This window comes from Enteractinococcus helveticum, from assembly GCF_001657475.1.
Classification (GTDB): domain Bacteria; phylum Actinomycetota; class Actinomycetes; order Actinomycetales; family Micrococcaceae; genus Yaniella; species Yaniella helvetica.
Window position 1 is genome coordinate 1 of the sequence record NZ_LXEY01000019.1, and the last position, 111990, is coordinate 111990.

At 58.2% G+C, this 111990-nt stretch carries 125 protein-coding genes and 4 pseudogenes (1 of these 129 only partly in view); 69 read left to right on the forward strand and 60 right to left on the reverse strand.

The window, feature by feature from the left end; all coding sequences use genetic code 11:
- A pseudogene (locus A6F49_RS08060) lies at positions 1-114 on the forward strand (cadmium resistance transporter); the annotation flags it as partial.
- A 142-nt stretch (positions 115-256) separates the two neighbouring features.
- Here A6F49_RS08060 and A6F49_RS08065 read toward each other — a convergent pair.
- The 3 genes from A6F49_RS08065 to A6F49_RS17310 form a co-directional block, all read right to left on the reverse strand.
- Positions 257-1171 carry a DMT family transporter gene (locus tag A6F49_RS08065; RefSeq protein ID WP_043055333.1) on the reverse strand — a complete coding sequence of 305 codons (915 nt, stop codon included), beginning with the start codon at positions 1169-1171 and terminating at the stop codon, positions 257-259.
- On the reverse strand, positions 1168-2109 hold the full coding sequence (locus A6F49_RS08070; protein WP_043055334.1) for a cation diffusion facilitator family transporter: 942 nt from the start codon (positions 2107-2109) through the stop codon (positions 1168-1170). Before A6F49_RS08070 ends, A6F49_RS08065 begins: the two co-directional genes overlap by 4 nt.
- Before the next feature lie 132 nt (positions 2110-2241).
- A complete protein-coding gene (locus A6F49_RS17310) occupies positions 2242-2502 on the reverse strand; it encodes a universal stress protein (RefSeq protein ID WP_082911674.1) in 261 nt (86 codons plus the stop codon).
- Between the two features lie 176 nt (positions 2503-2678).
- On the opposite strand from A6F49_RS17310, the pseudogene A6F49_RS18420 reads away from it, so the two are divergent.
- From A6F49_RS18420 to A6F49_RS08090, 6 genes and pseudogenes are all read left to right on the forward strand, one after another.
- A pseudogene (locus A6F49_RS18420) lies at positions 2679-2801 on the forward strand (acetate kinase); the annotation flags it as partial.
- Between the two features lie 88 nt (positions 2802-2889).
- Positions 2890-3411, forward strand: coding sequence for a recombinase family protein (locus A6F49_RS08075; RefSeq protein WP_456072989.1), 522 nt, complete (start codon positions 2890-2892; stop codon positions 3409-3411).
- Between the two features lie 456 nt (positions 3412-3867).
- Complete coding sequence (locus A6F49_RS18850; protein WP_407643834.1) at positions 3868-4341, forward strand: Y-family DNA polymerase; 474 nt, start codon at positions 3868-3870, stop codon at positions 4339-4341.
- A gap of 147 nt (positions 4342-4488) precedes the next feature.
- Positions 4489-5277, forward strand: coding sequence for a DUF4113 domain-containing protein (locus tag A6F49_RS18855; protein WP_150119430.1), 789 nt, complete (start codon positions 4489-4491; stop codon positions 5275-5277).
- Positions 5278-5403: 126 nt separating this feature from the next.
- Complete coding sequence (locus A6F49_RS08085) at positions 5404-5607, forward strand: hypothetical protein (protein ID WP_043055336.1); 204 nt, start codon at positions 5404-5406, stop codon at positions 5605-5607.
- 35 nt (positions 5608-5642) lie between these two features.
- The gene (locus tag A6F49_RS08090; protein ID WP_043055337.1) at positions 5643-5900 is read left to right on the forward strand and encodes a hypothetical protein; all 258 of its coding nucleotides are present in this window, start codon (positions 5643-5645) and stop codon (positions 5898-5900) included.
- Positions 5901-5910: 10 nt separating this feature from the next.
- Here the strand turns inward: A6F49_RS08090 and A6F49_RS08095 are convergent, their stop codons facing one another.
- The 9 genes and pseudogenes from A6F49_RS08095 to A6F49_RS08135 form a co-directional block, all read right to left on the reverse strand.
- A complete protein-coding gene (locus A6F49_RS08095; protein WP_161485794.1) occupies positions 5911-6726 on the reverse strand; it encodes a zeta toxin family protein in 816 nt (271 codons plus the stop codon).
- Between the two features lie 207 nt (positions 6727-6933).
- A complete protein-coding gene (locus tag A6F49_RS08100) occupies positions 6934-7383 on the reverse strand; it encodes a hypothetical protein (protein WP_043055338.1) in 450 nt (149 codons plus the stop codon).
- Between the two features lie 201 nt (positions 7384-7584).
- Positions 7585-9549: a heavy metal translocating P-type ATPase gene (locus A6F49_RS08105; RefSeq protein WP_043055339.1), complete on the reverse strand. Its 1965-nt coding sequence runs from the start codon at positions 9547-9549 to the stop codon at positions 7585-7587.
- A complete protein-coding gene (gene cmtR / locus A6F49_RS08110) occupies positions 9549-9911 on the reverse strand; it encodes a Cd(II)/Pb(II)-sensing metalloregulatory transcriptional regulator CmtR (RefSeq protein WP_043055340.1) in 363 nt (120 codons plus the stop codon). Before cmtR ends, A6F49_RS08105 begins: the two co-directional genes overlap by 1 nt.
- A gap of 264 nt (positions 9912-10175) precedes the next feature.
- Positions 10176-10778: a cadmium resistance transporter gene (locus A6F49_RS08115; RefSeq protein ID WP_043055341.1), complete on the reverse strand. Its 603-nt coding sequence runs from the start codon at positions 10776-10778 to the stop codon at positions 10176-10178.
- 32 nt (positions 10779-10810) lie between these two features.
- Positions 10811-10975: pseudogene (locus A6F49_RS08120) on the reverse strand (winged helix-turn-helix domain-containing protein); the annotation flags it as partial.
- 71 nt (positions 10976-11046) lie between these two features.
- A complete protein-coding gene (locus A6F49_RS08125) occupies positions 11047-11706 on the reverse strand; it encodes a vitamin K epoxide reductase family protein (RefSeq protein ID WP_043055342.1) in 660 nt (219 codons plus the stop codon).
- Between the two features lie 3 nt (positions 11707-11709).
- The gene (locus A6F49_RS08130) at positions 11710-12420 is read right to left on the reverse strand and encodes a DsbA family protein (RefSeq protein ID WP_043058030.1); all 711 of its coding nucleotides are present in this window, start codon (positions 12418-12420) and stop codon (positions 11710-11712) included.
- Positions 12421-12504: 84 nt separating this feature from the next.
- A complete protein-coding gene (locus A6F49_RS08135) occupies positions 12505-12837 on the reverse strand; it encodes an ArsR/SmtB family transcription factor (RefSeq protein ID WP_043058031.1) in 333 nt (110 codons plus the stop codon).
- Positions 12838-12985: 148 nt separating this feature from the next.
- On the opposite strand from A6F49_RS08135, the gene A6F49_RS08140 reads away from it, so the two are divergent.
- The 5 genes and pseudogenes from A6F49_RS08140 to A6F49_RS18430 all read left to right on the forward strand — a co-directional run.
- Positions 12986-13609, forward strand: coding sequence for a TlpA family protein disulfide reductase (locus tag A6F49_RS08140; protein WP_043058032.1), 624 nt, complete (start codon positions 12986-12988; stop codon positions 13607-13609).
- On the forward strand, positions 13606-14379 hold the full coding sequence (locus tag A6F49_RS08145; protein ID WP_235604919.1) for a cytochrome c biogenesis CcdA family protein: 774 nt from the start codon (positions 13606-13608) through the stop codon (positions 14377-14379). Before A6F49_RS08140 ends, A6F49_RS08145 begins: the two co-directional genes overlap by 4 nt.
- Positions 14380-14570: 191 nt before the next feature.
- Positions 14571-14942: an ArsR/SmtB family transcription factor gene (locus tag A6F49_RS08150; RefSeq protein ID WP_043058194.1), complete on the forward strand. Its 372-nt coding sequence runs from the start codon at positions 14571-14573 to the stop codon at positions 14940-14942.
- Between the two features lie 391 nt (positions 14943-15333).
- Positions 15334-16275 (forward strand): cation diffusion facilitator family transporter, encoded by a 942-nt coding sequence (locus A6F49_RS08155; RefSeq protein WP_043058033.1) that lies wholly within the window; start codon positions 15334-15336, stop codon positions 16273-16275.
- A 157-nt stretch (positions 16276-16432) separates the two neighbouring features.
- A pseudogene (locus tag A6F49_RS18430) lies at positions 16433-17280 on the forward strand (IS481 family transposase); the annotation flags it as partial.
- Between the two features lie 8 nt (positions 17281-17288).
- On the opposite strand, the gene A6F49_RS08165 reads toward A6F49_RS18430, so the two are convergent.
- The 3 genes from A6F49_RS08165 to A6F49_RS08175 form a co-directional block, all read right to left on the reverse strand.
- Positions 17289-19292, reverse strand: coding sequence for a bifunctional copper resistance protein CopD/cytochrome c oxidase assembly protein (locus tag A6F49_RS08165; protein ID WP_052504880.1), 2004 nt, complete (start codon positions 19290-19292; stop codon positions 17289-17291).
- Positions 19289-19918, reverse strand: coding sequence for a copper resistance CopC family protein (locus tag A6F49_RS08170; RefSeq protein WP_235604920.1), 630 nt, complete (start codon positions 19916-19918; stop codon positions 19289-19291). Before A6F49_RS08170 ends, A6F49_RS08165 begins: the two co-directional genes overlap by 4 nt.
- Before the next feature lie 280 nt (positions 19919-20198).
- A complete protein-coding gene (locus A6F49_RS08175; protein WP_082911678.1) occupies positions 20199-21095 on the reverse strand; it encodes a cation diffusion facilitator family transporter in 897 nt (298 codons plus the stop codon).
- A gap of 443 nt (positions 21096-21538) precedes the next feature.
- Between A6F49_RS08175 and A6F49_RS17315 the strand changes: the two genes are divergently transcribed.
- Together A6F49_RS17315 and A6F49_RS08180 are read left to right on the forward strand one after the other, a co-directional pair.
- On the forward strand, positions 21539-21691 hold the full coding sequence (locus A6F49_RS17315) for a copper chaperone PCu(A)C (RefSeq protein WP_078103441.1): 153 nt from the start codon (positions 21539-21541) through the stop codon (positions 21689-21691).
- Between the two features lie 18 nt (positions 21692-21709).
- Complete coding sequence (locus tag A6F49_RS08180; protein ID WP_407643835.1) at positions 21710-23053, forward strand: Dyp-type peroxidase; 1344 nt, start codon at positions 21710-21712, stop codon at positions 23051-23053.
- 572 nt (positions 23054-23625) lie between these two features.
- On the opposite strand, the gene ccsB is transcribed toward A6F49_RS08180, so the two are convergent.
- Genes ccsB through A6F49_RS18055 form a run of 3 tightly spaced genes read right to left on the reverse strand, consistent with a single transcriptional unit; the run spans position 23626 to position 26365 of the window.
- A complete protein-coding gene (gene ccsB, locus A6F49_RS08185) occupies positions 23626-24630 on the reverse strand; it encodes a c-type cytochrome biogenesis protein CcsB (protein ID WP_043058036.1) in 1005 nt (334 codons plus the stop codon).
- Positions 24627-26228: a cytochrome c biogenesis protein ResB gene (gene resB / locus A6F49_RS08190; protein WP_043058037.1), complete on the reverse strand. Its 1602-nt coding sequence runs from the start codon at positions 26226-26228 to the stop codon at positions 24627-24629. Before resB ends, ccsB begins: the two co-directional genes overlap by 4 nt.
- Positions 26225-26365 (reverse strand): hypothetical protein, encoded by a 141-nt coding sequence (locus A6F49_RS18055; RefSeq protein ID WP_161485795.1) that lies wholly within the window; start codon positions 26363-26365, stop codon positions 26225-26227. Before A6F49_RS18055 ends, resB begins: the two co-directional genes overlap by 4 nt.
- 346 nt (positions 26366-26711) lie before the next feature.
- On the opposite strand from A6F49_RS18055, the gene A6F49_RS08195 reads away from it, so the two are divergent.
- Positions 26712-27296, forward strand: a complete 585-nt coding sequence (locus tag A6F49_RS08195) for a CueP family metal-binding protein (RefSeq protein ID WP_043058038.1) — start codon at positions 26712-26714, stop codon at positions 27294-27296.
- Between the two features lie 300 nt (positions 27297-27596).
- On the opposite strand, the gene A6F49_RS08200 is transcribed toward A6F49_RS08195, so the two are convergent.
- Positions 27597-28433 (reverse strand): C40 family peptidase, encoded by an 837-nt coding sequence (locus A6F49_RS08200; protein WP_043058039.1) that lies wholly within the window; start codon positions 28431-28433, stop codon positions 27597-27599.
- An 896-nt stretch (positions 28434-29329) separates the two neighbouring features.
- Between A6F49_RS08200 and A6F49_RS08205 the strand changes: the two genes are divergently transcribed.
- Complete coding sequence (locus A6F49_RS08205; protein ID WP_150119431.1) at positions 29330-29827, forward strand: hypothetical protein; 498 nt, start codon at positions 29330-29332, stop codon at positions 29825-29827.
- Positions 29828-30294: 467 nt separating this feature from the next.
- Here A6F49_RS08205 and A6F49_RS08210 read toward each other — a convergent pair whose 3' ends face one another.
- The gene (locus A6F49_RS08210; protein ID WP_043058197.1) at positions 30295-30606 is read right to left on the reverse strand and encodes a metal-sensitive transcriptional regulator; all 312 of its coding nucleotides are present in this window, start codon (positions 30604-30606) and stop codon (positions 30295-30297) included.
- A 42-nt stretch (positions 30607-30648) separates the two neighbouring features.
- On the reverse strand, positions 30649-32610 hold the full coding sequence (locus A6F49_RS08215) for a heavy metal translocating P-type ATPase (RefSeq protein WP_043058198.1): 1962 nt from the start codon (positions 32608-32610) through the stop codon (positions 30649-30651).
- 30 nt (positions 32611-32640) lie between these two features.
- Between A6F49_RS08215 and A6F49_RS18860 the strand changes: the two genes are divergently transcribed.
- Entirely contained in the window at positions 32641-32898 is a 258-nt protein-coding gene (locus A6F49_RS18860) for a hypothetical protein (RefSeq protein ID WP_043058041.1), read from the forward strand.
- A gap of 315 nt (positions 32899-33213) precedes the next feature.
- Here the strand turns inward: A6F49_RS18860 and A6F49_RS08225 are convergent, their stop codons facing one another.
- The 6 genes from A6F49_RS08225 to A6F49_RS08255 form a co-directional block, all read right to left on the reverse strand.
- Positions 33214-33480, reverse strand: a complete 267-nt coding sequence (locus A6F49_RS08225; protein WP_043058042.1) for a hypothetical protein — start codon at positions 33478-33480, stop codon at positions 33214-33216.
- Between the two features lie 124 nt (positions 33481-33604).
- Entirely contained in the window at positions 33605-34045 is a 441-nt protein-coding gene (locus A6F49_RS08230; protein ID WP_043058043.1) for an RpiB/LacA/LacB family sugar-phosphate isomerase, read from the reverse strand.
- Positions 34046-34102: 57 nt separating this feature from the next.
- The gene (locus A6F49_RS08235; protein ID WP_201120273.1) at positions 34103-34858 is read right to left on the reverse strand and encodes a ZIP family metal transporter; all 756 of its coding nucleotides are present in this window, start codon (positions 34856-34858) and stop codon (positions 34103-34105) included.
- A 411-nt stretch (positions 34859-35269) separates the two neighbouring features.
- Positions 35270-36433 carry a hypothetical protein gene (locus A6F49_RS08240; RefSeq protein WP_150119432.1) on the reverse strand — a complete coding sequence of 388 codons (1164 nt, stop codon included), beginning with the start codon at positions 36431-36433 and terminating at the stop codon, positions 35270-35272.
- Between the two features lie 821 nt (positions 36434-37254).
- Positions 37255-37599 (reverse strand): helix-turn-helix domain-containing protein, encoded by a 345-nt coding sequence (locus A6F49_RS08250; protein WP_043058046.1) that lies wholly within the window; start codon positions 37597-37599, stop codon positions 37255-37257.
- Positions 37596-38705 carry a tyrosine-type recombinase/integrase gene (locus A6F49_RS08255; RefSeq protein WP_082911679.1) on the reverse strand — a complete coding sequence of 370 codons (1110 nt, stop codon included), beginning with the start codon at positions 38703-38705 and terminating at the stop codon, positions 37596-37598. The genes A6F49_RS08250 and A6F49_RS08255 overlap by 4 nt, the downstream gene beginning before the upstream one ends.
- A gap of 156 nt (positions 38706-38861) precedes the next feature.
- On the opposite strand from A6F49_RS08255, the gene A6F49_RS08260 reads away from it, so the two are divergent.
- Together A6F49_RS08260 and A6F49_RS08265 are read left to right on the forward strand one after the other, a co-directional pair.
- The gene (locus tag A6F49_RS08260; RefSeq protein WP_082911680.1) at positions 38862-39710 is read left to right on the forward strand and encodes a DinB/UmuC family translesion DNA polymerase; all 849 of its coding nucleotides are present in this window, start codon (positions 38862-38864) and stop codon (positions 39708-39710) included.
- A gap of 64 nt (positions 39711-39774) precedes the next feature.
- Positions 39775-40056: a hypothetical protein gene (locus A6F49_RS08265; protein ID WP_043058047.1), complete on the forward strand. Its 282-nt coding sequence runs from the start codon at positions 39775-39777 to the stop codon at positions 40054-40056.
- A 270-nt stretch (positions 40057-40326) separates the two neighbouring features.
- On the opposite strand, the gene A6F49_RS08270 is transcribed toward A6F49_RS08265, so the two are convergent.
- Complete coding sequence (locus A6F49_RS08270) at positions 40327-40959, reverse strand: isochorismatase family protein (RefSeq protein ID WP_043058048.1); 633 nt, start codon at positions 40957-40959, stop codon at positions 40327-40329.
- Positions 40960-41080: 121 nt separating this feature from the next.
- Here A6F49_RS08270 and A6F49_RS08275 point away from each other — a divergent pair, with 121 nt between their 5' ends.
- Positions 41081-42106, forward strand: coding sequence for a GlxA family transcriptional regulator (locus tag A6F49_RS08275; protein ID WP_082911681.1), 1026 nt, complete (start codon positions 41081-41083; stop codon positions 42104-42106).
- Here the strand turns inward: A6F49_RS08275 and A6F49_RS18865 are convergent.
- A complete protein-coding gene (locus A6F49_RS18865) occupies positions 42015-42257 on the reverse strand; it encodes a tautomerase family protein (protein ID WP_082911682.1) in 243 nt (80 codons plus the stop codon). The genes A6F49_RS08275 and A6F49_RS18865 overlap by 92 nt on opposite strands.
- Before the next feature lie 168 nt (positions 42258-42425).
- Between A6F49_RS18865 and A6F49_RS08285 the strand changes: the two genes are divergently transcribed.
- From A6F49_RS08285 to A6F49_RS08305, 5 genes are all read left to right on the forward strand, one after another.
- Positions 42426-42860: a universal stress protein gene (locus tag A6F49_RS08285; protein ID WP_043058050.1), complete on the forward strand. Its 435-nt coding sequence runs from the start codon at positions 42426-42428 to the stop codon at positions 42858-42860.
- A 147-nt stretch (positions 42861-43007) separates the two neighbouring features.
- A complete protein-coding gene (locus A6F49_RS08290; RefSeq protein ID WP_052504882.1) occupies positions 43008-43445 on the forward strand; it encodes a hypothetical protein in 438 nt (145 codons plus the stop codon).
- Positions 43446-43523: 78 nt separating this feature from the next.
- Entirely contained in the window at positions 43524-44414 is an 891-nt protein-coding gene (locus A6F49_RS08295; RefSeq protein WP_150119433.1) for an amidohydrolase family protein, read from the forward strand.
- A 65-nt stretch (positions 44415-44479) separates the two neighbouring features.
- On the forward strand, positions 44480-44854 hold the full coding sequence (locus A6F49_RS08300; RefSeq protein WP_043058051.1) for an ArsR/SmtB family transcription factor: 375 nt from the start codon (positions 44480-44482) through the stop codon (positions 44852-44854).
- Between the two features lie 2 nt (positions 44855-44856).
- The gene (locus tag A6F49_RS08305; RefSeq protein WP_043058052.1) at positions 44857-45798 is read left to right on the forward strand and encodes a cation diffusion facilitator family transporter; all 942 of its coding nucleotides are present in this window, start codon (positions 44857-44859) and stop codon (positions 45796-45798) included.
- 27 nt (positions 45799-45825) lie between these two features.
- Here the strand turns inward: A6F49_RS08305 and A6F49_RS08310 are convergent, their stop codons facing one another.
- Complete coding sequence (locus A6F49_RS08310; protein WP_043058053.1) at positions 45826-46377, reverse strand: YceI family protein; 552 nt, start codon at positions 46375-46377, stop codon at positions 45826-45828.
- A gap of 359 nt (positions 46378-46736) precedes the next feature.
- On the opposite strand from A6F49_RS08310, the gene A6F49_RS08315 reads away from it, so the two are divergent.
- Positions 46737-47087, forward strand: a complete 351-nt coding sequence (locus tag A6F49_RS08315) for a hypothetical protein (RefSeq protein ID WP_043058054.1) — start codon at positions 46737-46739, stop codon at positions 47085-47087.
- Positions 47088-47113: 26 nt separating this feature from the next.
- Here A6F49_RS08315 and A6F49_RS08320 read toward each other — a convergent pair whose 3' ends face one another.
- Together A6F49_RS08320 and A6F49_RS17715 are read right to left on the reverse strand one after the other, a co-directional pair.
- Positions 47114-47401 carry a hypothetical protein gene (locus A6F49_RS08320; RefSeq protein WP_043058055.1) on the reverse strand — a complete coding sequence of 96 codons (288 nt, stop codon included), beginning with the start codon at positions 47399-47401 and terminating at the stop codon, positions 47114-47116.
- Positions 47394-47687, reverse strand: coding sequence for a hypothetical protein (locus A6F49_RS17715; RefSeq protein WP_150119434.1), 294 nt, complete (start codon positions 47685-47687; stop codon positions 47394-47396). Before A6F49_RS17715 ends, A6F49_RS08320 begins: the two co-directional genes overlap by 8 nt.
- 20 nt (positions 47688-47707) lie before the next feature.
- Between A6F49_RS17715 and A6F49_RS08325 the strand changes: the two genes are divergently transcribed.
- From A6F49_RS08325 to A6F49_RS08335, 3 genes are read left to right on the forward strand one after another with little or no spacing between them, the layout of a single operon-like run.
- The gene (locus tag A6F49_RS08325) at positions 47708-48064 is read left to right on the forward strand and encodes a GntR family transcriptional regulator (protein ID WP_043058056.1); all 357 of its coding nucleotides are present in this window, start codon (positions 47708-47710) and stop codon (positions 48062-48064) included.
- Positions 48065-48077: 13 nt separating this feature from the next.
- Positions 48078-48998 (forward strand): ATP-binding cassette domain-containing protein, encoded by a 921-nt coding sequence (locus A6F49_RS08330; RefSeq protein WP_043058057.1) that lies wholly within the window; start codon positions 48078-48080, stop codon positions 48996-48998.
- Positions 48998-49762, forward strand: coding sequence for a hypothetical protein (locus A6F49_RS08335; RefSeq protein ID WP_043058058.1), 765 nt, complete (start codon positions 48998-49000; stop codon positions 49760-49762). The genes A6F49_RS08330 and A6F49_RS08335 overlap by 1 nt, the downstream gene beginning before the upstream one ends.
- 166 nt (positions 49763-49928) lie before the next feature.
- On the opposite strand, the gene A6F49_RS08340 is transcribed toward A6F49_RS08335, so the two are convergent.
- The 5 genes from A6F49_RS08340 to relB all read right to left on the reverse strand — a co-directional run bounded on the left by A6F49_RS08340 (position 49929) and on the right by relB (position 53160).
- On the reverse strand, positions 49929-50711 hold the full coding sequence (locus A6F49_RS08340; protein ID WP_043058059.1) for an amino acid ABC transporter ATP-binding protein: 783 nt from the start codon (positions 50709-50711) through the stop codon (positions 49929-49931).
- Positions 50708-51646, reverse strand: coding sequence for an amino acid ABC transporter permease (locus A6F49_RS08345; RefSeq protein ID WP_043058060.1), 939 nt, complete (start codon positions 51644-51646; stop codon positions 50708-50710). Before A6F49_RS08345 ends, A6F49_RS08340 begins: the two co-directional genes overlap by 4 nt.
- 18 nt (positions 51647-51664) lie before the next feature.
- On the reverse strand, positions 51665-52606 hold the full coding sequence (locus tag A6F49_RS08350; RefSeq protein WP_201120274.1) for an ABC transporter substrate-binding protein: 942 nt from the start codon (positions 52604-52606) through the stop codon (positions 51665-51667).
- 94 nt (positions 52607-52700) lie between these two features.
- Positions 52701-52862 (reverse strand): type II toxin-antitoxin system RelE family toxin, encoded by a 162-nt coding sequence (locus A6F49_RS17325; protein WP_082911683.1) that lies wholly within the window; start codon positions 52860-52862, stop codon positions 52701-52703.
- A 64-nt stretch (positions 52863-52926) separates the two neighbouring features.
- Positions 52927-53160 carry a type II toxin-antitoxin system RelB family antitoxin gene (relB, locus tag A6F49_RS08355; protein ID WP_043058061.1) on the reverse strand — a complete coding sequence of 78 codons (234 nt, stop codon included), beginning with the start codon at positions 53158-53160 and terminating at the stop codon, positions 52927-52929.
- Between the two features lie 160 nt (positions 53161-53320).
- On the opposite strand from relB, the gene A6F49_RS08360 reads away from it, so the two are divergent.
- The 11 genes from A6F49_RS08360 to A6F49_RS08405 all read left to right on the forward strand — a co-directional run bounded on the left by A6F49_RS08360 (position 53321) and on the right by A6F49_RS08405 (position 61908).
- Positions 53321-53725 (forward strand): cupin domain-containing protein, encoded by a 405-nt coding sequence (locus A6F49_RS08360; RefSeq protein ID WP_043058062.1) that lies wholly within the window; start codon positions 53321-53323, stop codon positions 53723-53725.
- Positions 53726-53842: 117 nt separating this feature from the next.
- Positions 53843-54088 (forward strand): heavy-metal-associated domain-containing protein, encoded by a 246-nt coding sequence (locus tag A6F49_RS08365; RefSeq protein WP_043058063.1) that lies wholly within the window; start codon positions 53843-53845, stop codon positions 54086-54088.
- Between the two features lie 465 nt (positions 54089-54553).
- Positions 54554-54817 (forward strand): hypothetical protein, encoded by a 264-nt coding sequence (locus A6F49_RS08370; protein WP_043058064.1) that lies wholly within the window; start codon positions 54554-54556, stop codon positions 54815-54817.
- A gap of 236 nt (positions 54818-55053) precedes the next feature.
- Positions 55054-55287: a heavy-metal-associated domain-containing protein gene (locus tag A6F49_RS08375; protein WP_043058065.1), complete on the forward strand. Its 234-nt coding sequence runs from the start codon at positions 55054-55056 to the stop codon at positions 55285-55287.
- A 30-nt stretch (positions 55288-55317) separates the two neighbouring features.
- Positions 55318-57327 carry a heavy metal translocating P-type ATPase gene (locus A6F49_RS08380; RefSeq protein WP_043058066.1) on the forward strand — a complete coding sequence of 670 codons (2010 nt, stop codon included), beginning with the start codon at positions 55318-55320 and terminating at the stop codon, positions 57325-57327.
- A gap of 121 nt (positions 57328-57448) precedes the next feature.
- Positions 57449-57601 carry a cupin domain-containing protein gene (locus tag A6F49_RS18700; RefSeq protein WP_327019961.1) on the forward strand — a complete coding sequence of 51 codons (153 nt, stop codon included), beginning with the start codon at positions 57449-57451 and terminating at the stop codon, positions 57599-57601.
- A gap of 23 nt (positions 57602-57624) precedes the next feature.
- Positions 57625-58530, forward strand: a complete 906-nt coding sequence (locus A6F49_RS08385; RefSeq protein WP_043058067.1) for an NADP-dependent oxidoreductase — start codon at positions 57625-57627, stop codon at positions 58528-58530.
- Between the two features lie 32 nt (positions 58531-58562).
- Complete coding sequence (locus A6F49_RS08390) at positions 58563-59162, forward strand: class I SAM-dependent DNA methyltransferase (RefSeq protein ID WP_043058068.1); 600 nt, start codon at positions 58563-58565, stop codon at positions 59160-59162.
- Between the two features lie 66 nt (positions 59163-59228).
- Positions 59229-60752 (forward strand): molybdopterin-dependent oxidoreductase, encoded by a 1524-nt coding sequence (locus tag A6F49_RS08395; protein ID WP_043058069.1) that lies wholly within the window; start codon positions 59229-59231, stop codon positions 60750-60752.
- A 14-nt stretch (positions 60753-60766) separates the two neighbouring features.
- On the forward strand, positions 60767-60991 hold the full coding sequence (locus A6F49_RS08400) for a hypothetical protein (protein ID WP_043058070.1): 225 nt from the start codon (positions 60767-60769) through the stop codon (positions 60989-60991).
- A gap of 269 nt (positions 60992-61260) precedes the next feature.
- Positions 61261-61908 carry a phosphatase PAP2 family protein gene (locus A6F49_RS08405; protein WP_052504883.1) on the forward strand — a complete coding sequence of 216 codons (648 nt, stop codon included), beginning with the start codon at positions 61261-61263 and terminating at the stop codon, positions 61906-61908.
- A gap of 226 nt (positions 61909-62134) precedes the next feature.
- Here A6F49_RS08405 and mgtE read toward each other — a convergent pair whose 3' ends face one another.
- On the reverse strand, positions 62135-63493 hold the full coding sequence (gene mgtE, locus A6F49_RS08410; protein ID WP_082911699.1) for a magnesium transporter: 1359 nt from the start codon (positions 63491-63493) through the stop codon (positions 62135-62137).
- 383 nt (positions 63494-63876) lie between these two features.
- On the opposite strand from mgtE, the gene A6F49_RS08415 reads away from it, so the two are divergent.
- Positions 63877-64707, forward strand: coding sequence for a methyltransferase domain-containing protein (locus A6F49_RS08415; RefSeq protein WP_043058071.1), 831 nt, complete (start codon positions 63877-63879; stop codon positions 64705-64707).
- A gap of 7 nt (positions 64708-64714) precedes the next feature.
- Here A6F49_RS08415 and A6F49_RS08420 read toward each other — a convergent pair whose 3' ends face one another.
- The 5 genes from A6F49_RS08420 to A6F49_RS08440 form a co-directional block, all read right to left on the reverse strand.
- Positions 64715-65326, reverse strand: a complete 612-nt coding sequence (locus tag A6F49_RS08420; RefSeq protein WP_043058072.1) for a response regulator transcription factor — start codon at positions 65324-65326, stop codon at positions 64715-64717.
- A complete protein-coding gene (locus tag A6F49_RS08425; RefSeq protein WP_052504884.1) occupies positions 65323-66453 on the reverse strand; it encodes a sensor histidine kinase in 1131 nt (376 codons plus the stop codon). Before A6F49_RS08425 ends, A6F49_RS08420 begins: the two co-directional genes overlap by 4 nt.
- A gap of 5 nt (positions 66454-66458) precedes the next feature.
- On the reverse strand, positions 66459-67265 hold the full coding sequence (locus A6F49_RS08430) for an ABC transporter permease (RefSeq protein ID WP_043058073.1): 807 nt from the start codon (positions 67263-67265) through the stop codon (positions 66459-66461).
- Positions 67262-68185 (reverse strand): ABC transporter ATP-binding protein, encoded by a 924-nt coding sequence (locus A6F49_RS08435; protein WP_043058074.1) that lies wholly within the window; start codon positions 68183-68185, stop codon positions 67262-67264. The genes A6F49_RS08430 and A6F49_RS08435 overlap by 4 nt, the downstream gene beginning before the upstream one ends.
- A gap of 75 nt (positions 68186-68260) precedes the next feature.
- The gene (locus A6F49_RS08440; protein WP_082911685.1) at positions 68261-69073 is read right to left on the reverse strand and encodes a tryptophan-rich sensory protein; all 813 of its coding nucleotides are present in this window, start codon (positions 69071-69073) and stop codon (positions 68261-68263) included.
- Positions 69074-69225: 152 nt separating this feature from the next.
- On the opposite strand from A6F49_RS08440, the gene A6F49_RS08445 reads away from it, so the two are divergent.
- The 14 genes from A6F49_RS08445 (at position 69226) to A6F49_RS18295 (ending at position 81084) form a co-directional block, all read left to right on the forward strand.
- A complete protein-coding gene (locus A6F49_RS08445) occupies positions 69226-70287 on the forward strand; it encodes a polyprenyl synthetase family protein (protein WP_052504885.1) in 1062 nt (353 codons plus the stop codon).
- Entirely contained in the window at positions 70287-71171 is an 885-nt protein-coding gene (locus tag A6F49_RS08450; protein WP_043058075.1) for a phytoene/squalene synthase family protein, read from the forward strand. The genes A6F49_RS08445 and A6F49_RS08450 overlap by 1 nt, the downstream gene beginning before the upstream one ends.
- Positions 71168-72784, forward strand: coding sequence for a phytoene desaturase family protein (gene crtI / locus A6F49_RS08455; protein ID WP_235604921.1), 1617 nt, complete (start codon positions 71168-71170; stop codon positions 72782-72784). Before A6F49_RS08450 ends, crtI begins: the two co-directional genes overlap by 4 nt.
- Before the next feature lie 15 nt (positions 72785-72799).
- The gene (locus tag A6F49_RS08460) at positions 72800-73150 is read left to right on the forward strand and encodes a lycopene cyclase domain-containing protein (RefSeq protein ID WP_043058076.1); all 351 of its coding nucleotides are present in this window, start codon (positions 72800-72802) and stop codon (positions 73148-73150) included.
- Positions 73140-73487: a lycopene cyclase domain-containing protein gene (locus A6F49_RS08465; RefSeq protein WP_043058077.1), complete on the forward strand. Its 348-nt coding sequence runs from the start codon at positions 73140-73142 to the stop codon at positions 73485-73487. The genes A6F49_RS08460 and A6F49_RS08465 overlap by 11 nt, the downstream gene beginning before the upstream one ends.
- Positions 73474-74202: a class I SAM-dependent methyltransferase gene (locus A6F49_RS08470; protein ID WP_043058078.1), complete on the forward strand. Its 729-nt coding sequence runs from the start codon at positions 73474-73476 to the stop codon at positions 74200-74202. The genes A6F49_RS08465 and A6F49_RS08470 overlap by 14 nt, the downstream gene beginning before the upstream one ends.
- On the forward strand, positions 74199-75782 hold the full coding sequence (locus A6F49_RS08475; protein WP_043058079.1) for an FAD-dependent oxidoreductase: 1584 nt from the start codon (positions 74199-74201) through the stop codon (positions 75780-75782). Before A6F49_RS08470 ends, A6F49_RS08475 begins: the two co-directional genes overlap by 4 nt.
- The gene (locus A6F49_RS08480) at positions 75779-77023 is read left to right on the forward strand and encodes a cytochrome P450 (RefSeq protein WP_067605718.1); all 1245 of its coding nucleotides are present in this window, start codon (positions 75779-75781) and stop codon (positions 77021-77023) included. Before A6F49_RS08475 ends, A6F49_RS08480 begins: the two co-directional genes overlap by 4 nt.
- Positions 77024-77366: 343 nt before the next feature.
- Positions 77367-77762: an SHOCT domain-containing protein gene (locus A6F49_RS08485; protein ID WP_043058081.1), complete on the forward strand. Its 396-nt coding sequence runs from the start codon at positions 77367-77369 to the stop codon at positions 77760-77762.
- Positions 77763-78096: 334 nt separating this feature from the next.
- Positions 78097-79188 (forward strand): ATP-binding protein, encoded by a 1092-nt coding sequence (locus A6F49_RS08490; RefSeq protein ID WP_043058082.1) that lies wholly within the window; start codon positions 78097-78099, stop codon positions 79186-79188.
- Between the two features lie 364 nt (positions 79189-79552).
- Entirely contained in the window at positions 79553-79981 is a 429-nt protein-coding gene (locus A6F49_RS08495) for an Hsp20/alpha crystallin family protein (protein ID WP_043058083.1), read from the forward strand.
- A gap of 309 nt (positions 79982-80290) precedes the next feature.
- A complete protein-coding gene (locus A6F49_RS18285) occupies positions 80291-80566 on the forward strand; it encodes a helix-turn-helix domain-containing protein (RefSeq protein ID WP_201120275.1) in 276 nt (91 codons plus the stop codon).
- On the forward strand, positions 80559-80747 hold the full coding sequence (locus tag A6F49_RS18290; RefSeq protein WP_201120276.1) for a hypothetical protein: 189 nt from the start codon (positions 80559-80561) through the stop codon (positions 80745-80747). Before A6F49_RS18285 ends, A6F49_RS18290 begins: the two co-directional genes overlap by 8 nt.
- A gap of 34 nt (positions 80748-80781) precedes the next feature.
- Entirely contained in the window at positions 80782-81084 is a 303-nt protein-coding gene (locus tag A6F49_RS18295; protein ID WP_201120277.1) for a transposase, read from the forward strand.
- 268 nt (positions 81085-81352) lie between these two features.
- Here A6F49_RS18295 and A6F49_RS08505 read toward each other — a convergent pair whose 3' ends face one another.
- Together A6F49_RS08505 and A6F49_RS08510 are read right to left on the reverse strand one after the other, a co-directional pair.
- Positions 81353-81844, reverse strand: a complete 492-nt coding sequence (locus A6F49_RS08505) for a pyrimidine dimer DNA glycosylase/endonuclease V (protein ID WP_043058084.1) — start codon at positions 81842-81844, stop codon at positions 81353-81355.
- A gap of 2 nt (positions 81845-81846) precedes the next feature.
- Complete coding sequence (locus tag A6F49_RS08510) at positions 81847-83064, reverse strand: ferrochelatase (RefSeq protein ID WP_043058085.1); 1218 nt, start codon at positions 83062-83064, stop codon at positions 81847-81849.
- Positions 83065-83193: 129 nt separating this feature from the next.
- Between A6F49_RS08510 and A6F49_RS08515 the strand changes: the two genes are divergently transcribed.
- The 3 genes from A6F49_RS08515 (at position 83194) to A6F49_RS08525 (ending at position 85298) form a co-directional block, all read left to right on the forward strand.
- Positions 83194-83769, forward strand: coding sequence for a MarR family winged helix-turn-helix transcriptional regulator (locus A6F49_RS08515; protein ID WP_235604922.1), 576 nt, complete (start codon positions 83194-83196; stop codon positions 83767-83769).
- A gap of 101 nt (positions 83770-83870) precedes the next feature.
- Complete coding sequence (locus tag A6F49_RS08520; protein ID WP_043058087.1) at positions 83871-84461, forward strand: protoglobin domain-containing protein; 591 nt, start codon at positions 83871-83873, stop codon at positions 84459-84461.
- Between the two features lie 99 nt (positions 84462-84560).
- A complete protein-coding gene (locus A6F49_RS08525) occupies positions 84561-85298 on the forward strand; it encodes a sulfite exporter TauE/SafE family protein (RefSeq protein ID WP_043058088.1) in 738 nt (245 codons plus the stop codon).
- On the opposite strand, the gene A6F49_RS08530 is transcribed toward A6F49_RS08525, so the two are convergent.
- Positions 85282-87642 (reverse strand): ATP-binding cassette domain-containing protein, encoded by a 2361-nt coding sequence (locus A6F49_RS08530; protein ID WP_043058089.1) that lies wholly within the window; start codon positions 87640-87642, stop codon positions 85282-85284. The genes A6F49_RS08525 and A6F49_RS08530 overlap by 17 nt on opposite strands.
- 177 nt (positions 87643-87819) lie before the next feature.
- On the opposite strand from A6F49_RS08530, the gene A6F49_RS08535 reads away from it, so the two are divergent.
- Positions 87820-88977 (forward strand): FUSC family protein, encoded by a 1158-nt coding sequence (locus tag A6F49_RS08535; protein ID WP_082911686.1) that lies wholly within the window; start codon positions 87820-87822, stop codon positions 88975-88977.
- A 145-nt stretch (positions 88978-89122) separates the two neighbouring features.
- On the opposite strand, the gene A6F49_RS08540 is transcribed toward A6F49_RS08535, so the two are convergent.
- The 4 genes from A6F49_RS08540 to A6F49_RS08555 form a co-directional block, all read right to left on the reverse strand.
- Positions 89123-89659 (reverse strand): enolase C-terminal domain-like protein, encoded by a 537-nt coding sequence (locus tag A6F49_RS08540; protein ID WP_082911687.1) that lies wholly within the window; start codon positions 89657-89659, stop codon positions 89123-89125.
- Positions 89660-89879: 220 nt separating this feature from the next.
- Entirely contained in the window at positions 89880-90812 is a 933-nt protein-coding gene (locus tag A6F49_RS08545) for a 3-methyladenine DNA glycosylase (protein ID WP_235604925.1), read from the reverse strand.
- A 302-nt stretch (positions 90813-91114) separates the two neighbouring features.
- A complete protein-coding gene (locus A6F49_RS08550) occupies positions 91115-92002 on the reverse strand; it encodes a patatin-like phospholipase family protein (protein WP_043058091.1) in 888 nt (295 codons plus the stop codon).
- A 344-nt stretch (positions 92003-92346) separates the two neighbouring features.
- Positions 92347-93327: a malate dehydrogenase gene (locus tag A6F49_RS08555; RefSeq protein WP_043058092.1), complete on the reverse strand. Its 981-nt coding sequence runs from the start codon at positions 93325-93327 to the stop codon at positions 92347-92349.
- Positions 93328-93482: 155 nt separating this feature from the next.
- On the opposite strand from A6F49_RS08555, the gene A6F49_RS08560 reads away from it, so the two are divergent.
- The gene (locus tag A6F49_RS08560; RefSeq protein ID WP_082911688.1) at positions 93483-94115 is read left to right on the forward strand and encodes an LLM class flavin-dependent oxidoreductase; all 633 of its coding nucleotides are present in this window, start codon (positions 93483-93485) and stop codon (positions 94113-94115) included.
- On the opposite strand, the gene A6F49_RS08565 is transcribed toward A6F49_RS08560, so the two are convergent.
- Positions 94112-94414 (reverse strand): DUF2892 domain-containing protein, encoded by a 303-nt coding sequence (locus A6F49_RS08565; protein WP_043058094.1) that lies wholly within the window; start codon positions 94412-94414, stop codon positions 94112-94114. The genes A6F49_RS08560 and A6F49_RS08565 overlap by 4 nt on opposite strands.
- Positions 94415-94699: 285 nt before the next feature.
- Here A6F49_RS08565 and A6F49_RS08570 point away from each other — a divergent pair, with 285 nt between their 5' ends.
- On the forward strand, positions 94700-94894 hold the full coding sequence (locus tag A6F49_RS08570) for a helix-turn-helix domain-containing protein (RefSeq protein WP_043058095.1): 195 nt from the start codon (positions 94700-94702) through the stop codon (positions 94892-94894).
- A gap of 65 nt (positions 94895-94959) precedes the next feature.
- Here the strand turns inward: A6F49_RS08570 and A6F49_RS08575 are convergent, their stop codons facing one another.
- Complete coding sequence (locus tag A6F49_RS08575; protein ID WP_052504889.1) at positions 94960-95511, reverse strand: hypothetical protein; 552 nt, start codon at positions 95509-95511, stop codon at positions 94960-94962.
- 239 nt (positions 95512-95750) lie between these two features.
- On the opposite strand from A6F49_RS08575, the gene A6F49_RS08580 reads away from it, so the two are divergent.
- The 3 genes from A6F49_RS08580 (at position 95751) to A6F49_RS08590 (ending at position 98781) form a co-directional block, all read left to right on the forward strand.
- Complete coding sequence (locus tag A6F49_RS08580) at positions 95751-96878, forward strand: IS110 family RNA-guided transposase (protein WP_043058096.1); 1128 nt, start codon at positions 95751-95753, stop codon at positions 96876-96878.
- Positions 96879-97263: 385 nt separating this feature from the next.
- Entirely contained in the window at positions 97264-97794 is a 531-nt protein-coding gene (locus tag A6F49_RS08585) for a peptidylprolyl isomerase (RefSeq protein WP_043058097.1), read from the forward strand.
- 15 nt (positions 97795-97809) lie between these two features.
- The gene (locus A6F49_RS08590; RefSeq protein ID WP_067605720.1) at positions 97810-98781 is read left to right on the forward strand and encodes a rhomboid family intramembrane serine protease; all 972 of its coding nucleotides are present in this window, start codon (positions 97810-97812) and stop codon (positions 98779-98781) included.
- Positions 98782-98953: 172 nt separating this feature from the next.
- On the opposite strand, the gene A6F49_RS08595 is transcribed toward A6F49_RS08590, so the two are convergent.
- The gene (locus A6F49_RS08595; RefSeq protein ID WP_082911689.1) at positions 98954-99223 is read right to left on the reverse strand and encodes a cell division protein CrgA; all 270 of its coding nucleotides are present in this window, start codon (positions 99221-99223) and stop codon (positions 98954-98956) included.
- Positions 99224-99320: 97 nt separating this feature from the next.
- On the opposite strand from A6F49_RS08595, the gene A6F49_RS08600 reads away from it, so the two are divergent.
- From A6F49_RS08600 to A6F49_RS08615, 5 genes are all read left to right on the forward strand, one after another.
- Entirely contained in the window at positions 99321-100172 is an 852-nt protein-coding gene (locus A6F49_RS08600; RefSeq protein WP_052504891.1) for a class E sortase, read from the forward strand.
- A gap of 1 nt (position 100173) precedes the next feature.
- On the forward strand, positions 100174-100335 hold the full coding sequence (locus A6F49_RS18225) for a hypothetical protein (RefSeq protein ID WP_043058098.1): 162 nt from the start codon (positions 100174-100176) through the stop codon (positions 100333-100335).
- Between the two features lie 63 nt (positions 100336-100398).
- On the forward strand, positions 100399-101493 hold the full coding sequence (locus tag A6F49_RS08605) for an LLM class flavin-dependent oxidoreductase (protein ID WP_082911701.1): 1095 nt from the start codon (positions 100399-100401) through the stop codon (positions 101491-101493).
- 188 nt (positions 101494-101681) lie between these two features.
- On the forward strand, positions 101682-102173 hold the full coding sequence (locus A6F49_RS08610; protein WP_043058099.1) for a DUF2975 domain-containing protein: 492 nt from the start codon (positions 101682-101684) through the stop codon (positions 102171-102173).
- Positions 102174-102437, forward strand: a complete 264-nt coding sequence (locus A6F49_RS08615; RefSeq protein ID WP_043058100.1) for a helix-turn-helix domain-containing protein — start codon at positions 102174-102176, stop codon at positions 102435-102437.
- A gap of 120 nt (positions 102438-102557) precedes the next feature.
- On the opposite strand, the gene pknB is transcribed toward A6F49_RS08615, so the two are convergent.
- The 7 genes from pknB to A6F49_RS08650 all read right to left on the reverse strand — a co-directional run.
- Entirely contained in the window at positions 102558-104513 is a 1956-nt protein-coding gene (pknB, locus tag A6F49_RS08620; protein WP_052504892.1) for a Stk1 family PASTA domain-containing Ser/Thr kinase, read from the reverse strand.
- 99 nt (positions 104514-104612) lie between these two features.
- Positions 104613-106406, reverse strand: coding sequence for a protein kinase domain-containing protein (locus A6F49_RS08625; RefSeq protein ID WP_082911690.1), 1794 nt, complete (start codon positions 106404-106406; stop codon positions 104613-104615).
- Positions 106403-107851 carry a penicillin-binding transpeptidase domain-containing protein gene (locus A6F49_RS08630; RefSeq protein WP_043058101.1) on the reverse strand — a complete coding sequence of 483 codons (1449 nt, stop codon included), beginning with the start codon at positions 107849-107851 and terminating at the stop codon, positions 106403-106405. The genes A6F49_RS08625 and A6F49_RS08630 overlap by 4 nt, the downstream gene beginning before the upstream one ends.
- Positions 107851-109272 (reverse strand): FtsW/RodA/SpoVE family cell cycle protein, encoded by a 1422-nt coding sequence (locus A6F49_RS08635; RefSeq protein ID WP_043058102.1) that lies wholly within the window; start codon positions 109270-109272, stop codon positions 107851-107853. The genes A6F49_RS08630 and A6F49_RS08635 overlap by 1 nt, the downstream gene beginning before the upstream one ends.
- Complete coding sequence (locus A6F49_RS08640; RefSeq protein ID WP_043058103.1) at positions 109272-110723, reverse strand: PP2C family protein-serine/threonine phosphatase; 1452 nt, start codon at positions 110721-110723, stop codon at positions 109272-109274. Before A6F49_RS08640 ends, A6F49_RS08635 begins: the two co-directional genes overlap by 1 nt.
- A 2-nt stretch (positions 110724-110725) precedes the next feature.
- Complete coding sequence (locus tag A6F49_RS08645) at positions 110726-111208, reverse strand: FHA domain-containing protein FhaB/FipA (RefSeq protein WP_043058104.1); 483 nt, start codon at positions 111206-111208, stop codon at positions 110726-110728.
- Positions 111209-111211: 3 nt separating this feature from the next.
- Positions 111212-111990, reverse strand: the 3' portion of a protein-coding gene (locus A6F49_RS08650; RefSeq protein ID WP_043058105.1) for an FhaA domain-containing protein. The gene runs 16 nt beyond the window's last position; only the last 779 of its 795 coding nucleotides appear in the window; the start codon falls outside the window, past its right edge — the gene reads right to left on this strand; the stop codon is at positions 111212-111214.

Below are 111990 nucleotides of genomic sequence, written 5' to 3' on the forward strand. Positions count from 1 at the left end.
TCCAGAAAACCCATTGCAGAAGCCCTGGAACGGTGGGAACATATTCTCTTTCCGGCCGTCCTCATCGGCCTAGGTATCGTCATCCTCGTCAGCGGCGGAGCCTTCGGACTGTAAGCAACGGCCACACTACGGAATATTCTGAGTGGCTAACATGCTTCAGGCCAGTCATTCCCATTCTCTCGGACCGGCAAGCGACACGACGAAGACCGCCAAACGAACCTGCAAAAAACCGCCAAATGAAGTTAACAGTCACAGATTAGACGCATTGGCATGGGTGCACGGCTTGGTTCTCTCGGCCCCGCGACATCTCGCGGGTCAGCCATAAGCCGGCGGCGAGCAGCAAGGCGCCACCATAGATGATGCGTCGTCCGGGCACCTCTGCGAAGATCAGATATCCGAATATGGAGGCTACAACCGGCGAGACGATGATGTCGACCAGGGCATAGACATTGGCATCGATCGACTTCAAGACGATGGAGATGCCGAAGTAGGCGAAACCTGTGGAGACGATGCCCAGGCCCGCGGCCCAGAGCATCACCGGCAGTTCCACGCCGAGTGCCGGATGCGCGATCGTCGTCGCCACTTGGCCGGGGCCGACGATCAGGAGGAACGGCGAAAGCGAAAGTGCGGCGACCAGCAGTGACCAGGCGATGTCGTTCCCGGTCTCGGTTTTACCCTCGTAGCGCATGTAGGTGACCATCGCGGCGTAGATCGCCCCGGTGGCCAGCGCCACGAAATTTCCCAGCATATGGCCGCCACCGAGCGGGTTGGCCAGCGCAATGCCGGCCAGGGCGATAGCGAATATCAGGATGTAGCTTTTTCGCGCCTTCTCGCCGAGGAAAATCGCCGAAAAGATGAACACAAAGAACGGCGCGATGCTCCAGAAGATCACCGCGTTGGCGATAGGTACAAGCGACATCGCGAAATTGAATACGCCGCCCTGGGCCGCGATCAGCACGCCGATGATAGCGGTGTCCTTGACGTTGCCCGCGGGAAAGCGGGGCCATTGCCGAGTTGCCAGGGCTCGCGCTATGAACAGGAAAGTCGCTGCGAAGGCCATGGCATAGAAGGTCAGCGTCTGGATTGGGATCCGCCCGTCGGTGAGCTTGACGAACACACCGATGGTCGCCTCGGAGAACGTGATCAAGGCAAGCAGAAGGAGGGTTCTCACGCCTGTCCCTTCTTGCGCGTCTCACGCATGTCATCGATCGCTTCGGCGTCGGACTCGTCGAGGTAGGCGGCCTCCACCTGCAGTGTGGCGAAGAAGAAGCCGTACTGATCCTTGAGCATGCTGGAGGCGGCTTGGAGCACAGCCTGTGGATCGGCCCCGTCGGCGATGCGCAGGTGACCGGAGAACACGTAACGTCCACTGGTCAGTGCCCAAGCGTGCACGTGATGGGCGCCTTCAACGCCGTCGAGCGCTTCCAGTGCTTCGGTCACCTCACCCAGGCGAATCTCAGCGGGCGTGCCCTCCATCAGCAAATGGGTGGCGTCGCGCAGGATGCCCCAACTTGCCCATACCAGGACGAAGCCGAAGGCCATTCCGAGCAGCGGATCGATCAGCAAGAACCCGGTGAAGCGGATCACCAGCGCGGTGACGATGATGAGCAGGCTGCCGACGAAAGTCTGAAGAATGTGCCACAGCGCGCCTCTGACGTTCAGGTCGCTGCGGCTTTGCTTCCAGATCAATCCCAACGAGATGAACTCGGTGAGCAAGCCACCGGCCGCCGCCCACAGCATGGGTGTAGTGGGCAAGTCAACGGGGTCGGTCATGCGCATGCCGGCCATCACAATCACGACCAGCGCCATGCCCAGCAAGAAGCCGCCGTTGACCAGGGCGCCCACGATCTCGGCGCGATACCAACCGAAGCTGCGGTCCTTATCGGCCGGGCGGCGGGCCAGTCGGGCGGCGATGATGGCCACCAGCACGCCACCCACCGCCGAGAAGGTGTGGAAGGCGTCCGAAATCACCGCCACCGATCCCGTCCACAGGCCGATGCCCAACTCGATGACGAAGTAGATCCCCGTCAGCCACGCCGAAATCGCCAGGGCGGCGCCGCTGGAGGGCAGGTGCCCCGCGTGGCTGCGACCGCCGTTACCGTGAGCCATCGCCTTCCTTCCTCCGTTTCGTCATCTGCTGCGCGATCGGACCACTGCGATTCCCATCACGCCATCTGGTTGGGTGCCGATTGGTTAAGGTCGCAGCATCTTCCAATCGGCTGTCGCTCGAGCCGTGACCAGTCAACGTCCGCGCCATCTGGCAGTGCCAGAGTAGCAGGGCCCTACTGGTACTGCGGGAGGCTGCCACGCGGTCACGGCCCGGACCTTTCCCCTGCGCAGACGCGCCTCGGACACCGCCCAGCCGAGGGCGGCCCTTGACTCGTCCGATCCGTCCAAACCGACCACGACCTGAAAACTCTCCTCGTTGTCCACGGACCTGTCCTCCTTCAGCGCCTGCACATGTCTGACCCAGTGTCGCAGATATGGGGACGGGCCTACCATGGTTGTTCAACCAAGCAAGAGGACTACCACCCAGCATCAGGGCGCGATCGACGGGACTGCAGGACCGGAAGCGTGCCTGGCGCGGGCTTCTGGCTTTGGCAGGATGGCTGCCGGTCAGGCGTCAGCAGGCGAATGCGGAGCCTGACCGGACCTACCCGAGCCCAAGAGGCAGACCGATGCTCGTCCTCGTACTCAACCCCGGCTCCTCATCGCTGAAGTACTCGGTGCGCCGACTCGACTCCGGCAAACCGGGAACGGGCGGACAGGAGCTCGCCCGGGGTGCCATAGAGCGGATCGGTGAAGGACGGGGTCGCCGATCACACCGTGGCGGATTGTCACATAAACGATCGAATACATGACAGGAGAAAACCAGGGTGTTGATCGGGTATGCACGAATCTCAAAAAACAAACGGGTCCCAAACCACTGACCTACAACGCGACGCGCTTTTGGCTGCCGGTGTGGATCCGGAGCAGATCTATGAAGATCAGGCGTCCGGGAAGCAAGACGATCGGCCACAGCTGGCGGCGTGTCTGAAAGCTCTGCGGTCTGGGGACACGTTGATCGTGTGGAAACTGGACCGCCTCGGCCGGGATTTGCGGCATTTGGTCAACGTTGTTCATGACCTGACCGAACGTGGCGTGGGACTCAAGGTGCTCACCGGCCAAGGGGCGGCCATTGATACCACGACTGCCTCGGGCAAATTGGTGTTTGGTATCTTCGCCGCGCTGGCCGAGTTTGAACGCGAACTCATCTCCGAACGCACCAAGGCAGGACTCGCGTCAGCGCGAGCCCGGGGCCGAAAGGGCGGTCGGCCCTACAAAATGACCCCGGCTCAAGTCCGCCTGGCGCAGGCTTCGATGGTCAGCCCGGCACTAACGTTGGCGAGCTGTGCACAGAACTTGGCGTGACCCGCCAAACCCTCTACCGACACGTCGCTCCGACAGGGGAGCTCCGTCCCGATGGGAAAAGGTCCTCGGCATTGGCCCATGACGCCGCCTTCTGAAATCCATGCACTCAGCTTCTGAAAATGACACCCCAAAGCGTGTGCCATGCCTCTAATGTAGCAATACTCGTGAAACAGTGGAGGATCTGCAACATAGAAACTGACACTGAGTTTTGCGACAAAATCCTTAATTCGAAACCGTGGATTTCATTGGTGCTTAATTAAGATAGGAGAAGCGCCGAGATCAGTGTGTCAAAAACGACCGGATCTGACGCATATAGGCCCGGCCGGTACCTGGACGTTCCGTTTTTGTTGGTTTTATTTTTCTGCTTAGAACTAGCTTTACTTCATCGGAGAATGGATGCCTGGCCGTACTAAGGCCAGCTCCCTCGGCGTCAGAACACTAATGAAGGGGTTGCTAGTGACGGCTCACGTGAACTCCAGAGATGACTACATTGGATTAGTCGATGTGAACTCTTTCTACGTCTCGGCCGAACGCGTTTTCGATCCCAGTTTGATTGACCGGCCCGTCGTCGTGCTGTCCAATAATGACGGCTGTTGCGTATCGCTGAGCAATGAGGCCAAAGCACTGGGCATTCCAATGGGTTATCCCTGGTTTAAACTCCAAGCCGGCGCGGAGAAGATGGGGCTTGTGGCCCGCTCGAGTAATTATGAGCTCTACGGGGATATGTCATCGCGGGTGATGGGCATATTGTCGCGGATGACGGCGTGGACCGAGGTGTATTCGATCGATGAGGCATTTGTGGGGCTGCGCGGTACGCTGGCGCAGGTTCGAGCCGCCGGTGAACAGCTCAAACGTGAGATCTGGCGGCTGACTGGACTGCCGGTGTGCGTGGGTATCGCCAAGACTACCGGTATAGCCGAGTATTCGTGAGTAGCTTATTCGACCAGGCACGCGATAATCGCAAGCATGGCTATTGGCAAAATACAGCACCGCTACAAGAAGATCCGCCACATACATACGCCGAAGCCAAACATCTAACAAGGACCCTACTACCAGGCAGTCGAGGCCCTTGCGGGAGTGTCCGTCTGGGATCGCGTCCCCGACACCACGCGCGAACACGTCCTAGCCCGATTGCCAGTGATTGAAGTCTGGGGGATTGGCCCGCGGGTGACGAAACGCCTCAACGGCATGGGAATTTTTACTGTGGCCGACTTCCGCGACGCTGACCCGGTACATATTCGCAATAAGTTCTCCATTGTGCAGATGCGCACCCTGTTAGAACTGCGCGGCACCGCGTGTATTCCGATGGAGGAAGAACGCGAAATCAAAGACCAGCTGATCTACTCACGGAGCTTTTCCGAACCCGTGACCAGCCGCGACAGTATGGAGCAAGTTTTAGGAATCTATGCGCAAATGGCCTCCGGGCGACTCCATCGCCACCAGCGCGAAGCTAAAGTCCTGACCGCGTGGGCCATGACGAGCTATTTCAATGATCGCCAATCCCACCAACCCGCTGCCACCGTCGCCCTGCCCGGATATAGTGCAGATCCGGTGGTGCTGACCAAGGCCGCCAAGGCACTACTGCCCAAAATCATCGAGGGTGTGAAATACGCCCGAGCCGGGATCGTGGTCACCGAACTACGACCCTCCGGCGTCCACGCGATGTTTGAAGAGTTCGTCTCTCCCCACGAAGCCAAGCAGATTGGCCCCCTCATCGAGCAGATCCGTAGCGAACACGGCACAACCGCCATCGGGCTAGGTAGGGCTGGCCTACAACAAGGCCCCGCCTGGCAAATGCGTCGTGAGATGATGTCACCGCGCTACACCACACACTGGGACGAACTACTCACCGTCCATGCAGTCTGAACACGGCTGATCACGACTCTTGGTGTGCACGGTAGAGTGCCTGATCCTAACGAACCAATGCGGTCACGTCATCGACTTGGTAGCGAAGTCAAACTACTGTTTATCTGGAACTAGAAAGGTTGGTACATGCAAGATTTATTCACGGTGGTGATGTTTCTGATCGCGGCCACCCTTGCGGTCCTGGCGGTCATGAGAATGTCAGGCATAACGCGGCGCTACGCTTGCGAGAATCGACCTGTGCCCAAATATAACCGACAGTACATGACCGTCATGAGCATCGGCGCAGTTGGGTTTGTACTCGTGGCAATCTATGTGGCATGGACTCACTAGGCGACAGCCCCGCTATCATGCCACAGGAGGCAACGATGCCAGAATATGATGTAATCCCCCTAGGTGCCACCGTTCTTGTGAACAGTGCTTTAGGCCCAGAAAACAAGATTTGCCACGTCATCGGTATTGAACTCAACAAACGAACCGGACAAGTGCTGTACGAACTAGGGTACTTCCATCAGCGGCCTTGGCCACTACATCTCTGGTTAAAGAAACAGAAGCTCCACCACTTCATAGGTGGACATGGCTTGCAGGTTCTATCAACCACAACCGAACCCGTTACCGGAAGCTAGACGTGCAGATTTATCGTTCGAAGCGGTGTCCGCGACGGGGCTTGTTGTGTTGTAGATGATTTTTTGGCCGGAAGGTTTGCGTCCGGTTCATGACTTGGGCTACATCGTGGTCGAGTAGGGGACCGTTGGGTGTGGCGCGCGCTAAATGGCGTTCTAATGTGGGAACACTTGTGGCAGCTTGTGCCTGTGCAGTGGTGGTCCGAAACAAGCGATATTCTGTGACTGCGCCACAGCGTTGTGCTAGCTGTTGTGCTGCATGTTCAGGTTTAGATTTACCGTCTGGTCCATCAAAGACTGTGCGCGCAAATTCGGAAGGCACCCAGCGGCCACCTAATCCTGATCCGTCTTGTTCCGCCTCTTGTCGGGCTTGGAGCCACCGTTGCTGGATGCGTTGTTGGGAGACTTCAAAGGGTACTTCCACATCGACCACGTGGATGCTGTATCCTGCTTTTTCTAACTTCTCACCTAATGCAAGAGCGTTGGTTTCATCTGACAGTACTGAGTCGATGACGATGTTATCGCCGCGTGCGATGGACTCATCCCGCAAGGTTTTCATGAGCATCGAAGATTCTTCATGCACTAGGGATGCCAGTTCTAACGGATAGAACCGGTGCCCTTGGGCTTCCAGCGCCTGAACTTCAGCTGGCTTGATCCAGGTGTTGTAACTGCCGTCCTGCACCGCGGTATCGAGGAGGGCTTCTTTGAACTTATCGGCGTCCAAAACCCGATACTGACCGTGTTTATCGCCCAGAATCTGATGGAGCACGGTTGATTTCCCGGCCCCCGGTGGCCCAGCCAAGACAATCGCTTGCTTTTTTTGTTTCACCTTGGGACTGACATCTTGTTCAGTGTTCAGGAGTTGCCGATGAACCTGTCTCCGAGTGTCCGTTGGGCGATACTGTCCGGTTGGGAGCTGACGGAACCACGCGCGATTCTTGATCGTGGCGGTTGGCCCTTTGGGTGATAATGGTCCATTGGATTGAGACAGGGCGGAAATGTTGGCACTATGGTGCTGGTGGTCCACGCTCACAACCTAGTCAATGGCGATACGATCTAATACTTCATCGTATATCTGACCATCGATTAATCCACGATCGCAAGCTTGTTCTACTTCATCCCAAGAGCCCGGTGGGTCGATCAGCAAAGTATCTACTCCATCGGTTGTGTCACTTGGAGCATAAGGCCATCGAATGAGTTCATCGATGAGCTCAGCACGGCTTAGTTGCCCAATCGCATAGCGCTGACAAATTTCATAGGGGCCAGCACCCGAGAACCCAGGCTGTGGCTCAGCCACTTCGTCTACACCCTTGAACTGCTGGGACAACGCAGGCTGGGAGATGTTTAACCCCTGAGCTACGGTACGTTGGGAATAGCCTTTAGCTTTGATCACACGCAACGTGCGCCGATAATCAAGGTAGTCAATTTGCTGAGCAGTGCGCAACAGAGCGGCACGCCGGACTTCTTCTGGAACTGCTGTGGTCATATGCATTCACCTCTTATAGTCAACAATACCAATTATAAGTCAACTTATCACCCATTTGCAATGGGTAGGACTTGTCGATACCGGCTGTGTTAGCACTAATGGGTTTGGTGAATATTCTGGACTTCGATATGTCAAGGCGGGTATACCTCGATATGAATGTATTCAGCGTTGGGGCCTGGTCTTGCCATGTTCGTATGCCGACTATTCACCAGCACTTTGGGTTGCTGAGGCTGGTTGCGTTACTGGTTGATGCTGTGGTGACGCTGTGGTGGCTGGGGTGCGGCTGGCCCGTAGGCCGTTGAGGATGACGAAAACTTCGGCGATCTCATGGACCAACACCACGGCGGTGAGTCCCAGCACGCCGGTGATGGCCAGGGGCATCAGCACAACGATGATGGCTAGGGACAGGATGATGTTTTGGTTGATGATCTGGCGTCCCCGCCGGGCATGGTCCATGGCGCGTGGGATCAGTCGCAGATCTTCGCCGGTGAAGGCGATGTCTGCGGACTCGATGGCGGCATCGGAGCCTTTCGTGCCCATGGCGATGCCGATGTCTGCGGAGGCTAGGGCGGGGGCGTCATTGATGCCGTCGCCGATCATCGCCACTGGGTTATGCTCACGCATGGCGGTCACGGCTTGGGCTTTGCCCTCCGGGCGGAGTTCGGCATGCACCTCGTCAATCCCAGCGGTGGTGGCTAAGGCGTGAGCGGTGCGGGTGTTGTCGCCGGTGAGCATGGTGGACGTTACCCCGGCTTCGGATAACCCACGGATGACGGTTGGCACTTCGGGGCGCAGTTCGTCGCGGACGCCGATCGCGCCGACGGGCCGGTCATCACGATGCACCACGACTACGGTCATGCCTTGGCCTTCTAGCTCATTTACCTGCTGGGTCAGGGGGCCTGGGGTCAGCCAGCGGGGGCTACCCACGGCGATCTGAGCGCCATCCACCAGACCGGTCATCCCGTGGCCGGCGGTCTCATGGACCTCGTGAGCCGTCAGGGTGTGGCTGGCAGCGGCGGTAATGGCGGCGGCTAATGGGTGGGTGCTATGGGCTTCCAGGGCCGCGGCCCAGTCGAGGACCTCTTGTTGTCTCGTGTCGTTTGTGGTGAGCACCTGGGTGACGGTGGGCTGGTTGCGGGTCAGGGTGCCGGTTTTATCCCAGGCCACTTGACGGATATCGCCGAAACGTTCAAAAGCGGCCCCGGATTTGAACACGACCCCGAATTTACTGGCCGCCCCGATCCCGGAGACCACGGTCACCGGCACCGAAATCGCCAGTGCACAGGGCGAGGCTGCGACTAGGACCACCAGTGCGCGTTCGATCCAGACGCTGGGATCACCCAATAGGGCACCGATCACGGCGACCAGCAGCGCCAGGATGAGCACGCCCGGGACCAGGGGCCGGGCCAGGCGGTCGGCGATGCGGGCGCGTTGGCCTTTGTCATGTTGGGCCTGTTCGACCAGTTCCACTACCGTCGTTAGCGAGTTGTCGGTCCCGGCGGCCGTGGTTTCGATGTCCAGGGTCCCGGAGGTGTTGATCGACCCGGCCAGGACGTCGTCGCCAGGGGCCACCGCGACAGGGATGGATTCTCCGGTGATGGCTGACACGTCGAGGCTGCTGGACCCAGACCGGACGATGCCGTCGGTGGCCAGTCGTTCACCGGCGGCCAGGCGCAGGCGTTGACCGGGGACCAGTGTTTCCACGGGCATCGTGTGGGTGGTGTCGTTAACCACGACGGTGGCCGTGGTCGGGATGAGCGCTAGTAAGGACCGTAACCCCGAGCGGGCCTTGTCCATGGCCCGGTCTTCTAAGGCTTCGACAATGGAGTACAAAAAGGCTAAGGCGGCGGCTTCTTCAATGAACCCCAGCACCACCGCGCCGGTGGCACTGATGGTCATCAACAGTCCGATGCCGAGCCGTCCGGAGCGGAACAGCCCCCGCAGGGCTCCGGGTACAAACTGGGAGGCTCCGAACAGCAGGGAGGCCCAGAATAAGATTAAGGCTGCTAGGTCTAGTCCGTGACCGAACCATTCCAAGCCCAGCCCGACCAGCAGGGTGACCCCGGAGGTTGCGGGGATCAGGATGGCAGGATCGCCCCACCAGGGGGTGTGTTCTTCGGGTTCTAGGTGCGGGGTTGGTGCCGCACAGCCACATGCGTCTGCCATTACTGTGCACCCCCAGCGGTGTCGCAGCAGCCTTCGACCGGACAGGCCGGATCGAGGCAGGCTTGGTTTTCATCCACAGCCAGGGTGGTTTCCACCAGTGCGCTGAGGGCTTGGGCCAGGTGGGCGTCGGCGATCGCATAGCGGGTGCGTCGGCCTTCGGGTTCGGCGACGACAATCCCACAATCGCGTAGGCAGGCCAGGTGGTTGGAGACGTTCGTGCGGGTCAGGCCCAAGTCTTCGGCGAGTCGAGCCGGGTAGCCGGGCTCATCGAGCAGGGATAAGAGAATTCGGGACCGGGTGGGATCGGCCATCGCTCGACCCAACCGGTTCATGACATCAAGACGAGAAGCAATGGTCAGCATGCACTGACCATACGCTGTGTGCTGACCTGTTGGCAAGGTGCCGCTGCATGCGCCAGGATCGCCGCGGTGGCGCCCTGGTCTTCGTTGGGGCCTTGTGGGAATTTTTGCCACGGTGGTCAGCCCGTTGTTAGGTCAGAGTACAGGAGGTGAATTCGGGACGGTAGGCCCCAGGGGCGTTCTCAAGAGGCTATTTGACTGTTCTGGTGACACCAATAGCCTGTGCTGGCGGTAGATCTTCAAGGAGGTTCCTGCTGCCGCATGTGCCTATAGCCCGAAAGCGCCACCGCTGATGAGGATGACCAGGCCCAGTCCAATGAGCACTGCTGGGAAAAGAATGTGCTCCCAACGTTCTAGGGCCTCGGCGATAGGTTTTCTGGAGGTGATCCATTTGGCCAGAAACACCAGGACGGCCACCAGTAGTAAAAAGACGATGCAGTAAGCAAGGACTGCACTCCAGCTGACGCTGACAAAGACGGGGACATAGACGCCCAGGTTATCGCCACCGTTTGCGAACGTCACGGCTGCCACGGTCCACACCGAGACTTGCTTGCCTTCCACTTGTGCTGCGTCGTCATCGTCTTCGCCGCGATTTTGCCACGCCTGCCATGCCGCCCACAACCCGATCCCCAAGGGGAACAGACCAAAATAGGGCAACACTGCCTCCGGTAACAGGATCTGAGCTCCCAAAGCCGCCACCACTGCCGCGCTCAGAATGCCGAGAAAGCCGACATATTGCCCCAGCAGGATGCGACGGGTGGTTCCTGGTCGCCCTTGTCCTTGGCCGAAGAATAGCGACAGAATAATGATGTCGTCGATGTTGGTGGCAATAAAGAGCCCGATGGCTTGCAGGATAGAGGAAAGTATCACGCGTCAACCTCCTCAGTCTGACTGCGGCCACGTAGGTGGCTCGATACGTTTGTTCGGGTCAGCCCTATGTGCTCGGCCAGCCCGGCCGGATAGCCGGGCGCATCGAGCAGGGATAAGAGAATTCGGGACCGGGTGGGATCGGCCATCGCCCGACCCCACCGGTTCATGACATCAAGATGAGAAGCAATGGTCAGCATGCACTGACCATACACTGAGTGCTGACCTATCCCCCAAAGGCCGCTGGTCCGTAGCGCAGGGTGCGGGGCGGTTAGGAGCTGGTGAGCACCGGGAAGAACACGACCACGACTGATGCGGCGACGGCGACATAGGTGATGGCCACCAGGGTCCCGGCCCAGGTGGCGGCAAACCGGACCAGCCTCGACGGTGCCGGGAGGATGCCATGGATCAGGTTGCGTATCGTGAGCAGCACAAACATGGGGATCATGGCCGCCCAGACGATCATGCAGTACAAGCACAGGATGTAGATCGAAAACAATGCCTGGGACCACAGCCAGATCACAAACACCGTGCCGGCCGTCACCCCGGCCTGGAGCCCAAGCCAGTACCAGCGCCCGGCCCGGGCGCCAGAGAGCTGCAGCATGGCGGTGGCGATCACCACCGCAAACGCCACGATCCCGATGAACGGGTTGGGAAAGCCGAACAGTTCTGACTGCCAGGTGCCCATCACCCGCCCGCACGACACCCAGGGATTGACATCACAGCTGGTGACATGCTCTGGGTTGCGATACAGCGCGAGTCGTTCGGAGACCAAGATGACCGAGGCCACCCAACCCACTACGCCGGTAATCAACAGGATCCAGGCGAAGGGCCGGTGCCGGGCCCACCTGGGCATTGACGAGCCAGGGTGCTCGACGTCGGTGGGACGATGAGCTGGGGTCGCGGTGGGGGTGGTTGGTGGGGTGTTCATGGTTTAGTTGGCCACCGCCGCGTCGAGTTCGGCGCGGAACTGCTCGACGGTATCTAGGGTCAGTGGTCGCCCGTCCAAGAAAAAGGTTGGCGTGCCCTGGACGCCCAGGGTGATGCCCTCGGCGACGTCGGCCTCAACGCGCGCGGTGGTCGCCGGGTCGGCGACTGCCGCGTCATAGGCGGCCAGATCTAAGCCCAGGTCTTGGGCGTAGTCGCGAAAGACCGGGCTTTGGTCCTGGGCGGCGTGGCTCCATTGCTCTTGGGTTTCAAACATTTTTTGATACATGGCCTCATAGGCGTCTTGTTGTGCGGCCGCTTCCACCGCCACGGCTGCGGTCATCGAGTTGGGGTGACCTGGCAGTGGGAAATACCGGTGCACAAAGGTCACCGTGTCGGTGTAGTCGGCCCGCAGCTCTTCGACCACCGGGTAGGCAGCAGCGCACCCTTCGCACTCAAAATCTAAAAACTCCACTAACACGGCTTGTTCATTGGGCGCTTGGGACAATACCCGGCTGTCCGGGCGGACCACCTGCGGGGCTTCTGGCGGGCCGGTTTGGGAGGTGGGTTCTGTAGTGGACTGTGCTTTAACGGCCAGCAGAGCTATGACGCCGGCCAGCACCACGGCAAGCAGACTCATCCAGACGATGACTTTGGCCTTGTTCGAGGTGGTGCCCGAGGTTGGGGGTGGGGTGTCCGGGCGGGGAGGGGTGCTCATGGACGAGCCTCCGTTTCGGTTTGGTGACAAACGTGGTGCCTGTGACAAGGTGGTGAGTGCAGCGATCCTGGATTGGCCTTGGGGTCATGTGCAGGTGCAGCCCTGGGCAGAACAACAGTCCGGATCGATAGTCAGGGTCAACTCCAGCAGGTCCCCCAACGCAGTGGTCAGACGGGCATCGGCCAGATCGTACCAGATGTTGCGACCCTCGGCGGTCGTGGTCACGAGCCCGCACCCGCGCAGGCACCGCAGCTGATTCGACATGACCTGCTTGGAGACCCCCAGGTGTGCGGCCAACTCGGAGGGCCGGGCCCGACCGGCACGCAACCTCAACAAAATGCGGGTGCGGGTCTCATCCGATAGGGCATGGCCCAGCCGGGACACGGCTGCGGTGTGGGTGAGCGAGGTCGTGGTCATCTTGATAGATACTACAGCCTTTCATGTACCATTGCTGAGGGCTTGACACCGATCCGGTCGCCCCGGGTGATGTCTGGTGGTGTTGCAGGCCATTGGCATCTGGCCATGATCCGCTGGGTGCGTCCATCCGTGATCTCAGAAGGTGACCGTGACTTCCCTCCCACCGAACCAGCCGCAGCCCACGCGCCGCCACGTCCTGACCGGAGCGTTGGCGACGTTATCTTTGCCACTACTGGCCGCGTGCAGCTCAAATGATGCCTTAGCCGACCAGGCCGGCAACGCCGGCAATAAAAACTACATCGCCGGCGACGGCTCCGTGATGGAGATCGCCGCTGACCAACGCGGCGAACCGGTGAAGTTTACCTCCACCCTCTTTGACGGCACGTCCGTGGATACCGCCGACTGGCAGGGCGCACCGGTATTGCTGAACTTTTGGTACGCGGCGTGTGCCCCGTGTCGGGTGGAGGCCCCCGACTTAGCAGCCCTGCATGAAGAATTCGGCGACGATATCGCCTTTTTTGGGGTCAATGTCCGCGACAACCCGCCCACAGCTCAAGCCTTTGAACGCAACTTTGGCATCGAGTACCCCTCCATGGAAGAACAATCCGGAAACGTGTTACTGGCCATGGGCGACTATGTCTCCCCACAGGCTGTACCGACCACGTTGGTCCTGGATCGACACACCAGAGTCGCAGCCCGCATCCTGGGGATCGCAGAACACTCCACCTTGCGATCCTTGCTGACCACCGCGCTGACCGAGGACCTATCGTGACGAACGTGCTGACGGCTAGCAATAACGTCTTTGCCGAAATCGCTCTGGACGGCTCCCTATTACTAGCCGTGCCCGTGGCCATCCTGGCGGGCCTGGTGTCGTTTTTATCCCCGTGCGTGCTGCCCCTCGTGCCTGGGTATCTGGGCTATGTCACCGGGCTGACCGGAGTGAATCTGCACGACCAACAACGCGGCCGGATGTTTGCCGGCATGAGCCTGTTCGTTTTAGGCTTCACCCTCGTGTTTGTGGTATTGGGTTTGGTGTTTTCCTCGGTGTTTGTCTGGCTGCAACGCGACGGGCAATGGCTCACCCAAGTGCTCGGCGGGGTGGTGATCTTGATGGGGGTGGCGTTTATGGGCGGCCTGTCCTGGTTTCAACGCGACCGCAAAATCAACTACCGACCCCGCGCCGGACTGCTCGGGGCCCCACTGCTGGGCGTGATCTTTGGACTGGGCTGGGCTCCGTGTATTGGCCCAACGATCTCGGCGGTGTTAATGCTGTCCACCGCGGGCTCCCCCGACCCGCTGCGTGGCGGGTTGCTGGCCTTTGTCTACTGTCTGGGCTTGGGCGTGCCCTTTATCCTCATCGCTTTAGGCTTCAACAAGCTCACCGGCACCCTGGCGTTTTTCCGCCGTCACCAACACACCATGACCCGCCTGGGCGGGGGACTGCTCATCGGGCTGGGCATCTTGATGGTCTCCGGGATCTGGAGCACCTGGGTCATCGAACTCCAGACCTGGTTTGCCAACGAAGTCCGACTCCCCATCTAAGCGCATATCGCCGGGGCGCTTAGGGCTGGGGTAATCACCAGCATGTTGCATAAAGCGTTCAACCATGGTTTCCCGATGAGCAGTCATACAATTTTCTGGATCGTAAGCACTTCGTCCTGCGCCTGTCTCCTCCTATGCTAGAAAGACGCCGACGAAGCGTCTTCACCGTTATGTTGGGTTACCATGGCTATATGACGGTGCACGACGACAATGCTCTCGATGATTTTGCCACAGCAGCCTATGCGCACTTGTTCCAGGCCCTGGCTGATCCGACGCGACTTGCCATTGTGCAGCATTTAGCCTCAGGAGAACATCGCGTCCGCGATTTGGTAGATCATATGGGGCTAGCGCAGTCGACCGTCAGTAAGCATCTGCGCTTCTTATTAGAATGTGAGCTCATCAATCCGCGGCCTGACGGGCGAGCTACCTGGTATGCCCTAGCAGAGCCAGCGTTGTTGAAGATTTTGATTGCGGCGGCTGAAAAGATGTTAGAAGTCACCGGTAAAAGTGTCCAACTCTGTGTGCATCTGCGGCTCGGCGACGCAGAGACGTCAGCAGAGTAGCGCGAGACCACAGCAGATAACCAGGGCTGGTGCGTAGAAGCCTAGGGAAGTCTCCGTCGTTCAGTAGAGCCTCCACTATTGGTATTCACGATGTCTTGACTATCACAGTGGCCCATCTGGATCTCAGGTTCCACACTGCTTTCTACGACGTACTTGACGCATCAATCATTACCATGCTGGTTGTTGCAGAGACACCGGGCCCTGTAAGGATATGTCGTATCCCCTGGTACTTGCGCTTCTTTATGTGCTCTGAAAATGTCGTTGGGCAAGGGGTCGAGCCAGGCTTTCGTTGATATAATCGCTAAGCGGCGATAATATACCCATATAGCGATGATATGTTCGTTTGATCATCATTGTGGCATTGTGCATGACGACGAGGAGAGACAGAAGTATGGGTGCTGGACACGATCATGGGCCGAGCGCGGAAGATGTGGCAAAGGCACCTGATGTAAGAAACAGGTTAGCTATTGCCTTTTCGCTGATTTTCAGCATCGTGGTGGCTCAAGGGATTGGCGCCTGGTTGTCGGGCAGTCTTGCTCTGTTGACAGATATGGTGCACTCGTTGACCGACTCCATGGGGCTGTTGGTCGCGCTGGTGGCTGCGATCCTCATGCTCCGTCAGCCCAACGACAAACGAACATGGGGTTATCGACGCATTGAGGTGATTGCTGCCTTGATCCAAGCCCTGTTGTTGTTCGGTGTCGGCATCTACGCGCTCATCGAAGGTGTTGACCGTTGGCAGAACCCGCCTGAGGTGGACGGTCAGCAGGTCTTGATTTTTGGGCTCATCGGCTTGACGCTCAACGTTGCCGCGATGCTTGTGTTGGCCAGCCGCCGTGGCGCAAATTTCAATATGAAAGCCGCATTCCTTGAAGTGACCATGGACGCGCTGACCACCTTGGCTGTCATTGCATCAGCAATCATTATGATGACCACCGGCTACCAACGAGCCGATACTCTTGCGGCCTTTGTCATCGCCGTACTGATCTTGCCCCGGGCTGCCCTGCTGGTGCGGGACACCGTGAAAGTGCTCATGGAGTTTACCCCCGAGGGGCTGGATCTGGAGAAGGTCCGAGAGCATATCCTTGAACAACCTCATGTGCTTGACGTGCATGATCTCCATGCCTCCACGGTGGCCACGGGATTGCCCACACTGTCCGCTCATGTGGTGATTGAAGATCGATGCTTCGAAAGCGGCCACGCACCAGAAATTCTCGCGACATTGCAAGAATGCGTCGCCGAGCATTTTGACGTGACTATCCACCACGCGACGTTCCAGCTAGAGACCCAGCGACATCACGCGCAGGAGCCTGACGGCGCATTTCACCCGTAATGCACTTCCCGTAGCGCGAGCCCTCAAACTCTCTGGCGGGCTGCATCATCGTTGAAATCAACCGGGGTTGTTCCGGTGGCGCATTGACTCAGCAATGGCGCTTAGGTGTAATTCCTCGGGAATTTGTGAATACTCGCGGTAGGAGCTGCCGAACGGTTTTCAAGACTCTCCAGCGACGGCGCCTAAATGGGCCACACGGTATCGTGCAGGGGTGTCGCTGTCAGATCGATCCTCGTGGCCGCATCGGTCACTCAACCGCCTGCCAGTCCAACAGGAACGGCGAATCCTTGCCCTGCGCTTTACTTAGCGATGGGGAGCACATCGGACCAGTTATCACCTAGGCATTGCCCGATCACCGGTGGGCCGGTCCTGTCTCGGTATCGGATGCCACGCCTGGCATGGCTGGATCAAGCCACCGGTCTACCCATCCGCAGACCCAAGCCCATCCGATATGAAAAGTCCGCCCCAGGGCAACTGGTGCATGGGGATATCAAAAAACTCGGACGCATCCCTGATGGTGTCGGGCACCATAAACTCGGCGTGGCTGGCAGAAAAATAATGGCTATGACAACAAAGGTGAGGCTACGCATTTTTGCATCACGCCGTGGATGACTACTCACGATTGGCCTACTCCGAGATCCTGGCCGATGAACGCCAAGAAGCCGCAGCAGGATTCTGGCAACGAGCCCAAACATGCTTCGCTGACACCGGGATCACGGTCACTGCGGTGATGACCGATAACGGCTCCTGCTACCGATCACGCCTGTTTAAAGCCACCCTCGGTCAGCACCTCAAGCATCGGTTCACCCGGCCCTACCGACCCCAAACCAACAGCAAAGTCGAACGCTTCAACCGCACCCTAACCCAAGAATGGGCCGACGCTGACACGTATTACAGCGACGAAGCCCGAGCAGCCACCTACAAGACGTGCTACACGACTATAATCATCACCGACCCCACATCTGCCTCGGCGGCCTCACCCCAGCCCAACGAGTTCACAACCTCACGGGGAATTACACTGAGGCGCTGCCCTGTGTAGCGGACGATTCGCCAACACTCGTGCGTTTTGACGTCCTGTCGTGGGCTGCTCGTGGGGGCCGGCCCAGGATCAGGGCTATGCCCACCAGGGCGATTGGGGTGAACCCGGTGAGCAGCACCGCAATCCCGGCCAGTTGCTGATCTAGTGCAAGGGATGGCCCCCAGGTGCGTTCCATGCCACCGAACCAGTCGGGTTGTACGACTGGCAGCATGCCAGAAACCAACACGACCGCCCAGAGCAAGAAGAGCCCAGCTAACATCGCAGCACCCGTGATCCGCGTCGTGCGGTGTGCAAACCGACGGGCTCCAGGGTCCAACAGCCCGTGCATCACCCAACACCCCACCACCAGGAAATACAGGTTCGTCAGCTGATGTACTAGCCAGTATTGCAGTGCCAGTTGGAAGACCGGGGTGTAGTAGAACGCCAGTAGGGACGCGATCAACACGGTGCCACTGAGAGCCGGTTTGGCCAGGACCGGTTGGGCCAGGTCCAGCCACTCGCGTAGCCCGCGGCTGCCATCGGTGCGTCGGGCCACGGACTGGGCGGCCAACTGGATCGGGCGGCCCAACACGAGCAACACCGACACGATCAGCGCCAGCGTGAGCAGCATGGTGGTGTGCATGCTGAACAACACTTTCCCATAAATGGTGGGCGCGGCACAGGTGACATACACCAGTATCCCCAGGGCTGTTAGCCAGCTGGCGGTCCGGTGCCAGGGCCAGGACGGGGCACGGCGCGCCCCCAGGAGATACACTGCTGCAGCGATGACGATAAACGCAATCCACAGCCAATCCCAGCGCCATTGGGCCAACCACTGGTCCCAGGTCAGCTCGGGTGGCAGGGGATACCCGGTCAAACGCTGGGCAGGGGTCAGGGCTGGTTTGATCTCTTGGGGGATCGGTGGGGCAGCCCGGCTGAGGGTGCTGGTGACCCCGATGATGCCGGCCATGATCAACACCTCGGCCACCACCAGCCGCCATACGGTGCGGTTGGCCGGCTGGGTGGCCAACCGGGTGATGCTCCATTGGCGGTGGAACCAGCCGATGGCCCCTAAGACCAAGGTGGCCATGAACTTGAGCAGTATCAGCTGACCATACCGGGTGACCAGTCCGTCCCAGTCGCCTAATCGCAGCACGGAGTTGAGTACCCCCGAGGCCAACACCAGGACAAAGGCCACCGAGGCGATGGCCGAAAACCGCCGGACCACCACCGTGGCGAAGTTACTCGGGGACTGGGGACTACTGCTGGAGTCGGTGGGTGGGATGGTGGGGGCGATGCAAGCTAAGGCGGCGACCCCGCCGACCCACACCAGTACCCCTACCCAGTGGATGACCAGTGCGCCGACCCCGGCATAGTGTTCGTCGCTGCCAGCAGCATGCCCAATCAACGAAATGGGAATCGTGGCCGACAACGACAGCAGTGCCAGCCCCCATAAGCCCGCTGAGGATCGCACGAGGAAGGTCAACGTGGCCACCACCACGGCCAGCACGACGATCACGGACCTGGCTTGGCCCACGACTAGGTCCGTGACGTAACTCAAGAGCTGTTGGCCAAAGTCCGCGCTAGCACTCAAGGGTTGACCGGACAGGTCAGCAAACGTCAACACCAAGATCGTGACGGCGGCCAGGACCCACACCACAGCAGCCGCCGAGGCCACCGTCATGACCCGCCGAAACGCAGGATGCTCGGCAGCATCTGGAACGTCCGTCGTCGCGGCGGAAGCATGAGTCACACGAGGCGGCAGCACGGCCGCTGCGAACAACAAACACCCGATCACAATGGCCAGGGCGAAATGGTGGAGGGCTGAAACGATGGGCAGCGACCATAAGACGACATCCCCAGGATGCATGGTGTCCCGGTTGGCGACCGTGCCCGTGTAGGCGGTACTGCTGACCACCGCCAGCCCGATGATCACCACAGCCACCCCTACCCAGGTGAGGGTCCTTGCGGTCTGGTGTTTCGTGGCTGTCTGCGTCACTGATCGGTGGTGGTTTCTTTGCGGCGGCGCAGCACGAGCACGACGGTAACGATCCCTGCAAACGCACCGGCTAGCACGGCGAGAATGATCAGGAAGCCCGCCGAGACACCCTCATCGACAGCCTCAGGCCCGACCTGTTGTGGCACAGCAGTCTCGGGCTGTGACGGGGCGACCGCGTCGGACGTCGAGGGAGAGGGTTGCTCAGCGGGGGTAGGCGACGGTGAGACAACAGCGGCAGGTCCCTCGGCGGTGAAACCAAAGACGCCCTCAATGGGGTGGGAATCCGAGGACACCACCCGCCAGGTCACGGTGTATTCCCCGGCAGGGGCATCGGCACTGATCGCTTGTTGGGCGGTGTTGTCCACGATCTGGACATCGCCGGTGGCCCAATCGGTGCCTTCAGCATCCTGGACCAACACCTCGGAGCCAATCGCCAACGGGGGATTACTAAACGTCAACTCGATAGTTTCGGGCATCGCCTCCAGGCTTTGTCCATCCTCCGGGCTGGTGTCAGTCAGCACATCATGGGCCGACGCCGACGACACCGGCACCAACAGACTCACCAGCAGCACGGCCAGCACCCCCATGACCCCGGAAACCCCCGGAGCCCGTAGCAGTTGTTTCACATTCTTCTCCTCTGAATAGCATCTCCACTGTACCAACCGTTGATGCGTGACATGGCCCAACTACCCGCATGTAGCAGCCAACGGCCTGGTGGCCTACACCATGTCGCCAGGCTGAGCATCACACTGTATGAGCCTGTCATCCCAGGCTGTACACCAGTTGTCGGAAGGTTGCTGGAAAACACCAGCGACCTCTTTTCGGGTACTGCCTACACGATGCGTATGCTCCAAGCGTCAACGCCACGTTGTGTAAGGGAACCGGCCTTTCACCACTGGTCCATATTCATAACAGTTCATCCTCGTAGGACCGTGGGTCCTCGATCGGTTCCACATGGCAGATGACCCGCAATTCTGGATACTCGCCTCGAATACCATCCGAGATGTTTTCGGTAAGGTCGTGACCTGCTTGCACCGTCCAACGGCCCGGGACCAGGATATGCACCGACATGAACCGCAATCGTCCCGCCTCCCGCGTGCGCAGCGCATGAAACTGCACCTCATCGCTAGTAAAAGACTCCAGGATGCTCCGGATCTTGTCGTTGTCGTCTTTGGGCAGGCTGACATCCATGAACCCCGCTGTCGATTGGATAATCAACCGCCACCCGGTGACCAGAATATTGACGCCCACCAGAAAAGCGATCAGCGCATCCAGTCGCGCCCACCCGGTCAGCGCCACTAACAAGACCCCCACGACCACACCTGCAGAGGTCCACACATCGGTCATAAGGTGTTTACCATCGGCCACCAGGGTGATGGACCGATGTCGACGGCCCACCTGCAGCAGCACCACCGCGACGGTACCATTCACCGCAGCCGCCACCAGCGAGATCCCAAGCCCAATCCCGACATTGTCGAGTTCTTGCGGGTTGAAGAACCGCTCAATCGAGCTCACGAGAATAAACGCGGCCGCCACAAAGATCATCAGACCTTCAACGGCTGCCGAAAAGTATTCGGCTTTGGTGTGCCCAAAATGGTGGTTTTTATCCGCTGGTTTCGCCGCCACCGTCAACGCGGCTAAGGCCATGACCGCAGCAACCAGATTCACCACGGACTCTGCGGCGTCTGATAACAACCCCACCGAACCGGTCACATACCACGCAGCGGTCTTGAGCCCGATGGTGACCAGGGCTGCCGCAATGGATAACCACGCGTATCGTCTGAGGTCAGTTGGTGTGTTCATACACAGCATCCTTGCACAGTCCGCCTCGTGGGTCGCTGGGCATTCCCCTGATTCGAGTTCCTGCAAACACGTCGACCAGGCCGATGCCAGGCGATTGTCATAAAAATTTTAAGGCTCTACGTTTTCAACGCTCATGGACGCATCGTCACAATTCTCGGACATATTAAGAATGTCAAACAAGCGTACTCGCAATAGGAACCATTCATTGTTGAAGTCTGGGGGGTCATGATCGTATTCTGGACGTATGCATCAGCACCTGGATCCGCTGAAACTAACGGCAGCCGGCATGGCTGACAAGAATAAAGTTTAGCCCTCTTCGCAGAACCAAGACGCTCCGATATCGACCGAGTGTCTTTTGTTCTTCACCTCCGGTGAGCATTCACTGAAAGATGGTTTAATGTGGGCGGTTCGCTCTCTAGATCGTCTAGCGCAGCTCGTGCGCCATGCCCAGGGGAGTCACGCAAGAGAAAGAAGGTGGCTTCCCGCTTGCCGCCGACGAGCGGTACGAGCTAGACCCGGGGGAAGATCACATCATGCTCATGGATCTGACCGAAGACATCCAGCCGGGCGACGTTTTCGAAGATCAGACACATTAAGGAATACGATACGCAGTGATCAACAAATACAACTCTGCTCCGAAACAGCCTGTACTGGATGTTTCACGGCGTGGATTGCTGTTAGGCGCTGGGGGAATCGTCGGTGGGGGACTGGTCGGTGTTGCCGCAGGATATTCCGCGGCGTCAGTCGGCTCCCCCGTCACACCCGGTGATCTCCAACAACCCGTCACCGTGAGCCCCGGCATCGCCAATACCCAGGTGACAGTATCCGACCCCTATGGCACGGATATCATCTCGTTCTACGGGCCCCGTCAAGCCGGCGTAGACACCCCCCTACAAGCACACGGTGTCTTTATCGGGCTGTACCTGCATGACGACACCGACGCTGATCGATTAGCATCCATGATGCGGCTGGTGACCGATGATGCCGCCCGACTCACCCAGGGCCGCGGAGCACTGGCGGACCTCGACGAAGAACTCGCCGCAGCCCCCGCCCGACTCACCGTGACCTTTGGCTTCGGTTCGGAAGTGTTCAACCGCACCCGACCAGAGTTGAAACCGTCCTGGCTCAAACCACTGCCCGAATACGACATCGACCAGCTCGACCCCGCCTACACCGGCGGCGATATGGTCATCCAAATTCAAGGCGACGACCCGCTCTCGGTCGCCCACGCCCGACGCATGCTACTCAAAGATGCCCGAGCGTTCGCCTCAATTGCATGGGTGCAAACCGGCTTCACGCATGCCCGAGCATCACATCCGGATGACACCACCATGCGCAACCTCTTTGGCCAAATCGATGGCACCGGCAACCCAACGAGGGGTTCGGAGACCGCTGAACGAGTTATCTGGGGTGTGGGTGACGGTGACGGCAACGGTACCAAGAGCCTGCAACCCTGGATCGAAAACGGCACCTCCATGGTCGTCCGGCGCATCGCCATGAACGTGGATGAATGGGACGAACTGGATCGTCCGATGCAAGAATCCGTCATCGGACGCAGACTCGGTTCAGGAGCACCATTGACCGGGGAATATGAACACGACGAACCAGACTTTGACGCCCCGGGCCCAACCGGGTTCCCGGTCATCGCGGATATTTCCCATATCCGCCGTGCGCGCACAAGCGATTCAGATGAGGCCATGTTCCGGCGCAGTTTCAACTATGATGAACTACCGACCTCTTCGGGAAACCAGTTGCACGGTCACACCGGAGTGTCGGAGTCCGGCCTGATCTTTGTAGCATTCCAGTGTGACGTCGACCAGCAATACATCCCTATTCAGGACCGATTAGCCGAAACTGACCACCTGAACCTGTGGACCATTCCGGTCGGGTCGGCAGTTTTCGCGATCCCGCCGGGCTGCGAGGCGGATGGTTTTATAGGCGAACCTTTGTTCGTCTAGCAACATCAAGGAGCACTATTGGTGATTCGTTCTAGTGTAGCGGTTGCCATCATCCCTCCTAGAATCGTAGGTACTGCGGCCGCGCGGCTTCACCACAGACTAGCGACCTTGCGCTTACAACTGAAAGTCCTATGTCGGTCGTCGGCTGCTAGTAGCTGGAAAGTTGAGCGTTTAAAAGTCTCACAGCGGGTATACCCGCGCTCCGCACGCGCTTTTGGTGAGGCTTTGGCTGTCATGCTCATATTCTGCAGTTATTCGAAGGATCATTTGTGCCACTGAGGATGGCTGCGCTGTTGATTCCTCGGCAATTTTTTGGCGATCGAGAGGATAGAAGCGTTGAGATGGGGTGTGTTTTCGTTGGCGAACCATGTTTGGAGTTCGATGACCTCTCTGTTCCAGATGCCGGGGACCATCAGGACGCGCACGGCCCAGACATAGAGAACCGGGCTGCCTTGGAAACGCTGCGAAGGTACATGGGTGGTAAGCCGGTTCCCTGGCACGAGGCAGCGAAACATGCCCCGTGGTGCAAGCCTGAACCTGCCACATCATGTCGGCACTGGTTCAGCTCAGGTTCAGAGCCCGGCGTAGGAGTGCAATGATGGGAAGTACAGGTTGACGATCGTGTAGTTGAACACCAGGGCGAAGAACCCAATGATGTTCAACCATGCGGATCGAGTGCCGGTCCAGCCGCGGGTTGCACGCGCGTGGAGGTAGCCGGCGTAGATGACCCAGATGATAAAGGTCCAAACTTCTTTGGCGTCCCAGTTCCAGTAGCGTCCCCAGGCCTGTTCACCCCAGATGGATCCGGCAATCAGGGTGAAGGTCCACAGGACAAACCCGATGGCGTTGAGGCGGTAGGACCAGTTTTCTAAGGCCAGCGAGGAGGGCACCAGGCGCAGGAATCCGGTGACGTTGTCGTTTTTTTCGGCGCGCTGTTTGAACAGCTGCAGCACCGACATGGCAAAGGTCAATGAGAACAGCCCGGTGGCAATGATGGCCACGGACACGTGGCTGATCAGCCACCAGGATTGTAATGCGGGTTGGACGTTGCCCACCGGGGTGGGGAACCCGATGGTTGCGGCCATCATCATCAACAACACCACCCCGGACACAAACGTGCCGACAAAGCGTAGGTCTTTGCGCAGCAAAAACACCAGATAGACCACGGAGATCACCAGGGCACCGGAGGTCATGAATTCATACAGATTGCCCCACGGCGCCCGGGAGGCGGCCACTGCGCGGGCCACCACGGCAAAGGCGTGGGCCAGGGTGGCAATGGCCATGATGGCCACAGCGATGTTGGCTGCCGGGCGTTTCACCCCGTCGGTGTATTCCATGTCGTCAGACACGAGTTGGCGGGAGGTCGTCGAGGCGGCCGCCGCGTCGACTGCCGGGCCCCCGGCACCGATAAGTTGTCTGGTTTGTTGGGTGTGGAGTTGGGCTTCGAGTTTCCGGATGGATCGCGATGCGGTGGCCATGTCCCAGGAAAACAGTAAGAAGGCGGCCAGATAGATAAAGGATGCGATGAGCATGAACAGTTCGCTGTATGAGGCCAGCGTTTCATTGACGGGTGTCATGAGTCCTCCGAAGTGGTGGGCGGGATGACCGGCCAAGTGGTATCAAATGTCTGACGAAGCTTAATGTTCTCATCGCGCAGCCCGAAGGTTTCCCCGCGGGCCAACAGCCCGTATTCGATCACGGTGTGGCCCTCGTGTTCGGTGGCTTTGACCCAGGCACGACGACGGCGCACATACAGCGAGATGATCAGGGCGACCAGGGCCAGGGTGGCAAAGAAGCCCACACCCCATTTTGATGGGTTGTAGTGGATGTCTAGCCCGACGTAACGGTCCCAGGAATCGAAGCTGATGCTACCCATGTCGTCGGGCAGCTCGTAGGTGTCGCCCACCCCCAGGGTGATCCCGCCGTGGTCGTTGTTGCGCGAGTTCAACTCGGTCATGTTGTCGGTATCGAGCACGTACACGCTTTGTGGGAGACCAGAGTCCAGGCCAATATCCCCGTAGTAGGAGTTCAAGATCAGCTCGGGGTTGTAGGCATCAGGGTCAATGGAGATGGCTACCCCGTCGTCGCCGGTATAGGAGGTTGGTAAGAACAATCCCACAAAGCCCAGCTGTTCGGGCCGGGCGTCCGGGACTTTCAACACGACTTGTGAGGTGTTGACCCCTGTGTCTTGGATTTGGCCAATGACCGGTCCAGAGTAGGCCACATCCCCGTTGCCGTCAGTGACCGTAATGTTTGGGGCGTAGCCATTACCGACCAAAAAGATCCGCACCCCGCCAAGGGTCAACGGGTCATTGACCTTGATGGCGTCTTGGTAGGTGTCCTCCCCGGGGCCCGGGGTGACCTGCATGGTCGCAGTGTAGTCGAGTGCTTGGCCGAAATGTGTTTCAGAATCCCGGTCATAGACGACCTCAAAATCGTCGAGCTGGATGGTAAACGGGTGGAGGCGGTCTGCGGAAAACGCGGTGCCGGGGGTAAAGGAGTCATAGGCGGTTAGGTTGTTGGTGAAGCCGTCGCCTTCAACGATGATCTTTTGGCCCTCATATTTATACAGGCCACCAATGCCCATGAACACGATGACGCCCAGCAGACCAAAGTGGAACAGAATGTTGCCGATTTCGCGGGTGTAGCCGCGTTCGGCCCCGACCGAACCGTCGCGCAGTTCGGTGCGGTACCCGGCTTTTTTCAGGATCTTTTCGGCGTCGACCAGGGCTTGGTCCGGCGTGGGTCCATCGGCGGCCAGCACCAGTTGCCCGTATTCGGGCAGCCGGTTCAGATTGCGTGGCGTGCGGGCCGGTGGCTGGCGCAAGCTTTTGAGGTGTTGTCGACCGCGCGGCCACACACACCCCACCAACGAGACCATCAACAACAGGTACACCGCCGAAAACCACGGTGAGGTGTAGACATCAAACATTCCCAGCGCATCTAGGATCGGACCCAAGGTGGGGTTGTCTTCAATCCAGGTATCGACGATGCCTTCCCCGGCGCGACGCTGCGGGAACAGCGAACCAGGGACCGCTGCCAGAGCCAACAATAACAGCAGCATCAACGCGGTGCGCATGCTCGTCAGTTGGTTCCAAATGAACCGCAAGGTGCCGCGGAAGCCTAGGGATGGCAGGGTGGGTTGCTGTTGCTTGGGATGTTGTGTGGTCGTCACGTCGGTAGGGTCACCTCGGGCAGGGCAAGCCACGTGGATTCATGGCGGGATCTGTCGGCACACGAGACCACACCCACAGCTAGTACGGCCTCGGCGACTAGGCCAGTGAGGCGGCGTGACAGTGTTATTGTCGTCATGAGCGCAATCTTCCCAACGGTTCGACATGACCAGCGTCTACAGCTCATCAGCTTGACACTTATTGAGTGCACCCTAAAAATATAGGGATACCCCCTAAGGCTATAATCTAGGGGCGAGGCTGGTGCCTGTTTTGCTGAAGATGTCCTCTAGTCGAGAAGTCTGAGCCTGCCCCACAGTGAGAGGGACCGGCTCGTGGGTGGCGAGCAGGCATGCGCCTGAGGGCTTCTGCTGCCCGGTGTGGCGGGGCTGAGGGGGTTTCATCCTGCAACGCCGGTGGTCGCCGACGCTTAGAATGACGGTGGCTCTTCGCCTCAACATTTCGTCTCAAAATGCCAGGAGTTATCTTTGTCACGATCACTGACCTTCGGTGGGGCGCTGCTGGCCCTGACGCTGGGTTTGACCGGCTGTGCGACCAACGATGTCCAAGAGTCCGCTGCCCCGCTGGAAGCACCTCAGCAGGAGTTCTTGGGTGCTTACGGGTTGGAAGGGATGGATACCGTGGAGGTCATTGACTACCTGGATCGTCTGGCCTTACCAGACCACCCAACCGATCTTATGGCGTCGGTGATGCCGGATCATTTGGCGTTGTCGTCGTCGAATACGGCGTTCGCGATGTCGTTGCCCGACGATACGTCCTATCTGTCCATTGCCCCGTATGTGACTCAAACCCATGAGTGTTACTACCACAGTCTGACGACCTGTGAAGGGGAGCTGAGCAATGCAAACGTCCACGTCAAAATCGTCGATGAGACCGGTGAGGTGTTAGTGGAGGAAGACACCACCACTTTTGACAACGGGTTTGTGGGAGTCTGGGTACCACGGGACACCGCTGGCACCATCGAGATCAGCTATGACGGGATGACCGGCACCACCGAGTTCGTTGCTACCGATGACGGGGCCACCTGTATCACTGATCTGCACCTGACCTAACACCGCAGTCACCTAGCACACCGATCCGCCGGGGTGCTAGGTGACTGGCAACGTTGTGAGAGCGATTGCCCTGTGTGTTGCCCGGTCTTTTCGACATGTGTGGGGAGGCTCGGGAGTTTGTCGAGCGTACAAGTATCGGCCTGTTGTGTGGTCGCTGCAGCCATTGACGGTGTCACAGACACGATTGACGCCAGATTATGACCGACGACACGTTCACCGCCACGAAAAAGCTGTGATGATCCGCCCCAACGCGTACGGACGGGCATCTGAGTAGGCCCCTTGATAAACACTACCTACATATCAGTAGCGAGCTGCGGTGGTCATTGGGGGGTTGTATTTGGAATACTCGGACAGCGAATTCACCGAGATTCCGGATTGTGGATTGCGAGCTTGTGCAATCTTGCCGTCACCAATGTAGACCGCAACGTGGTAGATACCCGAAGCAGAGCCGTTGTTCGACCAGAACACGAGGTCACCTGCTTGCAGGTTGCTCAAGGAGACATATGATTTGGCTCCGCTGAACTGGGCGGCAGAGTTGCGAGGCAGCTCCTTGCCTGCGGCAGCAAGGACAGCCGTGGTGAAACCGGAGCAGTCATAGGCGCTGGGCCCATTGCCACCCCACTTGTAGATCGCCCCGGAATTCACAATCTCCAATGCCTTGCTGGCTGCAGCAGAGTTAGCCGAAACCGATGCGGTGCTATAGGTGGTCACCTGTGCCGAGGTGCGGTCACCTTGGCTGCTTGCAGAGCCACTGGAGCTGGCCTGGGTGGCTGAAGCTGAACCAGTACCGCTACCAGGAAGTTGTAGCGTGTCACCCGGATAGATGATAGACGAGCCCGAGAGGTTGTTTTCGCTCATCAACGCACTGAGGGAAACTCCCTGGGAGTGTGCGATGGCAGACAGAGTATCACCCGACTGCACGGTGTAGGTGCCTGCCGACTGGGTCGTGTTAGACGATGCGGCTGCTGGAGGATCTTCGATTGCAGCATTAGCAGGTGCCATCCCAAATAGGGTAGCGCTGGCAGCAGTGGCTAAACCTGCCACGCCCAGCGAGAAGCGTTTGCTTTGATGGGACCGCTGTGCCAGCAGCTGTGCTTTTTCAGCTTCAATACGTGCGCGACGAGTTGGGTAGGTCATATAGTTTCTCTCAAAACGACGATGGATAAGTCTTTGGGCTCTGAATTCGTTGGCACATCACGTACCGTTATAAGAACGTTATCTAGACTGACAGTGTTGTTATCAAATTACAACCTCAGCGTTCAAAAAAATTGCCAATCGACGCGCTCTGGTGAATTAAATCGTTGCAACGTCAAGGAAGTGTCACAAGTCTATGAAAATGCTGAGATTATCTGAAAGTTATCTGATCGTTATTTGGCGTCTCGGAAGAATAAAGGCGGTCTGATCTTCGCCCGCCCAGGTCACGCTGGCACGAAGCAGGGACTCGCTCGTGATGTCCAGGGCTACACAGGGCACAACGGTGCATATGACATCTCAGGCATCTTTAACATCAGCTGTCTATCCAACGCTTTCCTCAGTGATTCAGGCAATGGAATCACTATAACCACTGGATTTCCAAGCGGAACAAGACGCCTTAGATGAATAAGTCCTCATCGGGGATGGGATCTCTGAACGGTGAGAATTTGTCCCTGAGATAGGGCTGGAGGGCTGTCAAGTAGGTGATGTCTCAAGACATCGGTAACGTTCTTATTCTCAGAGTTAGTTTTGGAACCGGTATCGGGCCTGGGTGATGCCTTGGTATTTGGTGCCTGCTAGTGGCCAGCAAATTCGGCGAGGACTTCGCCAACGGTGATAGCGAAGATGTACGGCCACTAAAAACAAGAGGAATTCATCATCTAGGCCGCTTGATGACCAGGATCTCAGCCCCGGCACCCTAGTTTCATAGTTCCAAGTACATCACACTCTGAGCCCTCAAGGTACGCTTTGACCGCTAGGTATGTCAGAAAGAACTACGCGGTGAGTCTAAACGGGTGCAAATAGCGGCGCTGAGGCCCGGGATCATAGACAATAGAAGTATGTTTGAGCCCTTGAACCTCCAAACTCCACCGCTTGTCATTGGCTTGGGATTGGTCTTCGCTGTCATTGGTGCAGCAGTCTTAGCGCATGCCGCCTGGCGTAGGCGTCGTCTACAAGCCTGGGCCTCGGGGGAAGCTGAGCACTTTGAGGGGACTGACTCACGCGGCGAGCGTCCAGATGCTCCCCTGGATGTCCGAGTAGAAATAATTGCCGGGCTAGCGGCATTACTCCTCGGTACTGCCGGCCTTATCTATGGCATAGGGGCCCAAGCACAATTAGATAATATGTTGGAGTCTAATACGATCGCCAAATACCCACAGGTTCAAAAAGTTGAGCCACAAAAGGTGCGGGGTTATATGCAAAAGTGGCGTGGCAATCTATTAGAGGCAGAAGTGACCACCGTGGATGGGGAGCGGTTCCATGTAGGAATCCGGTTTGATCCTGAAACTGGCGAGCCGACGATTCAGGATCATTCTGAGTTCGGCGGTCAAGAGTAGCTAGTCCAGGGAACATTCGATTGTAAAAAGTAGACTTTGGCCCGTTTAAAATTTAACGAATTTCTGCGCTGGTAAGGATACTGGCCGAAAGTAAGTCAGCCCGGAGTTCGCGAGACACACCATAGGGCCGGCCCGCGCCAATCAATTGGCAGCAGAAAAATGTCGGGCACACACCATAACGTCGACCATTGTAGGTGTGGTTGCTGCAGTCGTTACAATCATCGTTCTTGTGACTCTAGTGAATTCATCTTGTTCAATCCAGCGGCAGGTTAACCAAGGCGTCGACACCGTCGAGATGTTCGAATTGACGTTCCATCCGACCAACACACGAAGTACACGCCATGACGCTGGTATTCAGGTGGCCTTCGCGGGTGGTATCCGTCGTTTCGGTCGTTAGGGAATCCTTTCATTTCAGGCTAAGCGTTGTAGACGACCAGCGTGTAGCCGGTGACGGCGCACTCTTGGTGTTAGGAGCGGACCAGCCGGGCGATGGCTTCGGAGGCTTCGGTGATTTTGGCCTCGGCTTCGGGCCCACCGGTTTTAGCGGCCCCCACCACGCAGTGGCGCAGGTGATCATCGAGCAAACTCAGCGCCACATTATTCAACGCGGAGGTGATGGCACTGATCTGGGTGAGAATGTCAATGCAGTATGTTTCTTCGTCGATCATCCGGTGGATGCCCCGGGCTTGGCCTTCAATGCGCTTGACCCGGGCCAAATACCGGTCCTTGTCACTGATGTACCCGTGACCGGTAGTGTCGGCAGGGGGTTGGTGTGTCATGGTTGGGTTTTCCTGTTCATCTGGTGGCACCGTGTCCATTGCTTAGACAGGCACCTTTTCGGGGGACCGGTCTATGGATCGTTCGACACTGGCTTGAGGGGTCAGATCCAAGCGCCGCAGGGTTTGGGCGTTCAGAGCCACAATCATGGTTGACAACGACATCAAAATGGCCCCCACACTCATCGGCAGGACAAACCCCAGGGGCGCGAGCACCCCGGCAGCCAGCGGGACAGCGGCGATGTTGTACCCGGCAGCCCACCACAGGTTTTGTTTCATCTTCCGGTAGCTTGCCCGGGACAATTCAAACACCGACAACACCGAGCGTGGATCCGACGACGCCAAAATGACCCCGGCTGAACCGATGGCTACATCGGTGCCAGAACCGATGGCGATGCCCACATCGGCTTTCGCTAAGGCGGGGGCATCATTGACTCCATCGCCGACCATGGCAACTTTTTTGCCTTCGTTTTGGAGGGCTTGGACTTTGGAGGCCTTATCCTCAGGACGGACGCCCGCAAAGACCCGGTCAATGCCCAGCTCTGCGGCCACGGTGTCGGCCACGGCTTGAGCGTCACCGGTAATCATCACGACGTGGGCCCCGTTGGCATGCAGCGCATCGACGGCCTGGCGGGATTCTGGGCGGATCTCATCGGCTAACCGCAGCGCACCGATGACCTGGCTGTCCGCGAGTACGTGCAAGATGATGGCCCCTTCGTTGCGCCACTGGTCAGCAATGGCCAACTCGGCTTGGTGATGTGCTTCCAGTAAGTACGGTCCCCCGACTGCGATGACAGTACCCTCCACGGTGGCTTTGACGCCTACCGCCGGTGAGGACGAAAACTCGGTGGCGGCCTGGACAGTGAGCTCACGGGATCGCGCGGCACCCACAATCGCGGTGGCCAGTGGGTGTTCACTGTCGGCTTCGGCGGCAGCGGTCAAGGCCAGCACCTCGTCTGCGGTTCGATCCCCCACCGGGTGGATACCGGTGACGGTGGGTTCGCCTTTGGTCAGGGTGCCGGTTTTATCAAAGAGCACGGAATCCACGGTGCGCATCGATTCCAAGGCCAACCGGTCTTTAATCAGTACCCCACCCCGGGCGGCGCGTTCGGTGGCGATCGAGACCACCAGCGGGATGGCCAGCCCTAAAGCGTGGGGACAGGCGATGACTAAGACGGTGATGGTGCGCACCACGGCGTCACCCGGACTACCCACCAGCGACCAGACGATCGCGGTAATCACGGCCGCACCCAAAGCAAACCAGAACAACCAGGCCGCGGCGGTATCCGCCAACCGTTGGGCCCGCGACGAGGACGCCTGGGCATCGGCCACCAGCTTTTCAATCCCCGCCAGGGCGGTGTCATCACCTATGGCGGTGACCTTGACCCGCAGCCCCGAGTCGGTGGCCACCGTCCCGGCGACCACGTGCTCTCCGATGGTGCGCCGGACGGTTTTGGACTCCCCGGTGACCATGGACTCATCCATGGAGGCACTGCCATCGACAATTTGGCCATCGGCCGGAACCGCAGCACCCGGCCGAACAATGACCACATCGCCAACGACCAGCTCAGCAGGCGATACGGTGACGACGTCAGCGCCGTCGACGCGTTCGGCCTCATCAGGTAGCAGTGCTGCCAACGAGTCCAGGGCCGAGGTGGTCTGGGCCAAAGATCGCATTTCGATCCAGTGACCCAATAACATGATGACCACTAACAGGGCCAGCTCCCACCAGAAATTCAACTCGTGATCAAGGATGCCCAGGGTCGCACCCCAGGAGGCGGCAAAGGCCACCGTAATGGCCAATCCGATCAGCAGCATCATGCCCGGTTGTCGGGCTCGAATCTCATCGATGGCGCCGGTCAAAAACGGCTGCCCACCCCAGAAGTACATGATCGTACCCAGAATGGGCGAAACCCACCAGACCCATGCAGCATCAGGCAGTTGATAGCCCAGCAAATCAGCGAACATCTCGTTGAAGCCGACCACCGGAATACCCAGCACCAGCATGATCCAAAAGAGCCGACGAAACTGGCCCACATGATCCCCATGATCACCGTGGCCGTGGCCGGCATGCCCGCCGTGGTCGGCGTGACCAGCATGATGGTGGCCTTCCTGCCCATGCTCACCGGGCGCATGCTGATGGTGGTCGTGCTGGTGCCCCTCATGGGCATGTTCAGCGTGCGTGACAGCAGCGTCGCGGTGGTGTGCCTGATGCGGCGTAGATCGATCGTGGTGGTGGTGTTCGTGGTTGCGTTCAACCATGACAAGGTCCTTTCCGAACAAGGGAGGCGCTGAGAAAGAGTGGTCTGTGTCTGGGGTGACCTGGGCGAAAAGCAGGTGCCAGGTTCAGATGGCGTGAGTCCATCGTCTCATGGACAAGGTGGTTGAGGCTGGGGGCGCCTGATCCCCAGCCTGTTCAACCGCGTTGATCATCGCGTGATCGTCCAGCTGACGCCGTTAGATGACCACGCTACGACTGTCAGTGAAACAGACTGGGTCGAACAGCAACGCTCGGCGCCGATGGATGAAGAAGAACGAGACGATTAAACGACAGAGGGTCGCCGATCAGTTCGATCAGCGACCCTATCCTGTGAGAGGCCTGCCCCTGTCTTAGGCAGCGGCCTGCTGCTGTTTATCGGCGCGTTCTAACGCGTGATACGTGGCTTCAAAGGCCTCACAAACGTCATTGGGAATCGCATAGTTATCCGTCACAGCGCGTAGCTCCTGAAAGAGCGCAGGGGTGTTCGTGGCATTATCTGCCTGGTGCAGCGCCTGGGTAATTTCACGGACTCGGGTAAGTTCTGGGTGGTGTCCGCCGTGGACTCGCTCGACGATCGGGGCCAGTTGTGCCGCTTTTTCAATATTGCGATTTGCCATTTGAAATCTCCTCTTCCGTGGTTATGCCCTCAATCTATGAGGTATCCCCCCGCCTGTCCTTGACGTTGGTCAAGTGGTGCTCGACCATCCTGAGACGTCACCTCGAGTCGTTGACGTCCTCAGGTCAGCGTGCTTCGTACGCGTCGATCTCATCCAGGAGTTTCCCATAGTTGCTGGTTGAATCGTGGCGTAGGGTCAGCCACAGGTCCACGAGCGCCTTGGCCGCAGTTGGCGTAATAACGTTTTGACCCATACACAAGATCTGGGCGTTATAGTTTTCGATTGAGCCACGGACCGTCACCAGATCGTGCGCCGTCGCGGCACGAATACCCGGGACCTTGCTCGCGGCAATTGCGGTTCCCACACCGGTCCCGCACACGAGTATCCCGCGATCGGCTTTCCCCTCGACGATGACTTGGGCCGCTTGGAAGGACACCTCCGGATAGGTAATGTCCTTGGTGGACAGGTCGATGACGGTACTCACCCGATCGTCGCCCTCGAGCTGGGATTTCAGTTCCTCTTTCAGCGCCGCACCGTTGGGCGGTGCTCCGATGATAAATCGCATTGCTAGTCCTTTTCGATGGGATTGAGATGACGGTGTGATTATATCCGCGGCCTGGACTCACATCAGCATCATGAGAATGACGAACAGTAGGAAGCCTGCAGCAGCCATGGCGATCGTGCCGGTGCTTTCTTTGATCTCGTAGGCCTCGACGAGCAATTCGGCGACCGCGGTGAAGAGTAGTGCTGCCGCACCGAAGGCGAGGCCTGCGACGAGCCACGGGGCAGAGACACCAGAGAAGACCAGCGCACCGAGGACAGCACCGATCGGCATCATGACGGAAACCAAGGCACCGACACCGATCGCTTTGCCAACGGAGCCACCACCTGCTCGCGTCGAGCCGGCAGTCGAGGCGGCAACGAAGAGGAGCTCAATCGACAGTGCAATCGCGATCAGCAGGGCGGCACCTCCGCCAGCCGCCAACGCGACGCCGATGATCGCGCCGTCAATCAGCACGACGACAGCAAGTGAGGTGATGAGGCGAACGTTGACGCCGGTCTGGACATGTCCATCGCCTGGACCGTGGTCGTGCTCGCCATGACTAGGGTCCCAGCCGGGGGAGTGACTGTGACCGAAGCGGTTCAGCAGTGCGCGCAGCGTGAGCATGAACGCGGTACCGACAACAAAGCCAATGATCAGGGACAAGTTATTACCCATTGCCAGCGCTTCGGGTAACAGGTCGAGGGTCGCCGCAGCGATGATGAGACCCGCCGCGAAGTGTTGTACATAGCTGGTGAGTGTGGACGTCTGGCTACGGGTGGCAAGAGCCGCGATGACGGCGCCGATAACACCGGCTACCAGACCAATCGTGCCCATACCCAGGGGCCATTCCGAACAGTTCCATGTCGATCCTTTCGCAAGTCACGAGGGGGTCGGACAGGTCGGTCCGACCCCATAGTTGCAACCTACCAACCATCTGTATCGCTGTCCTTGACGTGGATCAAGTCATGGCTAGTCAGCCGCGAGATAGGAAAGTCAGATCGCAGCGAAAGGCATCCGGGACCGTTAAGCCGCAGATGGTCGCTGATCTGTAAGATCAGCGACCATCTCATGGGAAGGGGTGGGTTTAGAAGAAGCCCTGCGGTTCTTGCATATTCGTTTGGCGGTTGAAGGTTGTGCCGAGTAAGTAGCGGGGAATTCATTGTCGCTACTGTTGTTTACACTCCGAGGCCTCCGCCGAGGCGGAAGAACGCGCGCCAGTGCGGAGAGGACTGGCGGCATTGAGGCCTAATCAGGTCCTGTCGTCAGTCGGACACGGGGGTAGTCGGTCCAGTCGTGGGCGCTGTGGGTACTCCAGCGTTCCGCGGCGGCGATGGAAATTCCCAAGAGGTCGGCCAAGACCGAGGGTGGTAGGTCTCGGGCGAGGTTCAGGAGTGCGACATTTTTTGCCGCGCGTATGTTGATGCCTCTTTTCGTGAGCGGGAGACGCAACGCGGCGGTGGTGAGATGGCGACCGGGGCGGTCGCCCTTGAAGATCCATGTGTTGTCGTCGTGGAATCCGGTGGGTGCGACGTCCAAGAGCTGGCGCAGTAGCGATCCAACTGCGTCGGGAAGCTTGATCGGTTCGGTGCCAAGCGATAGGTAGGTAGAGTCCCCGTCGAAGGTGACAGCTTCGCACCGAAGCGAGACAACGCGGGTCAGGGCTGTCCCATAGATGATCGCAAGAAGCCCTGCCACACGCGCGCTCAACCCGATGTCCTCGGCAGCCAGGAGTTCTTTTACCCAAGCCCAGCGTTGATCGTTGGTCGCAGCCGAAGCTGTTGAATCTGCCAAATCGCTTTGCAGGTACTCGCTGTGTAAATGTGTCATGCCGCGGGTTCGTGCCCAGCGAATGAAGGGCGTGAGCTGTTTGCCAGTCCGTCCGTGACGGGCCACGTAATCGTCGAAGATACGCTGGGGGATAGTTCCGAGATCTAGATTGAGGTCATCGAGTGTTCCGAGGAAGTCGCACACCGCAATGAGATGGGCTTTGGAACCCCTGTGGCGAAGACTTTCATCCTTGGTGCTGAGGTGCGCGACCTCAGTAAAGCGTGGGTTGACGATCCATGCCGCATATTGTTTGAGCAGTGATCTGTTGGCGGGATTTGGTAGGGTCGCGAAGTATTCTTCTTGCCATACTTCGAGCCGAATCCGATCGAAGTTTTCGGTGGGGACGACACCGGATTCCATGAGCAGGGCGGCAAGGTATCCGGTGGCACCCCCGGCAGGGTGTTTGGCTACCGCACGCAAGCAAATAGGTGTGCGGTGCGTGGCCATGTCATGGACGAGGCGCGCCATTGGGCTGCGTCGTATCCAACTGATGACTGCATCGGCGTTGTTCTCGTCGCGCAGTAGGTACCGTTCAAGGGCCAGCAGCCGCGGATGGGGAGTGCTGTGGTCGTCGGAGATCAAGATTCGAAGAAGCCGCGGAGCAAGGCAAATGCTGCAGTAGTTTCCTTGGAGTGGTCGTTGGTCGTTGCTACAGCCGGCACATGTGCCCTGATCGTATTGGTTCGCACAACGAGGGCAGATGGGACCCTCGTCGCGCAGATAGGGAGTGATACGGTATTGGCGGCAGCGGGGGCAGATACGTGGTTTTGTGCGAAGTGACTGGTGGCATGTTTTGCACAAGGGTTTGCCATCGTTTCGCGCGGCAGCGGGGCGGACGTCTCCGCAGTGGGCGCAGGTCACTGGCGGTGAGGAGTAGCATTTCTTACACACTGGGCGGTTGCCCTTTCGCCCGACGATCGTGCCGAGATCCCCGCAGCCAGCGCAGGTTTCATGGCTCCGGGAATCTTGCATCCAGCACCTCACACAGTAGGGCGCGCCGTCGATGATTCGGTAGCCGCTCTTGCGAACTTCACCACAGACCGTGCAATCAGGGGTGGTCGCGCGTCGATTGCACCTTGCGCATCGCTTTCCGCCGTTGCCGTCCTTGTGGGGAAGGTTCTGGGTCCGTCCGCAGGTGGCACAGCACGGCAGCTGGATCTCCGCAAAACCTTTTGCACGGAGCTCTTTCATCAAGCGGTACGCGGTCGGCGATGCGTCCGAGCGGCCCGATGTCAGCAGATCAGGTTTTGCAGCCAATTCACGTGCCAATTGGCCGCGTGCTTGCCGTCCACCAGCGCTGGTTGCTGCCGAAAGGATGATGGAATCGGGGAGCTCTGGCAGCTCCATTTCGCAAGCACGAACAATGTCAGCCAAGACGTTGCTGGGATCCTGGGCCCGCGGACTCATTGGTTCTGGGGGCCTTGTTGTGGGCGATGGATCCTGGCGGGTATCGGTCGTAAGTTGCCGATGGAACCACGAGACGGCTCGACGGCGTTCACGACAGCCGCCTCTTCTACGACTCGAACCTCAATCAGATCCGAGACCGTGCAATGCAGCGCGGCACACACAGCCCCGATGAAGTGCAAGTTGGCCCGCTCGGGTGTCTGGGTGACCAGCCGGTACACCTGTTCCCGGGAGAGGCTGACGCCGAACTCCTCAAGCAGAGGAATCAGTTCGGTGGTTTTAAACAGGCCCTGATCAGCCATCAGCTGGCGCAGGTTCCACACGGTCTCAACACGCTTGTTCACGGTGCCTCCAGGGTATTGAAACGGCTCAGGGCGTCGGCCAGGATTCGGTTTTTATAGTCGCCGCTGACGGACGTATAGATTGCCGTCGTTGAGGAATGCTGGTGTCCAACCTGTTCCTGGACGAATCGGTCGGCATAGCCGTATTCGATCAAGTGTGTGACGTAGGAATGACGAAGGCAATGCAATGTCAGGGCGGAGTCGAGGCCGGCTTCGCGCCGCAGGGCCGTAAATCGGCGGTCAATATATTCCAGGGAGACCCGTGTCTTGCGTTCGGTGGGCCACAATGCAGGAAGTTCTCCCGGCCCAAACAGGGCCCGACCTTCGTCAACCCACTGCTCCATACCAGCTATCCACCATGAAAGTTCCGGGACCAGCAAAACGGTCCGACGCTTCGGCACACTTCCCTTGCTCGATTTCCCCCAGCGAACGTGCATAGCAGCGTAGCGTCCCCATTGAGGAACGCGTGCGTTGGCATGCAGGTCGTGGATGTCCAGCCCGCGCAGTTCGGCCCGTCGCAGGCCAAAAGCGTAGGCGGTCTTGAACATTTGGGCGTCTCGAAGTGCTGCCAACGCGCCCTTGCGGCCATCCCGAATGGCCTTTTCGACGCGGGAGTCGGCGTAGTGGAACAATGTCTCGATCTCGTCGAAGGTCAGGGCCCGTCGGGCCGGGCGACCTTCGTAGTCTGCGACGTGTTTTGTGGTGTTCCACGGCAAACAGATCTGCGAGGGTGTTTCTCCGAATTGGGCTTGGCAGATTTCAACCCAATCGTAGTCGGGGCTAATCAGATAGTTACAGAAGACCTGCAAGATCCCTTGTCGTTGCCTGATCGTGGAGATCGCGAGACGTTTTGAACGCATGTGGCTTGTGTATTCGTCGAGATCTGACGCTTGCCACTGCCACGGGTAGGACCCTGCATACTCCCCGAAGTGCCTGACCACAGCTGTGCGGCTTTTGACGGTGGCTTCAGCAAGACTACGGCTTCGTTGTTGTTGTTCCCAGGAACCGAGCATCGATTCGTAGACCGCTTCGTCAGGGCGAAGGGCCGCGGTTCCGGAATCGAGCGATAGCACTTGCCGGAGGGTGCTGACGTCCAAAAAATGTTGCATCTAATCACTGACTGTATGGTTAGATGCAACAACTGTCAATGGTCAATCCGACTTCGCATTAGCTAGGCTAAAGTCGCGGACATTCCTCATCGCTGGCCGACGCTATTGACCACCAACACATACGTATCCAGTTGCATTTGATACAACAGTCCATGGTTGAGGACCCTGGCGAAACTGGCCAATCAAGCCGCAAAGAAGGTTCCGCAGTTGGCTGGCGTGTGCGTGTGGGATCGCGTGCCTGAAACCACCCGGGAAGATTTGCTGGGACAGTTGCCGGTGGGTGAAGTGTGGGGGATTGGCCGACGCATGGTCAAACGGCTCAACGGCTTGGGTATCGTGACGATTAAGGACTTCCGGGATGCCGATGAGTTCCGCATCCGCGAGAAGTTTTCCATTGTGCAGATGCGCACGCTGCTCGAGTTGCGCGGGACCCCGTGTATTCCGATGCAACAAGAACGCGAGACGAAAGATCAGTTGTTGTTTTCGCGTAGCTTCTCGGAGCCTATTACTGACCGTGAAAAGATGGAACAGGTGCTGGCCATATACGCGCAACGTGCGGCCACCCGGTTGCATAAGCAGCAGACCGAGGCAAAAGTGGTCACCGCCTGGGCGATGACCAGCTACTTCAATGAAGAACAATCCCATCAGCCATCGGCGACCGTCTCGCTGAGCGCACACACTGCCGACCCGGTCGTGTTGACGAAGGCGGCGAAGGCTTTGCTGACCAAGATTTCACCGGGGATCCGCTATGCCAAAGCGGGCATTACTGTCACCGAATTGCGGCCGGCCGGTGCCCAACAGATGCTTGACGAATTCGCTTCGGACCAGGAAACCAAGCAGCTCGGGGCCCTCCTCGAACAGGTCCGTAGTGAACATGGTAGCGGTGCTATCGGCCTGGGTCGAGCGGGTCTGCGCGACGGGCCGTCCTGGCAGATGCGCCGCGAGATGATGTCGCCGCGCTACACTACCCATTGGGGCGAATTGCTCACGGTATATGCCAAATAAGCGCACCTTGAGAGCAGGCAGACCAGTATTATTCAAAACCATGTCATTGCGCGAAAGAAGACCTATGTCAGACGAAGCTCAGCACTCTCCCAGGATGCAGGGCGCATGGAAAATCTTGCTGTTACTTGCCGTGCCGTTAATGTTTATGGGCTGGCTCACGATTGATCTTACGCGAGGAGCCCTGGAAGCTACCGGGTGGGCGGCAGGTCGAGCATGGCTGAGCGCGGTAGTGACGGCTGGGCTGACTGTTTTCTTTGGGTGGCTCATGGTCGGTTTCGGATTGCCTTGGTTCCGGTATCTTCGGCGCAAACACGCAGCGCGGTCTGATCAGAAGTCACTGCGTTGATTCGGTAGGACCATAGGCTTTTGGACTTAGTCGTCAACGGTTTTGCAATAATGGTGGAAACATCGCGCTCAGTTCTGTCTTCGTGAACCAAGGTTGCCAGCCGTGACGAGCCAATCGCCTGGTCGGTTGCAACCCAGCTAAGGGGACCGTCCTTGAGGATATAGGCGTCCCAGCTTTCGGCTCGCAAGGTGCGTCAAGGCGACAAAGAGCGGTGGCGCGGCAGCCTGTGGGGCTGTAGCGCCACCGCTGCTGGTGTACGGGACCGCGGAGTTAGTTTTGCGATTTCTTACCCTGAACGGCGGATTCGACGAGGTTGCTCATCGGTGTCTCAGCGCCATCCTTGATTGCGGTCATCCACGCATCGGTGGTGGTGACGGCGGCGAAGTTGGAGTGCAGAATCGTCATGAGCGTTTCGTGCACTTGCTGAGCTGGCACTTGGCCCATCTCGTTGGTGATGTGAATCGCGCCGGTAGCATCAGACAGTACTTCGGCCTTCACGCCGTGCGGCTCAGCCCCCTCTGCAGTGCCCAGCACACAGTTGTTGGTCATGTGGCCGGTGAGCGTGATCGTGTCGATGTTATTCTCGCGCACCCAGTCAGCAAAATCGGTGCCATCAAAAACGCTGGCGTACTGCTTATTGATGTGCTTGGTTTCCGGGGTGACTTTCGCTTCGATGTCCGGGTGCAGTTCCCAGCCCTTCGTGCCGCGCGCAAAGATCGGCGCTTCGGCAGGCATATCATGTTGGACAATGACGACGGGAATATTGGCCTGTTCGGCGGCGTCAATGGCAGCAAGAATATTGGCTAGCGACTTATCGCGGGGCGGATACTGGATTTCCATGGGGCCGTCGAAGTATTCATTTTGGACGTCGATAACAACAAGTGCACGGTTTGGTGCGGACATGAATGTCCTCCTTCAATTGAGTTCAAAGCGATGGCTTTGGCGTACACCTTTGACTCTGCCCCACCTCGCCGTGCTACCGTGAGTGGCATAAAAGACTACTTTCGATGAATTTAGGACAACCGTGCGTATTACGATCCATGCGTTCGATGGAATGACCATGTTCCATCTCTCCACGCCATTGGCTGTCTTTGGCGAAGTGACTCGATCCGGGTTGGCAGAATGGGAAACCACGGTCTTTAGTGACGACGGCGAGCCCATCCACACCGCCGAAGGACTACAGGTCGCCGAGATTCGTGGCCCCGAGGCGGCTGACGACGCTGACTTGCTGGTCTTTCCCTCCTGGCCGATCGATCTGCCACCCGCTGAGCAACCACTTATCGATATGGTTCGAGCAACGCAGCAGCGCGGTGCCACCGTTGCAGGGCTGTGCCTGGGAACATTTCCGGTGGCACATAGTGGACTCTTGGATGGCCGGACTGCAGTGACGCACTGGCTCCAGGCTGAAGCGCTGATGCATCAGGCGCCTAACGTCGACGTCCGGCCAGGAGCACTCTATATTGATCATGGAGACGTGCTGACCTCGGCCGGCACCGCATCGGCCTTAGACGCTTGTCTCCATCTGGTGCGCAGCAGGCTTGGGGCTGAGGCTGCCACTGCGGTTGCTCGACGTCTGGTCATCGCGCCGCACCGAGACGGCGGACAGGCACAGTACATTCAGCGCCCGGTCGTCGACGAAGCGGACGCCCAGGGACCCATCGGTGAGGTCATGGACTGGGCGTTACACCATCTGGACCAGCCGCTCACCATTGAAACATTGGCCGAACAGGTGCAGATGAGCCCGCGCAATTTCTCTCGCCGCTTCCGCGAGTACACGGGTGTGAGCCCCGCGAAGTGGGTGCTTGCCCGTCGCCTGGACGAATCTCGCCGCCTGCTCGAAACCACCGAGCTGCCCATCAGTGAAGTTGCTACGGCCTGTGGATTTTCCAGCCCGGTGACGTTCCGACAAAACTTTGTCACCGCATACGACACCACTCCCACGGCCTACCGCCAGCACTTCAGCGACGTCGAATGTACTCGCCTGCCGGAACCGCCCGAGAAGAGAGATACAGGTCTCCTGGGCGGTAGCGTTGCTGTATCGTTTCGCTAAATTCTTCGCCCGGGATTTCGACGATCGACACCGAAACAGCCTCGGGATCGGTCCCAAATGTTTCGACGTAGAACTGCTGAAGTTTCTCGGCAATGTCGCGCTTAGTGGCTTCGTCGCGACCCGGGTACATGTTCACGGCAATATGCGGCATGAGTGCTCCTTGAATGAGCTTGGGATCAGGTGGAATACCCCTCTAGGCTACGCTGTTTGGACAAAGATCGTTGCGGCAACAGCCTTCCACGTCAGCCTCGGATACAGTAAAGACTTGAAATACACATCGCAGTAACATGCCCGCGCAGACAAAAACTAGGGGAGCATTATGGCAAATGTCGTTATAACCGGAGTCGACGGAAGCGAAACCGCAACACTGGCGGCCCGCAAGGCCGCCGAAACAGCCGAAGCCTTCGGCGGCTCGCTGCATGTGGTTTCCGCTTATGGTCCGGGGGAGCGCCGGACTCTGGCAGACGGCGTTGAAAAAGTCATCATCAACCTGGTGGAGGACGCCGAACGCACCGTCTCCGAGGCTGCCGAAGCGCTGCGAAAAGATTTCCCCAATTTGACCATTACCGCATCGGTTGCCCACGGCAACCCCGCCGATGTACTTGTTGACGAAGCTGAACAACGCCAGGCTCGCCTCGTCGTCGTCGGCAATAAGCGCGCCCAAGGTCCGGCAAGAATCCTTGGGAGTGTCGCGCGTTCAGTGATCTCAAACGCATCCTGCGACGTCTACGTTGCCAATACTCGCCTCGGGTAGCACACTCCTGCGCTTGACGTTTTTCGCTCCCTAGTGCCGCGCATGGTGCCCCCTGATAGAATCGGGCCACCAAACTCACCCCACGCGCGGTGACACACGACGTTGACATCGGGCCTCACCGCCGGAATGACGGATGTGGAGCGAATCATGCGCAATGAGTTTTTAGAAAAATTTGGCGTGCTCATCGGGCACTGGGACATGATGCTCTCTGACGCCTGGTTCCTGGAGCCTCGCGATACCGAGGTTCAAGGGGCTGCGACGTTTGAGTGGATTCGCGACGCCTTTATCGGCATGCGCTCGCAGCTGGGCGGCGAACCCTCATATGACCTGATGATCGGGTACAGCGATGCGCGCCAGAGCTATATCGCGCTGTATCACGATGAGCGCGGCGTCTCACGCGTGTTCAACATGACCTTCGAGGGGGCCACCTGGAACCTGTGGCGCGATGACCCTGACTTCTATCAACGCTTCATCGCCGACGTGCGCGGCGAGGAGATCGCCGGCCGGTGGGAAGCATCGGAGGATCAGGGCAAGACCTGGCGAAAGGACTATGATCTGACCTTCCGCCGCACCGTAGAGCACTGACCAAAATGGCATTGCGGTGAACTGTGTCACTAGAATAGCCGGGGATTGCATGTCTATTTGATTCCCCGAGGAGCACACGTGAGCAGCCTGCAGGCACCCACAACTGACCAGGATCTTCCTGGATACCTTCAGGCGCTGGGCGTCCCGGGGATCATCGACCTGCACGTGCATTTCATGCCCGACCGTGTGCAACAAAAAGTCTGGGGATTCTTCGACCGGCTGCCCGAGCTGGGCGAACCCGCCTGGCCTATCGCCTACCGATACTCAGAGCCCCAGCGGGTACAGATACTGCGCGAGCTGGGCGTCAAGGCATTCAGCACGTTGAATTATGCACACCGCCCCGGCATGGCGGGGTATCTCAATGAGTATTCCAAAAAATTCGCAGCCCACTACAACGACGCGATTCACTCGGCAACGTTCTTCCCGGAGCCCGGCGTGGAAGAGATGGTCGGACAGGTGCTGGACGACGGCGCCCGGATTTTTAAAGTGCATGTCCAGGTAGGATCGTTTTCGGTGCTGGACCCGTTGTTAACGTCGTCGTGGGAACTGATCGCCCAAGCCAAAGTGCCGGTGGTGATTCACTGTGGATCCGGTCCCCACGGTGGTGAATTTACCGGTCCAGGCCCGATAGTTGAACTGGTCGAGCGCCACCCGGAGTTGGTGGTGATCATTGCCCACATGGGTATGCCTGAGTATGACGAGTTCGCCACCTTAGCGAAACAAGCACCCAACGTGTACCTGGATACCACAATGGTCGGCACGGATTATGTGCGACGCAATTTCGCGCCCATGCCCGAGGATTACTGCGACACGATGCACGAACTGGCCGACAAGGTGGTGCTGGGCACGGACTTTCCCACGATTCCCTATAGTTACAGCCACCAGATCGAAGCCCTGCACAACTGGGGTCTGGGCGAGGACTGGATGCGTAAGGTGCTGTGGCATAATCCCGCAAAACTGCTGGGCTAGCCGAGGAATGAGGAAGGAACTGCCGCCCCCTTTACAGTATCGTTATAAAGCGTTATCATCGCTGTATGGCGATCAATAATTCTGGCTTCGATGACGTGGCGACTCAAGCGTACGCTCACCTCTTTCAGGCCGTTGCTGAGCCAAAGCGTCTGGCAATTCTGCAGCATCTCGCCTCGGGCGAGCATCGGGTGCGAGACCTTGTAGAGCATATGGACCTGGCGCAATCGACCGTCAGTAAACACCTGAGTTTTTTGACCGAATGCGGTTTGATTGCGGCGCGCCCGCAGGGTCGTTCTACCTGGTACGCCCTGGCGGAGCCTACGTTGTTGAAAGAATTAATCGCCGCCGCTGAGAAAATGTTGGAAGCCACCGGTAAAAGCGCCCAGCTCTGTGAGCACCTGCGCCTTGGTGGGTACGCCGTCGTCGAAGAAGAATCGTAACTATGGGTGCAGGACATCACCACGGGCCGTCGGTCGGCGAAGCAGAACAGTCACTAGATTTCCGCAAAAAATTGTGGATTGCCTTCGGGTTGACTGCCGTCATTGTGCTTGTTCAGTTCGTCGGTACGATCGTCACCGGCAGCCTGGCGCTGCTGACCGATACGGTTCATGCACTGACCGATGCCTCAGGGCTGCTGGTTGCACTGATTGCTGCGACGCTCATGCACAAGCCGCCGACGTCGCGCCGGACCTGGGGTTTTCGCCGGATCGAAGTGATCGCCGCCCTTGGCCAAGCGTCACTGTTATTAGTCATCGGGGTGTATGCCGCCATTGAGGGCATCCGCCGACTTGTCAGCCCACCTGAGGTCCCGGCCATGGAATTGCTGGTCTTTGGTGTGCTGGGGCTGAGTGCAAACGTGATTGCCCTAGCGGTGTTGGCCTCGAGCCGCGGCGCGAACCTCAATATGCGGGCGGCATTTCTTGAAGTACTCAACGACGCACTGGGCTCCCTCGGCGTCATTGTCGCAGCGGTCATCATGGCCAGCACAGGGTTCCTTCAAGCCGATGCGATTGCCAGCTTATTCATCGTGGCACTCATTGTGCCGCGTGCCTACACGTTGCTGCGCGAAACCCTCAGCGTGCTCATGGAATTCACGCCCAAGGGCTTGGATTTGGATGAGGTTCGACGCCACATTATGGAACTTGACCATGTGCTTGATGTGCATGACTTACATGCCTCCACCGTGGCCACCGGCTTGCCCGTGCTGACAGCCCACATTGTCGTCCAGGACGAATGTTTTACCAGCGGCCATGTCGCCGAGCAGCTGCGGGCTGTGCAACAATGCGTCAGCGAACATTTTGAGGTGGCGATCCACCACTCCACGTTCCAAATTGAAACGGCCGACATTGCCGCTGCAGAACCAGCGGTGCTCAAGCACCCCTAGGTGCTGACGCGATGCCGATTGCTATGCCTATTCTTCGCGTTTGACCAGCGATAATTCGAATTCAAGCGTGATTTTCTCACTGACGAGCACGCCACCAGAATCCAGCGGAGTATTCCATTCCAGACCCCACTCCCGACGATCAATGCGGCGCGTACCCTCCAAACCTGCGCGCAGCGCCCCGAAAGGATCACGTTCTAATCCGCGTAGCTGCAAGGGAACCGTGACCGGACGGGCGATCTCTCGGATGGTGAGTTCCCCGACGACGACGTAGTTATTCTCTTCGATTTCATCCACGCTGGTCGCGGTGAAGATCATCTCTGGGTGGTTTTCCACGTCAAAGAAATCCGCGCTACGCAGGTGTTCGTCGCGCTGTTCGTTGCGGGTGTCGACGCTGGCCAGCTGGACTCGAATCTCGATTTCCGAGTCTGTGGGGTGTTCCGGATCGATAACCGCGTATCCGGCGACGTCGTTGAATGCCCCGCGGACCTTGGTGACCATGGCGTGACGTGCAGAAAAACCGATACGAGTGTGAGCTGGATCGATATCCCAGGTGCCGGCTAACTCGGAATTGCTTGGCATAGTGAGAATCCTTTGTGATGGGAATTCGACCGTGGTCCGGTCATCCTTCCAACCTCATTGCGGCCGCTGACATGCACAACTGCCGGGTCGCTACATTAGTGCAGCTGTCCTTATCTTAACGCATGAATGTCTGTACATGCCATGCCATTTAGTTGACATATAAAGTATGAGGACATGTCGACATGTCCTCTATGCAGTTCTGTGCTGCAATGGCGCGGAACTGTCGCAAAGTGCGAGTCGAAGATCGTTTGGCTAGTCGACACTGCCGGTCTGTGATGGGAACATGGGGGTACCGGAAATGTTGGGCACTTCGCCTCCGAAATAACGGCCGCTACGGCTACTGTATGTGAGGAGTTCAAATGCGCTACCTATTGTCATGGCACATCCGTGAAGAGGAGTTGCGTCGTCGTAGCCCAGCATGGCGTGAGGACGTGGTCGCATTTCTTGCCCGATTCGAAGATGAGCTGTTTGCCAACTCTGAGCTTGACTGGGTCGAGGTGCTCGACCCGGAATCCCACGCTGTGGTCGTGGGGCCCGGTGCAGAAGTTCGCAGTGGTTTCTACAACGAGGGTGGCAAACCCTCCGCCAGAGTCTGGGGGATTCGGGTTGCAAGCCGCGAGCGAGCATTAGAAGTCGCAGCAACCCTGGCGGGGCAGCTGGATACCTGGATCGAAGTGCGCGAAATCTTACCCGGAGCGCAACGCCCGTAGCAGTCTGAGCTACCAGGGTTCCTGAGCTATCGGGGTTCGTCGAGGTCGTCGTCCAGCTCGGTGACGTCGTCGATAATGCGTTCTTCGTCAAGTGCCTCATCATCAGTGGGTTCTGCAGCCTCGCCGATTATGGTCGAGCCGGTATTGGTTTGGACCAGTATAGGGTCATGTTTGCGCAGTGGGTCGTGTTTGTCGAGCGCCTCCGGATCATCGGATGAGCCCTCTTCGGGTGGTTGGCTGTCGCGGCCATCCTGTGGTTCTTCGAGATCCTGCTCATCGTCGTCGTAATACTTCTCGGGGTCGTATTCAGTCATGACGCCAGCCTCTCGTATCTTCAAAACGATCACTGTTGGTATCTGCCACTGTACTGCGGTCATTTGTCGGAATAAACAGGGCGTGCCCGGCGGGTGATTTTACCGCCGCGTTGCGCCGTGGTGTCTTGGTGATGCGTTGGACAATTTTATGCATGGCAAAGCGATACGCGCCAAGTCCGTGGCTCGTGATTTTTCGAAGACAAATTTCTCGAAACTGTTGCAAGTTCGTTGGTTGGTTAGTAGAGTAATGAACCAGCGAGGTAGTCAACCCGCGAAGCTGTTTCACAAATGTGGAAGGTGAGTCCCATGGATGATGGTCGTCCGCTGTTCATTCAGATCGCAGAACACATCGAAGCGTCGGTTCTCGACGGTTCGTTGGCGGAAGATGAACAGGCCCCATCAACCAATGAGCTTGCCGCGTTTTACCGCGTCAACCCGGCAACCGCCGGCAAAGGTCTCAGTCTGTTAGTGGACCGGGGCATTTTGACTCGACGGCGCGGCCTGGGAACGTTTGTTGCGCCCGGTGCGCAGCAGATTGTTCGCAGCGAACGAGTCGAACAGTTCGCACAGCGCTACGTCGATCCCCTGCTGAGCGAAGCACGGGCAATTGGACTCGATACCGAAGCGGTTCTGGCGATGATTCGCAACCGCGATGATTCCTAACCTAGGAGAAACCATGAACACCCCGGCTACGGACATCAGTGTCAGGGCAATCGAAGCACATGGCCTTACTCGCCGTTTCAAAGACACTCTTGCCCTCGATGATGTCACGCTGAACTTTGAAAAAGACAAGATCCACGGACTGCTCGGACGCAACGGTGCCGGCAAGACGACGTTGATGTCGGTCATGACGGCGCAAGACTGGCCGTCCGCTGGCTCGGTTCGTGTCTTCGGCCAGGTGCCCCACGAAAACGAACAGGTCCTACCCAATATTTGCTTTGTTCGTGAAGAACAGCGTTACCCAGAAGATGCTCTGGCCAAACACGCGTTCAAGGCAGCTCGCGAGGCCTTCGAGAACTGGGATGAGGACTTCGCTCAGCAACTGATCGAAGAGTTTCGGGTGCCGATGAAAACGACGATCAAAAAGATGTCTCGCGGGCAAAAGTCCGCGGTCGGCGTCATCATTGGTTTGGCATCCCGGGCGCCGCTAACAGTTTTCGATGAACCGTATATGGGCTTGGACGCTGTTGCGCGGCAACTGTTCTATGACCGGCTGCTGCAGGACTACTCTCAGCATCCACGCACCATTGTGGTTTCGTCGCACCTGATCGATGAGATCTCGCATCTGTTAGAACACGTGGTGGTGATTGATCAGGGCAAGATCATGGTCGATGAATCCGCCGAAGAACTAGCAGACCGGGCGGTCACCCTCGTGGGGCGTGCCGACGCCGTGAACCAAGTGGTTGGTAACCGCGAGGTGCTGGACCGCGAAGACCTCGGCCGCATCGCTAGGGTGACAGTGCTGGGCAAACTCAACGCCGAAGAGCACTGCCTGGTCAAGGACCTGGATCTCGATCTCATCCCCGTATCCCTACAACAGCTCATTGTGCACATGACGCGCAAAAACGGGCAAGACAACGCATCGGAGGGTTTCTGATGACTACCACAACTGCACAACCAGCCAATTCCCACCGGTCCAGTTTCGCCCGAGTGCCGGCGGCCTTCCGGCTGCAGTTCGCGGTCCCGTACTCGTTTATCTGGTTGCCGATGTTTATTTTCGTCCTGGCATGGGCCCTGGGAGTTGGGATCGGTTTCTTTATCGATTCGCAGATGCCCGAGCGCATCGCAGCACAAGAACCACTGAACTCGACGGGTGCCTCCCAGGCAACCATCTGGTACCTGGCATTCATGGCCGCCTACACCGCCTCGCACACGTTCCCGTTCTCGTTGGCACTGAGCTATAGTCGCCGCGTCTATTTGATGGGCACGTACCTGACCTTCCTGGCAGTTTCGCTCGGCTACGGTGTGGCCGCGATGCTCGCCTACTACATCGAACGACTCACCGACGGCTTCGGCCGCCACATTTACGTCTTCGGTTCACCAGTCTTTGAAGACTACGGTGGGGGAGTCGGGGTCGGTGCCATGTACACCGTGGTGGTCCTGTTTTTCATGTGCTTCGGGTTCTTCTGGGCGATCCTGTACCGCCGGGTTTCCATCCTGATCCTGTGGGCCGTCATCATTGGCGTCGTCATTGCCCTTCTGGGCGCAGTGGTCCTGATTACTCATAACGCCTGGTGGGGCAATATCGGCATGTGGTTCGTTGACCAGAACGCGTTCAGCCTGGCGGGCTGGGGCTTGCTGGCCGTCATTGCGCTGGGCGGGGTGAACTACCTGCTCATTCGCAAGGCTACCGCTGGATAACCCATAACACTCATGATGCCGGTCCCTCACTTCGAGGGGCCGGCATCATTCTTTTTTAAAGTGCCCCACTAATGGGAAAATTCGGCTCGAAATTCTCAGTAGCAGTCGATTCGCAAAAAGTATGGTCGCTTGATGTGGTGCGGTGGCAGGCCACCACGGTATGCTTTTACAGGATCGATGACAGGAAGCTTTGGGTGCGTTCCTGTTGTGGGTTGTCCAGCACTTGTGACGGCGGACCGGCCTCCACCACGACGCCTCCGTCCATAAAGGCCACCGTATCGGCGACTTCATGGGCGAAACCCATTTCGTGGGTGACAACTAACATGGTCATCCCGTCGTTGGCCAGCTGCTTCATGACCTTGAGGACATCGCCGACCAGCTCGGGATCCAACGCGGAAGTCGGTTCATCAAAGAGCATGAGTTTGGGACGCATCGCCACGGCTCGGGCAATGGCCACTCGCTGTTGTTGACCACCGGACAGTTGGGCGGGATAGTTGTATTCTTTACCGGCCAAGCCCACCGAAGCTAAGAGTTCTCGGGCGCGCTTGGTTGCAGAGGCGGTGGACTCGCCGTTGACCTGCACTGGTGCTTCGATAATGTTCTCCAGCGCGGTGCGGTGCGGAAACAGATTGAACTGTTGGAATACCATGCCGATTTCGGCTCGCTGCCGAGCGGCTTGCTTGGCTGAAATCTCGTAGAGTTCGCCGTTCTTTTCGCGATAACCGATGAGCTCGCCGTCGACATAGATACGTCCCGCCGTGATTTTTTCCAGATGGTTCACACAGCGCAGCATGGTGGATTTGCCCGAACCAGACGGCCCAATCAGACAGGCCACCTCGCCGGGATTGACCGTCAGGTCGATGCCTTTGAGCACCTCGACTTGGCCATAGGACTTGTGCACCTGCTGGGCATCAATCATCGGGACAACATTGGTTGTGTTCTGGCTCATCGGGTTCCCCTCTCGTCCACCACGGTCACGTTGCCGCCGGCGGTGCCTTCGGCATCGGTCAGCGCTGCCAACTGTTTGGGTGTCAGCTCGCGGGTGATGCCGCGATCGTAGTATTTCTCCAGGTAATGCTGGCCGACCATCAGCACGGAGGTCACCGCCAGGTACCAGGTCGCGGCCACCAGCAGCATAGGCACCGGATCGAAGAGCGCGTTGGCGATATCCATCGACCGGCCGTAAAGTTCCAGGGAATATGGCACGGCCACGACCAACGACGTCGTCTTGAGCATGGAAATCACTTCGTTGCCGGTCGGCGGGATGATGATCTTCATGGCCTGGGGCAGCACGGTGCGGCGCATGGTTAGCCACCAGCTCATGCCCAGGGCCTGTGATGCCTCAATTTGGCCAACGGGTACCGCTTGAATACCGGTGCGCACAATCTCGGCCATATAGGCCGCTTCGTTCAGTGCCAGGCCGATCACGGCCAGCAAGAACATATTGCTCAACAGGCCCTGTAAATCGATTTCGGTAAAGCCTAGATTCAGTGTCTGGTAGAGCGAGCCCATCAGGCCCCAGAACACCAGTTGGACATATACGGGCGTGCCACGGAAGATCCACAGGTAGACCCAGGCCACGGCGCGCAGTACCGGGTTGGGTGACATACGCATGATGGCCAGGATGGCGCCCAGGATAACGCCGATCAGCATGGACAATACGGTCAGCGCCAGGGTGTGGAGTGCTGCGGTGGCGATGCGGGTATCAAATAGGTATTGCCGGTAGACATCCCAACCGTAATTTTCATTATTGACGGCGCTAATAACAAACAGTGCGGCCAGGGCGAGCACCACGGTGGCGGCAATCCAGCGGCCGGGGTGGCGCACCGGGTGCGCTTTGATGGGCTGAACCGTTGCGCGTGCTGACGAAGAATTCTGGGACATGACGGTATCGGTGCTTTCTTAGCCCTCGAGTTCGGCCAACGGTTGGCCATTGATATGTGCTTGGTCTAGGAGGCCCTCGGTGATGTTCCACTGGGCAAGTACTTCTTGGTAGGTGCCATCGGCAATTAACTGATCCATGGCAGCAGCCAGCGCGTCACCCAGTTCGGAATCTTTAGGTACCGCGAAACCGTAGGGGGCGGCTTGGAACATCTCGCCGACTTCGACCATCCGGCCATCGGAGCGTTCCACCGCCCAGGAGAGGATCGGTGAGTCTGCCGAGAACGCATCGGCACGACCCAATATGAGTGCGGTAGCAGCAGTGTCCGAAGTGTCGTAAGCCAGCACGGTAATGGGTGGTTTCCCTGCTGCCACGCACTCGGCAGATTTGGGGCGAACGTCGTCGGTTTCTGACACGGTGGTGCGTTGCACCGCAACCGTCAGGCCGCAAGCGTTATCCGGGTCGATGGTATCTTCCCGGTCGGAGCGTTGAGCCCATCGGACACCGGCGTTCAGGGTGTTCACGAAATCGTAGTTTGTGCGGCGCTCTTCGGTGTCCGTGAAACCCGAGCCACCGAAATCTAGGGTCCCGGCAGAGACCGCCGGCAGGATCATCGCAAAATCCTGTTCGACCGTTCGCAGCTCGAGTCCCAACACTCCGGCTAATGCGCGGGCCAAGTCGACTTCCAGACCGATAATCTCGCCCTGAGAATTCTTGAATTCAAAGGGTGCAAACGGCGGGTTGGTCCCCATACTCAGATAGCCTTTGGCTGCAATGTCATCAGGTACCAGTGGGGCGATCTCAGGGTTTTCGTCCGGGACGATTTCCTGCCATCCCTCGGGGTTGCCTTGCTCTTCGTTCGTCACGCAACCGGTTAGCAGCGCCCCGGTCAGCAGCGCACCGACGATACCTTTGAAGAGTATTCGGGGTGACGCAAGTGTTGGGCGAGCAGACATGGACATGGAGGAAGTATAGTCGCCCTGAGCCTTGAGTCAGTACAATATTGAGCGAATCTCACGAGACATGTTCTTCAAAAATATAATGCGGTGGAGTATTTTATCGGTTCCGATATATTTGTCGTCGGTGCTCCGCATCAACGACCAGCACGAGTAGTTCGTCGTCATGGATACTCACCAAAATGCGGTAGTCTCCGACACGATAACACCAAAAGCCACTGCTGCATCGAAGGGGTTTGCTCGCCAGCCTCAGCTGCCGTATGCCATAGGTCTATCAATCCGACGTAGTTGATTGTGCACCTTGGGGGTGAAACGAATCTGATAAGTTATCGACTGGTGTCATCCCAATCGACGTCTTCCATGGCAATAGCGAGCTCACCGGAGTTGTGGAATTCTGCCAGCGAGTCCTTGGCTAAAAAATAGTCCTCTTGCTCTTCAAGAAATTGTTTAATTGCTTCCACAGTGTAAAAGCTCTTCGCACTCCCGGTTCTTTTTGCCAGGGCAGCCAGGCGGCTATCGAGTTCCTCGTCAATTCGGACGTTCAGCTGTGTTTTTGCCATCGTGAATCCTCCGCTTGTTATACAAGTATGACGCAACCAGTGGAAGCTATGCCACCTGTTTTCACCCACTTGACCAACAGCAAGGCAGGATGTTGTGTCCATCGGTACGGTTAGCCTACCCATCCTGGTTTGATTTTTGGATGGTCGGTAGGATCCAAATATGACTAAATATAATGATCATGGCCCAAATCCCTATGTCGTCAACATCGAAGACGCAACGTTAGCGAATGAAAATTTTCGCACCGCGTTGTGGACCGGTGAGAAAATGCAACTCACGTTGATGTCGATTCCAGTCGGCGGAGATGTCGGCCTGGAAGTACACAACGATACCGATCAGTTCTTACGCCTGGAGCAGGGTCGCGGGCGCGTTCAGATGGGGCCATCGAAAGATGAATTCACTTTCGACGAAGAAGTGTCCGATGACTGGATCATCCTGGTACCCAAAGGTATGTGGCACAACGTCACCAATATCGGTGACGAACCGATGAAGATCTACAGCCTCTATGCCCCACCGCATCACGCGCACGGCACCGTTCATGCAACACAAGCAGACCAGGACCACTAGTTCGCGCACTCTTGTCCGCCTGGACGTACAACTAGGCCAAAAATCGGCTCTTAAGTATCGTGAGGTTCAACCTTCAAAGACAAGGTACAACATGACCCACGATTGATAGGAAAACTTATGACTGCCAACACCACCACCCACACCCTGCTACTCGCTGAAGGCTTCTCATGCCCGTCCTGCGTGAACAAGATCGAAAACCGAGTCGGCTGGTTCAAAGGGGTCGAAGACGTGAAGGTGCATTTCGCAACCGCTCGTATTGAAATTGACCACGACGAATCACGGGTATCAGTCGATGACCTCGTCACTGCGGTAGCAAAAGCTGGCTACACAGCTACCCCGTCGGCGTTCTCAAGACGTTGCTGAACCTGACGGATGATCGATGAATTGGTTTACACAATGGTGGCACGGAAACAGGCCGGTCCTAGCGCTTTCAGGATTATTCATTGTGGCCTCGTTCGCATGGCACCATTGCGGACCTCCACCAACCCGAAAAGTGCTGGGCTGGCATCCTGGCGTGGTATTCGATCATTCAGATGGATCGGGAAAAGCTGCTTGAAACTCTTGCAGCACTACGAAGAGCCCAACGCTACGCTGCTGATGTCGTTCTTTTCCTGCACGCGACTGGAATCCCTTGTCCACCCGAGGAACTGCCCAGGACGAGCCAGTAAGCGCTGTAGCGAGCCTCGACAACGGCATCGACTTTTGACCTGGACTTTGATGACTCAGGATAAGGACTCAGGACGATCGGACGCCACTTGACCAACGTCAAAGACACGCCGGGCGATACATCATAGATTGAGGTCACAATCAAGGAAGAGGAGACTTCAGATGACAAATCGCCACATTGAAAAAGCCGCACAATTGGCCCCTATCGTCGAGCGCGTTCACGGCGGACACCACCCAGAACTCACCCGGGTCCGTGAAATCACCCAGGCACTGCACCAGTCAGACAACACCGCAAACATCCCGGAGCTCTTTCAAGAGCTACGTACTGTGACAGATAATTATGCGATTCCAAATGACGTTTGTGAGGCATTTGGAGCTATGTATCAGGCATTAGAACGCTCCGACAAACAACAAGCCGCTGCCTGAGACACGTGCAAGCTCCTTAAGATAGAGGGTCGCCGCTCAAACTGATCAGCGACCATCTATCGTTTACTCGTCTCGTTCTTCTTCACCAATCCGCGCCCAACAACATCATGTTTCGCAGACTCCACACCCACTTGACCAACATCAAGGCAGATTGCCGTGCGCATCGGTACGGTGAAAACTGAACCTGAAAAGAGCAGGTAAGCACAATCGACCGTTCTCAACGTAAGGAGCACACCATGCCTGACAACACTATGACCCACACCCTGTTACGAGCTGAAGGCTTTTCCTGCCCATCTTGCGTCAACAAGATTGAAAAACGCGTGGGCCGTCTCGACGGCGTCGATGCGGTAAAGGTGCATTTTGCCACAGCACGCATAGAAGTCGACCACGACGAATCGCAAACCTCAGTTGATGATCTGGTGGACGCGGTAGCCAAGGCCGGCTACACAGCGACGCCTTCCGCATTCTAGAAACGGCCTCGTTGGAAGAAGGGTTCTCAAGTGAGCTGGATACGAAAATGGTGGTACGGCAAGTGGGCTGTTCCCGTGATATCGGGCGTGCTGATCCTCGCCTCCTTTGCGGTGGAGCACCTTGCCGGTGGCACCTGGAACACGACCCTGACCCCACAGTGGTGGGTTGATGCCGGTGAACACGCACACGGTTCCGGGCATACCTTTACATTGGCCAATCTGCTGATGTTAGCCGCCGCCGTCGTGGCCGGTTATGGCATCGTGGTCAGCGCTGTGCGCGCCCTGAGCACCAAGATGATCAGTATTGACCTGTTGGTCTCGGTTGCGGCGATCGGTGCGGTGATCATTGGCAACTTCTGGGAAGCCGCCGCCGTCACCTTCTTATTCTCCGTAGGACACGCACTGGAAGCGGCCACCATGAATAAGACCCGCTCCGCGCTGGCTGAGTTGGTAGCGGTTGCCCCCGACAGCGCCGTCGTCATGCGCGATGGTGAACAACACGAAATCCCAGCCCACCAGGTACGGATGGGTGAGATCGTGTTAGTCAAAAACGGGGCGAAAGTCCCGGTCGATGGCCAAGTTGTTGCTGGCAACGCGGGATTAGATGAGGCCTCCATTACCGGTGAATCAATGCCGGTGGAAAAGACCAAGGGTGACTCCGTGTTCGCCGGGACCATCTCGCGCAGCGGATTCCTCCAAGTGTTAGCCACCGGAGTGGGTGCCGATACGACCTTGGCGCGGATTATTCACCGTGTTGAAGAAGCCCAAGATGCCAAAGCTCGCACCCAGGCCTTCATCGACCGGTTTTCGACCTGGTATACCCCTGCGGTGTTCATTCTGGCACTGCTGGCCGGGCTGATCACCCAAGACGTCGTTTTAGCGCTGACCTTGCTCGTCATCGGGTGCCCAGGAGCGCTGGTTATTTCCATTCCCGTGGCCATCGTGGCCGGGATTGGGCGAGCCGCTCGCAACGGAATCCTGATTAAAGGTGGCGAATACTTGGAAACCTCAGCCAAGATTTCTGCTGTGGCCGTCGATAAGACCGGCACCCTGACCCAGGGTCGTCCGGAGCTGACCGACGTTGTGGTGCTCGATGACACCATGACTGACAGCGATGTGTTGCGCTGGGCCGCGGCCGCCGAAGCCGGGTCCGAGCATCCACTAGCTCGACCCATTTTGGATTCCGCTCGAGACCGGGGTGTGGCACCTTCTGGACTACCCGGAAAGGTCACCCCGGTGGCCGGTAAGGGCATTGCTACCGCAGTGGGTAACCAACGTGTGCTGATCGGTAATGCCTCGCTGCTTGAGCAGTATGGGGTCACCGACACCGCCGGATCCGATGAGGCAGCCAATAAGCTTGCGGCTCAAGGTAAGACCCCGATGATTGTGGCCGTTGATGACGCCGTCATCGGAGTCCTCGCCGTCGCCGACCAGATTCGTGTTGATGCCGCGAATATGGTGGCCAGCCTGCACGATGCGGGTGTTCAAAAAGTGGTGATGCTCACTGGCGATACCCGACTGGTCGCCGAGGCGATCGGCAAAGCCACCGGGATCGACGAAATCCACGCATCCCTGCTCCCCGAAGACAAACTCGACGCCGTCGCTGCGATGCAGCGCGACGGTCACACGGTTGCCATGGTGGGTGACGGCGTCAACGACGCCCCGGCCCTAGCCACCGCAGATATTGGTGTGGCCATGGGAGCCGCTGGCTCAGCAGTGGCGGTTGAAACTGCCGACATCGCGCTGATGGGGGACAACCTCATGAAGCTGCCCGAATCGGTTAGCCTCGCCAAGCGCACCGTATCCGTGATGCGCCAGAACATTTTCATCGCCCTGGCCACCGTGGTGGCACTGCTGATCGGAGTGTTTGCCGGAGGAGTCACCATGTCGGTGGGCATGTTAGTCCACGAAGGCTCCGTGCTGGTTGTGATTCTCAATGCGATGCGCCTGATGCGCAACGACAAATACTCAACCGCCATGTCCAAGACCGAGCGCAGCCCAGGGGCACCAGCCCAACAGCATCAAGAGGTCAAAGCCTAAGTCCACATTTAACGCCTCAAGGAGGAGTTATGACTCAGAAACATTTTTCCATCGAAGGCAACCTCGAACACTTCACCATCGCCGACATCGTTAAGGGCAATCCGCATTTCCGTAAAACGTTGTGGACCGGAGCAACACCGATGATAAACCGCTGGTGTTATACACGATCTACGCTCCACCGGAACATGCCGCTGACGCCGAGTATTCGACCAAAGACGAAGCCGACGCCGCCGAAGCATCCGGACAAGACACCCCACCACTGGCCCAAGCATAACGTCGCGTAACGGAGGACAGACCATGACGAAAACCTTGGTTTTCACCGCATTTGGCGGACCCGAAACACAGCAACTGGTGGACCGCGAAGTGCCCGCCCCAGGGCCCTCCCAGGTTGCTATTGAAGTCAAAGCCGCGGGCGTGAACCCGGCGGACTGGAAAATCCGTGCCGGCCAGATGGGTGATCACTGGAAACTGCCCGCACCCATGGGGCGGGAAGCCTCCGGGATTGTGATCGCCGTCGGTGACGATGTCGAAGGATTTACGGTCGGTGATGCTGTCCTCGGGCAAGCCGCAAAGGGCCACGGCACGTTTGCTCAGCATACCGTGCTCAATGCTAAGCAGACGGTCGCAAAACTCGAGGAGCTCAGCTTTGCGGTTGCCGCCACACTGCCCGTAGCAGGAGCCACGGCTTATGACGTCACCCATCAGATCGAATTAGAACCTGGACAAACCATGGTCATCCTCGGCGCTGGTGGAGGAGTGGGCCTGATGGCCGCCCAAATTGGTAAGGTGCACCAGTTCAACGTGATCGGTGTGGCCAGTGCAGCCAAGCAGCAGTTGGTCGAAGCTACCGGTGCGACCTTTGTGGAATCCGGTGCTGATGTGGCCGAGCGGGTCCGTGAGATAGCTCCCGACGGCGCCGACCTGGTGATTGATCTGGTCGGCGGTCAGCCACTGCGCGACATCGCTCCCGTGGCCAAAGACCCCGCATTGATCATTTCCACCGCCGACCCAGACACCGCGCAACAACTTGGCGGTGCCGGTGTGCAGCGAACCAAGGAAGGGCTGGAAAAAATCACCGAAGTCGCCGAATACGGCCTGGTGGATCCTCATGTTGTCCAACGCTTTAGCCTGGACGAGGCTCAGCAGGCCATTGCGACCGTAGAAGACGGCCACACTGCTGGCAAAGTCGTCATCGAACCCTAAGCAATACCTGAGCACAGAGAGGTGGGTTGTCCATGGACGATATCGCAGACGCTTACGGATCGCCCAGCATGCCGGTCGAGGACATCCTGGGCACAACGGTCTCCCCGGATGACCCCGACCGATTGATCATCGAACCGTGGGCGAAAACCGTGCACGGCTCGATCCTGGATGTGGGTGCCGGGACCGGGCGCTGGACCGGACACCTGACACAACTGGGCTACGACGTGACCGGCCTGGAACCAGCCGAACGCCTAGTCACCCTGGCCCGCCAGACACACCCCGCAGCGCGCTTTTGGGTCGGCTCGATTGCTGACCTGACCGGCACCTCACAACGCTGGGCAGGCATACTGGCCTGGTATTCGGTCATCCACATGGGCCCCGAAGAACTCCAGTCGTCTGTGGCGACCCTACGCAACGCCCTGACAGATGACGGCACGCTGCTGTTGTCCTTCTTTACCGGGGCGCGACTGGAGCCCTTTGACCACCCGGTGGCAACCGCCTACCGCTGGCCGCTTGCTGATATAACCCAAGCCCTGGCGGCAGCCGGTTTAGACGTCATCGCCCAACACCCAAGCCTTATAAGCCCGCATGCCTACGTCATCGCCCAAGCAAGCTCGTCTATTGTCGGCTGACTGGGGGATTGCTACGCTGCGTTAACAGGGCCTGACGACCCAAACGAGCCCCGGAAGGATCCCGTTGTGGAAGCTGATTTTCCGTTCTGGCTACGCACCACACACCTACTGAATTTTGTTCTGCTGGGCATACTCATCCGCAGCGGATGGGAAATCTTAGCCTCGCTGCCCAGACTATGGTGGCGAAACGACTGCAAGCCCGGCACCGAATGGTTACGCTTCACCCGCCGCAAACTTCCGCAAGAAGAGGGCGTCTACACCTCGTTAATGGATGAACGCTCCATGTCGCCGCTGCTGGCACTGCCTGGTAAAGAAAATATTGGCCTGGGCCGGCACTGGCACGGCCTGGGTGTCATCTTCTGGGTGCTCAACGGCCTGGTCTATGTGATCATGCTGTTTGCCACCGGGCTGTGGAACCGGATTATTCCAACGTCGTGGGACGTGTTCCCACAGGCCTGGGAATCCATGAAAATTTACGCCGGCTTCGGCGTGCCCTCACTAGAGCATTTCCAACCCTACGATGCCCTACAGATGCTGACCTACACAGGTGTGGTGTTTATCCTGGCACCCTTGATGATTGCCACCGGATTGGCCATGGCACCGGCCATCCGGGCGAGGTATGGCTGGTATGTGAAACTCTTTGGCGGGCCCCAGGGTGCACGCTCGATACATTTCATCTGCCACGCAGCCTTCGTAGTCTTCATGGTGATGCATGTGGGCCTGGTGTTTTTAGTGCACCCGGAATACAACCTGCCGCGCATGATGCTGGGCGTGGAAGCCAACGAGCCGGAATATCATGCTCAAGCATTCACCGTGGCATTGGGCACGATCGTCGTCGTCATTGGGTTACTGATTGGGCTGAGCTACTGGAGTTTGGCGAACCGCCCGCGCACACAACGTTTCCTGGTCGCCGTCACCGAACCGGCTCGTAAAATCTTTTTGAACCGGATGCGCCCGCGCCTGGCAACACGTAATGGGCTAACCGAGAAAGACATCTCGGAATTCCACTGGACCAACGGGCTGCCACCCACCGAAGATGAATCACCCGAATGGCTGGCACACCGGGAAAACACCTGGGCCGATTGGCGTTTAGAGATTGGCGGAGAACTGGACGACAAAACCCTCCACCTGAGCCTGCAAGACCTCAAAGCCATGCCAAAACACGAATACATTGCCACGCATTCGTGTATGCAAGGTTGGACGGCGACGTCGAAATGGGCCGGTGTACGACTTCAAGATGTATTGGAGCTGTTAGGTCCGCGACCGGATAACGCGAAGTATGTGATGATCGAATCGCACGGCCTGGCACAGGTGATGTACGACAACCGGCCGCGTGAACCGTTCTACGCCGTCATACCGTTGGCCGATATCTACGAAGAGGGCACGATTCTGGCCTATGAACGCAACGGCGAGCCCCTAGAAGACCATCTGGGCGCACCCCTTCGGTTACGGGTGGAATCCAACCACGGGTACAAGATGGTGAAATGGGTCCGCAAAATCCAGTGGGTTGAAGACTATGCACATATTGGCGACGGACGCGGTGGAACCCGCGAAGATTCAGCCATGCAAGCCTTCAACGGACGGATCTAACACCGGGAGAATCAATGATTGCCAGCACCATCTATGTCCTTGAAGGCACCTTATCGAATGAGGCAACTCGAATCATCAAAGGTCAGGTGTATCAGGTACCACGGGTTGGCGGTATCTCGTTCGAGGTGGAAGAGGGCAAAGACACTCGGATGATCCTTAAACACAAGACCACCGAACCGATCGACCGGGCCGACCTGGAAGCTGCGATTGCCAAAGCCGGGGATTACCGGCTGCTCTAGTTCTGGCAGCATCAAGCACCTGAACACATGACTTGGGGAGTCTATGCCGGCAAGGCCCCCGGAGTTACCGGCGGCGGTGCACTCTTCTAAGCCACTGGTTATATCCAACCCTGGCAGATAGGGGTGGCGACGGCAGCGTCATGATGGGACAGTCAGAACCAACTCGAAAGCGCCCTCAGCGCCGAATAGATAGAAATGGAACATCGTGCCACGTGTTAACAGGGTAAGGTTGAGCGGTTTCACTAGGATTTATCAGAATGTGAGACACTGTGAGCCATCTGTCGAAGCTATTTTGGGCACTGGTCATGTGGATCGTGGCTGGGATAGTCATCACATTGCTCCACGAAACACCGGCCTGGAGCATGAAGATCTTTCTTTGGGTTGTCACTGACGAGCTGACGCCGACCGGGGTCTTGGCGTCCACAATCATCATGTTGGTCCTGATAATCCTCTATGTGGGCGTCATGGTGCGCGCTTGGATACTCAAAAATCGCTTCCACTTGGGACAGTTGGTCGTCGGCGGTACCTTCGCAGTGGTGATGTACATGATGAACCTGTTGCTGAAGAACAGGTACGAACGAATCAGGCCTTGCCACCACATAGAAGTGGCAACTGAGTGTCCGCTGATCGGTAATTTCTCGTACCCTTCGAATCACACGGTGATCGCTTTTGGTTTGGCAGCGGGGCTGGCCTTCGCGGTGCCGAGGCTAGCGTATCTGGTCTACCCGCTGGCCATGGTTGAAGGGATTGCTCGTGTCATTGCGGGACATCACTATCCTCATGACGTCCTTGCTGGAGCCGCGCTGGGCATGTTCGGTGTGCTGGGTGCTTTGATGGCAACCCAGTTTGTAGTGTTAGCTGTTGTTGGTGACAAGGACTCTCGCCGACTGACTTCCGATGCTGATTTCCGTCAATGAGGCTAAAACCTCAAAATGGAACCTCGCGGTAGGTAAAAATGATTCAGCGAGCTGGTAGCGAAGCAAGTCAGAGGCGTGTCGCTAGAGAATCATGGCCGCACGGGACGGCCTGAATTTCTCCTAAGCTAGGTCAGCCTGTGGGTGCTTTGCGCCAGGATCACGGTGACAGCAACTGTTCTCGATGTTTTATGGAAAGTGTCCACCCGAACTCTGCAGCAGACAGCGATTAGATTTGCAAAATTGCGCGGGCAATCACAAAGTAAATGATGAGGCCCGTTGCATCCACGAATGTCGAGATAAAAGGGTTGGAAAACACAGCGGGGTCGACTCTAATTGCGCTAGCAATCGTGGGCATGACACCACCGACACAGGCAGCTACGGTGCAGATCGCCAACAGCGTGAGCCCAATGACCACACCGACATTTAGCGCGAAGAAAGCCCACGCAATCAAAAACCCGAGTGCTCCCAACGCGACCCCCAGCATGAACCCGGTGCGTAATTCGCGGGTGAATACTCGGAGAATATCGCGAGGCTGAATATCATCCAAGGCCAGCGCACGAGTCACTGTGGTGGCCGCCTGGTTGCCAGTATTGCCGCCAATGCCAATGAGCAACGGCACAAATAATGCCAACACGCTGACTGCCTCGAGCGTTTCTTCAAATACTGCCATGACTTGCACGGTCAGGGTGGCACCGATAGCCAAGACCAAAAGCCAGGTAAAACGGCTACGGACAAGGCGCGAGACCGGCGTGGAAAGATACGGTCGACGTAGTGGTTCAACACCACCTTGGCGGGACACATCTTCGGATTCTTCAAACTCGAGAATCCGTACGGCATCGTCGAGGGTGAAAATCCCAACCAGGCGTTCCTCATGGTCCACAATTGATACTGCAAACTGCCCACGCCGTGCGGTGCGTCGGGCCACCACCTCTTCGTCTTCGGAAACCTCTGCTGTCATGGTTGGCTCCATTAAGGTTTCCACGAGTTGGGCGTCGTCGGCGCCCAAAAGTTGTCGCAAACTCACGGCGCCCACAACTCGTCGACCCGAATCGATCACGGGCAGATAGTAGACATTTTCTACGGTGTCTAAACGTCGTTGAACTCGATCGAGTCCTTCAGCCGCGGTGTGCCAGGGTCGCAATGTCACAAACTGTGGACTCATCCGGCGGCCAATAGAATCTGCCGGATAGCCCAATAAAGTAGATGTTTCTTCGCGTTCGTCGTCATCAAGGCCGCGCAACAAACGGGACGCTACCGTAGCGGGAAGTTCGTCGAGCAACCAGACGCGATCGTCCGGAGCGAGCTGGTTAAAAAGGTCCGTGGTGTCGTGTTCTTGAAGGGCATGCACCAGGTCACTTTGTAAAACTGGTGAAAGTCCTTCGAAAACACGCAGCGCCAGGTCCTTATCCAACAACCGGTAGACGATAGCTCTGCGCTGGTGGCTGAGCCGTTCAAATATTTTGAGAAGTTGGGCCGGTTTCAGCAGGTTGATCTGCCGGGCGACCGTCGTGAGATGCTCTTTGTGGAGGGCGTCCGTGATCGAGCTGATGAGCTCTTGGATGTCTTGGGATTGGGTAGTAGCCACAACAATCACTTTCGTTAATGCGTCGCGGGAAGGTTTTCCGAAATATGGATTGCTGGAGCACTACACATGGGTGGCGGTCTCAACGGACCTCAACCTGATTACTCACGTGACGCGACAACTAGGTGAGCAAAATGGGTGGCGTCCAGCACGGTACTAGAACATAAACTGTCGTCCATCGTGAAGGACACCTCCCTTGACAGCTTGATCCCGACGCTTGGCACCGCGCGCTCGGGAGAGACATGTTGGCGCTTCTTCACCATAACATCGTAAATATTGCTGTCGAATCTGACCTTGAGGTTCGTGACGCTTTATGGCCGCCCCACATGAAGCCGTGACCCAGGCCATTTAGGGTGGAACCCAATTGCTGAATCGAAGGAGCTTTCTTGCCGTATAAAGAATCCGAACGCGTGGCCCAGGCCGCCTACGACAGTCAAGACGCCGGTGCGTTCTACTCTCAAATTTGGGGTGGCGACGATATCCACCTGGGCATGTATGCATCACCGGATGAGCCGATTGCCGAGGCCAGCCACCGCACCATGCAGCACATGATCGACAAGATCACCCAAGGCTCGGTCGATTACGTGGTTGATCTAGGGTCCGGGTATTGCGGTGCCGCACGATTCCTACACCGCGAGCTGGACGCCGACGTGCTGGCCGTGAACCTCAGTGGCGAGCAAAACGTGCGCGCTCGTCAATTGAACCAGCGGGACGGACTGGATGAACCAATTACCGTCGTCGATGCCAGCTACAACGAAGTGCCTGCCGAGGATGCCGTCGCGGATCTGGTGTGGTCCCAGGATGCATTTTTGCACGCGATAGACCGCAAACAACCGTTAGCTGAGGCAGCGCGGGTGCTGAAACCAGGCGGAGAGTTTCTATTTACCGATCCGATGGCCGCCGATGGTGTGAACCCCGCTGAACTGTCGGGTGTGTTGGCACGGTTGAACCTCAGCTCGCTTGCCTCACCAGGTGACTACAAACAGCTTGCTGCAGAGGTCGGCTTCGAGGTTGTCGAATTCGAGGATCTAAACGAATACTTGCCGCTGCACTACGGTCGCGTGCTTGAAGAAACTCAAGCTAACGCTGAGGAGCTGTTGAAAACCGCAAGCCAACAATACTTGGATGGCATGATGAAGGGTCTACAGCACTGGGTTGATGCTGGAAACCGCGGACTACTGTCCTGGGGCATCTTCCACCTGCGCAAACAAGGATAGCGCTGGGCTAAAGCCAACCGTTTTGCTGTGCCACTCGGGCCGCCTCGGTCCGGTTGGTCGTCTGGGTTTTACCGATCGCCGCTGACAGGTGATTACGCACCGTCCCGGCCGACAAATGCAGCCGCGCAGCGATGTGTTTGACTGAAGCGCCGACCAGAGCTTCACGCAGCACATCGCACTCGCGGTCCGTTAGCGGATTGGTACCAGCGCTCAAGGCCTCGGCGGCCAGCACCGGATCGACCGCCCGCCCACCGGCGTGTACGCTGCGAATGGCCTCAGCCAACTGCTCGGCAGGCGCATCTTTGACCATGAATCCGCGAGCTCCGGATGCCATGGCGCGCTGCAAATATCCGGCACGACCAAACGTCGTCAAAATCAGTATCGCGACGTCGTCACCATAGGCCTGGTTGATCTGACCGGTTGCGGTGATGCCGTCGACGTCGGGCATTTCAATATCCAACACTGCGACATCAATGGTGTGTTCGCGGATCGCATCGACCACCCCGGTGCCATCGGGCAGCTGGGCTACGACGTGCAGATCATCTTCCAGGTTCAACAGCGCGGCCAACCCGGCGCGGACCAGATGCTGGTCATCGGCCAGCAGGATGCGAATGGTCACAGTCTCACCTCAACACGGGTCCCGGGTACTAAACGCATGAGCTTCAGGGTACCGCCGGCCGAGACGACGCGGCGCTGGAGTCCAGCCAAACCGTGGTGGTCTGCGGGGTTGGTGTCGAAGATGCCCACGCCGTCGTCGTCAACGCGGAGCAACATCCGCCCGTCGCATTCGGTAAGGGTGATGGTGCAGGTGGTGGCGTGGGCGTGGCGAATCACGTTGGTTACGGTCTCGCGGATGACCCAGGCGAAGACCTGTTCTTGGACCAGCGTGAGCCGGGGCAGGGCATCGGGGCGGTCCAGTGCGATGCCGGCTGCGGTGAGGGCCTGTTCACAGTGGGCGAATTGTTCGGCAAGATCGGGGTGTTGTAAGTCGGTGACGGCGGTGCGGACCTCGGACAGTGAGCTACGCGCCAGGGATTCGATGTCGGCCAGTTCAGTCTTAGCAGCGGCCAGGTTGGTGTCGATCAGGCGCTGGGCGAGCTGGACTTTAACGGTGATGGTGGTCAGAGAATGACCCAGCACGTCGTGGACGGTTGCGGCGAGCTCCTCGCGCTGGGCAGCCAGAGCCAGTTGTTCGGAACGGTCTTGCTGCGTGGCGCCCATTTCCATGCTGATGCGGATGAAGATCATGATGATCGCCGGGGATGCCACCGAGGCGATAAACCAATTGCCGTAGTCGTCCAGGTTGCCAATCGCTACGATGGCAATCGCACAGAAGAAGAGTATGACGACGGCGATCAGGCCCACGGCGATGCGGTGGTTGAAGATCCAGGTGGCCATCAAATACGGCACAATGTTAATGATCGCCGTTGGGGTTACCTGGGCCATAATGATCCCGAACACCACTAGAACTGCCGTGTAGACCAGGGTGTTGCCGGTTCGGTTGAAGCGGGCGATTGGTTCGGGGTGCAGGAAGTTGCGCAGGTAGACGATGAGGAAGGCCACCAGTGCGGCCCAGCCGGCAACTTGGGCTGGTAGCGGGGCGGTCGTGTTGAGGAATCCGATGACCGTCCAGGCCATAAAGACCAGCCATACCCCGGCGGTAAACACGATGGCCCGACGCTCCGGTGGTGTTGCAGGAGCCTCGGGCAGGTAGCCGCTGGTGGTGTATTTGGCCAAAGTGCGCATCGGGGTTAGCGGGTCGTCCTGCGCCGTGCACCCAGCAGGCACAGGATGCCAAAGATCGCCGTCCATGCACCAATATTTGCTATCAGTAGCCACATGGATTCAAATTCTACCGGGGCACCGGCTTCACTTGGGACGATCAGGCCCTCGGTCTGGGGCCAGCGGGCGAGCATGGCGGGTCCGTAGAGCGGGGTAAATTTGGCGATGTCTAAGAGCACGCCACCCAGCGGAATGAACAGATTGCCAAAGAAACCGAAGATGACCAGGAAGCCAGAGGCCGCGCTGACGGCGGTTTCGGAGCGGAACAACAGCGCGAGCGCTAGGCCATAGAGCGAGAACGGAACGGCGACCACTAAGGACAGGGCGGCGGAACCGATCCAGTGACCAAACGAATCGAATTGCGCGCCGCTCATGAGGCCAACGACGTAGACGACGAGGATGGGGCTGATGGCCATGAGCAGGGCTGTGAGCATTTTGCCCACGATGTAGTTGGCATCGGTCAGACCGGTCATGTTCAGTTGGCGGCCCCAACCCATCGAACGTTCCACGGCGGCCGAACCGGCCATCGAAGTCGTGGCCATCACGGCACCGTAGACGGCCATTGATGTCATCACATAGGCTGACACGTTGCCCTCACCGGCGGGTTGGCCGCCCTGGTCCATGGCCACACCAAACATCAGATACATGGCGGTGGGCAGGATGACGACGAAGAAGGTTGCATCGGCCATGCGGAAGTTGCGCCAGAATTCCCAGGCCACAAACTGTAACAGGATCTCGCCCGGAGTTTTTCGTGGCTTGGTCAATGTTGTAGTCATGATGCGACCTCCTGGGAATCTTGCGTCATGGTGAAGAACGCTTCTTCGATACCGGGTTGGACAATGGTCAGATGACGGATCAGCCCGGCAGACAGTAGACGTTCGGCGATCCGGTCGGTATTTGGCGTGGTGATCTGGATGCGATGCAGTTCGGAATTGTAGGTGATCTGGTCGCGCGAGACACCAGCGGTGGCGGCCCACTGGAGCGGATCGGTGTCGCTGATCCACTGTGCGGCCAGTTTGCGTTGCAGCCCGGCGGTCATGTCGTCGACGCTGCCATCGGCCACGATCTGGCCTTGATTCATAAGCACGACCCGGTCGGCGTAATCATCGGCTTCGCGCAGATAGTGTGTTGCAAACACGATGGTGCGCCCGCGTTGGGCCTCGGCGTGCATCGTGTCCCAGAAGTCTTTGCGTGCTGTGGCATCCAGTCCGGCGGTTGGCTCATCGAGGATCAGCAACTGCGGGTTGGTCAGCAGTGCCAGGGCGAAGCGGAGGCGCTGTTTTTGGCCGCCCGAGCATTTCTTGACCTTGCGGCTTGCGAATCCGGTCACCCCGGCGCGCTGCATCACGTCGTCGACGGGAAGATGCTGGTGGTGGCAGGCGGCAATCATTTTGATGGTCTCACCGATGGTCAGGTCATCCAGCAGCCCGCCATCTTGCAAGACCGCTCCGATATAGCCCTCACTGGCCGCGCGTTTGGGTGGCATGTCGAAGACTTTGATCGAGCCACGACTGGGCTCGGTGAACCCCAGGACCATATCTAACAGGGTGGTTTTGCCGGCTCCGTTGGGGCCAAGCAGGGCCAGTACTTCGCCCGAGTTGATCTTCAGGCTGACATTGTTGACGGCCGTGAGGTCTCCGAATCGTTTCGTGACTGCTGCAATGCCAATGGCTGGGGGAGAGGCTGAAGTATTCATGCTTCAATTCTTCCGTACCAGACCCCGCAGCGGAACAGCCATGCATCATGACTTCGCCATGACAGATGTCATGGTTTACCACGTGGTGCGCGCGTAACTGCGTTCGGTCGTAATGCGAATGACGACGGTCACCACCAGCACCACGGCTGCGGCAAGCAACGCGGCCCAGAAGATAATGGATGATTCGAATTGCCCTTGCATTCGGGCAATCGCCAACCAGGTGAGACCCCAGCCAATGGCCAGTGCCGGCGCGATCCGGCCGCGTGAATAGACTGCGAGCACCAAACCGATAATCAACACGACCGCGATGATGGCTACACCAGCCCATTGCCACCCGGGGAAGGTGTGCACCCCAAAGGTTGCGACCCAGGCGGCGATATTCGCCGTCGTCGCAACACACACCCAGCCCAAATACAGGCCAAAGGTGCCGTCGGTGAGCAGGGCATCGGTTTTGGTGTGCGTGCGGGTTTTGCGCAGGATCATTTCAATGCGAACCAGGACGATCAGCAGCACAAGGATAACCAACACACTGCCCCAGAGGACACCGGCTTGCACCACTGCGATCCAGGCGGCGTTGAGCACAGCCGACAGCGCAGTCCAGGGGCGCAATTGAGCGTGGCGTTCGGCGTGACGGGAGCCCTGCCGTTGGGCGGGTAACAGCTGATAAATCGCGTACCCGAAAAGCCCGGCGTAGATGATGCTCCAGATACTAAAGGCAGGCCCGGCGGGAGCCAACGGCGTGGCATCTGCAGACAGCGCGCCGTCGGCGGCCTGATTGATGGGCGTGCCACCGAGTGCGCCACTGCCGAGGAACGCCAGCCCGATCGCTGCGAGGATGGCGAACACCGTGAGAATCGGCATGAACCAAGAGTGCACTTTCTGTTCCATCGGTTCTCTCCTATCTAAAGGGTGCCATCGAGTGATCAACAGCTAGTATAGTTAGCCAAGCTAGTAGCTTGAGTCACCATGGGTGCAGGTTTGAAGCCCATGACCTCTAGTATCGTGCGCTGCCGCCACCTACTATTTGATCAGGAGGAGCCATGCGCATCCAGGCCCAATTGACCCCGGACGCCGAATCCGACAAAATATTTGCAGCGGCGATCGATCAACGCCTCGGCCAGCTGTTGGACGCCCAAATCCAGGGTGCAGCCACCCCGAATATGGCCAAACTGTGGCGCCGGATTAGCCAAGCCATGCAGGGCGGCAAACGGACCCGGCCAATGCTGGTGAACCTGGGCTACCAGGTGGTCAGCGACGACGCCGATCCGCGCACCATTGAAATTGGGTGCGCTTTTGAACTGTTGCACACCGCACTGGTAATGCACGATGACATCATCGATCAGGACTTTATTCGCCGCGGCCACCCCACCTTGTCGGCCCATTACCGCGATGCCGCCCTGGCACAGGGCAAGTCCACGGCTGCTGCCGAGCATATTGGCAATGCTGCGGCCCTCTTGGCCGGGGATGCGTTGATCGCCGCCGCGATCCAGGTGCTCACTACCGCGTGCACGCAGCTGGCCAACGGAGAGCAGATCATTGAGGTCTTCCACGCCGCGATCCAACATTCGGCGGCCGGGGAATTCGACGATGTGCTGTTTTCCGCCCACCTGGAATCCGCGACCCTGGACGACGTGCTGTGCATGCACCGGCTCAAGACGGCTGCCTATTCGTTTGAAGCACCACTGGTGAGCGGTGCTCTGCTTGCCGGCGCCAGTGACGACGTCGTCGGGCAGTTAGGACGTTTTGCCAATCTCCTGGGCAGTTGTTATCAAATTATCGACGACGTGCTTGGCACATTTGGTGACGAAGCACAGACCGGCAAACCCAATGACTCGGATTTGCGCGAGGGCAAAATGACCGTGCTGATCGCGCTGGCCGAGGCCATTGAGTCAGCGGCGGTGCAAGGCTGGCGCAACGGTGAGATCAGCAATGACGCGATGCGCGCCCTCTTTGTCAGCCACGATCTTGAAACACAGGCTCGGCAACTGGCCGAGGAGTGTTGTCACCAGGCCCGTGTGCAACTGGCCGCGCTGCCGCTCCGAGCAGAAGTGCGCACCACATTCCGACGTCTCATTGATGATCTGTTGCGAAGGACCCACTAATGAAACACCCCACCGCACTGCACCGATATACCACCGCGGCAGTGGCCAGTTCCGGCAAAGTCATTGGTGAGTATTCGACGTCGTTCGGACTGGCCTGCCGATTTTTGGGAAAAACAACCCGGCGCGACATTGGCAACATCTATGCGCTGGTGCGCTTGGCCGATGAAATTGTCGACGGCGTAGCCCAGGAAGCCGGACTGGACGTCAAGGCCACCGCCGTAGAACTTGACCGATTAGAAACCCAGACCGAGGCCGCGTTGACCACCGGCTACAGCACGAATCTGGTGGTGCACGCGTTTGCGACGACCGCCCGGAAACACGATATTTCCACCGAGCTGACCCGACCGTTTTTCCGGTCGATGCGCGCTGACCTGTACCGACAGCAACACACCGAGGCCAGCCTGCAGGAGTATATTTATGGTTCCGCAGAAGTGGTGGGCCTGATGTGCCTGGCGGTGTTCCGCAACATGCCGGGCACGGATACCAGCGACGACGAGTTATTGGTCACCTCGGCCCGACGACTCGGAGCGGCGTTTCAGAAGGTCAATTTTTTGCGCGACCTAGCCACCGATTACCAGTATCTGGGGCGCTGTTATTTTCCCGGGGTGAATCCCCAAGATTTTGGGGAGGACCAGAAACGCGAGCTGGTGGCCGAAATTCGTGCGGATCTTGCGGCGGCAACCCCGGGCATGCGAAAGCTTGATCCACGGGCCCGACTCGGCGTAGAAATGGCCCACCGGCTGTTTAGCGAACTGACCAACACCCTGGATCAACGCCCGGCCTGTGAACTACTGTCCGGTCGGGTTCGGGTCAACAATACGCGCAAACTAGCCATCGCCGCACAAACCGTATCCACCACATTGCTGAAGAAAAATAATTCATGACCATGCAGGACCACACCAAACCCAACGCCATCGTGATCGGCGCCGGCGTGGCAGGCCTGGCCACCGCCGGACTGCTGGCACGCGACGGCTACGACGTCACCGTATTTGAAAAAGAACCCCGAATCGGCGGCCGGGCGGGCGTCCTAGAGGATCAGGGCTTCCGCTGGGATATGGGCCCCTCCTGGTGGCTGATGCCCGGGGCTTTTGAACACTTCTATGAACTGATGGGCACCACGGTTGCACACGAACTGGACCTGGTGACGCTCAACGATCCGGCGTTCCGCATGTTTACCGAAGGCTTCCCACCACTGGATGTCTCAACCGGCCCGGCCAATATCATGGCCCTGTTTGAACAACTGGAGCCCGGTGCTGGGGCGGCCGTTGAGAACTATCTGACTGAGATGGGCACCGACTACGGGCTGGCCATACAACAGTTTTTGTATACCAACTTCACTGAATTGCGCGGCCTCACCAGTCCGGAAATCATGCGACGTCTGAGACGGCTGGCCCAAAAACTCACCCGAACCCTCGAATCGGATGTTGCGACCCAATTTAGCGATGTGCGCCTGCGCCAGCTGCTTACCTATGCTGCGGTGTTTTTGTCGTCGGCACCGAATATCACGCCGGCGTTTTACGGGATCATGAACTACACAACCCTGGTTGAAGGGGTGGCCTATCCGATGGGCGGGTTTAGCACATTTGTGGATTCGCTCTACCGCTTGGCGGTGGATGCCGGAGCGCGCATCCACACCGAGACGGCAGTGGAACGCATTCATCACACCGGCTCGCACCGACGACGCCGGGTCGCCGGCGTCACATACCGCAATGCGACCGGGCAACACCGGTTGATGGCCGATGTAATCGTCTCGTGTGCCGATCGCCACCACACCGAAACTCAATTGGTGTGGGACGCTCGTTCGGCGCGACCCAAATACTGGCAGCGCGCCAACCCGGGCATGAGTGCCGTGCTGGCCTATCTGGGTGTTGAGGGAGACCTGCCAGAACTGGCGCATCACTCGTTATTCTTTAGCGCCGACTGGGACGCAGATTTTGACGCCGTCTTTCCGCCCTCCGACCGCCCGGAGCGCAGTGCGTTTTCCAAATCCTTCTACGTTTCCCGTGCTTCGGCCACCGATCCGAGCGTTGCACCGGAAGGCTATGAGAACCTCTTGATTCTGGTGCCGGTGCCCTCGATGACCAATGGGATCCTGGGCAGTCTGAACCACAGCGAAGACCCAGAGACCACCGCGATCGTTGACCAGGCGGTTGCACTCATCGCTCAACGTACCGGCGTTGCCGATTTGGCCGAGCGCGTCGTCGTCAAATACACGATGGCAACCGGGGATTTTCAGGACATGTTCAACGCCTGGCAAGGTAACGCGCTGGGGCTGGCCCACACCCTGGAACAATCCGCATTTTTCCGCGGTTCCAATGCCTCCAAATATCTGGGCGGCCTGTATTTTGCTGGAGCGACCACCGTGCCGGGCGTTGGGCTACCGATGTGTTTGATCTCGGCGGAAAACATCGTCAAACGACTGCGCAACGACACCACGACCTCGCCCATGCCCACCCCGCTGCAACCCAGCGCGGCACCGGCGGCACACAACCGATAAGGAAAGGACTCATTATTGGCTCAATACGAGTACCTCATACTCATGGCCGCCTGCGTGGCGATCACCCTGCCCCTAGAGTTTGTGCTGCGGGCCCGGGTGTATCGCCGGTTACCGCTGATGCTGCCCACGATCCTGGTTGTAGTGGTCGCCTTCGGCGCCTGGGACCTACTGGGTATTGCGCGCGACCACTGGACCTATAACCCGGAGTTTGTGACGGGCATTCAGTTCGGGATGATCCCGCTGGAAGAGATCGTGTTTTTCATTGTCATCCCGCTGTGCGCACTGCTTAGCTATGAGGGCGTGACCACCGTGTTGAACTTTTTCAAACGCAAACGCGCCGAGAAGGGGGCTGGCGATGCTGCCTGAATATACCGTATTGACCGTGATCGGAATGATCGTCGTCGTCGTGCTGGAACTATTTGTGGTGCGCAGCGGGATTTTCCGCAAACCCGCCTACTGGATTGCCCTGGCAATATGCCTGGGGTTCCAAATCCCGGTGGACGGGTGGTTGACCAAACTGTCGAATCCGATTGTGATCTATAACCCAGAAATGATGTTGGGCATGCGATTCCCGTGGGATATTCCCATCGAAGATTTCGGCTTTGGTTGGGCCATGCTCACCGTGACGATCATGGTGTGGCAGGCGCTGAAAAACCGGCGCGCCCGCACAACCCAGGAGGTTGCCGCAGATGTTCCTGGCTGACGCATTTACCACCTCGGCACGGCGCTATGACCTGCTGACCAAACTCAACCCCGGGTATCGGCGTGAATTGCGCAGCGCGACCCGCACGCTTGCCGAACTGCTCGAGGCACCAACCGGACGGCGCCCGGTCATTTGGGATCTGGGCTGCGGCACCGGTCTGAGCACCCAGGCCATTTTGGAAACCCTGCCGGATGCGCAGATTGTTGGGGTGGATGCCTCGGCCGGGATGTTGGAGACCGCACGAGCAAAATCCTGGCCCGCCGGCACCGCATTTGTACTGGATCGGGTGGAACACCTGGCCGCTAACTCGGCGCCAGCACTGGCCGACGCCCCCGACGGCGTATTTGCAGCGTACCTGTTGCGCAACCTGCCCGAAGCCGAGCGCACCGCGGCGCTGGCCCGCATTCGTACGCTCATGAAACCCGGCAGCCCGTTGGTGCTGCAAGACTATTCGGTAACCGAATCAGCGTGGGCCCAAGCCAAATGGACGGCCGTGTGCTTTGCGATCATCATCCCGCTGGCCGCCGCCACCGGTGCCCAAATAAGCCTGTTTACTTACCTGTGGCGCTCGGTGCTGCGCAATGACGCAACCCAAACCGTGCTCCAACGCCTGGAACACGCCGGTTTTGAGCGTGGCACCGTCAGCACAGCACGCGGGTGGCACCGCAAGGTTTTACACACCTACGTGGCGCGCAATCAAGGACGACGTACATGACCCGAACCACTCAGTACCACGCCGTGCCCAATGCGCCGCGGGATCCGCATGCCGAACGCCTCATCGCCCACCGCGGGCACGACCGCATCGAATCTGCACGTTCAGTTGCCGTCGTCGGGGGAGGCATCGCTGGGCTTGCCGCGGCGACAGGACTTGCAGAGCGCGGCGTTGACGTCACCATTTTCGAATCCGCACCACAGCTGGGTGGGCGTGTCCGTTCCTGGCCGCTGGGCGACGGGCGCAATATGAGCCGCGGGTTCCACGCATTCTTCCGTCAGTACTACAACCTGCGCGCCCTGCTGCGCCGCACGGATCCAGCATTGGACCGGCTGGTGGCCGTCACCGACTACCCGCTACAAACCAACACCGGGCTGACCGATTCCTTCGAGTCCATTCCGCGCACCCCGCCGTTGAATCTGGCGGCCTTTGTGCTGCAAAGTCCCACGTTCCCACTCGCCGGGCTGGCCAAGGTCGATCTCCCTAGCGCCTTTGAACTCATTGACCTACAATTCCCCCAGAGCCTGAGCCTCTATGACGGCGAGTCGGCAGCCGCATTCCTGGATCGGCTACGCTTCCCGCACGACGCCCGGCACCTGGCACTGGAGGTGTTTGCGCGCTCGTTTTTTGCCGACCCACATGACTTTGCCGCCCGCGAGCTAGTCACCATGTTCCACACATATTTCACCGGCTCAGCCGAGGGGCTGCTGTTCGATGTGCCGGTCGATGATTTCAACACCAGCCTCTGGGACCCACTCGGCGACTATCTGCGCGATGCGAGCGTGACAATTCACCTGGACTCCCCGGTTGATGCGCTGCACCAGACCGAACGTGGCTGGCGCGTGAGCACTAGTGTGGGCACGGAACCCTTTGACGCCGTCGTGCTGGCCGCCGACCCTCGCACCAGTCGTGGCCTCATCGCGGCCCTGGGTGGTGAAACCCAGCAACTAGTCGACCTGCAAGCCCGGGCCGCGCGTCGGACCAACGCCCCGGCGTTTGCGGTGCTGAGATTGTGGATGTCGGACACGGTTCGTCCGGATCGGCCCGCGTTTTTGGGGACCAGTGGGTACCAGCTGTTGGATAATATTTCGGTGCTGGAACGCTTTGAAGCCACCGCCGCAGCATGGACCCAAACCCACAATGGCTCTGTCCTAGAGTTGCACGCCTACGCCGTCGACGCCCCGGCCGATCCCAATTCGCTGCAGGGCCAGGCTATTCGCGCAGCACTACTGGCCGACATGCGCACGGTATTCCCCGAGACCCACGACATGGAGATCCTCGCCGAGGAATGCCTGCTGGAAGATGACTGCAGTCTGGCCGATGTGTCCCCGTGGCAGGACCACCCAGAAGTGACCACCGGCATCAACGGTCTGGTGCTTGCCGGCGACTGGATCCGCGCGCCACTGCCGGTTGCGCTGATGGAACGCGCCGCAACCACCGGTTTGCTGGCGGCCAATGAACTGCTGGCCGGCTGGAACGTCACCGGCCACGACCTGTTCTCCCCGCCCCGTCGCGGCCTGCTGCGCCGCAGCGCACTGGGTCGGGCGGTCCGCAACATCGTGCAGGCCAACGGTGCCCGATGACCAAACCCACCGGCTGCCCCGCCCATTCCGCGGCAGAGTCCAGTGCACGTAAAGCCACCAAACCCGGCGATAAACCCGCCGGGCGCGTCACCAAACACGGCACCATGTGGCGCATCGGTTCGCTTGCCGCAGCCAAAGACGTCCTGCTGGCCCGCCGAGAAACCATTCAGGCCGGCTTCACCGCCGAATACATCCCGCGCACAGTCTTCCGCAACCACCCGATTCTGATCTCCGACGGCCCCCAACACGACGAACAACGTCGCAACGTCGCCCGCTTCTTCGCACCCACCGTCGTCGCCGCCCGCTATAGCGACCTGATGACCGCCGTCGTGAACAAAATTATTGCCCAAACCCAGCGCACCGGCACTATCACCGTCGATGAGGTCGCGCTGTACTACACGGTCGAAGTGACCGCCTCCATCGTTGGCCTTACCCACGCCAAAGTCCCGGCACTGGCCCGCCGGTTAGAAAAATTTTTCCGCCAGCCACCCCTGGACCGTGCCAAACCCCGCCTCGGGCGCCCCAACCGCCAGTGGATGGCCGCCGCTGCCAACGGGCTGGGCCCCATCGACGGGCTGCTGGTTTTCGACGTCCTGCCCGCCGTGCGTTCGCGGACCAAAAACCCGCGCGAGGACGTCATCAGCCACCTGATCGAACAGCGCTATAACCTGGCCGACATCCTCGTTGAGTGCGTCACCTACGGGACCGCTGGGATGGTCACGACCCGAGAATTTATCACCATGGCCTGCTGGCATTTGCTTGACGACGACGCCCTGCGCCAACGCTACCTCGCCGCTGCAGAAGACGAACGACTCGGGATGCTGGCCGAAATTATCCGCTTGGAGCCACCCGTGGGCCACCTGTATCGTCGCGTCACCCAAGACTTCACCGCGACCGACCGCGACACCGAATACGGCTTACAGACCGGGGATTTAGTCGACCTGGATATCCGCCAGACCAACGCCGACCCTGATGCCTTCCCGGCTGCTCCTCTGCAGCTGTGCCCGGGACGCGATCGGGCCAAAGGCGTCCACGATGTTGGACTCAGCTTCGGTTTTGGCGCCCACGGCTGTCCGGGCCAACCGCTTGCCTTACGGGAAACCGATGCGCTGCTGCACCGGCTCCTTGCGCTACCGGTGACGAGGATGAGCGAACCGGCTATCAGCTGGGATGATCTCATCGAAGGCTATAAGCTCCGAGGTCTCACCCTGCACCTGAGGCAGGGCGTGCCGCTTCCGTAATGCAGCCCGCGCGTATGGGAATCTTCACCACGACACTCCCTAGCTCTGGCCGGGTACTCACTGGGCACTATGGCCTTTAAAGGTCTTTAAATGGGAACAGGGTAGGAGTACCATTAAGTCACAGCGAGGTCAACAAGCTGAGCCACTGCAACGTGGACCTCTTAAGGGTCTACGTCACCCCGCGCGTTCAAGTGCGGTTCATGGAATCTGCATAACTTAAGAGGGATCGCAGCATCATTCATTGACTGATTTCAATGCTCGAGAAAGTGTGAAATATTGAGATATTTTCAACTGACTTTACGCCAGATCGTTTAGAGCTCTCAGTACAGAAAGCAGCATTCTCATGGAATTTTTTGACTATATGTGGGAGGTAATGGGCTGGTTCTTCTGGGCTTTCGTCTTCGTAGCCACCATCTTCACTCTCATCATGGTATTTACCGATCTTTTCCGCGATAAAGACCTGAATGGATGGGCCAAAGCAGTCTGGATCCTGTTTTTAGTCTTTATCCCACTGCTGACGTCCTTGGTCTATCTCATAGCCCGCCATAAGGGGGTCGAGGAACGTGCCGCCAGTGAATTCCAGCGGCAAAAAGAAGCCCAGGACCAGTACATTCGTGATGTCGCCAATGTCAGTGTCGCAGATGAGATTACCAAGGCCAAAGGTTTGCTCGATTCAGGTGCCATTACTCAGCAAGAATTCGACCAGCTGAAAGGTCGGACATTGCAAGGCGCCAGCTAAGAACAACCGCCACCCGGGCGTTTGGTGTCCGCTTCAACCGTTGTGAATCAGATGCTCATCCGCCGGGCGGTGTTGTCATACGTGAATGGAACCTTCTCGCGCGATTGCGGGAGACCATTTGTCGATCTTGCCAGAGCACTCTGCAGATCTCGAAGATACGAACGACTGGTGTTTCTGATGACGCCGAGCCTCCAGAAGCACCAGTCTCATAGTGCACAGTGTTCTACAAAATAACGCTCACGGACGGACGAGGATGCATTGGGTGAGACAGCGTCGAATGCATCAACGCAGATGAAGCCACGGTGCAGACCTAAGCGGGAAGACAAGGGGAGCTATGACATTGCTCAGTATCGGCACGATGATCGACGACTCGGAAATTTCCGTAACCTTAGATGCCCGACGATTTAACCGGCACACGTTTTGGTGTGGTCAGAGCGGCAGTGGGAAAACATACGCGCTTGGCGTGGTGTTAGAGCAGTTGCTGCTGCACACTGCATTACCAATCGTCATTTTGGACCCCAACGCCGATTTCGTCAGGATTCGAGAAACACGGGCAAGTTCTTCAGCTGCTACGGCTAAAAAACTTGCCTCCATGGACCTGAGGGTATTCCGGTCTGGCGATGGTGCAGACGAGCGCTTACACGCCCGTTATTTGGACCTCTCTACGGCGTCGAAAGCGGCTGTTTTACAACTTGATCCCATCGCTGATGCAGAAGAATATAACGTGTTGCTTCGATCCGATCAGCTCGTCACAAGTTTTGATACGTCTCAGATGCTGGCAACGTTGCGTTCTTCGGGAGACCCATGGCGATTGAAACTGGCCAACCGTATAGAAAACTTGCAAATCCTTGAGTGGGATCTCTGGTCTCGTGGTGGATCATCCGTTGTTGATGTTATCGACGAGCGCCCACGAGCAAGCGTGCTCGACTTGGGAGGATTCGCCAACCCTGCAGAGCCAAAGGTTGCAGCCCTAGCGGTTTTAGAACACCTCTGGTCCGAAAGGGAGTCACGACGCCCCATCCTGATCGTCCTTGATGAGGCACACAACTTGTGCCCACCGGACCCGCAAACCGATGTGGAACACGCTCTGACCAAACAACTGGTGCAGATCGCAGCGGAAGGGCGAAAATTTGGGTTGTGGTTATTGTTATCTACCCAGCGCCCCACTAAAATTCACCCAAATATCCTATCCCAGTGCGACAACCTGGCTTTGATGCGGATGAACGCCCCACGAGACCTAGCTGAAATCGCAGAAGTATTCGGCTTCGCATCTGAAGACGCAATCCGCAGGTCTGCACAGTTCCAACAGGGCCAAGCATTTTTTGCCGGGAGTTTCATTAGCGAACCGACGTTTGTACAGCTTGGCCAACGGATTACAGAAGAAGCCGGTGGTGATGTTAAAGTCCCGCTACTCGGTGAGCTGTAGTTTATATTCCAGGCTAATTTGAACCTCCTCACACCGCGCCCCGACTGCGTCGTGAATGTGGATAAACATCGCTGCGCAGGCAGTTATCCACAAAATAAACTGAGCCGTGGTTGCACGCTGTTGACTATGCTTCGCCACCTAATCGGGACTATGACCAAAGCGCTTGGCTATCTCACGTTGAGACCACCCTATCTCGGTGCATAAACGGCCTCTTGAAAGGGATCTTCATAAGTCTTGTCCAGCTCAGAAAACGACGAACTTTCCCATGCCAGGGCCGGTTGCAAAAGTCGATTAAGTGTGGTATTTAAATATTTCACAAAGTGGTAATAGCCTGGTTCGGCAGTCGAAGAAAAGGAGAGTATGTATGCTGATGCGAACCGATCCCTTCCGTGAAATTGATCGCCTCACCCAGCAACTACTGGGCACCACCGGCACAAGGTCGCGTCCGACCATGATGCTCATGGATGCCTGGCGTGAGGGGGACACCTTCCATGTGGAATTCGACTTACCCGGTGTGGACCCGTCAAGCATTGATCTGGATGTGGAGCGCAATGTCGTCACCGTCACTGCCCACCGTGCACCACTGCCGGACGACGTCGAACGCTTGTCAGCCGAACGTCCACGCGGCGAGTTCAGTCGCCAACTGGTACTGGGTGAAAACGTCGACACTGACAACATCAAGGCAACGTACGTCGATGGTGTGCTCGCGTTGGAAATCCCGGTTGCAGAATCTGCGAAACCCCGCAAGATCGAAATCGAGCGTGGCGGCGACACAAGGTCGATCACGTCCTAGGGCATCTGACCCAGGACTCCTCAAAGAACTCCCCTATCGTCCGAAAGGAGGCATCTGAAAATGCTAAACAATACCACCCTCTTCAATTCCCTGACCCCTCCCCTTGGCATCCCACCACTTCAGGTGCCAGAAGACGAGCAGGAGTTTGATTGGGTGCAGGTTTCTGAAACACCCTGCTAATCCATCAACCTCGTAACGGATGCGCCGCGGTCCTGAATCAGGACCGCGGCATATCCGTGATACCAACCAATACGAGGTCCATACCTTTGAGATATTTGGGATATGAGACTGGTGGTGGAGGTGGTAGTGATGCCAAGAAAACCTGAAGTCTTCGTCCGGGAGTTGTCCATGTCTGAGGGGCAGCGGCTGACCCGTACGTCAAAAGATCCCATCAAATTGCGTCGGGCCACGATTGTGATTGCCTCGGCCCAAGGCCACGAAGCGCCCGATATTGCCCGCATGTTTGCGACCACTGAAGGTTCTGTGCGCAAGGTGATCCATGAGTTTCATGACCAATGGTTTGGTGGTTTGGACCCAAAATGCCAGCAGCGGGCCTCCGGCGAGCATCACGCAAACCATGCGTGAATATATTTGCCGGATCGCCCGCTGTCAACCCGCGGCTCTGGGGCTGCCCTTTACGGTGTGGAGCCTGACAAAACTGGCCGAATATCTCATCACGCATCGTGTGGTGGAGCGGATCAGCAAAGAAACGCTGCGCCAGATCCTGAAACATCACGGGATCACCTGGCAACCTACCGAAATGTGAAAAAGCCTCCTAATATCCCGAGTTCCGTCAGAAAATGCAGGCCATCTTGACGCTCTACGACGATCCGCCGGCCGACGGGCATGTCGTGTGTGTCGATGAGTTCGGCCCACTGAACCTACAGTCGCATCCTGGGCGAGGCTGGTTCCCACAACAGGGTCCTGCCCGACTGCGAGCAACCTATAGTCGCCACGGCGGAGTCTGGCACATGTTCGGAGCACTAGATTTAGCCACCGACAAGATGTTCTATCGATTCCGAGACCGCAAACGGTTCCAAGAGTTCCTGGCCTTTCTTCGGCAGCTCCGGCACCGCTACAATGGCAAACTTTATGTGGTCTGAGACAACTTCTCACCCCATAAAAAGACCGGAGTCACCAACTGGTGTGTCACCAACAACGTCGAATTGATGTTTACCCCGACCAATGCGTCGTGGCTGAACTGGAGCGAATCTGAATTCGCGGCCCTACGATACTTTGCCCTCAACGGCAATGATCACCCTGATCACGCCACCCAAGAGTGCACCATCAGCCGCTACATCCGCTGGCAAAACCAACGTTCCTCACCCAAACGCCACTTCGCCATCGGATCAAAATCCGAAAACCCATTACCTACCCAATGTCGCTTGAGGAGGCACTAGGTCGCACGGTTCCGGGTCGCTCCCAGGGTTCAATCGTGCCTGCAACGCCTACAAATAGCGGGTGGACCGGAATGAGCTGTTCGGCGGCCTCAAGTGTTTCAGCATGCTCGGCCAAAAAACCCGGTGAACGCTGAAAAAGTTTGGCACGCAGATGCGACAGTTCAAACCCCAGTTGCCCAAAGGTCACGGGAATGACTGCAATGTCGGTTTCTTTTGGGGAGGAGACAATTCGCGTAGCGTCAAATCGATATCCTCGGGCCATGGCTTCGATATGCAAACCCGCCAGGTAGGCGCCGATCGCCAACTCGGGTTGCGGGTGGGATTTGAACCGCTCAAGTTGTGGGTGTGCGGTATATCCGCGCGTCCGTCCTAACAACACAGCCTGAGCCAACAGTGCTTCACGCCAGCATGCGACTAAAGCCTGTCGATCCAATAACGATGGATGCAGCGACCACAACCGCATTCTTACGGCACCAATCCTGCAGCCGCTGGACTGAATCCACGACGTACATTCTCACAGCAGCCTGGTCGGCACACGTCATACCACGGGCCAAGGTCCGTCATCGCAGGTCGATCCACCGGTGCCACTGCGGCGATGCGCTCTTGAATCAGGTCTACTAAACCGGCGACAAACTCGGGGTGGACTCCCGGAGTTTGGGTCCGTACGGCACGTAGGCCAGCTTCTTCAGCAGCTTCGATTGCTTCTTCGTCGAGATCCCAGAGTACTTCCATATGGTCGCTCAAAAAGCCTAGCGGCACAATCACCACGGCTTTGATTCCCTCGTCGGGTAGCTCAGCAATGCGATCGCACACATCGGGTTCCAACCATGGCTGAGAGGCCGGGCCTGAACGAGACTGATAGACCAGTTCCCACTGGGTTTCAGCCCAGGCCGGGCTGGCTTCGCGGAGCTGATCCATAGTGACTCCACCCACGGCCCGGTGTTGAGCTGCGTATGCTCCGCCCTCACCCAGGCTGAGTTTTTCCGGACCGGAGCGGGCTGCGTCGGTCGTCGGGATGGAATGCGTTGCAAATAGTACGCGGACTTCTTCGGGGGCTAGTCTTTGATCTGCAAAGTCCTGAAGTGCTGCTTCCACACCTTCCCGAAACGGCGTGACAAACCCTGGGTGATCGAAGAATTGTCGAACCTTATCGATGGTCACTTTACCGGCCAAACCGGTAGCTATCAGGGCGCGGGCGAAATCCTCGCGGTACTGGCGGCAGCTCGAATACGACGAATAGGCGCTGGTGGCGATGGCCAGCAACCGAGTGTGCCCATTGTCTGCGGCCTGTTGGACGGTGTCTTCGAGGTAGGGGGTCCAGTTGCGGTTACCCCAGTAGACTGGCAGGTCGATGTCGCGGTCGCGCAGTTGAGCTTCAATCGCAGCCCTGAGCTGTTTGTTGTGCTCATTAATCGGGCTGATCCCGCCGAAATGGCGGTAGTGGGTGGCGACTTCTTCTAATCGCTCATCCGGAATCCCACGACCTGCGGTCACGTTGCGAAGAAAGGGGATAACATCATCCTGCCCTTCCGGTCCGCCAAAACCAGCTAATAGGATCGCGTCATAGTCCTGCGGTGTGGTGACATACGGCGCGTTGGTGTCGGAGGCTGGTGAAGCAAACGGTACGGGACCGTCGTCGGAATGAAGAATCTCGGTGGGTTCAGTTTGGTTGCTTTCAGACATGGCTCCCCTTGCAATCATGGTTTGTCGCAGATGTATGGCTGGGGTGCACTGTAGTATGGGAAACATAGTACTGACACCCCGTTCGGTCGAAACGACTGAATAATTTAGTTAGAACGGCTAATAGTTTCCTTGGCTAACAATACTCCTAAAACCACTGGTACGTCGAATCGTCGAAGCTCGCGTGAGCTGTCCATGCTGGACCCGCGGATCATGGACCCGGGCCAACAGCTTATTTGTCTGGATGATTACGCGGCCGAAGAGGTGGACCAGATTGTTGAGGTCATGGAAGCGATGCGCAGGTGGCGAGCGGTGGAGCGTAAACTCAATGATGCCTCGCGCAAGTACATGCAACTGGGGGAGAATGACATGCGCGCGGTGCGCTACCTGATCGCTATGCAGCGCCATGGGACGCTTGCAACCCCCAGTGACATCGCCCGACACCTGAGAATCACGACCCCTTCGGTCTCGAAGATGCTTGACCGACTAGTAGCTGGCGACCACATTGAACGCCTGCCGCATCCCCAGGATCGTCGCAGTACGGCACTGAGGGTCACCAAGGAAACTCAGGCTATTGCGCGGCAGTCGGTTGGACATAACCACGCACTACGGTTTCACGCGATCGGGAGTTTGACCCCGGAAGAGCGCGCCGCCGTCATCAAATTCTTTGACGCCTTCACAGCCACCGGCACGCAGGGGTCCCAGTAGCGCCCCTGTCGTCTCGAATGCCGGTTGCATGCCGCACAAGATTCGTTAGCCTGGGGGTAGGTGTGCGAATCACGCCATATCTTGCGAATTCGGAGGCTGAGATGACTACTGAAGCAAATCCCGCCGGCTACACCTACGACCAAGATCTGCCACCTTCTCCTGTAAGCCGTCAACGGCTCGATGAGCTGCTGACCGACGTCATGTGGGCCGAAGAAGACGTGCCCGCGCTGCGGCGGGCAGGCGCAATTCTGGCCCCACGCGTAGCTGAGCTCCTGGATATCTGGTACGACTTTATTGGCTCCACGCCGCACCTGGTTGCGGTTTTTCACGGCCCCGACGGTGAACCGGACGCCGACTACCTGGCGCGGGTTCGTGGCCGTTTTGAACAATGGGTCCTTGATGTGTGCGAGCGCCGCTTCGATGACCGCTGGCTGGCCTATCAGGAAGAAATCGCGCTCCGTCATCACACGACCAAAAAGAACCAGACCGACGGCGTCGAATCCCCGGCCACCCACGTGCCGATGGCCGATATGTTGGCGCTGGTGGTCCCCGTGACCTTATCCATCCGACCCTTCCTGCAAGAGGGCGCAACGAAGGATGACGATGTGGAGGCCATGAATCAAGCCTGGTTCAAGGCCGTCACCGTGACCCTGGTGCTGTGGTCACGGCCCTACGCCGGCGAACTGTGGTGATACCACATACCTCCCGGTGATGCGTTACGTGTCGTTCACATTGCAGTGAGTGCCTTAGTCTTGTCGACAACACCGTTTTGACAAGGAAACTCACATACAGTGCTCATCGGTATCCTGCTGCTTAGTTTTGTCGCCACCGCGCTCCAACGTATCACCGGGCTGGGCTTTGCCATGCTCACCGCACCATTTGCGGTCGTCGCCCTCGGAACGCACGAGGGCATCATGCTGATCACCGCCCTGGCCGTGATCGCCTCGCTGTTCATGCTGCCGGGGATGTGGCGTGACATCAACTGGTCCCGGGTCGCCTGGATTGGCATTCCTGCAACGCTTTCCATCGTCCCGGCCGCCTGGCTCGGAGCCCATATCGACGGCGCCATTATCTACCTGCTCGTCGGGGTGTTAGTCATCATCGGACTGAGCGCGGCACTGTTTATCCAAGGTAGCAGCGAACCGGTGACCCATCGTGGTGCCCAGTTGCTCACGGGAATCGGTGCTGGTGCGGGTAGTGTGCTAGCCGGTATCGGGGGACCGGCGATGACAATTTTCGGGGTGCTGTCCCGCTGGCCGGTGGCCTCTTTTGCAGCCAGCCTGCAACCGATGTGGGTCATGATCGCCTCGGCCACGCTGGCGGGGCGCTCGTGGTTCATGGGCTCAACACTTCCAGAGTTGACCTGGTGGATGTGGCTATTCGCCATCGTCGGAATTGCGGTCGGCATGTGGGCTGGTCAACGCGCCCTGGGCAAGGTCAAAGATCGGGTGGTTTTCGGGATTGTCATCGTGTTGGCCATGATCGGTGCGGTCCTGTCCGTTGTGACCGGTATCAGCCAGCTGGTGTAAGCGCCTGCGCAAAATGGTGGCCGGTCGGGGTATCGGCCTCCAGAAGTTGCAACGGGGTGCCTTCAAAGATGACCCGGCCACCCGCGGCTCCGGCACCCGGCCCGATATCAATGACCCAATCGGCCGCCGCCACAATATCCAAATCGTGTTCAATCACGATCACTGTCGTGCCAGCATCGACCATCGCATTCAACAGGGTGACCAACCGCCCGACGTCGGCGATGTGCAACCCGGTGGTGGGTTCATCGAGCACATAAATCTCGGCGGGTTTGGCCAGACTTGCCACGAGTTTGAGTCGTTGGCGCTCGCCGCCGGATAACGTAGTCAGGGGTTGGCCAAGCCGAACATATCCCAGCCCAACATCAATGCAGCGTTGGGCAACTTTCGCTGCGGCGGAGATTTTCACTTGCGTGAAGTACTCGACGGCGGCTTCGGCGGGCAATTCGAGCACATCGGCAATGTTTCTGCCGCCCAGCTCGTAGTGCAAGACCTCGGCGTTGAACCGTCGTCCCTGGCACGCCCCGCACACCGTGGACTGGCCCTGCATAAACCCAAAGTCCAAATAGATCGCGCCGGCACCCTGACATTCTGGGCAGGCGCCGTCGGAATTCGCCGAAAATAACCCGGGTTTGACCCCGTGGGCTTTGGCAAACGCTTTACGAATAGCATCCAGCGCGCCGGTATAGGTCGCTGGATTGGAGCGGCGCGAACCACGGATGGGGGTTTGATCAATGACCACAACGTCCTGGCGGTCGGCAAGCCCGGCTGCCAGGAGCGTGGATTTCCCAGATCCGGCCACTCCGGTCACCGTGGTGAGAACCCCGGTGGGAATATCGACCGCGACATCCAGAAGGTTGTGGCGGGTGACGTTCTGAATAGACAGCGTGCCGGTAGGGTTGCGGAAGTCGGACTTCAGCCCGGTGCGGTGTTCCAGGCTTTCACCGGTGATCGTGCCGGAGGCGCGCAGTCCGTCCAGATCGCCCTGATAGACGACGTCGCCGCCGTGTTCTCCGGCGCCGGGACCCATATCGATGATGTGATCGGCGATCGCGATGACCCCCGGATGGTGCTCAACGACTAGGACCGTGTTGCCGGCGTCGCGCAGCTGGAGCAACAAGTTGTTCATCCGCTCGACGTCGGCGGCGTGCAGGCCGGCGGTGGGTTCGTCAAAGACGTAGGTGACATCGGTCAGGGGGGAGCCGAGTTGGCGGATCATCTTCACACGTTGGGCCTCCCCACCAGAGAGTGTCCCGGAGGCCCGATCAAGACTTAGATACCCCAGGCCGATATCGACGAAGCCTTGCAGCAGCTGGCGCAGTACGGCCAGCAGCGGTTCGGCCGCAGGCAGGTTGAGGCTGGTGACCCACTGGAGTAGGTCGGCGGAGGACCAGGTGGCCAATTCGCCGATGTTCACGTCGTCGATGGTCACCGATCGGGCGATGTCGTTGAGTCTGGTGCCGTCACAGTCGTGGCATGTGGTGAACCCGATGGCCCGGTCCACGAAGGCCCGCACGTGGGGTTGCATGGCTTCGCGATCCTTGGACAGCATGGATTTCCGAATCCGCGGTATGAGTCCCTCGTAGGTGAGGTTCGAGCCTTCAAATTTAACCTTCATGGCCTCGGTGTTCAACAACAAGTCGAGTTCTTGTGGGGTGTACTCAGCGATGGGTTTCTGCATCGGGAGACCGGCGGCCCGAAAGAGGCGGCCGTACCAGCCCTCCATGGAATACCCAGGAACTTTCAGTGCGCCATCGGCCAAGGATTGCTCGGCGTCGTAGAGTTCCGTCAATATAAAATCGGTCACGTCACCGCGGCCTTCACACGTCGGACACATGCCACCGGTCATGCTGAAATCTCGGTGCACCGAGGTGGGTTCCTCTCCCTTGACCACGGTCATCCGACCCGAGGCCTGGATTGACGGCACATTGAATGCGAAGGCTTGCGGCCCACCGATCTGCGGGGTGCCGAGTCGTGAGTACAAGATGCGCAGTAGCGCCAGCGCGTCGGTGACCGTGCCAACGGTTGAACGCGGATTGGCGGGCAGCGACTCTTGGTCAATCGCGATCGCGGTGGTCAGGCCGGCCAACTGGTCGACATTCGGTCGGGTGGTTTGCGGCATGAAGCCCTGAATAAACGTCGAATACGTTTCATTGACCAACCGTTGTGATTCCGCCGCGATCGTGCCAAAGATTAGAGAGGATTTCCCTGAACCAGAAATCCCGGTGCATACCGTCAGTCGACGTTTCGGGATGCTGACGGTCACGTCGTTGAGGTTGTTCTGGTGAGCACCGACCACCTGGATCATATCGGAACGATCCGCCGGATGCGTGGTAGAGGTTTGCATTGCTCCAGCATATGCTCCACCGCTGCCTGGCACTAGCTCGGCCCACTGTATATCCACTGGCACTGAGACACTGTGTCCCGTAGTCACATGGACTAAAGTTTATCTGACTGACCTTGCCGCCGGATGGTATTCGAGCGTGCCGTCCGGCTGGGACCGTGCCGACAGGAAGGACTGGGTATGCCATCCGATTCGCCGCACCGCGAGTCATCTACCGATGACACCACCACTGATCGTCTCGAGGAGCGCCCCGAATCACTGCGGACCCGGATCATCCGCCGACTCAAGGAACCTGAAACCACCGCCGACCTGCTGCTGGCCAGCAAAGCCGTCATCGCCGGGACCAGTGCGTGGGCCCTATCGGTTGGGGTGCTCGGCACCGATGTTGCGTTCATGGCACCGTGGACAGCGTTACTCACAGTCCACGCAACAGTGCACCGTTCGCTCTCACGCGGAGTCCAAGCCGCCGTCTCTTCGGCGGTCGGAATGGGGCTGGCGTTCGTCATCCTGTATTTTCTGGGCGTCAATATTTGGACGTTCGCCTTGGTATTGTTCATCGGCCTGATGGGTGCCAGGCTGTCGTGGATTCGTGATGAGGGCATCGCTATCGCCACGACCGCGATCTTCATTTTCACCTCGGATGATCCGATGTTTGCTGATCGCTTTATCGAGCTCATATTGGGCGTGTCGGTCGGGATCGTCGTCAATATGATGGTGTTACCACCGTTGCGAGACCGGCAAGCTGCACGCTATGTGGATAGCATCAACCGGCGCATGGGTGCAGTGCTGGTTGATATGGCTGATGAATTTTCCGAAAGCTGGGACGTAGAGCAGGCCGATGCATGGTTAGAAGAGACCCAGTCGATGAGCGAAGAGCTCAATTCGGCATGGCAAACCGTGCGGTTAGCACGCGAATCACGCCGCGAGAACCCCCGTCGCCTGTTGCGGCGTAAATTCCGCGATGAGGATGACGACTTCGACTACGAAGCGGTGCTCAACCGTATCGATGAGGGCATCTCCCATTTACGCAATTTGACCCGCACAATGCGCGAAGCCACCTGGGCAATCAGCTCCTGGGACGATCGCTTCCGAAAGGGCTGGGTGCGCATCGCACACGATCTGGGGGAGGCCATCGCAGACCCAGACGGAGATGTTCAGGCTCAAAACGAGCGTTTGGACGAACTCGTTACGGGGATGTCGCACGCTGGTAATTTACCCAATATGCAATGGCCCATGTATGGGGCAATGCTGTCGAGCCTGCGCCACATTATTCAGATCTTCTCGGATGTCACCTCAAGTCGTGCATCCCGACAAACCCCGGAAGACAACTCAGCCTGATCTCAACAGATCAGGCTGGGTGTCACAGCCGTTGTCCTCGTGCATGTAGCGTGACAAGCTGCGACCCACTACATGCATACCCACCTAGATGAAAGGTCGGCAGTCTGACGAGCCTTGCACTCAACGATGCCGAATATGCACGCAGTTAATCCCACGTGGCAACTGGTGTTCCCAGTATCGCCTCATCGACCTCGATTCCCAGTCCTGGTGTGGTCCCGGGAAGGACGCCGCCGTCGACGAAAGTCGCGTCCACCGTTGCCGTTTTGATCGTGACCATGTCCTCACAATTGAGCACGCACCGTAGCAGTTGGTCAGGCACGGTAGCCCCCAGCTGGAGTATTCCGGAAAAAGCAATCGACGATCCGACGGTGTCTTGGACGCTGACCGTCATGCCGGCGGCCCGGGCGATGTCTCGTTGACGCCGCCCGGGTGTGAGCCCTCCGGCCTTGGAGATTTTCAAGCCGATGCCATCTGCTGTGCCCATGGCTCCGGCTGTGAAAACATCGGCCTCGGATTGAGCGAGTTCGTCCAAAATGATCGGATACGGGCTGATTGCCCGTACTGCCTGTGTTTGGAGCCAGGTGCTGCAGGGCGCTTCTAAAACAAAGTCCAGACCGTTTGGGAGCGAGGCGAAGAGACGTTTTGCTGTCTCTGGGATCAAGCCACCGTTGGCATCTACCAGGTAGAATTCGCCGTGTGGCCGATCGCAGCCTTTGCTGTGAGTCTACAACCCATCTGGGCGATGTGGAGTACCGCGGTCTTGATCAGTCGCTCCAGGATGATGGGTTTCACCCTGCTCGCGCTGGAATGGTGGATGTGAGGCTTTGCGATGGGTATCGCGCTGGCCATGACCAGGGTAGTACTGTCCGCAGTGACCGGCACTGCCCAACTGGTATAACCGCTTAAGCTGCAACCGCCCGGAGCTGCTCAATACTGGCTATCAGACGCCCACGCAGCGCCTGCGAGCGTTCAACAAACCCGCGTTGAGCCTGCACATAGGTGGCTTTGCCTTCTGGGGTTTCAATACGGATCGGCTCAAATCCCCAATCCGCCAGATCGTAGGGTGAAGCTTGCATATCGACGACGCGAATATCCCAAGCCAACTCGAAACAATCGGCCAGCAGGGACGAACTGATCGCCGGTAACAGTTTCGAAGCCCACTTATACAGGTCCATATTGGCGTGCAAACACCCGGGCTGTTCGAATTCGACCATCGTGTCGCGAGTGGGTTGCAGATGATTCATCTGGCGGGCCTCGGGCGCATAGAACCGAAACGCGTCAAAATGTGAACACGAAATCTTGTGGGATTCTACGACGTCGTCCGTACCTTGTGCGCCCAGCCTAAGTGGCACTGACGCATGTCGGATGCCGTGCACTTCTGAGCGATATGCCATGGCCCATTCGTGCAAACCAAAACAGCTCAATTTGGCATCGCGCGACGCGGTGGCGGATAACAACCGCTCCACGAATGCCAACATTTTGGCCCGCTGGCGTCCAAATTCGGTCACATCAACCGTCCATCCGCCGTGCGGTAACCCGGCCACAGCATCGGGGCTGACCGCACGGTAAAACTTGGTGCCCGCGTGCGGAGCAGGCCTATCGGCGCTCGGGTTGGCAATGATGCCGCCAGCTCCCGGATGCCAGCGTTTGAGCGCACCGGCTGAGAGATAGTAGTACGAGAACAAAAAATCATAGACCGGGTGCCGCACACCTTGTTTGTGCAACTGGAGCAGCGGATCTGTATACGCGCCGATGCGTTGTTTGTGGTCATGCGCCAATGATTGCCACTCCTCGGCGGAAAATACAACGGTTGTATTCATGTCTGTCGGTTGCACGGTTCTAGTGTAGAAGCCTTACCGCCGGCGACGCCAACATTGCCCGAAAACCTTGCGTGATGCCCTCAACATGGCCCACCGGCTAAGGAGTCGAGAAGAGTATTTCACACCGAATGCCGCCGCACATCGTGCATTCCGCCAAGCCCCGATGGACGGAGCCTAGAGCTCATCCACTTGGGCAACCAAATATGCGGGGACCAACCCGGGCCTTAAACGGTGATCGGAGCAACGAAACACCAGCGGGTAGTCATGCGTGTCGAGTAGTGCAGGTTGGCAAGGCGAGGACCAGGAGGACAGCTGGTTTAGCCCAGTCCTAGAAACTCCTTGATTGCCGGCATTTCTCGGCGCGCTTGAGCCAGCCCGCGTTCATGGGCCGCGTTGAGTTTGGCCACGTTGCGTTCACCATTGGCTACCGGCATGACCTCAGGAATAAATAGGTACGCTTTGCCCTGACGCTGGAGTTCGAACAGCTTCTCCCGGGTCTGGTTATAGCGCCACCAGCGCGTCAATAAGGCATCCGCAACAGCCGGGTACTTGCGGAAATACGTGCGATAGAAAGTCGGAAACTTCTCGGGCTGTTTCCGATAGTCGCGCTCGCGGGTGAGCACAATCAAGAACCGCTCATATCCCTGTCTTTCAGCAACCGTGATCGGTACGCCACCGTCGGTTCCCAGTGCACCGTCAACATACGTTCGGCCATGGATCTCGACCGGAGGCATGACAATGGGCATCGTCGATGAGGCACGCACTCTGCGCATCAAATCCGGCAGCTGGGGCACATCATCCCGACCCCACCAAACAGTGTCCCCGGTTTCGACGTCGAAACCGCCAATACGAAAATCAGCCGGGTTGTCCTGGAACCCGGCCCAATCGTATTCCAACGGCATGCCGGGCAGGCCGGCTCGTTCGTAAATATACTCGGCATGGAACAGGCCCTTGCCGCGCATAAATGTACGCCAGTCACCAAAATTTGGGTCAGCGGCAAAATCGGTGAAGGAGGTGCGCGCTCGCGGTCCGTCGCCGGAAAGATAATTGGCGGTATTGGATGCTCCAGCTGAAATCCCGGCGACAAATGGGGCCCGGATCCCTTCTTCCAGCAGTGCGACCACCATGCCAGAGGTGTAGGAGGCTCGCATCCCGCCCCCTTCAAAGAGCAACGCAGTGTCATTCAACAGATTGGTGTGGGCCATACTTTCAGCTTAGAACACCTCTGAACTCAAATACTGCTGCAAGTATTACCGTGAGAGGTAGCGCGACAAAACGACTGAGATAAGGGAGGCCACGCCCACCGCGACTCGAGGATGGGGACGTCCCGGCAATGGAAATACGATGGCTTGAAGCGTTCATTGCTGTGGCTGAAGAACTACCCTTCGGTAACGCAGCGATAGGTATCCACAATTCGAATTGATCCTAGTTGGTCGGATGATGACCCAAGATGCGGTTGCTCGGCTGGAAGCTGGCACCTGGATTGAGCCTTTGTTGGTCTACCTACAGACTCGACACGGACAGAAATGCAGCCGACACCGTCCCGTGCCTAGATGAGGCCTAATTCTGTGACCATGTCGCGCTCCTGGACAAGCTCAGCAGCGGTTGCATCCATCTTGGCGCGACTGAAATCGTTAATTTCCAGCCCCTGGACGATCTCCCAGTTGCCATGCTTGGTCGTGACCGGAAACGAATACATGAGACCCTCGGCAATGCCATAAGAGCCGTCAGACACCACGGCCATTGACGCCCAATCGTCGTCCGGGGTGCCAGACAACCAATCACGAGCAGCATCAATCGTGGCAGAAGCAGCCGATGCGGCCGATGACGAACCTCGAGCCTCGATAATCGCTGACCCACGGTGGGCCACCGTCGGAATGAAATACTGCTCAATCCATTGCTGGTCGTTGACAACTTCGGCGGCATGACGACCGGCAATTTCCGCGTGGAAAATATCCGGGTATTGGGTGGCGGAATGATTACCCCAAATTGTCATCTTGCGAATATCGCTCACCCGAGAACCTGTCTTAGTCGCCAACTGGCTCACCGCCCGATTATGATCCAATCGCGTCAGTGCACTAAACCGCTCAGCCGGAATGTCTGGGGCATTTCGCATAGCAATCAACGCATTGGTGTTGGCCGGGTTGCCCGTCACGCCGATCCGCACATCATCGGCAGCTACCGCGTTGAGCGCTTTGCCCTGTGCAGTAAAGATCGCCCCGTTGGCATCGAGTAAATCCTTACGCTCCATATCCTTCGTCCGCGGACGAGCACCTACTAACAGCGCCAGGTTGACGCCGTCGAAGATCTGGTCCGCGTTGGTGCCCATCTGGATCGAATCCAGTAACGGAAACGCACAATCATCTAATTCCATGGCCACGCCTTCAAGCGCGTTGATTGCCGAAGGAATCTCTAACAGCCGCAATTCGACGCATGTTTCAGGGCCAAACAGGGCGCCGGCTGCGATACGGAATAATAAACTATAACCAATTTGTCCTGCGGCTCCAGTCACCGCAACTTTCATTGCCATATGAGCTCCTTTAAACCACGAATTGTTGTGCTCATACGCTCATCTTTACACACCCGCCAACAGAAGGGCAGGGCTTTAGCCGCGACGCCATCGATCAGCATCCCCGCTGGGTGTGCTGATATTATCGGCGGCGGTAGCCTGAATGCACGTTCTGGATGCTTCAATCGTGCATCAGTCGGTTGCGGTCGCGGTTTGCTGTTTCCTCGCATATGCCCGGGCCGTGGCAGAGCGTAGAAAACCGTGTGCCCGCCCCGCAGTTCAGCCCCGACGTGTGGATCCTGGGTTCCTCGCCGTACTCCGCGCAGCTGGCAGCCAAGCTCGGCTGGCCGTATGCTTTCGCGCTACAGTTCGGGGACGCCGATGTTATCACTGCGCTGCGTATGTATCGCGAGAACTTCCAGCCCTCAGAGTACTTAGCCGAACCCTACACACTGGTGAGCATCGGGGTCGTTGCTCACGACGACGCCCAGGAGGCCTACCGCCAGGCGTTGACCGCGGCGATGGCCATGCTGCGCATGTTCAAGCGCGAATCCTACAGCCTGTTGCCACCCGAGGAGGTGGAAAACTACGTGAGTTCGCTCAATGAGCGTCAGGTACTGGAGGTGTACACTCAGCGATTTGTCAATGGAACCGGCGAAGATGTGGCCGCCTCGCTCGACCGGCTCTACGAACAAACGCAGGCAGATGAGATCATGCTGGTCACCATGGGCTCTTTAGGCGCCGTTCATGTGCGCACCATTGAACTCATTGCCCAGTACTACGGACTGCGGGCAGGAGTGGTGCACTAGTCATCCAGCTCGTCCAGTGTCAGCACACCGCGAGCGTGCGGAATGCCCAGGATGTCGTCGGGCCCGTCGGACTGATGTCGATTGAACAACCAGCCCGAAGGGCAAAATCCTGTCACGGCCATCGCTACGGCAGCTAACGCAATACCACCGGTGATGACGCCCATAAAAATTGAATCAACAAACAGTGCGGCGCTAAAAGCCAGCATGACGACGGCGATGATCGCATACGTGATTCGCTCACCACGCCCTGCGTGGCACGCGGCTACAAAGCTCCGAGGGCGTCCTGTTTCAGAAGTCATATGGCTATCGTATGTTGAACCTTCGTGGGCTGAGAGATTGTAGTGTCTTAACGGTGCCAACGGGGCGGGCTGGTTTCCCTTATGGGAAAACAGGGTGCATAAAATAACTCTACTCCCGGCGTAGTACTCTGGTGTCGTTGAGCGGTGTTATTTGTATATTCAACTAAGCGAGCTAGCGTCCTATCTAGTTCTAACAGGTTCGCGTGTGTGGAAAAGTCTAGGCTCGCGCAGTTTGGTGCGTTAGGATTAAGGATAAGCCCGCCCCCGAATGCTCAAGGAGCCACGATGATTGAAGCCTGGATGTCCGCCGACGATATTGCTGAACACCTTGGAGTCACCAAGCACACCATTTACGGGTGGATCAATGACCGCTCCATGCCGGCGCACAAGATCGGCCGTCTGTGGAAGTTCAAGGCCTCCGAAGTCGACGAATGGGTACGCACTGGTGGTGCCGCAACCGTTGAAGAAGACGAAGACTAAACCGTCTTTTGAGAACAAAAAAATCCTGGTTTGTGGACGAACACAAACCAGGATTTTTTTATCAGTTAGTTATCGCTCAGTGGCTGAGGAGTCGGGTTCGTCCACGGATCCTCGACCGGCTGGGACAGGCGCCATACGGCGTAGGCTGCGCCAGCAGCGGCAACCGTGATACCTAGTACCAACAGACCGCGGCCGGATTTCTTCTTTTTCTTGGACTGCTTCTTCAGCTGCTTTTCAGCATCCTTGGCCCACTGCTGGGCGGCCTTTTGCAGGCGGCGACCGGATTTCTTGTCACCGGTCACTCGGGTAATGGCGTCGTTGACGAACCCTGGAAGTTCCGCGTCCTTGATAGCCTTGGCGCTACCACCAGCAACCGGCGCCAGCTGACCGGCAGCGGCAGGAAGGTAGTCGTCTTGGACTTTGTGTTGGAAGTTTGAGGCGGCGTCACCGACTTTATGTGCGGCATCGGAAAGCGCTTTTGAGGCGGCATCAACGACCGGCGCGGCGCGATCAGCGGAATCCTGCCACACATGTTCTGCCCAGTCGCGCACGTGCTCTGCGGCTCCAGACACGGTATCTCCCAGCGTTGGTGCTTTGGACTTAGAACGTCCCAACATAATTACCTCCATAATAGGGATTGACTACCCCTAGGTTACGCGCTCAAGCCCTTGGTTGCCACGATCTGACGGCGATATCATCCATTTCTTTAGACAATATGAGGGAGGGGTGAGATCGGGGCCTCCGGGGTTCAAAGATTTCGTGGGTTGCCCAGTGAGGTCCACCCTTGTGCTTTCGGTGACACCGGAATTGGGTGTGTACTGGTAGTGCCAGCATTTGACCGTTGAGAGGTCCCGACATGTTTAACTCTACATTTATTGGCTTGGATGTTCATGCCCGAACGGTGACGGCCACGGCATTAAATACTGCTACTGGTGAGATCACCCAAGCCAGGATGACTGCCGACCCCACTGCAGTGACCGCGTGGGTGGAAGGGTTTGGGCCAGAGGTGCGAGTCACCTACGAGGCCGGGCCTAGCGGGTATGGGTTGGCCCGGCATTTGCTTGCCGGCGGTATTGATTGTGTCATCGCAGCTCCGTCGAAACTACTGCGCGCCCCGGCAGATCATGTCAAAACTGATCGCCGCGATGCGCTGGGTTTGGCCAGAATGCTGTCGTTGGGTGAGATCACGCCGGTACGCATTCCCACTGTGGAGCAGGAAGGATTGCGCGATGTTTCGCGGGCCCGGCACCGGGCGGTGACTGATCTGGCTCATGCTCGCCAGCGGATTAACGCGATGTTGTTGCGCCATGGCCTGCATTATGGAGACAAGGCCCGGTGGACTGGAGTGCATTATGCCTGGCTGGCTCGGCAACAACTGGAACCGCCCACCTCACAGATGGCCTTGACCGCTGAACTGGAAACCGAAGCCTTATTGGCCGCGCATGTGCACCGTTTGGATGCCGATATCGCCGCGCTGGCCCAGGACTGCGAAGCCACCGCGGTGATTCATGCGCTGATGTGCTTCCGAGGGATCTCGTTGACCACCGCCTTCGGGCTGGCCGTGGAGATTGGCGATTTCACCCGGTTTACCGGGGCCACCATTGGCGCGTATCTGGGGTTGGTGCCCTCGGAGCATTCCAGTGGCGGCTCCCGCAGCCAAGGCTCCATCACCAAAGCCGGTAACTCCTATGCCCGCAAACTGCTCATCGAAGCCGCCTGGTCCCATGCCCGGCCCTATACTCGGCCCGGGGCCCGGCTGCGCAAACAACTCGACAAAGTCGATGCCGCCACCCGGATCCGGGCAATCGAAGGCAACCAACGCCTCCACCGGGTCTGGACGAACTTTCAAGCCCGCAACAAGCGCAGCCTGAAAGCCAACACGGCAGTGGCGCGGGAACTGGCTGGATGGTGTTGGTCAGTGGCCGCGCCCCTGCAACAAAACGCCATGACCTCGACCGCAGCGCAGGAGGCGCCAATGCGCTAGACCCTATCAAACCTGCCTGCGGGCAGGAGTGGACGAGCCGAGGCAGCATCAGGAGCTGACCCGAGAGCAGCCTATGAGCAACCCGAACACCTGTTCAGGTCACGCTCGATTTTAGACCACGGGATGCTCCGGTTCGAATAATCGTCATGAGGTACCCAACCCTCGAATATCAGGCTGACCATGCTAGTCGACACGACGCGCCAGCTCGTCCACCCCTGCCAGCAGGAGCACCACTGCAGACCCCGGACCACACCGCACTAATCCGGGAAAATTTCATAGTGCCCCTTGACAAATAAACCCACATATCAGGCTGCGCGCGTAGCATTTCGAACTCGCGTTGACTCAAGACTGGGTGAACGCAGTCAATGATGGAAGAATAGCGCTCATGAGTATTGCTACACATAAAGCTGTCATCAAAACCAACCGCGGCGACGTCGTCGTCGAACTGTTCGGTAACCACGCCCCCAAGACCGTGGAAAACTTCGTTGGCCTGGCCACCGGCACCAAAGATTGGACCGACCCGGCCACCGGTGAGGCGAAGTCCGGTGTCCCACTGTACGACGACACCATTTTCCACCGCATCATCTCAGACTTCATGATCCAGGGCGGAGACCCACTGGGCCGCGGCATCGGCGGACCGGGCTACCAGTTCGAAGATGAATTCCACCCAGAACTGGACTTCAACGAACCATATAAACTGGCCATGGCAAACGCTGGCCCAGGCACCAACGGTTCCCAGTTCTTCATCACCTCGGTTGCCACCCCATGGTTGCAGAACCGCCACACCATCTTCGGTGAAGTCACCGACGCCGACTCACAGAAGATTGTTGACGAACTGAATAATGTCCCAACCGGTCCACAGGACCGCCCGGTCAACGATGTGATCATCGAGACCATCGAAATCACCGAACTCTAAGGAATACCCTCGTCTATGTCATCCGGTCCAAGCTTTGGTGCCTACCACGACTCCTCGGCAGATCAGCCGACCTGTCCCAGGCATCCGGACCGGGTGACATATGTACGATGCCAACGCTGTAACCGTCCGGTGTGTACGGACTGTCAGCGACCCTCACCGGTCGGTGTGCTGTGTGTTGACTGCGTCAGGCAACACCAGCGCTCGATTCCGCGCGAGCAGCGCGCCCCACGGTTTACCGACCGACAGGGCAATGCGATTCCGCTGGCCACCTACATCATCATCGGGTTGACCGTGGTGGTGTACGGTCTGCAGTGGGCAGGCCAAGTCATCCCCAGTTTTCCGGATGTGTCTAGCCTGCTGATGTACTCTCCGCTACATACTTCGGTGGCGGCTCTAGAATTTTCTCAAGTCACCGGCCAGCCATTATTCCAACCCTGGCGCATGCTGACCTCGGCCCTGGTGCATTCGATGGGCTCACCGCTGCACCTGTTGTTGAATATGGCCGTGCTGTGGCTGATCGGTCGTCAGATTGAACAATTTCTGGGTGCCGCAAAATTTGTGGCCATCTATATTCTGTCGGCCTTCGGTGGGGCGGTAGCCGTCTTATTCCTGGCCGAACCCAACTCGGCAGTTGTGGGAGCCTCCGGTGCGGTCTATGGCCTGTTCGCCGCACTGTGGATGATCGGACGACGCCTGGGTGCCGATACCCGCAGCATCACCATTCTGATCATCATCAACTTCGCCTTCTCATTTATATTCTCGGGGATTTCCTGGCAGGGTCACCTGGGTGGTTTCCTCACCGGGCTGGCTGCTTCCACACCAGTGGTCCTGGCAGATAAGAAACTTGCAGCCGGTGCCACCCCAGAATTGCGCAAGCGCACCAACCGACTCACCTGGCTCGGCCTAGCGCTCGTCGCCGTCGTGCTCGTGGCCCTAGCGTTCATCGGCGCGCTGCTGATTGACACCCAAGCACTGCTTGGTCACTAGCTCACTGTGGACAAGTCGGCAGTTAACCACAGTTTTCCCACACGGTCTCCACAGGTTATCCACACAAATTGTGGATAACGCTGGCATGTTCAACCAATGCACAGAGTTATCCACAGATTTATACACAATGTGGAGAATTACATGTGTGTAACTTGGGGATAGCGGTGGAAAACTACTGCCAGCGAGTCATCATGACGAAACCAACCATCGCCAAGCCGAAGCCGACGACGATATTCCACCCGCCAATACCCGGGATTGGCCACTGACCACCCGGGGCCAGGTAAAACACCATGATCCACACCAGGCCGAGGATCAACAAGCCAAACATAATGGCCTTGTACCAGACGGGCAGCGGCTCGGGCTGGTCATCAACCGCCATGAGGGCTGCGTCCAATTCGGATTGCTGATTGCGGGGCTTACGGGGCTTCTTGGATGATGCCAATGGGAATCCTGTTCAATGCGGGAGCGTATACTAACGACAGTATTCTACGTGGCTATCTCACGTCCCGCAGTGTATCTTGACCTGAAGGATCAACTGAATGTCAGATGCCGGTGTGCAACCGCTCTCGCGCCGTCAGGCGCACCATCAGTCCACCCGTCGAAAACGCCGCAAACGCCCACCGCGCCCAACATTTCTGGGCGTCGTCGGCGAACTGCTCATCACCGCCGGACTCTTCGTCTTGTTATTTGTGGTCTGGGAACTGTACTGGACCAATCTCGGGGCCAACCGCGAAGCCCAGGCGCACCGCGAGACGATGACCGAATCATTTTCGGAACACTACACCGGCTTTGACGGCAACGGCGCAGACCCTGCGGTTCCGGGCGTGCCAGGGGAGGCATGGGGGCTGCTGTATGTGCCACGCTTCGGGCCGGACTACGCAGTCCCGGTGCTGGACGGTACCGGCACGGAAATCGACTCAGCCGTGCTGGGCCGCTACGAAAACTCGCCGGCCCCCGGTGCAGAGGGCAATCTCGGGCTGGCCGGGCACCGCCAAACCTACGGCGCGGTGCTCTGGGACATGGATCAGTTGCAAGAAGGCGACCGCATGTACCTGCAAACCGCCAACGGGTGGTGGGTCTATGAAACCCGCAAGGTCCACATCGTCCAACCCTCTGCAGTAGAAGTCTTAGACCCCAATCCGCTGGATCCCGGCGGCCCGGCCGATGGGCAATGGCTGACCTTGACCACCTGCCACCCGCCCTACACCGTGCTGGAGCGCATGATCACCCACGCTGAGCAGGTGGACTTCATCCCGCTGGCCGAGGGACCGCCGGCTGAGATCGCCGACGCCGTCAACACCGCAAATCTTGAACCCGAGCCCCAAGCCGGTATCCACACCCCAGAACATAATGACGCCGTTCTTCACCACGGCCTGAGCGAGGAGGCCTAGTATGTACGCCTGGTTTTTCCACCTGCTGCCCGGACCTGCCTGGTTCCGCTGGATCCTCGTGCTGGCACTGCTGGCGGTGGTTGTTGTAGTGCTCATGGAGTTTGTCTACCCGTGGATCGCAGAGTTTGGATTCTTCTCCGATGCGACCCTGGACGTCGAGTAGCCCCACCAGCAGGTCTTTCAGATTTGAAGGAATGTTTTGAGTGAACGTGAGGTTGCATTTGATATGACCAATTCTGTGCCAACACCAAATCCATCCAATCACCTTGCGACCTCGCTGGATGACGGCGTCGTCGAATTCGGACTCCACACTTTCGGCGACATCACCCAGGACCTTGAGGGCACCCGCGTGTTGAGTCACGCCGAAGTGCTGCGCAATGTCGTGGCCGAGGGGGTGTTGGCCGATCAGGTGGGTGTCGACGTCATTGGCGTTGGAGAACACCACCGACCCGATTATTCGGTGTCCGCGCCCGACGTCGTGTTGACCGGCATTGGTGCACAAACTCAGCGCATCAAACTCATTTCGGCCGTGACCGTACTGTCCTCCGACGATCCGGTGCGTGTGTACCAGCGTTTCGCCACCCTGGATGGGATCACCTCGGGACGCGCCGAGGTCTCACTGGGGCGCGGCTCATTTATCGAGTCGTTCCCGCTATTCGGCTACGACCTACAAGACTACGAAATCCTCTTTGAAGAAAAGCTCGAACTTTTTGATAAGGTCCGCCGCGAGGAACCCGTCACATGGTCGGGCAGTACCCGGTCTGCGTTGGAAAATTATTCGATCTTCCCGACGACGGCGCATGAGCACGGCCTACCCACCTGGGTAGCGGTGGGTGGTTCACCGCAGTCGATCGTGCGCGCAGCAAAATACGGGATGGGCTTGGAGCTTGCGATCATCGGGGGAGCACCCCAACGCTTTGCCCCGCTGGCCAATCTGTACCGCAAACAAATCGAACAAAACGGCTTCGACCCGCGCCGCATCGCCGTCCACTCACACGGCTATATCGCCGACACCGATGAGGAAGCGATGGAGCAGTACTATCCGTACTGGCATCACGCGACCGGCAAGCTTGGCGCCGAGCGTGGTTGGCCAACGCCGACGCCGGAACAGTTTGCTCAAGAGGTTCGCCACGGCGCCTTGCACCTGGGTTCGCCCGAGACCGTGGCTCGCAAAATCGCAAACACCGTCAAAACCCTGGGTGCCACCCGGTTTGGTATGAAATACGGCAACGGACGCCTGCCACACGAGTTCATGATGCACTCGATCGAACTCTACGGAACCAAGGTCATCCCGATGGTTCGCGAAATGCTCGCAGAATAATCACCCATTGCCACTACCGGCCTCGGTCACAACATTTCGAACTGTTGTGGTCGAGGCCGTAGTTGTCTACGCAAACACTACTTCATCGACACGCCAGTGCATTTGACGCCTTTCGACAATAACCTATTGACTCTCTTGGTGAACCTATCGATTAACGATATGTTTAAATCTCCCCAATAGGAGGTCTCATGGAGAAATTCACCATTGTCATACTCAAAGTGGTGATTGCCCTGTCCCTTGCCGGATCGCTCGTCGTGCAATTCGGACTCTTACCCGTCGTGTGGGCAGAAATGACGCAAGCAGGTGAGGCCCTGTGGGGTCGGATCGTGCTGATCTCAACCGTGGGCCTGGGTGTGCTCACCATGCAGGTCTTTGCGGTCTGTGTCTGGAAGTTGCTGACGCTGGTACGCAAGGGTGCGGTTTTCTCAGCGGTCTCATTTCGCTATGTCAACATCATGATCGGCGCCTTCGTCGCCGCGGCCGTACTGGCCTTTGGCTTGGCCGTCGCGTTAGCACCGGGGAGCGCGGCGCCTGGGCTGGTCGGGTTGATCTGCGGAGCGTCGCTGGTGCTAGCCGGTATTGCGCTGTTGGTGGTGCTCATGCGGCGACTGTTAGTCCAGGCCATCGCCGTCGACACTGATGCACGCCACCTGCGGACCGAATTGGACGTGGTGATCTAAGTGGCCATTATTGTGGATATCGACGTCATGTTGGCCCGACGCAAAATGGCCGTCGGCACGCTTGCCGAGCTCGTTGGCATTACGCCAGCAAATCTGTCGGTGCTCAAGAACGGCCGGGCCAAGGCCATCCGGTTTACCACGCTCGAGGCGATCTGCAAGGCCTTGGACTGTCAGCCCGGAGACATTCTTCGATGGGAGCCCGATGACGGCGTTGGTGACACGCAGATCCAGGTGCAGGGACAACAGCACGGTTCATCCCGCTGATGCGCTCGGCACGGTTTCGGTATGTGTAACTGGGCACCGGTGGGAAACTGAGAACACCGTGAAATACATATTGCCTGCAGCTGGTGTAGCTGCAGGCAATATGTATTGGTCTAAAGCGGTCTAATCGCTACCCCAACCGATACCGCGGTTCCAGGGGCCATCTCTGTCCTCGCCGTCATCGGAGAACCAGTCTCGGCGCTGACTGGCTTCACCGGTCTCCTCGTCATTTTCTGGAGTTGGGGACTCGGACTCAGTTTCTTCGTCCTGCGGCGTTTCTGTTTCGCTCGGCGTTGGGGTGGGCGTAGGTTCCGGTTTCGGGATAGCAACCCTTAATTCGACCTCGCTGCCCTGAGTAACCGAAGAACCAGCCGCTGGCGTTTGCTCGAATACAGTGTTTTCAGGATGGTCATCAGTTTCAACTGTCTCAACGGAGACCGTTAAACCGAGCTCATCGCTCTCGAGAATACTGCGAGCTTCGTCTAGGGGCTTGCCTTCTACAGGTGGGACTTCAACTTCACCGGATGAAATCTTCAGTGCGACGGTTGAACCATAGGCCACGGTGGATCCTAGGGCCGGATTGGTATCGACGAGTCGATCGCGCGGAATCGTCGCTGAGTTCACATACGTCACGTCAGAGACGGTTAGTCCAAGTTCCTCAAGGGTGTCGCGCACGGTGGCTTCGGATGCCCCGCGCAGCGAGTCAGGGATCTCGACCTCGTCGGGGCCCAGTGAGATGTTCAGGGTGATTTCGTCGTAGCGTTGCATAACGGTGCCGGCAGCCGGTGAGGTGCCAATAGCGCGGTCGCGCTCGACGTCGTCGCTGTGTTCGTATTCCAAAATTGGACGCAGCCCGGCCGTTGTCAGGGCATTCTGCGCATCGGTTTCTGGCATACCGGACACATCGGGTACATCGACCTGGTTTTCTTCGATGCGGCGCTGTTCGGCTTGATCCCAGAAGTACCAGCCGGCGGCCCCGCCACCCCCCAGCAGCAGAATGATGATCAGTGCGATCAGCCAGCCACGGCGTTTTTTGCGGGGGCGCTTGTCATCGACGGCATCCATGTGGCCGGTCATCTCGTAGGACTCGGGGAGTTCCTCACGCGGGGTGAAGATGGAATCGTCCTGCGCGGAGATCGATGACATCGCCTGGGTGGGCTCAGCATCGGCGGGTATAACGGCCGGTGGGATGACGGTGGTTGAGTCATCGTCGGTCACGCCAATGCCATCGTAGTGGGCCGAGCGCAGGGCGGTGAGGAATTCTTTACCGGACTGGAAGCGCGCCTGAGTGTCTTTGGCCAAGGATTTGGTCAGCACCGACGTCAGTGCGGGAGTAATGTCCGGGTTCAGCGAGGTTGGCGCCGGTGGTTCTTCGCGAACGTGCTGGTAGGCAACGGCAACGGGGGAGTCACCAACAAACGGCGGACGACCGGTCAACAGCTCGAACAGTACACAGCCCACCGAGTAGAGGTCGGAGCGGGAGTCGACAGTTTCACCGCGGGCCTGTTCGGGGGAGAGGTACTGTGCTGTGCCCACCACGGCCTGGGTTTGGGTCATGGTTGCCGAGGAATCGGACAGGGCTCGGGCAATACCAAAGTCCATGACCTTGATGGTTCCGGATTCATCGACCATGACGTTGCCGGGTTTGATGTCGCGGTGCACGATGTGATTTTCGTGCGAGTAGGCAACCGCGCCCAGAATGCCTTCGGTCCATTCAACGGCGTGGTCGATAGTGACATCACCCTTGCGCAGCAGAGCGCGCAGGGTGTCGCCGTCGACGTATTCCATGACCATGTAGGGCAATGAGACGCCGGCGTGTTCACCGTTGGGTGGGAGCTCTTCTTCGCCGGTGTCAAACACGGCGACGATGTTGGGGTGGTTCAGCGCTGCCGAGGCGTGTGCTTCGCGTTGAAACCGGGTTTGGAATTGCGGGTCGCGCGCGAGGTCCGGGCGCATCATTTTGATGGCGACGGTACGGCCGAGGCGGGTGTCGTGGCCGATGTAGACATCGGCCATGCCGCCGCGGCCAATTAGCTCGCCGACTTCATAACGACCATTGATAATGCGTTGTTGGGACACGGTTTTCCTTAGCGGGCGCTATGCCGCGGCGTGCTCGTCACGGGCGGATGTGCTGCCCAATGGATGTGGTGTTTGAATTTCATGTGAGTTTTCATTTCGTTAATTTTGGTTGGTTGGAGTTCCGGCGACGCTGGTACTACTACGCGTGCGCTCGACACTAGCTTCATCACCAGTGCCGCCATCACCGGTGGGGGCTTCAGTCTCGACAGGTGGTGATGGCTGTTGCTGGGTTGGTTGCGGTTGCGTCGGCTGAGGCTGTTGCGGTTGTTGCTGGGTTGGTTGCGGTTGCTCAGGCTGTTGCGACTGCTGTGGTTGTTGCTGGGTTGGTTGCGGTTGCTCAGGCTGTTGCGACTGCTGTGGTTGTTGCTGATTTTGGTTAGGGTCTTGATCCGGAGCTGGCACATCTTGATTAAAATCTTGATCTGGAGCCGGCTCAGGTTCACCACCGGTGCCGTTGGAGTAGCTCACACGAATCTCGGAACCCTCTTCGACCTCGCCGGTCGGGTTCAACGCCAGCACGGTGCCGGCGGATTCTTCGGCGTCGCGCTCAACACGCTCAACCGTAAAGCCCAACTCTTCAAGCTCGTCGGCAACTTCATCAATATCCCGACCCACGTAATCATCCGGATCGATTGAAACGGTAGCAACAGTCTCGGTCGGTTCGGGCCGCGGTTCCTCATCGGAACCCAACGAGGCGATCCACAGGCCAATCCCGGTCAGAGCGGCCAAAATGATGACGCCGATGACCGGCCAGAACCACGGGCTGCGTTTCTTCTTGTCTTGGTCACCGTATTCGTCGAATTCGGCGGCACCTTCCTCCGGCAGCGCGCTGGGGGCGAGCCCATTGGACTGTGCGGACAACGCGTTATCATCGGTTGGGGTGACAGGTAAAGCTGCTGTGGCATCCGAGACAGGTGTGCCTTCTGCGGGTACATCCGAAATGACCTGCGTGGCGTCCGGGTCGTTCATGCCCTGGAACTGCTGGGTGTTGATCAGCTGGGTGGCATCCGAATCGACATTACCCGAGGTGATAAACGGGACCATGCCCGGCACAGCAGTGATCGCAGACTGGGTGTCCTGGCGGCGCAGAGCCTCGGCTGCTGTGGCCAGTTTGTCGGCGTCGGCAGGGCGGTCCTCGGGCTCCTTGGACAGCATCGACATGATCAACGCACGCACTGGCTCTGGAATGGAATCGGGTAGCGGTGGCGGGTCGTCGTTGACCTGGGCCAATGCAATGGCAATTTGAGATTCACCGGTGAAGGGACGGTGGCCGGCTAGGCTTTCGTAGCCGATGATACCCAGTGAGTAGATATCGGAGGCGCCGGTGGCCTGCTGGCCGGTGGCTTGTTCTGGGGCAAGGTACTGGGCGGTCCCCATGACCTGACCGGTGGCTGTTAGCGGAACCTGATCGGCAAGGCGGGCAATACCGAAGTCGGTGACTTTGACACGGTTTTTGGCATCGATTATGAGGTTGCCGGGTTTGACGTCTCGGTGGACAAGACCTTGTGCGTGGGCGGCGGACAGGGCACGTGCGGTCTGGGCAATGATCGACAGGGTGCGATCAGGGGACAGGACCTTTTCGCGGTCCAGAATAGCGCTCAGTGGATCACCGGGTACCAGTTCCATCACCAGATAACCGGAGCCTTCTTCTTCGCCGTAGTCAAAAACATTGGCCACACCGGGGTGGTTCAGCAGGGCGGTGTGCTGAGCTTCGGCCCGGAAACGGCGCAGGAAGTTGGGATCCCCCGTATATTCTTCCTTCAAAATCTTGATGGCGATGATCCGACCCAGGACGGTGTCGCGTGCTTTCCACACTTCACCCATGCCGCCAATAGCGATCCGATCGGTCAGTTCGTATCGGCCACCTAGCGTCATTCCCGATATTGGTCTCACTGTTCGACCACCGCCTCCACGATTTTCTTCAGGTTCGTTGCGGTGAGCTGGCTGCCCACCGAATAGTCTGTGTTGCGGTACACCAGCGTGACCGCCACCTGTGGATCATCTGCCGGTGCAAACCCGGTGATCCACGAGTTTACTTTGCCCTCGGTGCCGGTCTGTCCCGTCCCAGTCTTGGCCGCAATCGGAATGGATGACCGGGCTGGCATGGCGGTACCCGACTGGACAACTTCTTTCATCATGCCGGTCATTTGTTCGGCAATCTCTGGTGTGATCGCTTCGGAATACACTTCCGGCTGCGGCTCTTCCAACACGTTGAGATCCGGACCGCGCACGGTGTCAACCAGCTGCGGCAACATCACGGTGCCGTTATTAGCGATACCCGCCGCTACCATGTTCATTTGCAGCGCGGTGGCTTGGACGTCAAACTGGCCCAGGGAAGACTGCGCCAGGTTGGCCTGTGTCATTTCCTCTTCTGGGAAATTCGATGGCGCCACGGACAGCGGGATCGTAATGGAGCTGTCGTTGAACCCGAAGCGTTCGGCAACATCTAATAGGGCGTCTTGGCCCAGGTCCATGGCGGCCTGTCCGAACGGGGTGTTACAGGATTGGGCGAAAATCCAGGTTAAATCGGCCGAACCCCGGCCATCACAGATCCCACCTTCGAAGTTGCGAATCGGAGTGCCAGACTGTGGCAGTTCCAGCACGTCGGGGAACGAAATGCTGCCCTCGGGGGAGTACTCCCCGGATTCCAGCATCGCGATGGCATCAATGAGCTTGAAGGTCGAGCCCGGTTCGGTTCGGTCGGCGGTCGGCCGGTTTTCATACGGGGAGACCCCGGATTCGACGATCTGGTCCATGTTTTCGGAAGCCTGCGACGTCGAGTGCACGGCCAGCAAGTTCGTGTCATAGTTCGGGCGTGAGGCCATGGCCAGGATGCGTCCGGTATCTGGTTCTGAGACCACCACCGACGCCACCATCCCCTCGGGGAGCGCATCATAGGCCGCTTGTTGGGCATCGGGATCAATGGTGAGCTCGACCGAAGCACCCGGGTTTTCCGCACCGGTCAGGGTTTGGCGGATCCGTTCAATAAACAGATCATCAGCGGTACCCGACAGCCAACCATTGAGCCGCTGCTCGAGCCCGGTCTGGCCATAGGCCAGCGAATAGAACCCGGTCAGCCCGGAGTACAGTTCAGGGTCGTGATAGACCCGCTGGTAGTCAAAGCTTGAGGAATCGCTGGGCACGGACTCGGCAATCGGCTCGCCACCCACCAGGATCGGACCGCGCGGGCCACCGAACTGCTTATAGAGTTCGCGTGAGTTGGCTTCGTGACTGCGCAGATCATCGGCGGCGATGACTTGCACGTAGCTTGCTGCACCAATGAGCACCAGGAAGGCGACGACGACGCCGTACCAGGCGTATCGAATGGATTCATTCACTAGCGTTCACCCGCCTCTACTGGTTGTCCCGGAACCGCAGCACCGGAGCCGACACCGGAGGCATTGACCATGGGGCCGGCCACCATGGGGCGGTTGGCGGTGTGCGAAATTAACAACACTAGTCCGATAATCATCCAGTTTGCTAACAGAGAGGACCCACCGGCGGCCATGAACGGCGTCGTCAGCCCGGTCAGCGGGATGACGCGTAGAACACCACCGACGACGACGAACATCTGGATGGCCATGGCACAACCTAGCCCGGCGGCCAACAGTTTGCCGAAGGCATCGCGAGACGACAGGCCGATGCGCATAATGCGGGTTACGAGCATGAAGAAGATCAGCAGGATCGCAGCCAGGCCGACCAGGCCGAGTTCTTCGCCAAAGGAAGCGATGATCATATCAGAGTTGGCCGCGAACACCAGATCGGGCCGGCCTTCTCCAAGGCCGGAACCAAATAGCCCGCCCGAGGCGAGGCCAAACAGGCCCTGGACCACCTGGTGGGAGCCGTGTTCGGCGTAGATCATGTCCATATCGAAAGCATTGAGCCAGCCGTCGATACGTGCTTGGACGTGTGGGAACAGGTTGACGGCGATGATGCCACCGGCACCGACGGCCACTAGACCCAGGATGATCCAGGATAGCCGCGAGGTCGCCAGGTAGATCATGGACATGAACAGTCCAAAGAATAGTACGGCTGAACCGAGGTCGCGCTGGAAGACCAGTACACCCATGGCAACCAGCCAGGCGACAACCAACGGTCCGAGGTCTTGGATGCGAGGGAAGGTCAGCGGACCAAGTTTGCGGCCGGCTAGGAGGATCAGATCGCGGTTGGCGCTCAAATATGAGGCAAAGAAAATGGCCAGGGTCAGTTTGGCGACTTCGCCGGGCTGGAAGGAGCCAATGCCAAGGTTGACCCAGATCCGAGCACCATAGATTTCCACGCCGATAAAGGGCAGAAACGGCAGGATCAGCAGGATGGCTGAAGCTAGCAGCCACACGTAGGTGAACCGGCGCATGTGGCGGTAGTCGATGATGAACCAGACAATAGCCATCGAAATGATGACCGACAGTGCCGTCCACAACAGCTGGTTATTAGCTAGATTTGTGCCCGGGGGGACCAGATCGAGCCGGTGAATCATGGCCAGGCCCAGCCCGTTGAGGGTCAGGGCGAGCGGCAGAATGTATTGGTCGGCAAATGGTGCGCGCAACCGCAGCACAATGTGAAAGGCCATGGCCAGGGCAAACATAACGCCCAGCTGCACCCAGTATTGGGTGTCCAGGGTCTGGTCCATGCCCAGCCCGGAAAGCATGTAGGCGCCCGAACCGATCGCCACGGCCATCACCATCAGTAAGATTTTGGTGATGCGCAGTGGCTTTTTGACCGGCTGGTCGGTCTCGGCGGAGTCGATAGTGTTTGTCATTAGGGGTTGCCTCCTGTTGCGCCGGCGGTGGCTCCGGCTATTGAGGCGGATGCGGTGACGCCGTTGGCGGCCAAGGGGATGGAATCATCGGGCGGATCGGATGGTGAGACCGGCGGGGCCTCGGGGATCAGCGCGGCTTCCAAATCTACCAAGATTTCGCGGGCATGGTTCAGGTCCTGGGCCGGTAATCCGGCCTCAATACGCTGACGGCTGTATCCGGGTAAACGCGACAGTGGGATCTCAGTTGATTCTTCAACCGAAGACAGTTCAAGCGGGCCAATTGACTGCGGTACGCCCTGGAAAATTGCGACGTGGTCATCCGTGGTTCCGACATAATATTGTCCGCGAATCCACAGGAAGCCCACAGCTAAGGACGTCGCAAACAGGATTAAAAACACCCCGAACATGGTCAGCAGTGGCCAGGAGCGACGTTCGGATGGCACCGCATCCTCGTCGAGCTCCGCGGCCCCCTGCGCCTGCGGGGCGGCGGTGGCTTCGGAGGCACCGTGCAGCAGGGCTGCGGCACGCTTCTGGGAAGACGACCGGGTGACGATGGGGATCTGGTCGGTATCCGTGGCAAGTTCTGCAGCACCGACCAGCAGGTGTGGACGCGATCCCAGATCGGCGCGCAGTAGTGCGGCCGAGACTGTTTCGCCGTTGGTGGCATTAGAGACTTGTAGTGCCGATTCGGTGAGCTCATCGTTCTTGGGATTGTCATCGACGGTGACTTCGGCTTCGGCGGTTTCAAAGACCACGATCGTGACGTTATCCGGTGCACCCCGGGCCAGGGTTTCATCCACCAGATCGCGGCAAATTTCATCAAGTGCTTTATCCGCGCGCAACAGCCGCTCAATGGTCGCATCATCGACGACGGCGTTGAGCCCGTCGGAGCACAGCATCCAGCGTTCACCGGGCTGGGTTTCAAAAGACGTGACATCCAGTTCTGGGGAGGCATCGACGTCACCCAGTACGCGCATCAGCACGTTTTTGTGTGGGTGGGATTCGGCGTCCTCGGGGTTTAGTCGGCCTTCATCGATCAGGCGCTGCACGAAGGTGTGATCGGCCGAGAGCTGTTCGAAGACATTGTTTTTGATGCGATAAGCGCGCGAGTCGCCGATGTGCGCCATGTGCAAAACGTTATTGTCCACCAACACGGCGGTACAGGTGGTGCCCATGCCCGCAAGTTTGGGGTTGTCGTGCACCAGGTCGTTGAGAATCAGGTTGGCCGACTGAATTTCATCGGCCAGCATGGTGCCCGGGTCGGGGTGATCATTGCGATCCAACGGAGCTAGATCAAGCACCACGGAAGCTGAAGCAACATCGCCGCCAACGTGTCCACCCATGCCATCGGCCACCACTGCTAAGTAGCGGCCCACATAGGCGGAGTCGTCGTTTTTTGACCGTACTCGTCCAACGTCCGAGCGGGCAGCGAAGTTCAGCTGAAGGGCCATCGTTATGCCTTCAGCTCCATCACGGTTTTACCAATGCGCACCGGGGTGCCCGGGTCAATGGCCATGGTGCGGGTCAATTGATTACCCTGCACAAAGGTTCCGTTGGTGGAGCCGAGGTCTTCCAAAAACCAGCGACTACCTTGAGGGAAAAGTCTGGCGTGCCGACCCGAAGCATAATCATCTTCTAATACAAGTCCGGCGTCCTGGGCCCGGCCAATCAACAGTGGTTGGCCACCCAGTTGAATGGTGCGTCCGGCTAACGGCCCTTCGGTTACCACGAGTTTGGTAGCTAATGCCCGCGTTGGTGGTAGGGGTGTATCAGTATTGGACGAAGAGACTGGTTCGTCTTTTTTCTTCCGTCGGGTCAGGCGTGCAGGTCGGGCAATCTGTAGGGAACGACCCTGGGATGTAACCACAGAGAATACAAAAATCCACAGTAGGGCAAGCAGCCCAAATCGCAGCGCAGTAATCGCCAATTCGCTCACGGGCTACCTCCGGGGCTGGGTTGTTGTATCGGGGGCGAGTCGGAAAATGATGGTTGTCCGACCGGCGGTAATAATATCACCGTGGTGCAAATCTACCGAGTTTCCCGCTTTCTGCCCGTTGACATAAAACCCATTGGTTGACCCCAGATCCACGGCAGACACACGGTCTCCGGCAACCCGTATTTCCAGGTGTCGACGCGACATTCCAGGATCGCCCACCGTGATGTCGACGTCCGAGGATCGTCCAATTACCGCAGATGCCGAGTTAATCGCATAGCGTGTGCCTTCAATTTCCACGACGGGCCGCCAACTGGTGCGATCCACCTGCATGCCTGGGTCTGTCATTTCAGTCGGTGGCTGTACTGCTGCCGAGGTGACCTGTTTATTCGGCGTATAGGTAATGGGCTGGCCCGGATCAAGGTCCTCAGCCGCCTCGGAACTCGAGGTGATTTCCATATCCCCGCGCTCGACATCTTCATCGGCCACAAAGGTCACACGTACTGGCCCAGAAAGGGAATAGCCCTGCACAGATGCATGTCGGATGGCCTCATCACAGAGTTCTTCGGCCAAAGCACGGCCCCATTGTTGAACCTGTGGGAAATCTTCTTCAGAAAACGCGATGGTGTACACGTTGGGCACAAGCGTGCGTTCTTGAGAAATGGTGACGGCGCGATGATCCATTTCAGTGCGCATCGCATTGGTTACTTCGACCGGCTTGATGCGTTTGGAGCCGCCCGCCGAGAAGATTTTCCGCACGCTGCGTTCCAGAAGGTTCTCTAGAC

What these genes read in the sequence shown, in the direction of transcription:
- A6F49_RS08070 (WP_043055334.1), bottom strand. Translation starts at nt 2,109, where the DNA reads ATGGCTCACGGTAACGGCGGTCGCAGCCACGCGGGGCACCTGCCCTCC.
- A6F49_RS17310 (WP_082911674.1), bottom strand. Translation starts at nt 2,502, where the DNA reads ATGGTAGGCCCGTCCCCATATCTGCGACACTGGGTCAGACATGTGCAG.
- A6F49_RS08075 (WP_456072989.1), top strand. Translation starts at nt 2,890, where the DNA reads ATGCACGAATCTCAAAAAACAAACGGGTCCCAAACCACTGACCTACAA.
- A6F49_RS08085 (WP_043055336.1), top strand. Translation starts at nt 5,404, where the DNA reads ATGCAAGATTTATTCACGGTGGTGATGTTTCTGATCGCGGCCACCCTT.
- A6F49_RS08090 (WP_043055337.1), top strand. Translation starts at nt 5,643, where the DNA reads ATGCCAGAATATGATGTAATCCCCCTAGGTGCCACCGTTCTTGTGAAC.
- A6F49_RS08100 (WP_043055338.1), bottom strand. Translation starts at nt 7,383, where the DNA reads ATGACCACAGCAGTTCCAGAAGAAGTCCGGCGTGCCGCTCTGTTGCGC.
- A6F49_RS08105 (WP_043055339.1), bottom strand. Translation starts at nt 9,549, where the DNA reads ATGGCAGACGCATGTGGCTGTGCGGCACCAACCCCGCACCTAGAACCC.
- cmtR (WP_043055340.1), bottom strand. Translation starts at nt 9,911, where the DNA reads ATGCTGACCATTGCTTCTCGTCTTGATGTCATGAACCGGTTGGGTCGA.
- A6F49_RS08125 (WP_043055342.1), bottom strand. Translation starts at nt 11,706, where the DNA reads ATGAACACCCCACCAACCACCCCCACCGCGACCCCAGCTCATCGTCCC.
- A6F49_RS08130 (WP_043058030.1), bottom strand. Translation starts at nt 12,420, where the DNA reads ATGAGCACCCCTCCCCGCCCGGACACCCCACCCCCAACCTCGGGCACC.
- A6F49_RS08135 (WP_043058031.1), bottom strand. Translation starts at nt 12,837, where the DNA reads ATGACCACGACCTCGCTCACCCACACCGCAGCCGTGTCCCGGCTGGGC.
- A6F49_RS08150 (WP_043058194.1), top strand. Translation starts at nt 14,571, where the DNA reads ATGACGGTGCACGACGACAATGCTCTCGATGATTTTGCCACAGCAGCC.
- A6F49_RS08155 (WP_043058033.1), top strand. Translation starts at nt 15,334, where the DNA reads ATGGGTGCTGGACACGATCATGGGCCGAGCGCGGAAGATGTGGCAAAG.
- A6F49_RS08175 (WP_082911678.1), bottom strand. Translation starts at nt 21,095, where the DNA reads ATGAACACACCAACTGACCTCAGACGATACGCGTGGTTATCCATTGCG.
- A6F49_RS17315 (WP_078103441.1), top strand. Translation starts at nt 21,539, where the DNA reads ATGCCCAGGGGAGTCACGCAAGAGAAAGAAGGTGGCTTCCCGCTTGCC.
- ccsB (WP_043058036.1), bottom strand. Translation starts at nt 24,630, where the DNA reads ATGACACCCGTCAATGAAACGCTGGCCTCATACAGCGAACTGTTCATG.
- A6F49_RS18055 (WP_161485795.1), bottom strand. Translation starts at nt 26,365, where the DNA reads ATGACGACAATAACACTGTCACGCCGCCTCACTGGCCTAGTCGCCGAG.
- A6F49_RS08200 (WP_043058039.1), bottom strand. Translation starts at nt 28,433, where the DNA reads ATGACCTACCCAACTCGTCGCGCACGTATTGAAGCTGAAAAAGCACAG.
- A6F49_RS08205 (WP_150119431.1), top strand. Translation starts at nt 29,330, where the DNA reads ATGTTTGAGCCCTTGAACCTCCAAACTCCACCGCTTGTCATTGGCTTG.
- A6F49_RS08210 (WP_043058197.1), bottom strand. Translation starts at nt 30,606, where the DNA reads ATGACACACCAACCCCCTGCCGACACTACCGGTCACGGGTACATCAGT.
- A6F49_RS08215 (WP_043058198.1), bottom strand. Translation starts at nt 32,610, where the DNA reads ATGCTGGTGCTGGGTATTCCGGTGGTCGGCTTCAACGAGATGTTCGCT.
- A6F49_RS18860 (WP_043058041.1), top strand. Translation starts at nt 32,641, where the DNA reads ATGATCCCCATGATCACCGTGGCCGTGGCCGGCATGCCCGCCGTGGTC.
- A6F49_RS08225 (WP_043058042.1), bottom strand. Translation starts at nt 33,480, where the DNA reads ATGGCAAATCGCAATATTGAAAAAGCGGCACAACTGGCCCCGATCGTC.
- A6F49_RS08230 (WP_043058043.1), bottom strand. Translation starts at nt 34,045, where the DNA reads ATGCGATTTATCATCGGAGCACCGCCCAACGGTGCGGCGCTGAAAGAG.
- A6F49_RS08235 (WP_201120273.1), bottom strand. Translation starts at nt 34,858, where the DNA reads ATGGGCACGATTGGTCTGGTAGCCGGTGTTATCGGCGCCGTCATCGCG.
- A6F49_RS08255 (WP_082911679.1), bottom strand. Translation starts at nt 38,705, where the DNA reads ATGCAACATTTTTTGGACGTCAGCACCCTCCGGCAAGTGCTATCGCTC.
- A6F49_RS08265 (WP_043058047.1), top strand. Translation starts at nt 39,775, where the DNA reads ATGTCAGACGAAGCTCAGCACTCTCCCAGGATGCAGGGCGCATGGAAA.
- A6F49_RS08270 (WP_043058048.1), bottom strand. Translation starts at nt 40,959, where the DNA reads ATGTCCGCACCAAACCGTGCACTTGTTGTTATCGACGTCCAAAATGAA.
- A6F49_RS18865 (WP_082911682.1), bottom strand. Translation starts at nt 42,257, where the DNA reads ATGCCGCATATTGCCGTGAACATGTACCCGGGTCGCGACGAAGCCACT.
- A6F49_RS08285 (WP_043058050.1), top strand. Translation starts at nt 42,426, where the DNA reads ATGGCAAATGTCGTTATAACCGGAGTCGACGGAAGCGAAACCGCAACA.
- A6F49_RS08290 (WP_052504882.1), top strand. Translation starts at nt 43,008, where the DNA reads ATGCGCAATGAGTTTTTAGAAAAATTTGGCGTGCTCATCGGGCACTGG.
- A6F49_RS08300 (WP_043058051.1), top strand. Translation starts at nt 44,480, where the DNA reads ATGGCGATCAATAATTCTGGCTTCGATGACGTGGCGACTCAAGCGTAC.
- A6F49_RS08305 (WP_043058052.1), top strand. Translation starts at nt 44,857, where the DNA reads ATGGGTGCAGGACATCACCACGGGCCGTCGGTCGGCGAAGCAGAACAG.
- A6F49_RS08310 (WP_043058053.1), bottom strand. Translation starts at nt 46,377, where the DNA reads ATGCCAAGCAATTCCGAGTTAGCCGGCACCTGGGATATCGATCCAGCT.
- A6F49_RS08315 (WP_043058054.1), top strand. Translation starts at nt 46,737, where the DNA reads ATGCGCTACCTATTGTCATGGCACATCCGTGAAGAGGAGTTGCGTCGT.
- A6F49_RS08320 (WP_043058055.1), bottom strand. Translation starts at nt 47,401, where the DNA reads ATGACTGAATACGACCCCGAGAAGTATTACGACGACGATGAGCAGGAT.
- A6F49_RS08325 (WP_043058056.1), top strand. Translation starts at nt 47,708, where the DNA reads ATGGATGATGGTCGTCCGCTGTTCATTCAGATCGCAGAACACATCGAA.
- A6F49_RS08330 (WP_043058057.1), top strand. Translation starts at nt 48,078, where the DNA reads ATGAACACCCCGGCTACGGACATCAGTGTCAGGGCAATCGAAGCACAT.
- A6F49_RS08335 (WP_043058058.1), top strand. Translation starts at nt 48,998, where the DNA reads ATGACTACCACAACTGCACAACCAGCCAATTCCCACCGGTCCAGTTTC.
- A6F49_RS08340 (WP_043058059.1), bottom strand. Translation starts at nt 50,711, where the DNA reads ATGAGCCAGAACACAACCAATGTTGTCCCGATGATTGATGCCCAGCAG.
- A6F49_RS08345 (WP_043058060.1), bottom strand. Translation starts at nt 51,646, where the DNA reads ATGTCCCAGAATTCTTCGTCAGCACGCGCAACGGTTCAGCCCATCAAA.
- A6F49_RS08350 (WP_201120274.1), bottom strand. Translation starts at nt 52,606, where the DNA reads ATGTCCATGTCTGCTCGCCCAACACTTGCGTCACCCCGAATACTCTTC.
- relB (WP_043058061.1), bottom strand. Translation starts at nt 53,160, where the DNA reads ATGGCAAAAACACAGCTGAACGTCCGAATTGACGAGGAACTCGATAGC.
- A6F49_RS08360 (WP_043058062.1), top strand. Translation starts at nt 53,321, where the DNA reads ATGACTAAATATAATGATCATGGCCCAAATCCCTATGTCGTCAACATC.
- A6F49_RS08365 (WP_043058063.1), top strand. Translation starts at nt 53,843, where the DNA reads ATGACTGCCAACACCACCACCCACACCCTGCTACTCGCTGAAGGCTTC.
- A6F49_RS08370 (WP_043058064.1), top strand. Translation starts at nt 54,554, where the DNA reads ATGACAAATCGCCACATTGAAAAAGCCGCACAATTGGCCCCTATCGTC.
- A6F49_RS08375 (WP_043058065.1), top strand. Translation starts at nt 55,054, where the DNA reads ATGCCTGACAACACTATGACCCACACCCTGTTACGAGCTGAAGGCTTT.
- A6F49_RS08385 (WP_043058067.1), top strand. Translation starts at nt 57,625, where the DNA reads ATGACGAAAACCTTGGTTTTCACCGCATTTGGCGGACCCGAAACACAG.
- A6F49_RS08390 (WP_043058068.1), top strand. Translation starts at nt 58,563, where the DNA reads ATGGACGATATCGCAGACGCTTACGGATCGCCCAGCATGCCGGTCGAG.
- A6F49_RS08400 (WP_043058070.1), top strand. Translation starts at nt 60,767, where the DNA reads ATGATTGCCAGCACCATCTATGTCCTTGAAGGCACCTTATCGAATGAG.
- A6F49_RS08425 (WP_052504884.1), bottom strand. Translation starts at nt 66,453, where the DNA reads ATGCGCACTTTGGCCAAATACACCACCAGCGGCTACCTGCCCGAGGCT.
- A6F49_RS08430 (WP_043058073.1), bottom strand. Translation starts at nt 67,265, where the DNA reads ATGACTACAACATTGACCAAGCCACGAAAAACTCCGGGCGAGATCCTG.
- A6F49_RS08435 (WP_043058074.1), bottom strand. Translation starts at nt 68,185, where the DNA reads ATGAATACTTCAGCCTCTCCCCCAGCCATTGGCATTGCAGCAGTCACG.
- A6F49_RS08440 (WP_082911685.1), bottom strand. Translation starts at nt 69,073, where the DNA reads ATGGAACAGAAAGTGCACTCTTGGTTCATGCCGATTCTCACGGTGTTC.
- A6F49_RS08445 (WP_052504885.1), top strand. Translation starts at nt 69,226, where the DNA reads ATGCGCATCCAGGCCCAATTGACCCCGGACGCCGAATCCGACAAAATA.
- A6F49_RS08450 (WP_043058075.1), top strand. Translation starts at nt 70,287, where the DNA reads ATGAAACACCCCACCGCACTGCACCGATATACCACCGCGGCAGTGGCC.
- crtI (WP_235604921.1), top strand. Translation starts at nt 71,168, where the DNA reads ATGACCATGCAGGACCACACCAAACCCAACGCCATCGTGATCGGCGCC.
- A6F49_RS08465 (WP_043058077.1), top strand. Translation starts at nt 73,140, where the DNA reads ATGCTGCCTGAATATACCGTATTGACCGTGATCGGAATGATCGTCGTC.
- A6F49_RS08470 (WP_043058078.1), top strand. Translation starts at nt 73,474, where the DNA reads ATGTTCCTGGCTGACGCATTTACCACCTCGGCACGGCGCTATGACCTG.
- A6F49_RS08475 (WP_043058079.1), top strand. Translation starts at nt 74,199, where the DNA reads ATGACCCGAACCACTCAGTACCACGCCGTGCCCAATGCGCCGCGGGAT.
- A6F49_RS08480 (WP_067605718.1), top strand. Translation starts at nt 75,779, where the DNA reads ATGACCAAACCCACCGGCTGCCCCGCCCATTCCGCGGCAGAGTCCAGT.
- A6F49_RS08485 (WP_043058081.1), top strand. Translation starts at nt 77,367, where the DNA reads ATGGAATTTTTTGACTATATGTGGGAGGTAATGGGCTGGTTCTTCTGG.
- A6F49_RS08490 (WP_043058082.1), top strand. Translation starts at nt 78,097, where the DNA reads ATGACATTGCTCAGTATCGGCACGATGATCGACGACTCGGAAATTTCC.
- A6F49_RS08495 (WP_043058083.1), top strand. Translation starts at nt 79,553, where the DNA reads ATGCTGATGCGAACCGATCCCTTCCGTGAAATTGATCGCCTCACCCAG.
- A6F49_RS18285 (WP_201120275.1), top strand. Translation starts at nt 80,291, where the DNA reads ATGCCAAGAAAACCTGAAGTCTTCGTCCGGGAGTTGTCCATGTCTGAG.
- A6F49_RS18290 (WP_201120276.1), top strand. Translation starts at nt 80,559, where the DNA reads ATGCGTGAATATATTTGCCGGATCGCCCGCTGTCAACCCGCGGCTCTG.
- A6F49_RS18295 (WP_201120277.1), top strand. Translation starts at nt 80,782, where the DNA reads ATGCAGGCCATCTTGACGCTCTACGACGATCCGCCGGCCGACGGGCAT.
- A6F49_RS08505 (WP_043058084.1), bottom strand. Translation starts at nt 81,844, where the DNA reads ATGCGGTTGTGGTCGCTGCATCCATCGTTATTGGATCGACAGGCTTTA.
- A6F49_RS08510 (WP_043058085.1), bottom strand. Translation starts at nt 83,064, where the DNA reads ATGTCTGAAAGCAACCAAACTGAACCCACCGAGATTCTTCATTCCGAC.
- A6F49_RS08520 (WP_043058087.1), top strand. Translation starts at nt 83,871, where the DNA reads ATGACTACTGAAGCAAATCCCGCCGGCTACACCTACGACCAAGATCTG.
- A6F49_RS08530 (WP_043058089.1), bottom strand. Translation starts at nt 87,642, where the DNA reads ATGCAAACCTCTACCACGCATCCGGCGGATCGTTCCGATATGATCCAG.
- A6F49_RS08535 (WP_082911686.1), top strand. Translation starts at nt 87,820, where the DNA reads ATGCCATCCGATTCGCCGCACCGCGAGTCATCTACCGATGACACCACC.
- A6F49_RS08550 (WP_043058091.1), bottom strand. Translation starts at nt 92,002, where the DNA reads ATGGCCCACACCAATCTGTTGAATGACACTGCGTTGCTCTTTGAAGGG.
- A6F49_RS08555 (WP_043058092.1), bottom strand. Translation starts at nt 93,327, where the DNA reads ATGGCAATGAAAGTTGCGGTGACTGGAGCCGCAGGACAAATTGGTTAT.
- A6F49_RS08560 (WP_082911688.1), top strand. Translation starts at nt 93,483, where the DNA reads ATGCTTCAATCGTGCATCAGTCGGTTGCGGTCGCGGTTTGCTGTTTCC.
- A6F49_RS08565 (WP_043058094.1), bottom strand. Translation starts at nt 94,414, where the DNA reads ATGACTTCTGAAACAGGACGCCCTCGGAGCTTTGTAGCCGCGTGCCAC.
- A6F49_RS08570 (WP_043058095.1), top strand. Translation starts at nt 94,700, where the DNA reads ATGATTGAAGCCTGGATGTCCGCCGACGATATTGCTGAACACCTTGGA.
- A6F49_RS08575 (WP_052504889.1), bottom strand. Translation starts at nt 95,511, where the DNA reads ATGTTGGGACGTTCTAAGTCCAAAGCACCAACGCTGGGAGATACCGTG.
- A6F49_RS08580 (WP_043058096.1), top strand. Translation starts at nt 95,751, where the DNA reads ATGTTTAACTCTACATTTATTGGCTTGGATGTTCATGCCCGAACGGTG.
- A6F49_RS08585 (WP_043058097.1), top strand. Translation starts at nt 97,264, where the DNA reads ATGAGTATTGCTACACATAAAGCTGTCATCAAAACCAACCGCGGCGAC.
- A6F49_RS08590 (WP_067605720.1), top strand. Translation starts at nt 97,810, where the DNA reads ATGTCATCCGGTCCAAGCTTTGGTGCCTACCACGACTCCTCGGCAGAT.
- A6F49_RS08600 (WP_052504891.1), top strand. Translation starts at nt 99,321, where the DNA reads ATGTCAGATGCCGGTGTGCAACCGCTCTCGCGCCGTCAGGCGCACCAT.
- A6F49_RS18225 (WP_043058098.1), top strand. Translation starts at nt 100,174, where the DNA reads ATGTACGCCTGGTTTTTCCACCTGCTGCCCGGACCTGCCTGGTTCCGC.
- A6F49_RS08605 (WP_082911701.1), top strand. Translation starts at nt 100,399, where the DNA reads ATGACCAATTCTGTGCCAACACCAAATCCATCCAATCACCTTGCGACC.
- A6F49_RS08610 (WP_043058099.1), top strand. Translation starts at nt 101,682, where the DNA reads ATGGAGAAATTCACCATTGTCATACTCAAAGTGGTGATTGCCCTGTCC.
- A6F49_RS08635 (WP_043058102.1), bottom strand. Translation starts at nt 109,272, where the DNA reads ATGACAAACACTATCGACTCCGCCGAGACCGACCAGCCGGTCAAAAAG.
- A6F49_RS08640 (WP_043058103.1), bottom strand. Translation starts at nt 110,723, where the DNA reads ATGGCCCTTCAGCTGAACTTCGCTGCCCGCTCGGACGTTGGACGAGTA.